General features: G+C 66.3%; 104 protein-coding genes and 2 pseudogenes (1 of these 106 cut by a window edge). 48 read left to right on the forward strand and 58 right to left on the reverse strand.

From position 1 onward, the window contains the following. Nucleotides 1–258: the 3' end of a sensor domain-containing diguanylate cyclase gene (locus tag ABEA50_RS24695; RefSeq protein ID WP_345498305.1), read on the forward strand. Its footprint begins 1,038 nt before the window's first position; the window shows 258 of its 1,296 coding nt (coding positions 1,039–1,296); its start codon lies beyond the left edge, outside the window; its stop codon occupies nt 256–258. 14 nt (nt 259–272) lie between these two features. On the opposite strand, the gene ABEA50_RS24700 is transcribed toward ABEA50_RS24695, so the two are convergent. The 3 genes from ABEA50_RS24700 to ABEA50_RS24710 form a co-directional block, all read right to left on the reverse strand. Beyond that, nucleotides 273–1,520 carry a phthiocerol/phthiodiolone dimycocerosyl transferase family protein gene (locus ABEA50_RS24700; protein ID WP_345498307.1) on the reverse strand — a complete coding sequence of 416 codons (1,248 nt, stop codon included), beginning with the start codon at nt 1,518–1,520 and terminating at the stop codon, nt 273–275. 258 nt (nt 1,521–1,778) lie between these two features. Further along, the gene (locus ABEA50_RS24705; RefSeq protein WP_345498308.1) at nt 1,779–3,227 is read right to left on the reverse strand and encodes an AIM24 family protein; all 1,449 of its coding nucleotides are present in this window, start codon (nt 3,225–3,227) and stop codon (nt 1,779–1,781) included. A gap of 137 nt (nt 3,228–3,364) precedes the next feature. Next, the gene (locus tag ABEA50_RS24710) at nt 3,365–4,174 is read right to left on the reverse strand and encodes a nucleotidyltransferase domain-containing protein (protein WP_345498778.1); all 810 of its coding nucleotides are present in this window, start codon (nt 4,172–4,174) and stop codon (nt 3,365–3,367) included. A 176-nt stretch (nt 4,175–4,350) separates the two neighbouring features. Here ABEA50_RS24710 and ABEA50_RS24715 point away from each other — a divergent pair, with 176 nt between their 5' ends. Then, nucleotides 4,351–4,863: a mycothiol transferase gene (locus ABEA50_RS24715; protein WP_345498310.1), complete on the forward strand. Its 513-nt coding sequence runs from the start codon at nt 4,351–4,353 to the stop codon at nt 4,861–4,863. Between the two features lie 190 nt (nt 4,864–5,053). Here ABEA50_RS24715 and ABEA50_RS24720 read toward each other — a convergent pair whose 3' ends face one another. Then, entirely contained in the window at nt 5,054–5,449 is a 396-nt protein-coding gene (locus tag ABEA50_RS24720; protein ID WP_345498779.1) for an NUDIX hydrolase, read from the reverse strand. A gap of 106 nt (nt 5,450–5,555) precedes the next feature. Between ABEA50_RS24720 and ABEA50_RS24725 the strand changes: the two genes are divergently transcribed. The 3 genes from ABEA50_RS24725 to ABEA50_RS24735 all read left to right on the forward strand — a co-directional run bounded on the left by ABEA50_RS24725 (nt 5,556) and on the right by ABEA50_RS24735 (nt 9,651). Next, nucleotides 5,556–7,439: a hypothetical protein gene (locus ABEA50_RS24725; RefSeq protein ID WP_345498311.1), complete on the forward strand. Its 1,884-nt coding sequence runs from the start codon at nt 5,556–5,558 to the stop codon at nt 7,437–7,439. A gap of 275 nt (nt 7,440–7,714) precedes the next feature. Next, entirely contained in the window at nt 7,715–8,272 is a 558-nt protein-coding gene (locus ABEA50_RS24730) for a hypothetical protein (protein WP_345498312.1), read from the forward strand. 302 nt (nt 8,273–8,574) lie between these two features. Next, nucleotides 8,575–9,651 (forward strand): cation diffusion facilitator family transporter, encoded by a 1,077-nt coding sequence (locus ABEA50_RS24735; protein WP_425577716.1) that lies wholly within the window; start codon nt 8,575–8,577, stop codon nt 9,649–9,651. A gap of 197 nt (nt 9,652–9,848) precedes the next feature. Here ABEA50_RS24735 and ABEA50_RS24740 read toward each other — a convergent pair whose 3' ends face one another. Continuing rightward, the gene (locus ABEA50_RS24740) at nt 9,849–11,432 is read right to left on the reverse strand and encodes an LCP family protein (protein ID WP_345498314.1); all 1,584 of its coding nucleotides are present in this window, start codon (nt 11,430–11,432) and stop codon (nt 9,849–9,851) included. A 152-nt stretch (nt 11,433–11,584) separates the two neighbouring features. Then, complete coding sequence (locus tag ABEA50_RS24745; RefSeq protein WP_345498316.1) at nt 11,585–12,805, reverse strand: L,D-transpeptidase; 1,221 nt, start codon at nt 12,803–12,805, stop codon at nt 11,585–11,587. 424 nt (nt 12,806–13,229) lie between these two features. On the opposite strand from ABEA50_RS24745, the gene ABEA50_RS24750 reads away from it, so the two are divergent. Continuing rightward, nucleotides 13,230–13,502, forward strand: coding sequence for a hypothetical protein (locus ABEA50_RS24750; RefSeq protein ID WP_345498318.1), 273 nt, complete (start codon nt 13,230–13,232; stop codon nt 13,500–13,502). A 60-nt stretch (nt 13,503–13,562) separates the two neighbouring features. Here the strand turns inward: ABEA50_RS24750 and ABEA50_RS24755 are convergent, their stop codons facing one another. Further along, nucleotides 13,563–14,246 (reverse strand): class I SAM-dependent methyltransferase, encoded by a 684-nt coding sequence (locus ABEA50_RS24755; protein ID WP_345498320.1) that lies wholly within the window; start codon nt 14,244–14,246, stop codon nt 13,563–13,565. A 183-nt stretch (nt 14,247–14,429) separates the two neighbouring features. On the opposite strand from ABEA50_RS24755, the gene ABEA50_RS24760 reads away from it, so the two are divergent. Further along, nucleotides 14,430–15,269, forward strand: a complete 840-nt coding sequence (locus ABEA50_RS24760; RefSeq protein ID WP_345498322.1) for a DUF72 domain-containing protein — start codon at nt 14,430–14,432, stop codon at nt 15,267–15,269. A 73-nt stretch (nt 15,270–15,342) separates the two neighbouring features. Here the strand turns inward: ABEA50_RS24760 and ABEA50_RS24765 are convergent, their stop codons facing one another. Continuing rightward, nucleotides 15,343–16,650: a fatty acid desaturase family protein gene (locus ABEA50_RS24765; protein WP_345498324.1), complete on the reverse strand. Its 1,308-nt coding sequence runs from the start codon at nt 16,648–16,650 to the stop codon at nt 15,343–15,345. Between the two features lie 275 nt (nt 16,651–16,925). On the opposite strand from ABEA50_RS24765, the gene ABEA50_RS24770 reads away from it, so the two are divergent. Continuing rightward, the gene (locus ABEA50_RS24770; RefSeq protein WP_345498326.1) at nt 16,926–17,090 is read left to right on the forward strand and encodes a hypothetical protein; all 165 of its coding nucleotides are present in this window, start codon (nt 16,926–16,928) and stop codon (nt 17,088–17,090) included. Between the two features lie 33 nt (nt 17,091–17,123). Here the strand turns inward: ABEA50_RS24770 and ABEA50_RS24775 are convergent, their stop codons facing one another. The 3 genes from ABEA50_RS24775 to ABEA50_RS24785 form a co-directional block, all read right to left on the reverse strand. Beyond that, on the reverse strand, nt 17,124–17,990 hold the full coding sequence (locus tag ABEA50_RS24775) for an LLM class F420-dependent oxidoreductase (RefSeq protein WP_345498327.1): 867 nt from the start codon (nt 17,988–17,990) through the stop codon (nt 17,124–17,126). A 176-nt stretch (nt 17,991–18,166) separates the two neighbouring features. Then, nucleotides 18,167–18,931: an ABC transporter permease gene (locus ABEA50_RS24780; protein ID WP_345498782.1), complete on the reverse strand. Its 765-nt coding sequence runs from the start codon at nt 18,929–18,931 to the stop codon at nt 18,167–18,169. A gap of 8 nt (nt 18,932–18,939) precedes the next feature. Next, nucleotides 18,940–20,217, reverse strand: a complete 1,278-nt coding sequence (locus ABEA50_RS24785; RefSeq protein WP_345498329.1) for a glycosyltransferase — start codon at nt 20,215–20,217, stop codon at nt 18,940–18,942. Nucleotides 20,218–21,029: 812 nt separating this feature from the next. Between ABEA50_RS24785 and ABEA50_RS24790 the strand changes: the two genes are divergently transcribed. Next, nucleotides 21,030–23,621, forward strand: a complete 2,592-nt coding sequence (locus ABEA50_RS24790) for a cytochrome P450 (RefSeq protein ID WP_345498330.1) — start codon at nt 21,030–21,032, stop codon at nt 23,619–23,621. A 63-nt stretch (nt 23,622–23,684) separates the two neighbouring features. Here ABEA50_RS24790 and ABEA50_RS24795 read toward each other — a convergent pair whose 3' ends face one another. Further along, entirely contained in the window at nt 23,685–25,787 is a 2,103-nt protein-coding gene (locus ABEA50_RS24795) for an acyltransferase family protein (RefSeq protein ID WP_345498332.1), read from the reverse strand. 880 nt (nt 25,788–26,667) lie between these two features. On the opposite strand from ABEA50_RS24795, the gene ABEA50_RS24800 reads away from it, so the two are divergent. The 3 genes from ABEA50_RS24800 (at nt 26,668) to ABEA50_RS24810 (ending at nt 30,567) form a co-directional block, all read left to right on the forward strand. Next, nucleotides 26,668–28,446 carry a hypothetical protein gene (locus ABEA50_RS24800; RefSeq protein ID WP_345498334.1) on the forward strand — a complete coding sequence of 593 codons (1,779 nt, stop codon included), beginning with the start codon at nt 26,668–26,670 and terminating at the stop codon, nt 28,444–28,446. 598 nt (nt 28,447–29,044) lie between these two features. Further along, nucleotides 29,045–29,773, forward strand: a complete 729-nt coding sequence (locus tag ABEA50_RS24805) for a response regulator transcription factor (RefSeq protein WP_345498335.1) — start codon at nt 29,045–29,047, stop codon at nt 29,771–29,773. A 425-nt stretch (nt 29,774–30,198) separates the two neighbouring features. Continuing rightward, the gene (locus tag ABEA50_RS24810) at nt 30,199–30,567 is read left to right on the forward strand and encodes a hypothetical protein (RefSeq protein WP_345498337.1); all 369 of its coding nucleotides are present in this window, start codon (nt 30,199–30,201) and stop codon (nt 30,565–30,567) included. Between the two features lie 180 nt (nt 30,568–30,747). Here ABEA50_RS24810 and ABEA50_RS24815 read toward each other — a convergent pair whose 3' ends face one another. After that, entirely contained in the window at nt 30,748–31,215 is a 468-nt protein-coding gene (locus ABEA50_RS24815; RefSeq protein ID WP_345498339.1) for an alpha/beta fold hydrolase, read from the reverse strand. 727 nt (nt 31,216–31,942) lie between these two features. Here ABEA50_RS24815 and ABEA50_RS24820 point away from each other — a divergent pair. From ABEA50_RS24820 to ABEA50_RS24830, 3 genes are all read left to right on the forward strand, one after another. Further along, on the forward strand, nt 31,943–32,242 hold the full coding sequence (locus tag ABEA50_RS24820; protein ID WP_345498341.1) for a helix-turn-helix domain-containing protein: 300 nt from the start codon (nt 31,943–31,945) through the stop codon (nt 32,240–32,242). Beyond that, complete coding sequence (locus tag ABEA50_RS24825) at nt 32,239–32,412, forward strand: hypothetical protein (RefSeq protein WP_345498343.1); 174 nt, start codon at nt 32,239–32,241, stop codon at nt 32,410–32,412. The genes ABEA50_RS24820 and ABEA50_RS24825 overlap by 4 nt, the downstream gene beginning before the upstream one ends. A 139-nt stretch (nt 32,413–32,551) precedes the next feature. After that, complete coding sequence (locus ABEA50_RS24830; protein ID WP_345498344.1) at nt 32,552–33,478, forward strand: type II toxin-antitoxin system HipA family toxin; 927 nt, start codon at nt 32,552–32,554, stop codon at nt 33,476–33,478. On the opposite strand, the gene ABEA50_RS24835 is transcribed toward ABEA50_RS24830, so the two are convergent. The 10 genes and pseudogenes from ABEA50_RS24835 to ABEA50_RS24880 form a co-directional block, all read right to left on the reverse strand. Continuing rightward, nucleotides 33,465–34,826 (reverse strand): LLM class flavin-dependent oxidoreductase, encoded by a 1,362-nt coding sequence (locus ABEA50_RS24835; RefSeq protein WP_345498346.1) that lies wholly within the window; start codon nt 34,824–34,826, stop codon nt 33,465–33,467. The genes ABEA50_RS24830 and ABEA50_RS24835 overlap by 14 nt on opposite strands. A 137-nt stretch (nt 34,827–34,963) precedes the next feature. Beyond that, nucleotides 34,964–35,314, reverse strand: a complete 351-nt coding sequence (locus ABEA50_RS24840; RefSeq protein WP_345498348.1) for an antibiotic biosynthesis monooxygenase family protein — start codon at nt 35,312–35,314, stop codon at nt 34,964–34,966. A 194-nt stretch (nt 35,315–35,508) separates the two neighbouring features. Next, on the reverse strand, nt 35,509–37,275 hold the full coding sequence (locus ABEA50_RS24845; protein WP_345498350.1) for a DUF6531 domain-containing protein: 1,767 nt from the start codon (nt 37,273–37,275) through the stop codon (nt 35,509–35,511). Between the two features lie 102 nt (nt 37,276–37,377). After that, nucleotides 37,378–38,769, reverse strand: coding sequence for an ADP-ribosylglycohydrolase family protein (locus tag ABEA50_RS24850; RefSeq protein WP_345498352.1), 1,392 nt, complete (start codon nt 38,767–38,769; stop codon nt 37,378–37,380). 8 nt (nt 38,770–38,777) lie between these two features. After that, on the reverse strand, nt 38,778–39,506 hold the full coding sequence (locus ABEA50_RS24855; RefSeq protein ID WP_345498354.1) for a hypothetical protein: 729 nt from the start codon (nt 39,504–39,506) through the stop codon (nt 38,778–38,780). A gap of 2,904 nt (nt 39,507–42,410) precedes the next feature. Beyond that, nucleotides 42,411–43,070: pseudogene (locus tag ABEA50_RS31045) on the reverse strand (putative T7SS-secreted protein); the annotation flags it as partial. 2 nt (nt 43,071–43,072) lie between these two features. Continuing rightward, complete coding sequence (locus tag ABEA50_RS24865) at nt 43,073–43,666, reverse strand: type VII secretion target (protein ID WP_345498357.1); 594 nt, start codon at nt 43,664–43,666, stop codon at nt 43,073–43,075. Further along, the gene (locus ABEA50_RS24870; RefSeq protein ID WP_345498358.1) at nt 43,666–44,061 is read right to left on the reverse strand and encodes a hypothetical protein; all 396 of its coding nucleotides are present in this window, start codon (nt 44,059–44,061) and stop codon (nt 43,666–43,668) included. The genes ABEA50_RS24865 and ABEA50_RS24870 overlap by 1 nt, the downstream gene beginning before the upstream one ends. A gap of 122 nt (nt 44,062–44,183) precedes the next feature. Further along, on the reverse strand, nt 44,184–44,435 hold the full coding sequence (locus ABEA50_RS24875; RefSeq protein ID WP_345498360.1) for a hypothetical protein: 252 nt from the start codon (nt 44,433–44,435) through the stop codon (nt 44,184–44,186). Next, nucleotides 44,426–44,761: a hypothetical protein gene (locus tag ABEA50_RS24880; protein ID WP_345498361.1), complete on the reverse strand. Its 336-nt coding sequence runs from the start codon at nt 44,759–44,761 to the stop codon at nt 44,426–44,428. The genes ABEA50_RS24875 and ABEA50_RS24880 overlap by 10 nt, the downstream gene beginning before the upstream one ends. Before the next feature lie 352 nt (nt 44,762–45,113). On the opposite strand from ABEA50_RS24880, the pseudogene ABEA50_RS24885 reads away from it, so the two are divergent. The 7 genes and pseudogenes from ABEA50_RS24885 to ABEA50_RS24915 all read left to right on the forward strand — a co-directional run bounded on the left by ABEA50_RS24885 (nt 45,114) and on the right by ABEA50_RS24915 (nt 49,667). Then, nucleotides 45,114–46,025 (forward strand): annotated as a pseudogene (locus tag ABEA50_RS24885) (helix-turn-helix domain-containing protein). Further along, on the forward strand, nt 45,973–46,188 hold the full coding sequence (locus ABEA50_RS24890) for a DUF397 domain-containing protein (RefSeq protein WP_345498783.1): 216 nt from the start codon (nt 45,973–45,975) through the stop codon (nt 46,186–46,188). The pseudogene ABEA50_RS24885 and the gene ABEA50_RS24890 overlap by 53 nt, the downstream one beginning before the upstream one ends. Before the next feature lie 38 nt (nt 46,189–46,226). Beyond that, nucleotides 46,227–46,442 carry a DUF397 domain-containing protein gene (locus ABEA50_RS24895; protein WP_345498362.1) on the forward strand — a complete coding sequence of 72 codons (216 nt, stop codon included), beginning with the start codon at nt 46,227–46,229 and terminating at the stop codon, nt 46,440–46,442. A gap of 38 nt (nt 46,443–46,480) precedes the next feature. Beyond that, nucleotides 46,481–46,696, forward strand: a complete 216-nt coding sequence (locus tag ABEA50_RS24900; RefSeq protein ID WP_345498363.1) for a DUF397 domain-containing protein — start codon at nt 46,481–46,483, stop codon at nt 46,694–46,696. Nucleotides 46,697–46,734: 38 nt separating this feature from the next. Continuing rightward, a complete protein-coding gene (locus ABEA50_RS24905) occupies nt 46,735–46,941 on the forward strand; it encodes a DUF397 domain-containing protein (protein WP_345498365.1) in 207 nt (68 codons plus the stop codon). A gap of 459 nt (nt 46,942–47,400) precedes the next feature. Further along, on the forward strand, nt 47,401–48,093 hold the full coding sequence (locus ABEA50_RS24910) for a type I restriction-modification enzyme R subunit C-terminal domain-containing protein (protein WP_345498366.1): 693 nt from the start codon (nt 47,401–47,403) through the stop codon (nt 48,091–48,093). A gap of 152 nt (nt 48,094–48,245) precedes the next feature. Further along, the gene (locus tag ABEA50_RS24915; protein ID WP_345498367.1) at nt 48,246–49,667 is read left to right on the forward strand and encodes an ATP-binding protein; all 1,422 of its coding nucleotides are present in this window, start codon (nt 48,246–48,248) and stop codon (nt 49,665–49,667) included. 231 nt (nt 49,668–49,898) lie between these two features. Here the strand turns inward: ABEA50_RS24915 and ABEA50_RS24920 are convergent, their stop codons facing one another. The 4 genes from ABEA50_RS24920 to ABEA50_RS24935 form a co-directional block, all read right to left on the reverse strand. After that, nucleotides 49,899–51,503: an MDR family MFS transporter gene (locus tag ABEA50_RS24920; protein ID WP_345498368.1), complete on the reverse strand. Its 1,605-nt coding sequence runs from the start codon at nt 51,501–51,503 to the stop codon at nt 49,899–49,901. Beyond that, nucleotides 51,500–52,138 (reverse strand): TetR/AcrR family transcriptional regulator, encoded by a 639-nt coding sequence (locus ABEA50_RS24925; protein ID WP_345498369.1) that lies wholly within the window; start codon nt 52,136–52,138, stop codon nt 51,500–51,502. The genes ABEA50_RS24920 and ABEA50_RS24925 overlap by 4 nt, the downstream gene beginning before the upstream one ends. Nucleotides 52,139–52,232: 94 nt before the next feature. Beyond that, nucleotides 52,233–52,904: a TetR/AcrR family transcriptional regulator gene (locus ABEA50_RS24930; protein ID WP_345498370.1), complete on the reverse strand. Its 672-nt coding sequence runs from the start codon at nt 52,902–52,904 to the stop codon at nt 52,233–52,235. Between the two features lie 546 nt (nt 52,905–53,450). Continuing rightward, nucleotides 53,451–54,068, reverse strand: coding sequence for a TetR/AcrR family transcriptional regulator (locus ABEA50_RS24935; RefSeq protein ID WP_345498372.1), 618 nt, complete (start codon nt 54,066–54,068; stop codon nt 53,451–53,453). Between the two features lie 98 nt (nt 54,069–54,166). Between ABEA50_RS24935 and ABEA50_RS24940 the strand changes: the two genes are divergently transcribed. The 10 genes from ABEA50_RS24940 (at nt 54,167) to efeB (ending at nt 65,536) form a co-directional block, all read left to right on the forward strand. Further along, nucleotides 54,167–55,075 (forward strand): metal-dependent hydrolase, encoded by a 909-nt coding sequence (locus ABEA50_RS24940; protein ID WP_345498374.1) that lies wholly within the window; start codon nt 54,167–54,169, stop codon nt 55,073–55,075. Next, entirely contained in the window at nt 55,072–56,148 is a 1,077-nt protein-coding gene (locus tag ABEA50_RS24945) for a PDR/VanB family oxidoreductase (RefSeq protein ID WP_345498376.1), read from the forward strand. The genes ABEA50_RS24940 and ABEA50_RS24945 overlap by 4 nt, the downstream gene beginning before the upstream one ends. Before the next feature lie 12 nt (nt 56,149–56,160). Further along, nucleotides 56,161–56,709, forward strand: a complete 549-nt coding sequence (locus tag ABEA50_RS24950) for an SRPBCC family protein (protein ID WP_345498378.1) — start codon at nt 56,161–56,163, stop codon at nt 56,707–56,709. A 2-nt stretch (nt 56,710–56,711) separates the two neighbouring features. Next, a complete protein-coding gene (locus ABEA50_RS24955) occupies nt 56,712–58,175 on the forward strand; it encodes a flavin-containing monooxygenase (RefSeq protein WP_345498379.1) in 1,464 nt (487 codons plus the stop codon). Beyond that, nucleotides 58,172–59,086 (forward strand): short-chain dehydrogenase/reductase, encoded by a 915-nt coding sequence (locus ABEA50_RS24960; RefSeq protein ID WP_345498380.1) that lies wholly within the window; start codon nt 58,172–58,174, stop codon nt 59,084–59,086. The genes ABEA50_RS24955 and ABEA50_RS24960 overlap by 4 nt, the downstream gene beginning before the upstream one ends. A gap of 26 nt (nt 59,087–59,112) precedes the next feature. Continuing rightward, nucleotides 59,113–60,024, forward strand: coding sequence for an alpha/beta hydrolase (locus ABEA50_RS24965; protein ID WP_345498381.1), 912 nt, complete (start codon nt 59,113–59,115; stop codon nt 60,022–60,024). A 17-nt stretch (nt 60,025–60,041) separates the two neighbouring features. Continuing rightward, nucleotides 60,042–61,586, forward strand: coding sequence for an acyl-CoA synthetase (locus ABEA50_RS24970; RefSeq protein WP_345498383.1), 1,545 nt, complete (start codon nt 60,042–60,044; stop codon nt 61,584–61,586). A 580-nt stretch (nt 61,587–62,166) separates the two neighbouring features. After that, complete coding sequence (gene efeU, locus ABEA50_RS24975) at nt 62,167–63,075, forward strand: iron uptake transporter permease EfeU (protein WP_345498384.1); 909 nt, start codon at nt 62,167–62,169, stop codon at nt 63,073–63,075. Between the two features lie 12 nt (nt 63,076–63,087). Next, entirely contained in the window at nt 63,088–64,218 is a 1,131-nt protein-coding gene (gene efeO, locus ABEA50_RS24980; protein WP_345498386.1) for an iron uptake system protein EfeO, read from the forward strand. A 73-nt stretch (nt 64,219–64,291) separates the two neighbouring features. Continuing rightward, nucleotides 64,292–65,536, forward strand: a complete 1,245-nt coding sequence (efeB, locus tag ABEA50_RS24985; protein WP_345498387.1) for an iron uptake transporter deferrochelatase/peroxidase subunit — start codon at nt 64,292–64,294, stop codon at nt 65,534–65,536. 506 nt (nt 65,537–66,042) lie between these two features. Here the strand turns inward: efeB and murQ are convergent. The 5 genes from murQ to ABEA50_RS25010 all read right to left on the reverse strand — a co-directional run bounded on the left by murQ (nt 66,043) and on the right by ABEA50_RS25010 (nt 72,001). Continuing rightward, nucleotides 66,043–66,951 carry an N-acetylmuramic acid 6-phosphate etherase gene (gene murQ / locus ABEA50_RS24990; protein ID WP_345498388.1) on the reverse strand — a complete coding sequence of 303 codons (909 nt, stop codon included), beginning with the start codon at nt 66,949–66,951 and terminating at the stop codon, nt 66,043–66,045. Further along, nucleotides 66,948–67,805 carry a MurR/RpiR family transcriptional regulator gene (locus ABEA50_RS24995; protein ID WP_345498390.1) on the reverse strand — a complete coding sequence of 286 codons (858 nt, stop codon included), beginning with the start codon at nt 67,803–67,805 and terminating at the stop codon, nt 66,948–66,950. The genes murQ and ABEA50_RS24995 overlap by 4 nt, the downstream gene beginning before the upstream one ends. Further along, on the reverse strand, nt 67,792–68,955 hold the full coding sequence (locus ABEA50_RS25000; RefSeq protein WP_345498391.1) for an anhydro-N-acetylmuramic acid kinase: 1,164 nt from the start codon (nt 68,953–68,955) through the stop codon (nt 67,792–67,794). Before ABEA50_RS25000 ends, ABEA50_RS24995 begins: the two co-directional genes overlap by 14 nt. Continuing rightward, a complete protein-coding gene (locus tag ABEA50_RS25005) occupies nt 68,955–70,487 on the reverse strand; it encodes a sodium:solute symporter (RefSeq protein ID WP_345498392.1) in 1,533 nt (510 codons plus the stop codon). The genes ABEA50_RS25000 and ABEA50_RS25005 overlap by 1 nt, the downstream gene beginning before the upstream one ends. A gap of 440 nt (nt 70,488–70,927) precedes the next feature. Further along, complete coding sequence (locus tag ABEA50_RS25010; RefSeq protein WP_345498393.1) at nt 70,928–72,001, reverse strand: N-acetylglucosamine kinase; 1,074 nt, start codon at nt 71,999–72,001, stop codon at nt 70,928–70,930. 197 nt (nt 72,002–72,198) lie between these two features. Here ABEA50_RS25010 and ABEA50_RS25015 point away from each other — a divergent pair, with 197 nt between their 5' ends. The 3 genes from ABEA50_RS25015 (at nt 72,199) to ABEA50_RS25025 (ending at nt 74,582) form a co-directional block, all read left to right on the forward strand. Then, nucleotides 72,199–73,017: a class I SAM-dependent methyltransferase gene (locus ABEA50_RS25015; protein ID WP_345498395.1), complete on the forward strand. Its 819-nt coding sequence runs from the start codon at nt 72,199–72,201 to the stop codon at nt 73,015–73,017. Nucleotides 73,018–73,281: 264 nt separating this feature from the next. After that, nucleotides 73,282–73,911, forward strand: coding sequence for an ammonium transporter (locus ABEA50_RS25020; protein WP_345498396.1), 630 nt, complete (start codon nt 73,282–73,284; stop codon nt 73,909–73,911). A gap of 17 nt (nt 73,912–73,928) precedes the next feature. Continuing rightward, nucleotides 73,929–74,582, forward strand: coding sequence for an ammonium transporter (locus tag ABEA50_RS25025; protein ID WP_345498397.1), 654 nt, complete (start codon nt 73,929–73,931; stop codon nt 74,580–74,582). A gap of 42 nt (nt 74,583–74,624) precedes the next feature. Here the strand turns inward: ABEA50_RS25025 and ABEA50_RS25030 are convergent, their stop codons facing one another. Both ABEA50_RS25030 and ABEA50_RS25035 read right to left on the reverse strand, forming a co-directional pair. Further along, nucleotides 74,625–75,092 (reverse strand): hypothetical protein, encoded by a 468-nt coding sequence (locus tag ABEA50_RS25030; RefSeq protein WP_345498398.1) that lies wholly within the window; start codon nt 75,090–75,092, stop codon nt 74,625–74,627. A gap of 128 nt (nt 75,093–75,220) precedes the next feature. Then, a complete protein-coding gene (locus ABEA50_RS25035) occupies nt 75,221–76,027 on the reverse strand; it encodes a DUF1460 domain-containing protein (protein ID WP_345498399.1) in 807 nt (268 codons plus the stop codon). Nucleotides 76,028–76,100: 73 nt separating this feature from the next. Between ABEA50_RS25035 and ABEA50_RS25040 the strand changes: the two genes are divergently transcribed. Further along, nucleotides 76,101–76,571, forward strand: a complete 471-nt coding sequence (locus ABEA50_RS25040) for an SDR family oxidoreductase (protein ID WP_345498400.1) — start codon at nt 76,101–76,103, stop codon at nt 76,569–76,571. Nucleotides 76,572–76,714: 143 nt separating this feature from the next. Here ABEA50_RS25040 and ABEA50_RS25045 read toward each other — a convergent pair whose 3' ends face one another. Then, a complete protein-coding gene (locus ABEA50_RS25045; RefSeq protein WP_345498401.1) occupies nt 76,715–77,536 on the reverse strand; it encodes an LLM class F420-dependent oxidoreductase in 822 nt (273 codons plus the stop codon). A gap of 195 nt (nt 77,537–77,731) precedes the next feature. On the opposite strand from ABEA50_RS25045, the gene ABEA50_RS25050 reads away from it, so the two are divergent. After that, the gene (locus ABEA50_RS25050; protein ID WP_345498402.1) at nt 77,732–77,932 is read left to right on the forward strand and encodes a hypothetical protein; all 201 of its coding nucleotides are present in this window, start codon (nt 77,732–77,734) and stop codon (nt 77,930–77,932) included. A 36-nt stretch (nt 77,933–77,968) separates the two neighbouring features. Here the strand turns inward: ABEA50_RS25050 and ABEA50_RS25055 are convergent, their stop codons facing one another. Continuing rightward, nucleotides 77,969–78,622 carry a TetR/AcrR family transcriptional regulator gene (locus ABEA50_RS25055; protein ID WP_345498404.1) on the reverse strand — a complete coding sequence of 218 codons (654 nt, stop codon included), beginning with the start codon at nt 78,620–78,622 and terminating at the stop codon, nt 77,969–77,971. Between the two features lie 225 nt (nt 78,623–78,847). On the opposite strand from ABEA50_RS25055, the gene ABEA50_RS25060 reads away from it, so the two are divergent. Next, nucleotides 78,848–79,762: an oxygenase MpaB family protein gene (locus ABEA50_RS25060; RefSeq protein ID WP_345498406.1), complete on the forward strand. Its 915-nt coding sequence runs from the start codon at nt 78,848–78,850 to the stop codon at nt 79,760–79,762. 125 nt (nt 79,763–79,887) lie between these two features. Here ABEA50_RS25060 and ABEA50_RS25065 read toward each other — a convergent pair whose 3' ends face one another. Beyond that, nucleotides 79,888–80,466 (reverse strand): GNAT family N-acetyltransferase, encoded by a 579-nt coding sequence (locus tag ABEA50_RS25065; RefSeq protein WP_345498408.1) that lies wholly within the window; start codon nt 80,464–80,466, stop codon nt 79,888–79,890. A gap of 84 nt (nt 80,467–80,550) precedes the next feature. After that, nucleotides 80,551–81,495, reverse strand: coding sequence for an undecaprenyl-diphosphate phosphatase (locus ABEA50_RS25070; RefSeq protein WP_345498784.1), 945 nt, complete (start codon nt 81,493–81,495; stop codon nt 80,551–80,553). Between the two features lie 480 nt (nt 81,496–81,975). Between ABEA50_RS25070 and ABEA50_RS25075 the strand changes: the two genes are divergently transcribed. The 5 genes from ABEA50_RS25075 to ABEA50_RS25095 all read left to right on the forward strand — a co-directional run bounded on the left by ABEA50_RS25075 (nt 81,976) and on the right by ABEA50_RS25095 (nt 86,935). Then, nucleotides 81,976–82,446 (forward strand): HipA N-terminal domain-containing protein, encoded by a 471-nt coding sequence (locus ABEA50_RS25075; RefSeq protein WP_345498410.1) that lies wholly within the window; start codon nt 81,976–81,978, stop codon nt 82,444–82,446. Nucleotides 82,447–82,526: 80 nt separating this feature from the next. Continuing rightward, complete coding sequence (locus ABEA50_RS25080; protein WP_345498412.1) at nt 82,527–83,726, forward strand: sensor histidine kinase; 1,200 nt, start codon at nt 82,527–82,529, stop codon at nt 83,724–83,726. After that, nucleotides 83,723–84,379, forward strand: coding sequence for a response regulator transcription factor (locus tag ABEA50_RS25085; protein ID WP_345498414.1), 657 nt, complete (start codon nt 83,723–83,725; stop codon nt 84,377–84,379). The genes ABEA50_RS25080 and ABEA50_RS25085 overlap by 4 nt, the downstream gene beginning before the upstream one ends. A 267-nt stretch (nt 84,380–84,646) precedes the next feature. Then, the gene (locus tag ABEA50_RS25090) at nt 84,647–85,294 is read left to right on the forward strand and encodes a GPP34 family phosphoprotein (RefSeq protein ID WP_345498415.1); all 648 of its coding nucleotides are present in this window, start codon (nt 84,647–84,649) and stop codon (nt 85,292–85,294) included. A 39-nt stretch (nt 85,295–85,333) separates the two neighbouring features. Further along, the gene (locus tag ABEA50_RS25095; protein WP_345498416.1) at nt 85,334–86,935 is read left to right on the forward strand and encodes a carboxylesterase/lipase family protein; all 1,602 of its coding nucleotides are present in this window, start codon (nt 85,334–85,336) and stop codon (nt 86,933–86,935) included. 115 nt (nt 86,936–87,050) lie between these two features. On the opposite strand, the gene ABEA50_RS25100 is transcribed toward ABEA50_RS25095, so the two are convergent. Further along, nucleotides 87,051–87,644 (reverse strand): winged helix-turn-helix transcriptional regulator, encoded by a 594-nt coding sequence (locus ABEA50_RS25100; RefSeq protein ID WP_345498417.1) that lies wholly within the window; start codon nt 87,642–87,644, stop codon nt 87,051–87,053. 91 nt (nt 87,645–87,735) lie between these two features. Here ABEA50_RS25100 and ABEA50_RS25105 point away from each other — a divergent pair, with 91 nt between their 5' ends. Continuing rightward, nucleotides 87,736–88,947: a pyridoxal phosphate-dependent aminotransferase gene (locus ABEA50_RS25105; protein ID WP_345498418.1), complete on the forward strand. Its 1,212-nt coding sequence runs from the start codon at nt 87,736–87,738 to the stop codon at nt 88,945–88,947. A 204-nt stretch (nt 88,948–89,151) separates the two neighbouring features. On the opposite strand, the gene ABEA50_RS25110 is transcribed toward ABEA50_RS25105, so the two are convergent. The 10 genes from ABEA50_RS25110 to ABEA50_RS25155 all read right to left on the reverse strand — a co-directional run bounded on the left by ABEA50_RS25110 (nt 89,152) and on the right by ABEA50_RS25155 (nt 101,085). Then, nucleotides 89,152–90,102: an amidohydrolase family protein gene (locus ABEA50_RS25110; RefSeq protein ID WP_345498420.1), complete on the reverse strand. Its 951-nt coding sequence runs from the start codon at nt 90,100–90,102 to the stop codon at nt 89,152–89,154. A 174-nt stretch (nt 90,103–90,276) separates the two neighbouring features. After that, nucleotides 90,277–91,053: an enoyl-CoA hydratase/isomerase family protein gene (locus ABEA50_RS25115; RefSeq protein ID WP_345498422.1), complete on the reverse strand. Its 777-nt coding sequence runs from the start codon at nt 91,051–91,053 to the stop codon at nt 90,277–90,279. Further along, nucleotides 91,053–92,288, reverse strand: a complete 1,236-nt coding sequence (locus ABEA50_RS25120) for a CaiB/BaiF CoA transferase family protein (protein ID WP_345498423.1) — start codon at nt 92,286–92,288, stop codon at nt 91,053–91,055. The genes ABEA50_RS25115 and ABEA50_RS25120 overlap by 1 nt, the downstream gene beginning before the upstream one ends. After that, the gene (locus tag ABEA50_RS25125) at nt 92,285–94,447 is read right to left on the reverse strand and encodes a hydantoinase B/oxoprolinase family protein (protein WP_345498424.1); all 2,163 of its coding nucleotides are present in this window, start codon (nt 94,445–94,447) and stop codon (nt 92,285–92,287) included. Before ABEA50_RS25125 ends, ABEA50_RS25120 begins: the two co-directional genes overlap by 4 nt. 55 nt (nt 94,448–94,502) lie before the next feature. Then, entirely contained in the window at nt 94,503–96,557 is a 2,055-nt protein-coding gene (locus tag ABEA50_RS25130) for a hydantoinase/oxoprolinase family protein (protein WP_345498425.1), read from the reverse strand. Nucleotides 96,558–96,594: 37 nt separating this feature from the next. Further along, nucleotides 96,595–97,869: a hydroxymethylglutaryl-CoA reductase, degradative gene (locus ABEA50_RS25135; RefSeq protein WP_345498427.1), complete on the reverse strand. Its 1,275-nt coding sequence runs from the start codon at nt 97,867–97,869 to the stop codon at nt 96,595–96,597. A 158-nt stretch (nt 97,870–98,027) separates the two neighbouring features. After that, complete coding sequence (locus ABEA50_RS25140) at nt 98,028–99,968, reverse strand: helix-turn-helix domain-containing protein (RefSeq protein WP_345498429.1); 1,941 nt, start codon at nt 99,966–99,968, stop codon at nt 98,028–98,030. Nucleotides 99,969–100,026: 58 nt separating this feature from the next. Next, nucleotides 100,027–100,272 (reverse strand): microaggregate-binding protein 1, encoded by a 246-nt coding sequence (gene mbp1 / locus ABEA50_RS25145; protein WP_425577709.1) that lies wholly within the window; start codon nt 100,270–100,272, stop codon nt 100,027–100,029. 112 nt (nt 100,273–100,384) lie between these two features. Beyond that, on the reverse strand, nt 100,385–100,720 hold the full coding sequence (locus tag ABEA50_RS25150) for a hypothetical protein (RefSeq protein WP_345498430.1): 336 nt from the start codon (nt 100,718–100,720) through the stop codon (nt 100,385–100,387). 29 nt (nt 100,721–100,749) lie between these two features. Next, nucleotides 100,750–101,085 carry a plasmid stabilization protein gene (locus ABEA50_RS25155; protein ID WP_345498432.1) on the reverse strand — a complete coding sequence of 112 codons (336 nt, stop codon included), beginning with the start codon at nt 101,083–101,085 and terminating at the stop codon, nt 100,750–100,752. Between the two features lie 272 nt (nt 101,086–101,357). Between ABEA50_RS25155 and ABEA50_RS25160 the strand changes: the two genes are divergently transcribed. Together ABEA50_RS25160 and ABEA50_RS25165 are read left to right on the forward strand one after the other, a co-directional pair. Continuing rightward, nucleotides 101,358–102,014 carry a HemK2/MTQ2 family protein methyltransferase gene (locus ABEA50_RS25160; RefSeq protein WP_345498433.1) on the forward strand — a complete coding sequence of 219 codons (657 nt, stop codon included), beginning with the start codon at nt 101,358–101,360 and terminating at the stop codon, nt 102,012–102,014. Then, nucleotides 101,992–102,228, forward strand: coding sequence for a CDGSH iron-sulfur domain-containing protein (locus tag ABEA50_RS25165; protein WP_345498435.1), 237 nt, complete (start codon nt 101,992–101,994; stop codon nt 102,226–102,228). The genes ABEA50_RS25160 and ABEA50_RS25165 overlap by 23 nt, the downstream gene beginning before the upstream one ends. On the opposite strand, the gene ABEA50_RS25170 is transcribed toward ABEA50_RS25165, so the two are convergent. The 8 genes from ABEA50_RS25170 to ABEA50_RS25205 all read right to left on the reverse strand — a co-directional run bounded on the left by ABEA50_RS25170 (nt 102,202) and on the right by ABEA50_RS25205 (nt 110,651). Further along, entirely contained in the window at nt 102,202–103,230 is a 1,029-nt protein-coding gene (locus ABEA50_RS25170; protein WP_345498437.1) for an iron-containing redox enzyme family protein, read from the reverse strand. The two genes, ABEA50_RS25165 and ABEA50_RS25170, sit on opposite strands and share 27 nt — an antisense overlap. Before the next feature lie 36 nt (nt 103,231–103,266). Beyond that, a complete protein-coding gene (locus tag ABEA50_RS25175) occupies nt 103,267–103,461 on the reverse strand; it encodes a hypothetical protein (protein ID WP_345498439.1) in 195 nt (64 codons plus the stop codon). A 143-nt stretch (nt 103,462–103,604) separates the two neighbouring features. Next, nucleotides 103,605–104,582 (reverse strand): hydroxymethylglutaryl-CoA lyase, encoded by a 978-nt coding sequence (locus tag ABEA50_RS25180; RefSeq protein ID WP_425577710.1) that lies wholly within the window; start codon nt 104,580–104,582, stop codon nt 103,605–103,607. Nucleotides 104,583–104,593: 11 nt separating this feature from the next. Beyond that, nucleotides 104,594–105,979, reverse strand: coding sequence for a tripartite tricarboxylate transporter permease (locus ABEA50_RS25185; protein ID WP_345498441.1), 1,386 nt, complete (start codon nt 105,977–105,979; stop codon nt 104,594–104,596). Then, a complete protein-coding gene (locus ABEA50_RS25190; protein WP_345498443.1) occupies nt 105,976–106,533 on the reverse strand; it encodes a hypothetical protein in 558 nt (185 codons plus the stop codon). The genes ABEA50_RS25185 and ABEA50_RS25190 overlap by 4 nt, the downstream gene beginning before the upstream one ends. Further along, entirely contained in the window at nt 106,530–108,059 is a 1,530-nt protein-coding gene (locus tag ABEA50_RS25195) for an aldehyde dehydrogenase family protein (protein WP_345498445.1), read from the reverse strand. Before ABEA50_RS25195 ends, ABEA50_RS25190 begins: the two co-directional genes overlap by 4 nt. Nucleotides 108,060–108,102: 43 nt before the next feature. Continuing rightward, complete coding sequence (locus ABEA50_RS25200) at nt 108,103–109,227, reverse strand: zinc-binding dehydrogenase (RefSeq protein WP_345498447.1); 1,125 nt, start codon at nt 109,225–109,227, stop codon at nt 108,103–108,105. Between the two features lie 128 nt (nt 109,228–109,355). Then, nucleotides 109,356–110,651 carry a CaiB/BaiF CoA transferase family protein gene (locus ABEA50_RS25205; protein ID WP_345498449.1) on the reverse strand — a complete coding sequence of 432 codons (1,296 nt, stop codon included), beginning with the start codon at nt 110,649–110,651 and terminating at the stop codon, nt 109,356–109,358. Between the two features lie 177 nt (nt 110,652–110,828). Between ABEA50_RS25205 and ABEA50_RS25210 the strand changes: the two genes are divergently transcribed. Both ABEA50_RS25210 and ABEA50_RS25215 read left to right on the forward strand, forming a co-directional pair. Continuing rightward, nucleotides 110,829–111,722 carry a LysR family transcriptional regulator gene (locus ABEA50_RS25210; protein ID WP_345498451.1) on the forward strand — a complete coding sequence of 298 codons (894 nt, stop codon included), beginning with the start codon at nt 110,829–110,831 and terminating at the stop codon, nt 111,720–111,722. A gap of 146 nt (nt 111,723–111,868) precedes the next feature. Next, nucleotides 111,869–112,408, forward strand: coding sequence for a hypothetical protein (locus tag ABEA50_RS25215; RefSeq protein WP_345498453.1), 540 nt, complete (start codon nt 111,869–111,871; stop codon nt 112,406–112,408). 117 nt (nt 112,409–112,525) lie between these two features. Here the strand turns inward: ABEA50_RS25215 and ABEA50_RS25220 are convergent, their stop codons facing one another. Next, a complete protein-coding gene (locus ABEA50_RS25220) occupies nt 112,526–114,796 on the reverse strand; it encodes a S9 family peptidase (RefSeq protein WP_345498787.1) in 2,271 nt (756 codons plus the stop codon). Nucleotides 114,797–114,963: the final 167 nt, after the last annotated feature.

The raw sequence follows: 114,963 nt of genomic DNA on the forward strand, positions 1-114,963 counted from the left end.
GGTGACGAGTTCATCGTGCTCATCGAAAAGTGCGCCAGCGAAGATCATTTGGCCGACGTCACGGCCGCGCTGCGCAAGGCGCTGACCCGACCGATGGGTATCGGTGGCACGGCGGTCAGCGTCGGTGCCAGCATCGGCACCGTCTTCGTCACCGACTTACCCTCGGCGCCGGACCAACTCATGCACGCCGCGGACGCCGCGATGTATCGCGAGAAGAATACGCACGCCCGACGCGCTCCCACCGCAGGGCAGCGCTAGGCGATGCGCCGCCTTCATCGGCGTGGCGCCGCGCACAGGTGGGTCATCAGCAGGCCGACGCGCAGTCGCTGTTCCTCGGTGGTCTCTACGGGGTGATGGATCTCGATGCTGAGGCGGTCGTCGAAGGTACTGATGATGATGGTGCCGCTGGGTTGTTGCAGTCGATGTCCGGTCTTGTCCGGTTTGCCGATCATGATCGAGCGAAAATCGGTGACCCGCAACGCCGGTGGCACCGGGGGCGCGGTGACCCGACCCCAGTTGGTTGTGAGGACAACTCCGGGTGAGGCGGGCGGGGGACCTGCGGTGATATCGGGAATGTGCAGTGGGGATTGTTGGACGAGGCCCGCACCGAGTTCGTCGTACAGCGTGTCGCTGATCGCGCGGGCCAACTCCACCGGGTTCGCACCGGTGTGTGTGGTCGGCGCGAAGTCGGCGAAGCCGAGCACATTGGTGCCCTCGGTGGCACCGATCGGCGGCGTGACGCGCGTGCGCAGGTCGACGGAGTAGGTGTAGTTCAGTTCGTGCAGGGGCAGGCCGCGCAGTTCGGCCTCGGTGAGCAGGATTGCGGCGGAAGCCAATCCGTTCATCGTGGTGTGGCGGCGATGTCCGAGTTCGACCAGCGCGGCGGTCTGGCTTCGAGTCAGTCGGCACCGCGCCGTCCTCGGCAGCACGTAGGGGGTGTCGTCACTGACCTCGGGGGCGACCAGGGGGCCCGCCGCGCGCACGCGTCGTGTCGGGTCGCCGCTCTTGGCGACACCGCGAGTGTCGAGGAGTTGCTCGACCGTGCCCGGATATGGTTGTGGGGCAATATTTCCTGGTCGACCCTCGGTCAATTCGGTGTAGCAGGCCCAGAGTTGGCCGACCAGAGCCACGGAGTGCGCGGCGTCCGCGATGGCGTGGTGGGTGACCAGCGTGACGCTGGCATCCTCGGGGTTGTCCACGGCGCGTACGACACACAGTGCCGCCAGCGCGGTGCGCTGATCCAGGCGCGCACCGACCAGCAGTTGGTCGGGGTCGCCCTCGCGAATATCGACGACCGGTGCGGGACCGGGGGATTCGACGAGAATGTGGCGGCCGTCGGTGTCTTCGAGTAATCCGGCGGCGAGCAGGGGATAGGCCTGATGCAGCGCGGCGAACGCGCGCGTGAGCGCGGGAAGATCCACGCGGCCGAGTACTCGAGTGCAGTAGCCGACGAGGACCTGGCTACTCGCGAATATCTCCTCGCTCGGCGCCAGCGGCCGGATGACGGTAATGGTGGACATGTCGTTCCTCCAGGAGCGGCTGCTCCACGAGGCTATATCCAAATTCGGAAACGCCAGTGCTTTTCATGAAGCATCACCCTATTTATGGAAACTCGGGGTCAGCCGTTACGGAACCTTGGGTGAAATGAGACCGAATGCCCGGTCTCATTTCGCGGAATTCCCTTGTCGACGCGCCCTGCAAGATCAACGAATACTGTTCTTTCGCAGGGTTTTCGGCAGCGCAGTACGTGTCGCGCGCGGTGCGGACGCGTGCGCGACTCAGCCGAAGAGGCCGCCGCGCTGGCCTGCGTCCTGCCCGCCGCCGGTGCCACCGATCAGGCCGCCCGGTGGCAATTCCGAGGGTTGCACGATGACGAAACCTCGTCCGGAGAACGACAATGTGAGTCCCTCGCCCGTGCTGCGACCGATCAGCCTGCCCAGGCCGAAGGAGTCGTTGCGTTTGATCCCGGTCTGCAGGCTCGACGACCAGGCAACGGCCGCTTGTGGATCCGCGTACGTGGGCTGGTCGACGTTCAGCACCACCGGTGCTCCGTCGGTGGTGATGGCGATGCGACCGCGTCCGGAGAACACACAGTTGAAGAACCCCGCGTTGCTCGCGACACTCGCGACGCCCTGCACCCGCTGGACGTTGTAGGTGAGCGAGGAGTCGAAGGCGAGCACGTTGGCGCCATTGATGGTGAGTCCGTCGCTGCCGTCCAGGTCGATGAGATGCACGTCGGCGGCGGCGTCGGCGAGGAACAGATCACCCTGCCCGGTGACGCGCATCAGCGGAACGCCTTCGCCGGTGAGTCGCTGCTGGATCGCGCGCCCGATGCCACCGGAACCGAGCGCCTTGAATTCCAAATTGCCCTGGTAGGCCACCATCGAACCGGCGCGGGCCATGACCTCACCGTTGAGTCCGACCTTGGCCATCTTGCTGCCCTGCTTCTGGATACCGACACCGTTGACTTCGGCGTGGGCGGGGTCGAACAGCTCGCTGTGCATGGGCTGTGCTCCTTGCTGGAATGCGGGTGCCGGTGGGTGGTAGCCGGGGCTCGGCTGTGGTTGGTACCCGGGCTGGGCCTGGTATCCGGGTTGCGGTGGGTAGCCCTGCTGCGGCGGGGGTACGGGCCGAGGCTGCTGTGCGGGATATCCCTGCGCGCGGGGTTGCTGCGGTGGTGGCGGCGGAACCTGTTGCGGTGCCGGTTGGTTCGGTGCCGGTTGCGGCTCGTCATCGATGTTCACGCCGAACGCCGTGGCGATCCCCGCCAACCCGTTGTCGTAGCCCTGGCCGACCGCGCGCACCTTCCACGCGCCTTGCCGGCGGTAGATCTCCACGCACACCACGGCGGTCTCGGTGCTCAAGCCCGCCATCGGGAAAGTCAGTGTGCCCGAGGTGGATCCGATGGTCGCGACCAAGGTGTCGGCACCGGCGAAGGTGGTCGGGCCGCTACCGTCCAGGCTCGCGGTGACCACGACCTTGTCGACGTCGGCGGGAACCTCGCCGGTCCGCACGTCGACCATGTCGCCGGCGCCTCGACCGTGCCGATAGGTGACCCCCGGCGCGGCGGGTTGATTGAAGAAGACGAAATCCGCGTCGGCCCGCACTCTGCCGTCGGTGCCGAGCAACAGTGCCGAGACGTCGACGCCGACCGAACTGCGCACCGTGACCGTCAGTTGATCGGCGGGTGCCGGACGATTCTCCCCGCGAGCGAGCTCGCTCACCATGTGCCTCCCCGGTCTGCGGTGATCGAACGAATGGACATGCGATTCACGGCCACCAGTCTGGCAGCGGGGCAGGGCCAGCGCCACCAGACTTGCTGGTCATTCGGTGAACGGTGCGGCAATGCCCCGGTTACCAGCGCTTATTCGTCGGCGGCGTACGGCGATTCGCGGTTGTTCCCGTCGCGGACCGCGCACCGCATCGCTCCGACCAGTACCGCCTCGACCGCGGTCAGCGTGCGCGCCAGTGCCGCCGGATCACCGCGCAGCTCGGTGCGGATCTCGTCGATCTCGCGCAGACCCGCGCGCTCGAGCAGGCGCTTCTCGTTGGTGACCCATTCGCCGCGCGCCGCGAGCACCGCGTGTGCGCTCTCCAGTGCGGCGACGGCCACGGCCCCGCCGAATTCCGTGGCGTGCCCGCGCGCTACGTGAGCGCCCTCCGCGTAGCGCAGAGTGCGCACGGCACGATCACGCCACATCGTGTGCGCTGCCGAGCGCAGCGCTGCGGGGAATCCCGGTCGCGGTAGTGTGCCGCGCAGCGTCTGCCCGAGCGCGAGTTCGGCCACGACCAGGTAGCTGGGGATACCGGCGAGATGAAACATCAACGGCTCCCAGTGGAATCGACCCTGTTCGCCGCGGTCGATCTCGTGTTCCACCGCGTCGAGGTCGCGGTAGTGCACGTCGACGTGTCGATCCTCGATGGTGAGCCAGGCGCCGCCGTTGAACACGCCGCCGCCCCACGCGCCCAGCTCGCAGACCTCGCCCGGCCAGCCGATTCCGCGCAGGTGCTCGGGGTCGAACGTGCCTCGGTAATAGAGGGCGAAATCCCAGTCGCTGTCGGGAGTGTGGGTGCCCTGGGCGCGCGAACCGCCCAACGCGACGGCGTGCACGTGTGGCAGTGCGGCCAACCGGTCGGCCACGAGGTACGGAAAATCGGTGTCGGTCATGGTGATCCGATCTTTGTGATGGGGATAGGCGAAACACACGACGCTCGAGCCGCGTCCGGTCGGTGTCGTGTGCGAGCGAGGGCGTATCGACATCACTTCATCGCACGGCAGGTTAGCGAATGCCGAGCGCGACTTCCAAGGATTTTCGATGACGCGCGCCGACCGAGTGATTACATGGGGTCATGACGAGCGCTGAGTTGTTGGTCGACGCATTCGGTCGGGTCCGCGAACACGTGCACGGGGTACTGGAGGGGCTCAGCCAGGACGAGCTGGCTGCCCGGCTCGACGAGGAAGCCAATTCCATCGCCTGGCTGGTCTGGCACCTGACCAGGGTGCAAGACGATCACGTCGCCGACGTGGCTGGCACCGAGCAGGCATGGATCGCCGCGCAGTGGGAGCAGCGCTTCGATCTGCCTTTCGACGAGTCGGCGACGGGATATGGCGACGACCCCGACGACGTCGGCCGTCTCGGTGGCGTCTCGGCGAAACTGCTGCGCGACTATTACGACGACGTACACACCAGGACGATCGACTACGTCACCGGACTTGTCGATGCGGACCTCGGCCAGGTCATCGATACCCGCTGGGACCCGCCGGTCACCTTGGGTGTGCGACTGATCAGCGTGGTCGACGACGACATCCAGCACGCGGGCCAAGCGGCGTTCATTCGAGGAATCCTGTTGCGGCGTAGGTAGTTCCAGCCTCGGCGGCCGACGACTGGGAGAAGGCGCTGTGGGACACCGCGAGCTCGCGCTGTGCGATGCGCTGAATCGCTCAGCGGGCAGCGGTGACGCCGAGGACCGTCTCATCCAGCCGGTCCTGTCGCATGTCGTCGGCCGCGGCTACCGCTCGTGCGGCGTTCCCGCGGTATCCGTGACCGCGGGCTCAGTCGATCAGGTCGAGCTCGCGGAGTTTGCGAAACACCAGCATCGAACCGGGCGCCACGTGCTCCATCGCCGCGTATTCGGCGATGGTGAAGTAGCGCAGTTCGGCGATCTCGCTGGTCGGCGTCGGTTCACCGTCGAGTTCGGCGGTGAAGCAGGTCATGTGTAGTGGCGTGCCCGGCGCATGGCCATAGGCCTCGGCTCGAAAAATGCCGAGTTCGGTGTAGGACCGCACCCCGACACCCAGTTCCTCTCGGACCTCGCGATGGAGTGCGAGCACCGGGGTCTCGCCGGGGTCGATCTTGCCGCCCGCCATGTAGAAGACGTTTTTGCCGATCGAACGCGCCTGCAACAGGCGACGGTCCCGAACGTGGGCCAGTGCTGCCGTGCGAATCACGAGACCACTGTATTGATCGCGCGGATGGTGCACCGAAAGGGTGGCGGGGTGCGCGGTCTCGAATCCCCGGTCGGGAACGCCGCACACCACACTAGGGTGGGGTGCCATGGATCAGACGTTGGACGCCCCACCACGATCGGTGGTGGTCGAGCCGACGCCGAAGAATCGATCGGTACGCACGATGCTGCTGGCACGACCCGTGCTCTCGGCGGCGGTCGCGCTGATCGTCGTGCAGTTGGTGGTCCGTGGCACCGTCGCGGGCAGCGGCTACTTCTACTGGGACGATCTGATTCTCATCGGGCGTGCCGGTCGTTATCCGCTGCTGTCGGCGGATCTGCTGCTGCACAACCAAGACGGCCATTTCATGCCGCTGGCATTCGCGCTGGCCTGGTTGGTGACCGCGATCGCGCCGCTGGGATGGGCGCCCGCGGTAGTGTCGATGCTTTTGTTGCAACTGGCGGCGTCGGTGGCGGTACTGCGGATGCTTGTCGTGCTGGTGGGCGCACCACGCGGTGCGGATTCCGACAGTGCCGATGCGCGCGGTGCGGCGAACCGAGCCGGATGGAAGATCCTGGTCCCCTTCGCCTTCTATCTCTTCTGTCCGCTCACGTTGCCCGCATTCACCTGGTGGGCGGCCGCATTGAACGCGTTGCCTTTGCAGATCGCGCTCGCCTGGGTGATCGGTGACGCGATGCTGCTGGTGCGCACCGGGCGTCGGCGCTACGCGCTGTCGGGGATCCTCGCGGTGGTGCTCGCACTGCTGTTCTTCGAGAAGTCGGTGGTGGTGCCGTTCGTCGCGTTCGCCGTCGCGGCGCTCGCGCGCTACGTCGAGGCGGGCGCGGCCCCGCTGCGGACGGTCGCGCACCGGGGTGCGCTGCTGTGGGCGGGATCGGCTCTCGCGCTGATCTGTTGGCTGGTCGGCTACCTGATGATCGATGTGTCGGCGGTGCGCACCAACGGCGACGGGTTGCGCGATCTGCTGCACAGCGCGACCTCACTGGGGGTGGTGCCGACCCTGCTCGGCGGGCCGTGGGCGTGGGAGCGGTGGTTGCCGTCGACGCCGTGGGCGGACCCGCCGGGATGGGTCGTCGTCTTGGGCTGGGCGGTATTGGCGGTGGTTGTGGCGCTGTCGATTCGGGCGAGAGCCCGGGTGTGGCCGGTCTGGCTGCTGCTGGCGGTCTACGTGCTCGGCGCCCAGGTGCCGATCGCGCTGCTGCGCGGTGGGCCCGACACCTCGGCCGAGCTCATGCAGTCACTGCGGTATCTCGCCGACGTCGCGGTGGTGCTCACGGCGGCGGGTGCGTTGCTGTTGCTGGCTCGCCCACGCGGTCGGCCGATGCGTGCGCTCGCGCCCGTCGCGCTCACCGTGACGATGCTGTTCACCGCCAGCAGCCTGTGGTCGACGTACACCTTCGTGCGTTCGTGGTCGGACAACCCGACCGACGACTACGTCGGCAACGTGAAATCCGCACTCGATCAGTGGGACGGCGCACCGATCCTCGACCAGGAAATGCCGTGGAATGTGTTGAACCCCATCGCTTTTCCGCAAAATCTCACCAGCACGGTATTCGGTCCGTACGCCGAAGCCGGCACCTTCGCCGACTGGACACCACGGCTGCGGATGATCACCAACGAAGGCCGGCTCGTCGACGCGCAGGTCTGGTGGAATCGCGGCATCGTGCCCGGCCCCGATCCCGACTGCGGGTATCGCGTTGCGGCGGGACACCCCACCCGGCTCGCGCTCGACGGTCCCATGCTCGACCATGGGTGGACCGCACAGCTGAACTATCTGGCCAACCGTGACGGCGCGATCGACATCGGTTTCGACGAACGAGGTGATCCGGTGACGGTGCCGGTCTACCAGGGTCTCAACACGGTCTTCGTCCGGGTCACCGGCGCCGGTTCCGGCCTCGTCGTCGACGCCGCGACGCCCGGTCTCGACCTGTGTGTCGGCACCGGCCCGGTGGGTGTCGCCTCGTATCAGAATTGACCTCGCACGCCTCTGGCCTGGTCAGTCCACGACCTTGAGCGGACCTCGAGCGATCGCCTGCCTGGCGTGCGCGGGCCGAGATAGGCTCGGAAGCGATCCGCTGATCCGCCCATCCGGATGATTCGGTGTGCGAACAAGTCCGATGCGCTCGATCCGAGCGATTCCGCGAACCCCGAAGTCGTGCTCGACGATCTCGGGGAGAGCTCTGTGCTCCGAACCTCCGGTGACCATCGTGAAATGCCAACATTCCAACGATTTCAGGAGGATCGATTTTCATGACCGATGTGCGTACTTTCGCTCGCCGTTTCGGTGTGGGGATTCTCGCGGTGCCCGCCTTGATCGTTGCCGCGGGGCCCGCGCTCGGCGATCCCGCCGATAACCGCGCCCGTTTCGACGACAACCTCGTGACGGTCGCGCCGGACTGTGTCGGCACCGCCAGCGCCGTCGCGGGCATGGCACCGGCTGCGGATGTCGAGGCGCAGCAGGAGCCCTCGGCCGCCGACGTGCGGGTGGTGCTGCGGTTCGTCGCCGAGAACCAAGACGTTTCGTGTGCGGCGCCGGTCACCGCGACCTGGCGAAATCTCGACACCGGTGAGACGGGCAGCCGAGACCTGACCATCGCTTCGGCGGCAGCGGCGCAGGTGGCCGACGAGGACACGGCGTTCGCCGCCATCGGTGAGCAGCGTGACGATGCGGAACCGGCTGATCCCGCCGACGTGGATCAGGCCGACGTCGCCGGTTATCGGTACGTCGACTTCAACTCCGGTGCCGGTCGGGTGGAGGTCACTGTGAGCACGAACCCGGTGCCGGAGCGGGTCGAGGTCACGGTCTGACGTTAGTGCTGGGGTTGGTTCGAGCGCCCGGTGAGCGTCGTTGCCGCTGATGGTTGGTGGTGGGCGTTTGCCGGGCGTGTTCGGGTGGGGATGGGGGTGTATCGGCTGGCACTGGCACTGGTGTTGGGGCGGTGTGTGTCTCTGTGTGGGTGGGATCGGGGTATGTCTGCGGCAGCAGGCTCTAGGGTCTGGGGCTTGCGGGGAATGTAGGGTACGCTAAGGTCGGTCATGGATGCAGATATGCGCATGAATGGTTCATAATGGTGGTGTCAGGGATCTTGTTGGCGAGAGAGCGGGTGGTGATGACGATCGACGGGGCGTCTGGACGGGAACGGCCGGTGTCGAGGCATGGGCACGCAGGTGCGCACGATCGGCACAAGGCCGAGGGACAGCACCACGGTCATGATCACGGCGTTGCGGCGAACGCCGATCGGCGTTGGTTGACGGTCGCGCTGTGCCTGATTCTCGGGTTCATGTCCGTCGAGGTCGTCATCGGGGTCATGGCCAACTCGCTGGTGTTGCTCTCCGACGCCGCGCACATGCTCACCGACGCCGCGGCGATCGTCCTGGCGCTGGCCGCGATTCGGCTCGCCGCCCGACCCGCGCGCGGGCTCTACACCTTCGGGCTCAAACGCGTCGAGATCCTGTCCGCCCAGGCGAACGGATTCATGTTGCTGTTGCTCGGCGGCTGGCTCACCTACGAGGCGATTCGCCGACTGTTCGAACCGCCGGAGGTCACCGGCGGACTGGTGCTGGTGACCGCATTGGTCGGCATGGTCGTCAATGTCATCGCCGTCTGGGCGATCAGCAAGGCCAACCGTTCCAGCCTCAATGTCCAAGGTGCCTTCCAACACGTCGTCAACGACCTGTACGGATTCATCGCCACGGCGATCTCCGCGATCGTGGTGCTGACAACGGGATTCGCGCGCGCGGACTCGATCGCCACCCTCGTGGTGGTGGCGCTGATGGTCCGCGCGGGGTACGGCTTGGCCAGGGACTCGGCGCGCATCTTCCTCGAAGCCGCACCCTCGGGTGTCGACCCGGATGCGGTGGGGCGCGGGCTGATCGACCTCGACGGCGTCGACGAGGTGCACGACCTGCACATCTGGCAGATCACCTCGGGCGAGATCGCCCTGTCCGCGCACGTGCTCGTCGAATCGGGCGCCGACTGCCACGGCCTGCGCCAGCAGATCGAGCGTGCCCTCGCGCGGGACTACGACATCACCCACACCACACTGCAGGTCGACCACAGCAGCGCGCTCGTCTCCTCGACCTCGCAGCGATCACACAGCCTGTTGCCTGTGCTCGAAACGCACTGCGAGCAACCGCACGGACCGGTACATCGCGACCGACCCGCCGCGACGGTCACCGGTGTCTGACGCTGCGGCTCGGCCGTCAGTTCTGGCCCGACGAATGCTGTGATTCGTTCGAGGGTCTGGCGCATGCCGGTGCGAAGGATCCCGCCTCGCGAGCCCAGGAGTCCAGCCGGTCGCGCAACGAGTACTCCAGCTCGAAGACTCGGTGACGTCGGCGCCGGAATTCGAGCTGGTCGACGGTGTAGTCGCTCGCGCCCGAGTCAGTTGACGCAGGGCACGGTGTTACCGATGGTGGTGGTCACCGGTGTGCCGTGATCGGGCGCCGGCTCGTTCGCCGTTGTCTGCGTGCTGGTTTCCGCGCCGACGCCGGTGGATTCCGCGGTGAGTTCGCTCGGCATGCTGAAATCGCTGCCGATTACCACCCGCACATGTCCCGCTTCCACTTTCGGTGACTCCGTGAGCGCGACGGCACCGAGCGTCGAAGCCAACTGCTCGGCGTCGTCCTTGCCGCCGGGGCCGTAGAGAATGGTGGAGGTGGGTTGGATCGTGTCGGTGACCAGTTCGCCCGGTTCGTAACCCTTTTCGGTCAACGCGCTCGACAACTCGCCCGCCAATCCGCTGACGCCGCCCGCGTTGTACACATCGACCGTGCTGGTCGGCGTGTGCGGCACGTCGGCCTCCGGTTGTTGCTCGCCGAACGCGGTGCGCACCTCCTTGCGGATCGCCGAGGGGTCGATGATGTTCACGTCCTGGCCGTCGACCACGTCGAAGCGCAACACCGGAAGCGTGCGGAACTCGACCGGGATCGCGCCCGCCGAGCCCATCGTGCGCGCGAAATCCAGGAGATCCCAGCCGTCGGAGAGCACCACGTCACGGTGTGCGACATCCATCAGGTCCGACAACTTGCTCAGGTTGGTGAGGGTGCCGGAATCCTTGAGCGACTTGGCGATCGAGGTGAGGAAGGCTTGCTGGCGGTGTGTGCGATCCAGGTCCTGATTCTCCAAGCCGTGGCGTTGGCGTACGAATGCCAGCGATTGGGCGCCGTCGAGGTGTTGTGGCCCCGCGGGAAACACGGCTCCGGAGAAGTAGCTGTCATCGACCGCGTGATTGAGGCACACGTCCACTCCGCCGAGCGCGGTGGCCAAGTCGTAGAAGCTGGCAAGTGAGACCTCGGCGAAACGGTCGATCGGCACACCGACCAGGTTGCGCACGGTCGACACGATCGAGGCGCGGCCCGCCTCCCTGCCTTGGCGTTCCAGTTCGACCGGATCGTCCTCGCCCGAGTCGGCCAGCTTCTGCTGTGCGACCGCCTTGCGCAGGCCGTAGGCCTCCTTGATCTTGGCGTGATCGTAGCCGGGGATCCCGGTGACGGGCACGTAGTTGTCGCGTGGGATGGAGAACGCGACGATCTTCTCCAGATTCGCCGGAATATGCAGCAGGATCAGCGAATTGGCGTTGTAGCCGCCGTTGTCGCTGTCACCCGCGTGGAGCTGGTCAAGCACTTCTTGCGGTAGATCGTTGCCGTTGAGGTCTTTTCGGGTGTCGAGACCGATGAGCAGCACGTTCAGGTCGCCACCGAGCGAGTGGGGCTCGTCGGCGCCGATGGCGTCGGACCGGGTGAAGCCTTGATCGAAATTCGACTTCGCCGACCAGGCGAATCCGGTCCCGCCGAGCACAGTCAGCGCGCACGCGACCGACATCACCCGAATGCCGACCTGTGCCGCGCGGGCGCCGCGACTACGCCGCCGCTTGGGTGCCGCGCGCCGTTTGGCCGCCCGTGTGGGCTCGCGACGCTGCGGCCAACGGTCGCCGACCTGCGGGATCGGGACTGTGGCGTCGTCCATCGTCGGGGCGGATCTGCCACCACGCCCTTGTCTCGGCGCTCGTTCCACCGGGTTACTCCTCGCGTTTTCGGCTACCTCGGCTCGTCATGAACCTCATGAGCCTACGCAAGTGCGCGCGAATTCCCGCGTGGCGAGGATTACTTTCGCGTACGTCAGGCCAGCGCGCTGCCGGCGACCCATTCCTCCCACGGCATCCCCCAGTCGCCGTTCTGCCAGACCTCGAGCGGGGCGCCGCCGGTATTGCGCACCTCGACGACATCCCCGGGAACCGCGAAATCGAAGAACCATTTCGCGTCGGTGGCATTGAGATTCAGACAGCCGTGCGAGGTGTCGGTATTGCCCTGGGCCCACACGGTGGAATCGAGTTGATGCAGATAGATGCCGTCGGTGCTGATGCGAGTCGCGTAGAAGATCTCCTCCTTGTAGCCGAGCCGCGAATTGATCGGCAGGCCGTAGGTGGAGGAATCCATGATCACGGGATTGGCTTTGTCCATCACCGTGTAGACACCCGGCTGGGTCCAGAAGCTGAAGGTGGTGCCGCCGACGACTTCGGTGCCGCCCTTGCCCATCGAGGTCGCCATGGTCCTGATCAGCTGGCCGTTCTCGTAGACCGACACCTGTTTGGTGTTGTCGTCGGCGATGGAGACGTGTGAGGGTCCGATGGTGAAACTGGTGCTGGTGTCTTCCTGGCCATATAGGCCGCCGCCTAGCTCCTGGCCGTACACATTCGCGCTCGCGGTGACCTTCGTGCCCGGCGCGTAGTACTCGCGGGGGCGCCAATGCGCGTTCTGGTCATCGAGCCAGTACCAGGAACCTTCCACGCCGGGATCGGTTTTCACCGAGAGGAATTTCTCCGCGATCGCGCGGTCGGGCACCGCCTCGTCGAAGTGCGCGACGACGACCGTGCCGACGCCGAAGGTGCCGCCGTCGGTCAACGCGTTGCCGCCGCTGGTGGTGAAGTAGACCTTCGTTTGATTTCCCGGGCTCAGGGTGGCGAAGCTGCTCTTGGCACTGGTGGGCCCGGTGATCGAGAGACCTTCGGCGGCGACCGAATACGTGTGGCCGTAGCCGAGGGGTTGAGTCGGCTTCCATGCGGTCTTGTCCGGGGTGAGGATGCCCTCGATCGGGGCGCCGTCCTCGTTGGTCATGGAAACCTTGGTCAGCATGCCGTCGCCCGCGGTCACCTGAACCGGCGTCAGCGGGTCCACATTGTTCGTGTCGCCACCCGGCGTCACCGTGATCGGTGCGGGTAACGGTCCGGTGGATGCCGGTGCCTTCGACTCGGTGGATGACGATGAACATGCTGCAACCACCAGCACCGTTGCCAGGAGGAAACCTCCGGCAACACTGGGTCGGAAGCGGCGACTCGACATGTTTCTCCTGTGCTAACCGTGCGCTTCCCCGTGACGCACCCCTGACGTACTATCCCGCGCCGTAGTTTACCGGCCCGACAGGTGCATCCGCTCCCGGCGGATCGTCGTTACGCATCCGGAACCGGATACCGTTCTGCAAGTTGGGTTTGTCCAGTTTTGTCGGGAAATTCGGCTCTGACGGTGCTGCTGGTCGAAACCGCTTCGGCCGGATCGCGTTCGAGGCATCCGGTGTTCGAGAAGAATGCGCGAATCCGGTGCGGTGTCGGCAGGGGCGCCCCTGTGGTGGTTTCCACAGAGCCTGCAGGCAGCCTATGGACATGGCTAACTTTTAGCAATCTTTGGGCGTCGCGGTGTTGCCCGTGTGCGAGCAGGGCAGGTGGAACTCGGTGGATCGCCGTCGCCAGCGCGGTCAGCGTCGGCGCCCATGATCTACGAACATCCGTTGGCATACCTGCTCGGTGTCGAGGCAACCGCACTCCTGCGTGCCTTCACCGGAGAACACGATCGCGACTTCGTGCAGGCGCGGATCGCCGAGATCCGGCGGCTGCTCGCGGACGAGGAGTTTGGCGCGGGCCGAGGTCGAGGTGCAGGGCCTCGATTCGGTCGAGGGTTACCGCCCGCGCTTCGACGCGCTACGACGACGTCGACAACGCCGACGCCGCCCGGGCCGCCACGGCCGGATCGCCAGCAATGGTGATCTGGCACTTTCCCACTGGGTGCTGGCTGACGGACGGCGAGCGGGCGCAGCGGTCTGCGATCAGAGGCGGCGCAGCCGGACGAGCCAGGCGGCGGCCTCGACGATGCCGTCCTCGGCGACCGTGACCTGTGCGAGTTCCTCCTGCGGCAACAGGTCGGTGACGCGACCGAGGTAGGTGGAAGGCCGCAGGTCTTCGATCTCCCAGCCGGTGGCGAAGGCGTCGCGGATCACCGACTCACCGATCCTCGGGCCGAAGCCTTCCTCGGCAGTGGACAGGGCCAGGACGTGCAAGTGCCCGCCGGGAACCAGCAGCGCGTGCAAGCTGCGCACGTAGGCCGCGATCGCGGCTTGGTCCTCGCCCGCTCCGAAGACATGGAACAGCGCGCTGTCGATGATGGTGTCAAAAGTCAGCGGCGTGCCGTCGGCCTCGGCGATGATGCCCGGCTCCGTGCCGACGCGCACCATATCCGCCACCTGGAAGCGCGCACTCGGCACGCCCTTTTCGGCGGCATTGCGCTGCGCGTACGCCACCGCGCTGGGGGAGAGGTCGACGCCGAGCACGTCGTAGCCGCGTTCGGTCAGCAGGATCGTGTGCTCGCCAGCGCCCGTGCCAGGGTCGAGTACGCGGCCTCGGATCAGGCCGTCCTGCTCGAGTTGGACGATCTGCGGCTGCGGGCGGCCGATCACCCAGGGGGCCGTGTCGTTGTCGTAGACGGTATTCCAGAACTCCGCGGTGTTGGTCATATCGTCAGCATGCACCCTCAACCGCACTCGAGGTCAACGGTGCTGTCGGTCGACCGTCGCTCGGCCGAGCGTGATCGGAAAAGTATTGTGCCGCAGTACTATCGAACCTGTTCGGGGTTTTCCTGGCGCTGCGGGGAGCTCGTCGACTACAGTCCGCGCGCGCCATTGCGTTACCGTCGCCGGATGCGGCTTCACGTGGGCTGCGCGATGTGGGCGCACCCGGCATGGCAAGAGACCTCGGCACGGCAGCGACTGCGGTCCTACGCGACCTGGTGCAACGCGGTCGAGGGCAATACCACCTTCTACGCCACACCGTCACGCCAGACCGCGCAGTCCTGGGCTGAGCAGTTGACGGGGGCGAAGGAGTTTCGTTTCCTGCCGAAGTTGCCCAAAACCGTGACCCACGACCAAGGATTGCGCGGTGAGAGTGCCGGGCTGCGCGCGTTTCTTTCGGCACTGGAACCGCTCGAGCCGCACACGCACGCGCTGTGGATCCAGCTTTCGGCCGCGTTCGGTCCCACCGATCTCGGTGCGCTGGCCGGTTTCCTGCGCGCCCTTCCGCGTTCCTACCGCTATGCCGTCGAGGTCCGTCATCAGGACTTCTTCCACGACGAGCGGCGCGCGAGCGACCTGGAGCGAGTGCTCGCGCGCGTCGGCGCCGAATGGGTGCCGTTCGACACCACAACGCTTTTCGGCGCTCGACCCACCAGCGCGGCCGAGCGCGAGGCGTGGACGAAGAAGCCACGGGTGCCGAGGCGGATGCGTGCGCTCACCGAATTCCCGATCGTGCGATATCACGGCCGCGACGACGAACAACGCACCGTCGAGGGGTGGCAACCCTGGGTGGCGGCCTCGGCCGAGTGGCTGCGCGAAGGGCGCTCGCCGACGGTCTTCGTGCACACGCCCGACAACGCGAGCTCGCTGCGCTTGGCGCGGCGCTTCCACGACGAAGTGCGTGCCAGCGTCCATGAACTGGAGCACCTACCTCAGCCGGAACACACCGAACCCATGACGCTGTTCTGATCAGACCGACGGTTGCCCCCGGCGTTCGACGCCTCGAGCGGGTACGTGACGGTGTGTCCGCGCGCCGCTCGCTCTACCCGGTGACCGGAGTGCCCGCCATGGTGAGCATGCGCAGTGCGCGCAATACACCCGCACCGGCGCCGTGCACCCGAGCTACGCGCGTCGCTCTGCGCCGCGAGCGCTGCTTAAGCTTCGGCTTCGCCGCACGCAACGCGGTGACCAGCCCGTGGGTGGGTGCACCGATCAGCTGCCCCGCGTCGGCGAACTTGCGTTCCGATGCGGTCTCGGGAGCATCGTCGGAGGTGGCGGTGAGGAAGTTGTCGGGAAGCGCGAGTTTATGGATCGTGCGCATGGTGAGTAGGTACTGCCGCAACAGTGGCCCCGTCGTGTAGGGCAGGTCGTACTTGTCGCACAACGCGCGCACGCGCACCGCGATCTCGGCGTACCGGTTGCTCGGCAGGTCGGGGAACAGGTGATGCTCGATCTGGTAGCAGAGGTTCCCGCTGGCGAAGGCCATCAGCCGTCCCGCGTCGAAGTTCGCGGTGCCGAGCATCTGGCGCAAGTACCACTCGGCTCTGGTCTCGCCCGCCAACGCCTCGGGGGTGAATTTCTCGGCGCCGTCGGGAAAGTGCCCACAGAAGATCACCGCATACGCCCACACGTTGCGCACGATATTCGCGGCGGCATTGGCCGAAAGGGTACGTCGCCACCGGTGACCGCTCAGCAAAGGCGTCACCAGGTAATCCTTACTCACCTGACGAAGCGTCTTGCGCACCAACGCCTTCGCCATCGTCATCTTCTCGACGCGGTCGGCGATCCGTTCACGATCGGCGTAGAGATCGTGGAACGCGATGCCCCATTCGAAGGTGGCGGCGAGCAGGAGGTTCTGCACCGGTTGCAGCAGATGACTCGGCCGCCAGCGCTGATCACGCGTGACCCGCATGACGCCGAAACCGATGTCGTCGTCCATGCCGAGCACGTTGGTGTAGACGTGGTGACGGTAATTGTGCGCGTGCTTCCACTGACTGGACACCCCGACCATGTCCCACTCCCAGGTGGCGGAGTGAATCTCCGGGTCGTTCATCCAGTCCCACTGGCCGTGGCAGACATTGTGCCCGATTTCCATGTTCTCGATGCTCTTCGCGGTGGCCAGCGCCACCGTCCCGACGGTAAGGCTGGTCTTGCCGCGTCCGACACCGATCACGAGCCGCGCCGCGGCGTCGAGCAGGCGCTGGAACTGGATCGTATGCCGGATATAGGCGGCGTCGCGGGTGCCGAGCGAATCGCTGATATCGCGATGGACCGCGTCGAGTTCGGCGCCGAGTGCGGCGATGTCGTCGGCACTCAGGTGCGCGTAGACGGGGACGTCGGTGATTGCCATGTGTCCTCTTCGGGCGGATCGGCTGCGCGGGGGAGTCGCTCGCGGTAGGCGACCCTGGATGTGGTCGGACGCGATGTGGTCGGACGCGATGTGGTCAGTCGCTGGGTGAGGCCGACGACGGTGAGGCGAAGCCGCAGGCAAGGAAGGCGAATCCGAGATTCCGCCTCCCACGCTACCACCGTGCGAAGGGCGCATTGTTGGGACGAGTGGTGCCGCGACCAGCCGGGAAGCCGCGCCGATTGGCTATTCGCGGCCGGAGGGAGGACGCTCGATGGATGAGTCAGGAAAATGGGCCTGTGCCAGGGCTGTTCAGTCACGACACCATTCCCATCGAGGTGTACACCGCCACGGATCCGAGCGAGGCGCATCATCGCCCCGTATTCAGTGCCGAAGACGCTCCCACTTCGCCGCAGGATCCCGCGTCCGGTCCCACGGCTTGATCGAACCGTCGATGCGTGACGGAGTGCGAACCGTCAGCGGCCGATCACCCGGGGGACCACCCTTTCGGCCAGCTGTTCGGTGAACGCCACCGGGTGCCGGTCGGGCATCACATCCAACTGGTCGATACCGAGCGCGGTGTACTGCTCGGTGGCCGTGAGGAAATCATCGGGGGCATCCAGCGGAGAACCCAGATACAGCGCGGTCTTGCGAATCGCGTCGTAGTCACGCCCCTCGGCCGTGCAGTGGGCGCGCAACACCTCGAGCTTGTGCGCCACATCCTCCGGCGACGAGGCGAACAGGTTGCAGGCGTCCGCGTAGCGCGCGACCAATAACAAGGTCTTCTTCTCACCGCCGCCGCCGATCAGGATCGGCGGCCGCGGCCGTGCCAGCGGTGCGGGCACACACAGCGTCTCCGCCAGCTGATAATGCTTGCCCTTGTACGGGCCGTTGTCCTCGCTCCACATCTGTAGACAGATCTGAAGCGTCTCCTCCAACCGTTCGAACCGCTCCGCGACCGGCACCACGGGAACTCCGAGCCCGCGCTGCTCACGCTCATACCACGAGGCGCCGATGCCGAATTCGGCCCGGCCGCCCGACAGCACGTCCACCGTGGTCACCAACTTCGCCAACAGGCCGGGGTAGCGATACATGACGCCGGTGACCAAGAGTCCCAACCGCATTCGTTCGGTGAGCGCAGCGAGATAACCGAGGGTGGTGTAGCCCTCCAGCATCGGCTCGTCGGCTTCGGCGGCCTGTTCCATCTGGAAGAAATGGTCCATCACGGTGAACTGCGCGAACCCCGCCTGCTCCGCGATCCGCGCGGTCTGTGCCAGTGTGCTCGCGATCAGTTCCGGCTCGGACGGGGTGGAATAGTTCCAGTAATGCAAGCCCAGATCCATGGTGCTCCTGTCGTCGGGTTGGCCCCCTGGCGCCGTCTCCCACGAAAAAGCTGATGTCACCGCACGCCCCTGATATGCGGTCGAGTCGAGCCTACTGCCGGTACGGGCGGGCGCGGAGGGCTTTGGGTCTCGCACGGGTCACGCCGCGACAAAGTCCTGCGCCGGGTCGGGGTTGCTCAGCGATGCGGCAGTCGACCGAATACCACGCTGGCACAGGCGAATCCCACGAGTACGAGCGCGACACACCAGCCGACGGCGAACACGGGGTCCACGCTGCGCGCGGTGCCGGTGCCGTTGAGCAGCGCGCGCACGGTCTCCACGATGGGGGTCGCGGGTTGGTAGTCGGCGAAACCACGCAGCCAGCCCGGCATCGACTCGGTGCGCACGAACGCGCTGCTGATGTAGGGGATGAACATGATCGCGTAGGTCAGGCCGCCCGCCGCCTCCGGGTTCTTCGCCAGCAGACCCATGGCCACCGCGACCCAGGAGATCGCGAACACGAACAGCGTGATCAGTGCCAGTGCCGCCAACCACCCCACCGGCCCGGCCTGCGGTCGGTAGCCGAGCACGATCGCGACCAGTACCGCGACGACGATCGCGGCCAGATTGCGTGCGAGCCCCTCGATCACGTGTCCCGCCAACACCGCCTGGCGGAACATCGGCAAGGTGCGGAAGCGGTCGATGCTGCCCCTGGTCATATCGGTGGACACCGCGGTCGCGGTGATCGAGGACCCGAACCCCGTGCACAACAACATGATTCCCGGAACCACGTAATCCAGGTACGGTCCGCCGACATCGATCGCCCCGCCGAAGACGTAGGTGAAAAGCAACATCATCAGCACCGGCATGAGCATCGAGATCACCAGGGTGTCGCGGCTGCGCAGGGTGTGGCGTGCGCAACGCAGCGACATCGTCATCGAGTCCGCGACGACGTAGCCCATCGCCCCGCTCACCCCGCCGCGGCTTCGATAATGTCGGCGGTGCGCGCGCAGGCATCCGCTGTGCTCAGCGTCTTCGCGAATTCCTCCGCACGCGTGCGAATTTCGGGGGTGAGCAGGGTGGCGACACCGTCGGCCAACCGTTGCTCGGTGAGCTGCGTAAAGCGCATATGCTCGCCGACACCGAGGCGCGCGACCTGCCCACCCCACATGGGTTGCTCGAACGACACCGAACACACCAGCGTCGGCAGACCGGCCCGCAAACTCTCGAACAACGTGCCGATGCCACCGTGGTGCACCGCCGCGCGACACCGGGGAAACACCCGGTCGTAGGCGAACGGCCCCACCACCTTCACGTGCGAGCCGACCTGGGCATTGGCGGCGTCGAGGTCGCTCCAGCCCGCGCTGACCAGTGCACGAACCCCGAATCGCGCCGAAACCTTGTCGGCCATCGCGAGCACGGCCGCGGTGTCCTTGATCGGCATGCTGCCGAACCCGAAGAACACCGGAGCCTCGCCCTCATCGATCCAGGACAGGATGCTCGCGTGATCACCGGCGAGGTCGCCGACGGCTTCGCGGGTGGCATGGTCGAGGGTGAGGAATCCGGTGAACGGCCTGCGCTCGTCCCACTGTTCGGGCAGCCCCGGCACCAGTGCGGGATCGTATATCTGCACCTCGGGGACGCCGCGTCGAGCGAGGACACCGGCGGTGCTCTCGAAGGATTTTGGCAACCCCAGCTTCGCTCGCAGGTCGTTGAGGTACCGCATGAACACCACGCGGCGCAGATTTTCGGCGAACACCCAGGTCGCGCGGTTCACCATGGCGGGGGGCGTCCAGTGCGCGGGCAGCGCGCCGGGGAACGGATAGGCGCTGTTGTAGCGGCACGGATAGTAATGCATGCTCACCTGCGCCACACCCATCGCCTCGGCGACCGAACTCGCGCGGTCTTCGGTCACCGTGCTGGAGACGATCAGCTCCGCGCCCGCGCACACGTCGATGACCTCGCTGTTCATCTGCTCGGCGTAGCCCGACATCTGCTGGGCCACCATCTGCATCAGACGCAAGGTGTTACCCGCCGCCAGTGCTTTCTGGCCTTGCTCGGAGCTGTAGAGCTGCTGGATATCGGGACCGCAGGCGCGCGCGTCGAGTCCGGCTCCCGTCACGAAGTCCACCAGGTTGGGTGGGGCGCCGATCAGGACCTCGTGGCCGCGGCGGCGCAGTTCTACGCCGAGTGCCACCACGGGCTGGACGTCACCGCGGGTGCCGGTGAGCGGGATCGCTATTTTCAACGGTGCTCGATTCTCTTTCTGGGCGCGGTGTTTTGGAGTGGTGTGGGTGGTAGGGGTGTGCTTGTGGTGGTCTGGTTGGACGGGGTGGTACGCGGGGGCGAGTGCTTCCTCGCTGTGTTTTTTGGCGGCTGGCGCCGCGTGGTTCGCGGCCCTGAGTCTCGCTGTTGAGTACCCGTTTCTTGCTCCTGCGTCGCCTACGAAACGGGCACTCAACAGCGAGACGGCCGCGAACTTACCGTGCCGGTCTCGCTGACGCTCGGAACAAGTGTTCGGGCGGCTCCTGAGGTGGTGGGTTAGTGGTGGGTGCGGCGGTTGTGGGTTGCGGGGTGTTGTCGTTATGCCGGGGTGGAATGGGCGCCGCACCGGCTTGAACGCAAAGTTGGAGGAGAGGAGGTACCGCATCCGGGGTGTCGGAGTGGCGCGTCGGGGTGGGGGCTGCGTGGCGGGAGTTGCGAGTGGTGGGTGGGGTGCGTTGTCAGAGTGGTGCGCTGGGGGAGTTGCGGGCTGTCGTGGGCGGGTGTGCTGTTCGGGGGCCGCGTGGTGTTGCCATGGTGCGTTGACGCTGTTGTTGTTCGTGGTCGCTTCCTACATGACATCGTTCGTCCGCGTGATTTGTTCACACCGCGCGGCGGCTGGTTCGTTTCGGGGTTTCGGTGGCTGCCCTCGGTGCATCGGTCGGTAGCCGCTCGTGTGGCAGGTCCGCGCGGCATTGGAGTGCTCTGTCGCGCGGGTTCGATGACACCGTGGCATCGCCGTTCAAAGGCAGAATTGGGGGCTCCGGTGGGGGTGGGTGATCGCCTACAGTGGCGATTGTGCACATCGCGATCTTCATGGATTATCACCCGACCACGCTGGGCGGGGTACAGACCGCGGTGGCGGCGTTGTGTCGGGGAATCGAACGCGCGGGTCATCGGGTGACGTTGTTCGTCGCGCCGTTGGCGGGTAGGGCACCGGCGGATGATTCGCCGAATGTGGTGACGCTGGAGCCGATCTCGTCGGTGGTGAACGGGTTTCCCGTGGTGCTGCCGTCCAAGCGCAATGCCGCGCTGATCGACGCGGCCTTCGCCGAGCGCGGTCCGGTCGATGTCGTGCATACCCAGACCACCTACGGCGTCGCGATCGCCGGAATGCGCGCGGCCCGTCGACACGGCCTTCCGCTGGTGCACACGGCGCAGAGTCGCGACGATACCTTCATCGAAAATAACTCTCCCGCACCGTATTTCGCGGCACTCGCGATGCGTTCGCTGCACGGGCGATTCGTTTCGCACGACGGGCAGATGCCGCATCGCCCGCAGGAGGTGGAAAGCCGTGCGGCCCGCCATGCCTGGCGCACGATGGTGGCGCAGGCGCAGGTCGCCGACCACGTGATCACCCCGACCCGACACTTCGCCGATCTGATGCTCGCGCACGGGCTGACCAAGCCACTGCACGTGGTCTCCAACGGTGTCGATGACGACCTACTCGACGCTCTCGCGCGCACTGCGTCTACTGCGCCGACCGTATTCGCGCAGCCCGATGCTCGCCTTCGCCTGGTATGGAGTGGCCGGATGTCGGCCGACAAGCGCGTGCTCGAGGCGATCGACGCGGTGCGCCGCGTCGAGAACTGCGTCCTCGAGGTCTACGGCGAGGGTGAATTGCACGATGTGGCCCAACGCCTGGTCGACGAATACCGCTGCGGCGACCGAATCCGTCTGCACGGCAGAGTAAGCCAGGCCGAAGTGCTCGCCGCCATGGCAACGGCGGACGCGCTGCTGCTCAGTTCGGCCAGCAGCGACACCCAGAGCATGGTGTTGCTGGAGGCGGTGGCCGTCGGACTGCCCGTCGTCTATTGCGATCCCGCGCTCGGCGAAACGGTGCCGACGGGCGGCGGTGTCCGCACCGCCGACGCCTCGCCGGAAGCGATCGCCGCGACACTCGCCGATCTCGCCGCCGACCCCGCCGCGCGCTCCGCGATGCGCGCCGCCCTCGACGCCCACCGTGACTCGGTGCGCCAATCCCGTCAGGTGGAGGCGGCCGTCGCGGTGTATCGCAAAGCCGTTGACGAGGCCGCACACGCGCCCGAACTCCCGCTGCCCCGTAGCCTTTCCGAGGTGCCCACCGCGCCGGGGCGGCTGCCGCTGGTGGGCCACGGTGTGCGCTCGCTGTTGGACGCGCCGGGATTCGTGACGCCGCTGTCGCAGCTCGGGCCGATCGTGCGGGTGTATTTCGGTCAGCAGACCGGATACCTGCTCACCACCCCGGATCTGGTGCGCGAGGTCGGGTTGGGTGCGGCCCAACTCAATCGTGACGACCTGCGCGAGGCCATCGAGGATGTCGCCGGCGGATCGGTGAATGTGTTGCGCGGCGCCGAACACAAGCAGCGGCGCAGGATGATCGCGCCCGCGCTGCGCCAGACTCGGTTGGTCGAATACACCAGGTCCGCCGCCGACATCGCCGAACGATGGTCGGCGGGGTTGCCAGCGGGACAGCGCGTGAACCTGATGGACGAGGTGCACGGGCTGGTACTCGACACCGTGTCCTCGACCTTGTTCACCGCGAGCTTCAGCGACACCGCGCGCCGCGAGATCCGCGACAACGTGCCGTGGTTGCTCAGCCAGGTCATCGTGCGGACCGCGCTACCTCCGCAGGTGCGTCGGCTGCGGGTGCTCGCGAATTACCGCTGGCGAAAGAAGGCGGGCCATCTGCGGGCGGCGATCGGCGACGTGGTGTCGGAATATCGCCGTCGCGACGAGGATTTCAACGATGTGGTCTCGGCGCTGATCCGGCATACCGATCCGGAGACCGGCGAAACGCTGTCGGACGAGCACATCATCGACGAGGCGATCTTGATGCTCGCGGGTGGCGTTGGTTCGATGGCCTCGCTGACGGGGTGGTTGTGGCACGAGGTGATGCGGCGACCGGATATCACCGAGCGCCTCTACGCCGAACTAGACGTCGTCATCGGCTCGGGTCCGGTGTCGGCCGAGCACATCGGCAAGCTGCCCTACCTGAAACAGGTTGTCTCCGAGACACTGCGGTTCTGGGGGCCGTGGATCAGCGCGGGAACCGCCGACGGCGACACCGAGGTGGGCGGCATCGTCATCCCCGATGGCGCGGCGATCATGTTCAGCCCCTACATGATTCAGCACGACAAGCGGTATTACCCGAATCCCGAGGTGTTCGACCCCGACCGGTGGTCGCCCGAACGCGCCGACGAGATCGACAAGAAAGCCAACCTGTCCTTCGGTGTCGGACGCCGCCGGTGCATGGGCGATCACTTCGCCTTGCTGGAGATCACCTTGGCCTCGGCGGCATTCCTGGCCCGCTGGCATCCGACGGCGGACCCGAAATATGTGGTGCGCGCCTCGAATCGAGACTTCGTGCTGTCGCCTTCGGCTATACCGGTGACTCTTCGAGCACGCTGACCCGACCCGCTGGCCGAACCGCGTTCTCGACCAGTCGCCAGCAGCGCTCGCGTCAGCTCGAGCTCACCACCAGTGCGTGATCTCGCTGATGTGGCGCCCGAGCGCGGGTGCCAGCGAGCGCGCGTAGCTCGCCGTGAGGTGGTGTTCGTCCCGGTAGACCAGCACGTTGCCTTCGACGACGCGGCAGCGTTCGGCCAGACAGATGCCGTCGGAGAGGTCGAACGGGAAGACGTTCGGGTAGGAGGCGGCCAGTTCCGCGCCGGGGTCGACGGGGTCGAGTGCGACGCTGCGGTCGATACCGCAACTGTCCGAGTTGCCGTGGTGGGCCAGGCAATCGACGGCGCGGTAGAACACACCGGCTCGCCGCAGTCGCGGGGTATCGCGCAGGGCGAGGACATTCAGGTCGCGGTCCTGGAGTTCGGAGAAGATCGGGAACCACTCCGGTGGCACGAAGTCGCCGTCCTCGTGCGGGCGAAAGCGCGTGGAGATGGTGAAGATCCAGTCCGGACGGGTTTCGGTGAGCCGGTCGAGCACTTCGGTCGTCCACTCGTGGCACTCGGGGAACGGCGCCTCGGCGTAGGAGGGTTCATCCACCAGCACCAGCGGGCAGCCCTCTTTGAGGTAGGTGACGATGCGGAAGGAATGTTCGTCGGCGAGGGTCTGTAGCGCCGGCAGCCAGTGTTCGGAGTGCGAACCACCGACCAGTGCGATGGTTCTCGTCGCGTCCGCGTCACCGTAGATACAGGTGCGTACCTCACGGTCGGGAGTGATGCAGCCGTCGTAGGTGGGTGATGGCGCGTCGGCGCCGCCCTCGAAGACCGAGGGTCGCATGGTCGCCGATGGGACCGGCAGACCGTCGGTCAGCGCCTGCCCACCCGGATACAGCGTGTTGTCCAGCGCGGCGGGCGGTTCGGCCGAGTTCACCTTCAGTACCACTTGCCAGCCGATCGTCGAGATGAGCACCGCGGCACCGGCCACGCCGACAACGATGCCGACCGACCTGCGATAGCGCGGAGTTCGGGCCTCGGTCGTCGCGTCGGTCACCTGCTTACGTCGCAGCGGCGTCTCCACCAGGCGCTGAATCAGCCACGCGACCACGAGCGAGATACCGATGATCAGCAGTCCGCCGCCGAATCCCGCTGATGCCGTTCCTCTTTCGGCGATAACGAAGATGAGGATGGGCCAGTGCGCCAGATACAGCGCGTAGGCGATGGCGCCGAGTTCGGTGAACGCCTTCGTAGCGAGGAGCCGGTTCACCCAGGGCTGACGCTCGGCGTCGACGTTCATGCCCGAGGTGATCAAGAACACCGCGGAGGCAACCGGGAACAGCGCCGCGGCGCCGGGGAAGTGGGCGGCGCCGTCGATGAGTAGCCCGCAGGCGAAAACCATGACGATGCCGGCAAGCGCGAACACCGTACGCAGAATCTTCGGCAGCTTGATCCACGGCGCGGCTACGGCCAGCGCGGCGCCAGCGAGCAGTTCCCACACCCTGGCGGCGGTGTCGTAGTAGGTCCAGGACTGGTGCTGCTGGGCGCCCTCGATCGCGTACCAGAGCGAGACGGCGCCGATCACGAGCAGCACGCCGAACAGGGTGGTCCTGCGCGTGCTGTCGGTGAGCTGACGGCGGCGACTCCACCACGCCCACAGTCCGACGGCGATCACGATCCCCACGTAGAACTGGCCCTGCACCGACATCGACCACAGATGCTGCAACGGGCTGACCGAAGGGTCCGCCGCCGCGTAGTCGAGCTGCGCGTTGGCAAGGTGCCAGTTCTGGTAGTACAGCGCCGAGGCGACCGTCTGGGCGGCGATATCGCCCCACTGAGTGTACGGTCGCACGATCACGGTCGTGATCGCTACTGCGGTCAAGACCACCGCGAGCGCCGGAAGCAGCCTGCGTGCGGTGCGCCGGGCGGTGTGCAGGTAACCGACCGCCTCGTGTGTCTCGACGCGGCGCAGCAGCATGCCGGTGAAGAAGAAGCCCGACAGCACGAGGAACACGTCGACACCGCCGGAGACCCGGCCCATCCACACGTGGAAGCAGACGACCAGTGCGATCGCGACGCCACGCAGCCCGTCGAGATCACTGCGGTACTGCGCGCGCGCCCGTGGGCGTACGGCGCTGGTCACCGCCGGCTCGATTCGGGACTCCGCTGGTCTCGACACTGGTGTCGCTCCTCTCGTCGCATGTCGGCTTCGATCCCGATGTCAGCGACGACCGAATTGGATCCGGCAGAGCTCGGGTGAGCTCGCCGAACCGACTCGGCCGAATCGGCGAGGACAACAAGACACGGGTGTCGATTATCCATAAGACATGCGGTGGGGGCACGGCGTGGCTGTGTTGAACATGAAGATTGCTGGTCAGGTGACCTGGGGAGGGAAGAAGTCGCTGCCGAACGCGTGCCCACTCGTCCTTACCCAGGCTACGTGTGTCCGCTCGAATCGGTCGATCACGAAGTCGGTGCTCGAGGTCTGTGTACCCGACCGAGGCGCCCGGGAAGCGCGAACGGCTCGACACGAGGTGAACTTTGTGAACCGGTGCCCAATTCTGTCCGAAACCGACAATGTCGGTGGGACCGCGCGGAATGTTTTCGGGGAGAGTACATTTGCCCGTGCGATGCGCGGATACGCTGACGGGTGCCGGATTCGGTCGGCGAACCGGTCGCGACGCGCCCGAAGTTGATGATTATGGGTTGTGCGGACATCATTACCGTGTCGGATTGTCGGCTCGGCCGATCAGCGGACTCGGGCCGTGCACACAGGTCGTAGAAACGAGAGCCACGAAAGCAGTGAAATAGGTGGGAGATTCCGTCGTGATGGTACGGACCGGGGCGTCTCCGCAGTCGTCAGCGCGGTGCCGCAGCATTCGAAGCGAGGCGGTGGGTTCGCATCGCCGCGCGCGTGGCGTGCGCGGTACGCCGATTTGTTCGCCGCGGTGGCAAATCGGTAGTTTCGCCGACCACGGTGCATCGACTATGAATGAGGATGTGCCGTTCCCACCCGTGATCACTTGTCTGCCATCGAATCTCCCTCGGCGGGAGTCGCGATGACCATCGAGCACCCCGAGGACGATGTCACGCAGCTCGCGCAGCGAGTCGAGAAGGCGCGCGGCAGGCTCGCCTACCAGTTCGACCCCGCGCTGACCGAGGCGCTTTCGGAAGACGAGCTACACGCCGAACGCGAACTGGCCGAACGGATTCGTGGACAGGAGCGCGGCCAGCGCTGGAAACAAGCGCAGGCCTCGGCATCGGCGGCCGATCGGGCCAGGCAGACCACCGAAGAGATCGAGAAGGCCGACATTCGAGACTTATTGGTAGCCAGGAAGGCGATCGCCGCCCAGCGTCGGGAATCGAGCCCGCACGCGAAACTGGCGTCACTGTATCGGCATCGGTCGTGGTCGTTGCGCGCGTTGGCGGGCGTGGTGGGCGCGGGCATGCTGTGGTCGGCGGTCAACGTTCAGCACAACATCGCTCCCGGCGGTCCGGGTGATCCGCTGTACTGGTTCAGTTACCTGCTCGAAGGCATGATCAGTGTCTGCTTGATCATCATCATGATCGGCACGAACAAGGTCGCCGAGTGGGGTGTGGTGGACAACCGCCGCCAGGTCGCCGTCGCCGAGTTCTGCTTGCTCGCGTTGACCGTTGCCCTCAACACCTACCCGTACATGCGCGACCGGCTGTGGTACGACGCCGCCGTGCACGCCATCGCGCCGGTGATGATCGGCGTCGCGTTGCTCATTCACAATGCGGCGAGTGGTCGCTTCGGTCTTGCCATTTCGCGTGCGACCGATCAGGTGCGCGACATGCCTGATCCGGCCGAGCAGATTCGCCGCACCGTGAATTCGGCGTCGAGCTACCGGGTTCGGGTGCCTTCGGAGGTACGGATACCGCCGCAGGACACACAGGACGCCGAGATCACCGAACTCGCGCCGGTGCAGGCGTTGGAGGCGGGGTCGGAGGATTCGCAGGCGCAGGACAGCGGCGCCACCTCGAAGCGTTCGGCGAAGGCGGAGGGCTCCGACGGCGCTGCGTCGAGTAAGAGCGATTCCGTGGCGGCGGAGAAGAAGACCGCAGCGGCGCAAAAGTCCGCTGCCGCAGGCACTTCCGCTTCGCGGTCGGGATCGACTCCCAAGCGCGTCCCCGAGGCCGAGGCCAAGGCCACCGCGAAGCCCGCGGCGAGTAAGAACGCCGAGGCCGCGGCGAAGCCTGCCAAGTCGAGCGCGGCATCGAAGTCGGCGGGCCCGCAGCGCACCGAAAAGCCCGCTGCGCCAACGAAGCCCGTGCCCAAGGCCGCCGCACCGGAGCCTGCGGCACGGCCCGCCGCGTCCACGAGCAGCGCGTCGTCGAGCAGTGCCTCGAGCAGCAATGGTCCCGCGAGACCTGCGGAGCCGAAGAAGCCCGAGCCGAGCAGCCGACCCGCCGCCGCGACACCGGCGAGCGGGTCGAGTCCGTCCAAAGCTGTCGTGAAGCCCGCCGCCACGCGGTTCGAAGAGCAGCCCGCCGCGCGGCAGCCCACGCCGACGAGCCCGAGGATCGACGCTTCGGCCGCGGCCGATATCTGGACCGCCAAGCCGGTCGAGCGGCCGAGCACCCCGCCGTCCAAGCGGCAGGCCGCCGCGGACGCCAAGCGCGCGGCCGAGGCCAAGAAGGCCGAGGCCAAGCGGCTGGGGACCGACTCCGCGTCGGCGCCGTCGGACCTCTACGACACCGGTCAGTTGCGCATCGCCGAGATTCTGGAGCAGGAGCTCGCCGAGTTGCAGGCGCAGCGCCGCAAGGCCCGCACCAGCAGGCAGCGGTTGTCGCAGCAGTCCGGTCGCGATCGGTAGGTAACCGGTTCGACCACTCAATCCACGAGAGCACTGGCTCAGCTGAATCCGGCTGAGCCAGTGCCTGTTTCATGAGTGCGGGCTTTCCCACCCGGCTGTCGGTGGCCTGGCCGGCACGCCGAGCTCGGCCTCGGCCGCGCGCCGGGCAGCGACCAGAAGACCATGTACACCCCACCAGCGCGGCGCATCCGGGTAGTTCTCCGGTAACGCGATGTGTTCAGGAGTTTTCTCGGTCCATCGGAGCGGCACAACGTGTGGTTGCTCGCTTGGTCTGCGCGTTGTGTGCCCAGGTGGTATGTGGGGTGACGCCAGCTCAACCGCCTGCCGATCTACGGACGGTCGGCACGTCACTGTACGCATGGCATTGCCAGCGCTGGCGCCAACGATCCACGGGGGACTGCGCCGCCTCCAGCGCTCTGACGTGGGAATTCCTGTCGACATCGGCGTGATCGCCGGTCTCGCGGCGGGTTGCCCGAGGCGCCGATATGCTGGAGAATTGCTTGGGGTCGATGTCGAGGGTCGAGTCGCTGTGGTCGATTCACTCCGATGGCGGTTCGACTCGCCCGTGTGCCGAGTCCATTGTCGATGGGAATGACTTATGGGCGCGAGCCTGATGATCGTAGAAGACGACGCTCGGGTTCGTGGCGCGCTACGGCTCGCCATGGAGGACGAGGGGTACGAGATCACCGAGGCCGAAGAGGCCGAGGACGCGCTGGCTCAACTGCGGGACAACGGTGCGCCCGACGTGATCATCGTGGACCTCATGCTCGGTGGGATGGACGGTTTCACCTGTATTCGGGAGATCCGCCGCGAGCACGATGTGCCGATCATCGTGGTGAGCGCACGCGACGACACCCACGATGTGGTGGCCGCGCTCGAGGCGGGCGCCGACGACTTCGTCACCAAGCCGTTCGAGATCAAGGAGATCACCGCGCGCATGCGTGCGCTGCGCAGGCGGGCACGTCAGGCCGCCGAGCGCGAAGCGCCGCAGGAGAACGAGGTGGTGCTCGACGCCGACCTGGACGGCGACGAGTCGGCGCCGGTGGTGCTGTGGCCGGATCGGGGGATCGTGGCGCGCGGCGGGGAGGAGCTACACCTCACGCACACCGAGTTTCGGGTGTTGTGTGAGCTGGCGGAGACACCGGGGCGGGTGTTGAGTCGTTCGGTGCTGCTGGACCGGGTGTGGGATCGCGGATTTTTCGGCGACGAGCGGATCGTCGATGTGCATGTGCGTCGACTGCGCACCAAGATCGAGCGCGATCCGTCGGATCCGAGCATTGTGGTGACGGTGCGTGGTCTGGGGTATCGGCTCGATCCGCAGCGTTGAGTAGTGCGCGGCTGTCCTGAACAGCCTTGGGCCGCCGTGGTTTCGGATAATCACCGCGCGGTCCCTATGGTCTGTTGTGTCGGGTTTTGCGGCAGGGATTTCAGATCCGTGACCAGGCGGTAATTCGCGATCGAGGCCTTCGCGACACCGAAATACCAGGACGAGCGTTCGGTTGCTGTGATCTGTTCCAGCGCAATTAAATTAGTCGACTCGGTGATTGCTCTCCGGTTGCGCCACGCCCGTTGAGCTTGCTGTCCCCGGTGCGGGGCGATCGATCTAATGGGCCACCCGCAGCATGCCAAACATACTCTCGCACAAGTGAAATGGACATGTACCAGCTGGACTTTGGTTCAGTTTCCGGTAATCGCGTGTCGCCACGCCGCGATGTTGCGCGCGAGAACTGTGAATTGCCATAGGGTGTGGCTATGACTTTTGGGGAAAGTTCGGTATTGGCAACCAGGCGACTGTCTGCAGCGGGAAAGCGAGTGCTCGTCACCGTCGCGACACCCCGGCTCGATCCGCTCGGGCTCGACCTCGGTTATCTCTGTCACGTCGATATCGAAGGCATGGCTCCCGCACCGATCAGATTGCAGAGCAACGCGAGCACCCCGGGCCGCGCCCTCGCCCTCGTCCTGCGCAAGGTCACCGACAAGCTCGGCATCGAGATGTCGGATTTCCTCTCGGACGCCTTGGTCGGCATCACCCATCCGCGCCAGCAACGCCGCTCGGCGCGCGCGAGCGTCAGTCGGAACGTGACGATGAACCATCGATCCGCGCCCGTGGAGCTACGCTGACCCGACGATCGCGCTGGGTGCGAAGACGAATACCGTCCTAGCGCAACGGCATTCGTATCATGATCCGATTCTGACAGCGTTCGGGCCGACCTGCTGCCGCGCGGAGACCACTCCTGGGTGCTCCCGCGATCTTCCCGGGTCGGCCCCGAACGCGAACTCTCACATAAGTATTCGGTTCGGCTATGCCTCGACCTGGTCGTGGCTGGCGACGAAGGCGAGGAACCGGGGGATGACGTCGTCGGCGTTCGCCCACAGTAGGTCGTGGCCGATGTCCGGCATGATCTCCACCTGAGCCGAGGGGATGTGCCTTCGGGCGCGGGCGGCCCCGATCTCCGGATCGTTGGCCACCGTCTCGGCGCCGAAGAGCACGAACATCGGTGCGGAGATCTCGGCGAGCTCGTCATCGGTGAGCGTGCGTTCCCACGGCATCCCCGGCTTGAATTTCGCCGCGGCCTGCGCCATGGCGAAGGACTCGTCATCCATGTCGTACCTGGGCATCAGCCACCGGTTGAGCTTCCGCATCCGCTCCGGCGTCGGCCGGATACCCGCTGCCAGAAACTCGAGTAGTACGCGCCAGTCCGGCTTGCCGAATGTCGCACCGCCCGGCTCCAGCAGTGTCGCGCTCGCCAATCGGTCCGAGCGGTGCACTGCGACCAGGGTGGTCAGTCAGGCGCCCAGCGAGTTTCCGGCCAGGTGCACCCGTTCGACCTCCAGTCCGTCGAGCACCTCGCTCTCCACTTCGCGATGTCGGCGCCGTCGTGCAGCGGCACCGTCTGCTGGCAGCGCCCCGGCCATCCCATGACATCCGGTGTGTACACCGTGTGCTCACGCGACAGCGCTTCGGTGAACCCACCTCAGATCTGATCCAGATCTGACCGTTACCCATGGTGCCCGGCAAACGCATGATCGGCGCGCCCTCACCGCTGCCTGATTCGCGCACCCTGGTGGTGCCGAACGAGGTCTCGATGTCACGAATGGTCGACGGCACCGGCCATTTCGCGGCGACGGAGTCGTACACGCGGTCGAAGGCGGCTTTCGCTTCGTCTTCTTGAAGTGCCCGATCTAAGCAGGTCAGGGGTCGGTGAAGGCGCGCCTTCGGTAGGTGGGTTCGAGGCAGGGTGGCAACAGGTGGCTTTGCGTGGCCGCACCTTCGGCTGGTGCTCACGGTGTCCTGGTGACCGATCCGGCAGCCGGGGCAACGGTGCGCGTTGCGGGCCGATCTCAACGGCGCGCAGATCACTCCTCGAGGTGGTTAGCGTCTTATATGTGAACCATTGGCTTCTCTCGGCGCGGACGCGGTTTCGGAAAGTTACCGACTCATATGTGAGCCGGTAAACGGTATAGTGAGTCATCTACGATCCTTAAAGGAGGAAGTGTGAAGCGTCGTGCGTCGGCGCGCACCGTTCGGGCGGCCAGGGAGATCGGGGCGTACCTGAATGCGTGGCGCAAGTTGCTCGGGTTGACCGCCGAAGAGGTGGCCGAACGTGCTGGTGTTGCCAGATCCACGTACAGACGGCTGGAAACTGGTGAGTTGGGGGTGTCCATGGAGACATATCTGAACGTGCTGCGCGTGCTCGGTCAGCTCGACCAGGTGGTCACCGCCATCGACCCGTACGAAACCGACCTCGGCCGTGCCAGGGCCGACCAGCGCCTTCCGGAGCGTGTCCGTCGATGACCGAGGCCTTGCGCGTCTGTGTCGAGTTGGCTGGCCGCTCAATCGAAGCCGGGGTCGCCTATTTCACGCATCGTGGCGCCCTGACCACCGCATTTCGTTACAGCCACGACTACCTGCGGTTGCCGGGCGCATACGAGCTCGATCCGGCGTTGCCGCTGTACCAGGGCTAGCACCACGTCGCGGGGCTTCCGGGTGCATTCGCCGACTGTGGCGCCCGACCGGTGGGGACAGAACCTGATTCGCCGTCGGATCCGATCGGAGCAGTCTTCCACCAAGGCGCGGAGCCGAGCGGTCACCGACGTCGATTACATGACCGGGGTCAGTGATTTCACTCGGCAGGGCGCCTTGCGGTTCGCCGTGCCGGACAGCGATCTGTTTCTCGATCCGGACTCGGAGGTGCCGCGAGCGATCGAACTTCCCGCGCTGCTTCGCGCATCCGAGCATGTCGCTCGTGACGATGGCTTCGATGACGTGAAGATGCTGCTGGCGGCCGGGACGGCAACGCTCGGCGGCGCGCGCCCCAAGGCGTCCGTTCGTGACGGCGACCGGTTGTGTATTGCGAAGTTTCCGCATCACGCTGACCGCTGGGATGTCATGGCGTGGGAGAAGACCGTCCTGGATCTCGCGGAGAACGCAGGCATCAGTGTGCCGGTCCGCTCACTACAGCGAGTCGATGGGAAAGGAGTCCTGATCCTCGAACGATTCGACCGCGACTCCGGCACCCGGATCGGCTATATCAGCGCGATGACCATGCTGCAGGCTCGCGACGGCCAAAGCGTGGATTACCTCGACTTGGCCGAGGCTATCCCGGAACGCGCGGCCAGGCCGAATGCCGACTTGGCCCAACTGTGGCGGCGGATCGCGTTCAATATCGCCGTCCACAACACCGACGACCATCTGCGGAATCACGGCTTTCTCCGCGGCGACGCCGGATGGTTACTTGCCCCGGCGTTCGACGTGAACCCGAACCCCGAACTCGCGGAGCAACGTGTGACGTCCATCGGCGGTGCCAGCGACCCGGCCGAGGAACTCGATGCACTCTTGAAAGCGGCCGACGCTTTCGGTCTTTCGGTCGAGCGAGCGCGCGCAGCGCTGGGCGAAGTATTCGCCGCGACTGAGCGTTGGGAAGCAGCGGCAGCGGCAAACGGCATTTCCGCAGCGGAGCGCAACCGATTTCGTTCGGTTTTCGAGGGACCTCGGGCACTGGTGGCGCGGCTGGTGGTCAGGAATCGGTGAAGGCGCCTCGGTAGGTAGCGGCGGGGTGGGAGTCGGGGAGGAGATCGCGGCCGGTGGCTTTGCGGCGGGCGGTGCCTTCGGCGTACTCGGTTCGGGCCAGGCCGCGGTCACGGAGGACGGGCAGGACGTGGTCGATGAACTCGGTGAAGCTGCCGGGGATCGTGGCGTTGGTGACGTTCACGCCGTCGATTCCGGCGTCGCGCCAGACGGCGAGTCGGTCGGCGATCTGCTCCGGGGTGCCGACGATCCTGCCGTGATGGCTGCGGAGGCGGGCGAGGTCGCGGACGGTGGGCTCGCGGTCGGGTACGGCCTCGTGCAGCCAGGCGAGTGTGCTGCGGGTGCCTTCGGTCTCGATGTCGCCGATGGGGGTGTCCAGGTCGTAGTGGCCGAGATCGTGGCCGAGTCCGCCTGCCGCGTGCGCGATGATGGTGTTCGGGTCGAGTACTTCGTCCAGTTCGGCGGCCTTGCGTTTCGCTTCTTCCTCGGTGCTGCCGATGACGAACGAGAGCCCCTGGAAGAACTGCAGATCTTCTGGTGCACGCCCGTTCTCGGCGACCAGGCGGCGGGTGTCGTCGATCAATGCCTTCGCCGCCGCCGGGTTCGGCGAGACGATGAACTGGCCTTCGGCGTTCCGGGCCGCGAATCGCCGTCCCGCCGCCGAGGAACCGGCCTGGAACAGTACCGGCGTGCGCTGCGGCGACGGTGCTACCAGGTGCGGGCCTTCCACGCGGTAGCGCTTGCCGTCGTGATTGATCTTGTGCACCTTGTCGAAATCGCCGTGCAGTCCCGACGCTTTGTCCTGGATGAGTGCGCCGTCGTCCCATGAGCCTTCCCACAGTTTGTAGACCACATCGACGTATTCGTCGGCCCACCGGTAGCGCTCGTCGTGCGCGGTGATCTCATCGAAACCGAAGTTGCGCCAGGCATTTCCGGACAGGCTGGTGACGATGTTCCAGCCGATGCGGCCGTTCGAGGCATGGTCGAGGGTGGAGATCTTGCGCGCGAAATCGAACGGATGCGATTGCAGGATCGAATTGGTGAGCACGATGCCGAGATGCTCGGTGTTGTAGGCCAGTGCCGAGGCGAGCACCGTCGGATCATTGCTCGGAATCTGTAGGCCGCTCTCCACGAATTTCCGCCACGACCCCTGGTAGTCGTCGTAGAGCCCGACCACATCCGCGAAGAAGATGTAGTCGAACTTGCCGCGCTCCAGCGTTTTCGCCAGCTCCACCCAGTGGTCGAGCGAATTGAACCGTGTCTGTTGTGCTTCCGGCAATCGCCAGGCCCCGTGCAGGATGTGCGAGGTCGTATTCATCACGAATGCGGAAAACCGCAGTGGCGCTGACATGGTGATCCTCCAAGCGGACGGGTGGTCCGCCGATTCGGCGGCGTACTGCCACCAAGCTACGTTCGCGTCCCGTGGCTGAATACGTATCCGACCAGGGTGATCTCAACCCTCGATTCGAACTACAAGTGGTAGTAGCCTCACCGGTATTCGGGCCTCGGTGATAGGGCGTTTACGCTGCCGACCGCCGCGTAGTTCGCCAAGTCCGATTGGATGCCAACGCGGTCGAAGAACTCCCTCGGCTGAAAACCCGCATCGCGGTGAGACTTCTCGACAGCGGTCTTAGCCTGGCCGAGAGCGTCTTCCGACGACCATTCGACAATCGTCACGGCATTGAATCGGCCGGGACCCGAGATCTGCTCCAGCAGTTTGTCGTTGACGAATCCGGGGAGGGTTCGCAGCACGGCGTGCGTTCGGCGGACCTGGCTCCAGAACTCTGTGCGCGCCGCCTCCGGAACGACGAACTTGTCCACGCGGTATACACCCGTCATCAGTCCTCCAATACTCGATCAGACCTCGGGGACGCTATTGCCTCAACTGCGCTCGAGGTCAAGGGCTTGTCTCCGTGGCGCGGTCGTCCCGAGTGCGGGCTGTTGAGCGCAGCCTCGTTCCGCGCCCCTGGCGTCATCATCGAGGAGGAAGCTGTCGCGGCTGTCGTCGGGGATGTCGATTCTGTGCAGGAGATTCAGTGCCCACCAGAACGGCTCGCCCCAGTTGAGCTCGTCATCCGCACCCACCTGGCCGTCCACCGATCGGCTTGGTCTCGGGTCAGTCGCCCCGCGACGAGGTCGACGAAACGCTTTTCGATCTCGTCGATGGTCGGCTGACCGGATTCGTTCATGTCCGGAACGAAGGCACCATAGGTGTATCGGGTGATCGTGCCGCCACGGCTGGTATGGGTGAGCAGATTGCCTTCGCCGTCATAGGTCCAGGATTCGCCGTCGCCGTCCGGATCCGTTCGGCGCAACGGTAATCCGGCGGCCGACCACTCGTAGCGGGTCTGCGCGCCCATGGCGTCGGTGTACAGGATCGGGCGGCCGAAGCCATTACGCTCGAGCCGGCTGATCCTGTGCTCCGGGTCGGTCAACCGCACCGGCAGGCCGGCCGCATCGACCTCGACAGCGGTGCGCGCCCCTTCATCATCGATCATCTCGGCGATCGCACCGTTGGGGTGGTAACGATATCGAGTGTGGGAGCCACCCGGTTCGGTGATCGCCGCCAAATTTCCCGTGCTGTCCCAGTCCTGTTGGCGCACAACCATATCGGATTCGGTGATCTTCGAGGGCCTGCCTCGGAACGCGTACTCGAACGAGATCGTCCGCCCGTCGGGTCGCGTGCTGTGCGCGATATCGCCTTCGTCGGTGTATCGGTGGCGGGTGACCGCGCCGTCGGGGCCGACGACCTGCAACGTGCGGCGGTCTCGATTGTAGTCGTAGTGGGTTCGCCCGCCCGACGGGGCGATCAGATCCCGCAGCCGCAGATCACGGTCGAAGCCGTGGTGAGTGACCGCACCCGTGGCATCGGTGACGGTGGTGAGCGAGCCGGTGCCGTCGGGGAATTCGCGGTGGTCGAAGTCGCTGTCGCCGATGCCGGACGTGCCCCGTTGGAACAGCAGGCGACCGGACTCGTCGTAGGTGTTGACCATCTGGCCGCGGTTGGAGTCCGTCCACGCGGTCATCCGGTGCCGGTGGTAGGCAAACTGAGTGATCGCGCCCGCCGCGTTCGCGACAGAAGTCAATTCGCCAGCTCGATAAGCGAATCCGCGGACCTGGACGGTTGTTCCTCGGTCGCGCACTGACAATCGTGTGACCCTGCCTGAGGCCGTCTCGACCAACACCCGGTAGCCGCCGGAGTGCGTAACCTCCACCGGTGCACCGTATTCGTCGTAGTGGAAACGGACCCGATTACGGAACCGATCGGTGATCGCCGAGACCGCGAAATTGCCCAACCGCGCGTCCGCACCCGCCAACTCGGCCTCGGGTGCGAAATGCCAAATCAGTTCCCGCCGTTGATCCCACACCTGGTAGCCGCCGGTCTCGGTGGGCGTCAATATCCACCGCCGCCGCCCGGTGACCGGGTGGACCGCGACGCCGGTCTCCGAGCGTGGATACGCGAGCAGCACACCGTCTTCGCCGAAGAAGCTCACCCCTTCGTCCTCGACCGCCAGGCGCATATCCAATGTCGCCGACCACGACGGGCCGAACCAGCGCCCGAACCGATAATTCGACAAATGCGTGCGCCGCAACACCAGCGCCAGCACACCGGGCAGTTCGACATCGACGGTCGGCAGCAGAAACTCGCCCGTGGCGATATCGACCGAGCCGTCGGAGATCGTCTTCTCGTCCTCGGCGCGGTCGTGAGTGGCGCCCGATCCGGCCGCCACGGCGTGGGCGCCCCGGTCGGCGTCGGCTCGGCTCTGCGGTGAATGATCGTTATCGCCAACCGGTCTCACGGGATCACCGGGGGCGGTTGCGTTGGAGTCCGACATCATTGCGGTGGTTCCTTGGAGTAACTGACGATGATCTGCTGAATTCGCGGCACCAGCCGCGCCACATCAGGTCGGTGGGTAGCGACGGTGCCATTCGTCGTCGGTGAGTACGTCGCGTAGTTCGGTGGCGATGTCGGTCGCGAGCATGTCGATAGTGTCGACCGACTTCACGGGATCACGAAAGACTTTGGGGACGCTACGGATTCCGTATTCGGCGCCGATGAGCATTCCCGCTACGGCGGTGACCGGTCGCGGTTCGGCCGCATAGTTCAGTGCCAGAATCAGGGCCTCGCGGAGATAGTCGCTGACCATGGCGCTGTAGAGGCCGATGCCGAGTACTTCGGTGGCGTCCGCGCCGCCGCCGGGGAAGTGCTGGCGCAGGTTTTCTGCCTGCATAGGCGCGCGGACGTTGCGTACGAGGCCGACGACTTGGTCGATCATCCCGAGCGTGCGCTCATGGCCTGGGCGGGTCGCTAGCTGTTGATAGCCTGCGGCGAGGCAGTCCAAGAACGGGTGGTCTCGGATTTGCTGATGGAGGACCACCGCGAGCGTCCCCGCGGCGAGATAGTCCTCAGGTTGAGGATGGGTCAGTGCGGCGATGGCCACGGCGAGATCGAAGGTTTCCGAGAGGTCTTCCGACCACACTGCGGCCAGGGCGGCACGTACCAGGACGTCTCCGCCGCGTGCTGTGCTGCGGGGATTTGTTGGGGTTGAGCGAATTCCCGTGGCGGCGAAGGTTTTCAGGGCTTCCATGACGGCGGGATCGGGGTTCCGTCTTACAACGAACTCGAGTTCGTCGGACAGGGGCCCGTCGGGGCTTGCGTAATCGCCTGCAGTTCGAGAGTACTGGCCTCCGTATGTGCGCCAATGGTCCGGCACATCCAGGTCTTCCACCATGTGGCAGAGCCACCGCTGGTACGCGTGTTGCACGGTCGATACCGGATCGACAGGATGCCCGCTGCGCCGTCCGGTCAGTGCACGGACCAGTCCCTCGCCCGTGTAGGTCATCATTTGGCTGATCCAGCAGGACCACATCATGTCTTTGGGCAGGTAGTCGAGCAGTTTGTCTTCGTGTCCCGGGAAGTGGCCGGAATTCCATCGGTATGTTGTCAGCCCATCGCGAGAGCCCGCGAACGCGTCACCGACGGCGGCCGATACCAACGCCCCCCGCAATCGCTCGGCACCGGTCGGCAATGGCAGTCGCAACAAATCCCGCGGACTTTTCAGGTTGATCTCGTCGCCCCGATCGCCGAACTCTACCTCGGCTTCCACCGGTGCTTCTACGTCGACGTAGTGCAGGTTGTAGTCGCTGTTCTCGACGGCGCGGCTGTCCGGTCGGAACGGCACCCGATTGCGCCAGCGTGTTGACCAGGCGGCATACCAGTTGCCGTTCTTCAGGCTGATTCGGTCCGTTCTCGCTTTCGGCCAACCCTTCGCCGCAATCCGAGGGTCTCTCACAGTCACTCCTATCCAATACTCTTCACGCCGTGCCAATGAATTTCTGCTCCGTGCTCCATGAACACTCGCTTACCCAGCCACGAATGGTTTTGCGACTGCCCTGGGAGCAGCCCCGGCGGCCTACCTAGTTCCGTAATCGCCCTGGGGGTAGGGAAATCGGGCGAACCAACAGTGAAATTTTTGCGCATTTTTTCGGCCGGCTGGAGTTCTGCCTCCAGTTGACCTATCCGGCTGTTCAGAGCGTCCCTTTCCGGTCCCTGTGGCAGCAAGTCACGTTCATCCCCGAGTTGCTTGAGCTCGCTCTTGGCATTGGTGATTTCCCTGTTCAGTCGGGGGCGAATCACATCGACGGCCTGTTGCTGATTGGCGAAATGGAAGTCCTGCCGTGCCCATGCGTAGCTTCCGACGTCGATATTGGCTTTCAATGTCACACTGGAAACCCCGGACTGTTCGTACCAGGCGAATAAAGAGTTATTGAACTCGGTGGAGCACCCCTGACCACGGACGTGTGACTGCAGAAAGAAGCTGGAGTGGTTGGCGATCAGACCTTCCGGGTTGTTGTAATACGTCCGGTTCGCGTGCCCAACTTCGATGCCGTTTTCGTCGTAGATCTTGGTACTCATCGACAATCGTTGCGAATCGCCCGTGACTCCGGTGACATCGACACGCAGGCCACCATATTCGCCGTTGATGGCCTGTCGAAGCTGAGGCAGTACTCGCGCCGGGTCGACGGGCATGCCGTCCGGAGGAAACAGATCACGCAGATTCGGCCGGGGCTCGGGTGGTTCGGACGGGTCGGGGGAGCGTGGGTGATCAGGTGGTCCGGGTGGGTCGGACGGTGGATCATCTTGTGCGACTTCACGTCTCGGATGGTCCGGTTCTGGGTGTTCGTGGCCCGGACGAGGTTCGGGCTCGGATTTCGGGCGTTCTGGTTCGGGGTGTTCGCGGCCGGGTCGTGGTTCGGGTTCGGGCCGAGGGGTCCGTGGTGCATGGGGATCTCCGGGCTCGTTTGGATTCCTCTTCCCGCTCGGGTCTCGTGTCGGCTCGTCGGGCCTGTCGCGTCCGGGAGTGGGTTCGTGTACCGGTCTTTCGGGGTGCGCGGCGGTAGGCCGCTCCGGTGGGTGTGAGGGTGCGGGGTGCTTCCTCGGGTGGGGATCGATCGGCGGCTCGGCTGGCCGAGGTCCTGATCTCGGGGTGCCGGTGGTCGGGTCGGGCAGGTCGAGCGAACTGCGCGGTGTCTCGGCGCTGGGCCTGTCGGTAGGGCGTGTGCCGGAGGGGGTTTCGGGTGTGGCAGGACTCGAGTGCGGTGGCCGCGTACCACCTTCGGGGGTTTGGTTTCGCGCTGAGGGCTGCGGTTCGCTGGGGCGGGAATCAGGGGTGGCGCGCGTAGGTTCCGGTGGCTTGGCGGGGGCGTGCTCGCTGGGATTCGGTGAATCACGTAGCGCGGGCGTCTCGTGCGGGGTACCGGCGGGTGGCTGTCGCGGTGGAACATCGGGTGGGTGCGGTGTGGTGGTCTGTCGCGGCTGTGCGGTACCGGGGTCATCGTGCTGCGGCGACCCCGTCCTCGACGGAGTGGAAGAGGGTGTCCGGGCGGTGGGTTGCGCTGGAGTGGAAGGCGTTTGGGCGCCGGGATGACTGGTGAGGTTGCTCGGTGTCGGACGGTGCGCGGATCCCGATGGAGGAGCGCTGTCGGGCTGTACGGGCTTCGGTGATCCCGGTCGCGTTGGTTCGGGTGTGTGGGTTGCGGGGTGTGCTGGGGCGGTGGTTGTTCGAGGGGGCACGTGGCCGGTGGGGTTGGCGGCCTGGTTCGGCGTCGACCCGTGTGGTGGTGCGGTGTCGGGGTGCGGCGTACCGGTCCTTACCGGGGCAGGTGTGTGGGTGACGGGTTGCGGTGGTGTGGAGGGTGTCGGGGTTCCCGGATGGCCACCGGGCTCGGCGGGCCGACGCGGAGCCCAACCGTGCGGGTGTCCGGCATCGGGATGGGGCGGATTCGGTGCGCCTGGTCGCGTTGGTTCGGGTGTACGGGCGGCGGGCTGTGCTGTCGCGGCTGGTGGATGGCTGCTGGGACTGGGGGCTTGGCTTGGGGTCGGGCTGTGTGTGGGTCCGGTGGGCGGCGTGGCTTCGGGGTGTGGATGGGTTGGTGATCCTGACCGTGCGGGTTCGGGCGCGTGAGTGACGGATTGCGCCGGCGTGGAAGGTGTTTGTCCGCCATGGTGGCCGGACGGGTTGGCGGCTTGGCTGGGTGTCGATCCGGGTGGTGGTGCGGTGTCGGGGTGCGGTGGGGTCGGTCGCGCCGGGTCAGGTGTGTGGGTGATGGGTTGTGCCGGAGCGGAGGGCGGTTGGCCATTTGGGGGCCCGGTGGGGTGTGTGGTGTCGGGGCGTAGGAGGTTCGAGGTTTCCGGCTTCCCGGAGTCGAGTGTGTGTGGGGTGGGTTGTGTTGGTGCGGTTGGTGTTTGACTGCCGGGGTGGCCGGACGGGTTGGCGGCTTGGCTGGGTGTAGATGCGTGCGGGGGTGCGGTGTCGAGACTTGGTGCGCTTGGCCGCGCTGGTTCAGAAGGTGTTTGGTTGGTGAGGTTGTTGGTCTGTCCCGGTGACTGTGCGTGTGGATGTTCGGCCGGGGGTGTGGTGTCGGGGCGAAGAAGGTTCGAGGAAGCCGGGTTTCCTGATTCGGGTGTGTGGGTTACGGGTTGTGTTGGAGCGGAGAGTGTCTGACCGACCGGGTTGGCGGCGGAGTCGGGGGCGGGTGGCTCGGGTTTCGCCGGGGAGGGTGGAGTGCTGTCGCCGGGATGTGGTTGTGGTGCGGCGGTGTCCGGCGCTGCGCCGGGGGACTCGGGGCGGCCCGGTTCCTGGTGGGTGTTGGTGGGCTGTGCGGGGGTGGGGCCTGCGTCGGGTGGATGCGGTGAACTGGGTTCGGGGCGTGGCGGTTCGGGTGTGGTCGGTGCTGTGGGTTCGGGGTGACCGGCGCCGGCCGGTTGCGCGCCGGGCGCTTCCGGTGCGCTGTGAGCGGACCCTGGCGGTGCCTGTGGTGCCGTGGGTTGGGGTCCACCCGCAGACGGAGAGTCGGGCAGTCGTGGTGCGGGCGGTTCCGGTACGGGCCTGGCAATTGATCCTGCGGCTCCAGCCGCACCATCGGCAGCTTTGGTCGCGGATTGTGCTGTGGTAGCGGCGGTTTCGGCACCTCGGCCGGCGGCCTGGGCGACGCGGGACACTTCGCCGACTTCACGGACGGCGGACAGTGCGGGCTTGGCGGCGCCCGCGCCGCCGGTGCCGACGCTGGTGACGAGGTCGCCGGTGAGTGCGCCGGCGAACTCGGTCGGGTTCTTGCGCGCATGCGACATCAACGATGTGAGGGTCGCGTGCGGGTCGGCAGCGGCGATGACCATCCCGGTTCCCAGGTCGGACATGCCCTGGTTGTATGCCGCCGGGTGGGTGATGTTGTAGGTGTCGTTCGGGGACACCGTCCGCACGAATTGCACCATGCCGGTGAAGCTGGTCAACAAGCCTTTGTTGAAGCTGAGTTCGGCCTGTTGTTCGGCGGCGCTGGCGTCGGAGATATTGGCGGTCATGCGGTCGGTGAACGAGGGCTCGGTGGGTGCGGTTTCCGTCGCGCCCGTGAGTCCGGCGACCGCGGCTGCGGCGGCATTGTCGCGTTGAGTCCTGGCTCCCCGCAGGATTTCCCTGGCCGCATCCCGCATGGCCGTCCATGTGTCGACCAGCGGGGTGTTCTTCTTCTGGTCGTCGGAGAGCGCGTTCCACGCGGTTTTCTTCGCGTGTTCTTCCGCGTCGGCCTGATTCCACTGCGTGATGGCATCGCTTGCCTTGGACTGTGCGGCGATGACCTCGTAGTACCACGTGTCGAGCACCCCGGCGGCGGCATGCATGGCGTCGGCGCCGCTCCACCACAGTTTCGGCTGTTCGGCGAATTCGGCGTGGAACGCGTCGGCGGTCTCGCCGCGCCAATCCGCGACGTCGATCTTACGCAGCGCGTCACCGGCCTGGTTGATGGAATTACCCATCTGCACGAGCTTCTCGACGACACCGGTGATCGCCGGCGGCTCGCCACGCACCAATTCCTTCGGGTCCTCGGTCGTACCGAGTTCGCGTTCGTCGACCTCACCACCGGTCGCGTCGACCCAACTATCGCCGAGGTCGTCGAGATACTCGCCGACACTATCCGCACCGACCCAACGCGCCGCCGACGCCGCCTTGTCGAGGCCGGAGTCGATGAGTTGTCCGGCCTTCTCGGTGGCCGATTCGATCCCGTCCTCGACTGCGTCGCCTATGTCATCGAAGATCCCCACAACTAGGGCGCCTGTTCACCCTGAATGATCCGTGCCGCCTCCTCTGCGGCACCGGTGTTCCATTCCCTCGGATACCCGATATTGGCCAGCACGTCCGGGGTGATCGCTTGGATCGCCTGCACATTACGGTCGATGTGTTGCTGGGCGTCCGCGAGCGACTGAGCACTGTAGTCGGGATGCAGCGTCTGGTTGACCGGGTTGTCCGACAACGTATCTCCCCACGAACGGCCGTCGATCTCCTGGGCGGACAGGTGCGGATTACCGGCGATGTGGGAATACATTTCTTTGAGCGTGTTCGAGGAGATCTGGTCCATCTCGTGGTAGCGGCCCGCCGCCAAATTCAATGTTCGCGCGATCTCGTTGCCGGTCTGCACCATCGTGCGCACACCCCACGACCACCGCTCGGTGAACGTTTCGAGTGCCTTCTGCACCGACCCCTTGCCCGCCTCCAGCGGCGACAACGCCAGCAGCGAGAATCCACGCCCCACCGCGCCGGTCTCCTTGATGCCCATCTCCGACAACTGCTCGATGATGCCGTTGATCCCGTCCGCGGCCGCCTGCAACACCGCCGGTTCGACATTCAGCTGCTCCGCCATTACCGCACCCCGTCCACGGCCAGCTCCGTGTCATCTATCTTCGGCGGGAACGCCATCGGCGCCGCGCTCATCGCGTCGACCACCACCCCGACCGGCTCGGCACCCGCATCGCAGTCGGCCAGCCGCCACCCCAACAGCGTGTGATACCGATACTCCCCATCCGGCCGCACACCACGCTCGGCCAGCCACCCCGCCAATTCCTCGACACCTGTGAACGCGCCGATCCACCGCACCCCACCCACCACATGGGTACAGATCCGATCGTCTTCGGTCAACGGCACATACAAGGCCGCGTTGCGGAATGCGGCCATCAGCAGGTCTGGTTGCCCGAACCCCGCATAGAACGCCCGAATCTCCGACCGCAAATCTGCCAGGCCATTGTCGACGGACATCATCGACGCCCCCTCCCACGATCCGCGAAAAACATACTCCAGACCAGGAGGGTACTGACACGGCGCGAGTACGGCTTCGGCAGTCGGGAGCCGACCGCGGGTGGCCAGCGGGTACCGCCGTGCGCTCATCGGAGGGTCGATCTGTGCCGATGTCCGCCGCTCCAGCTGGTCAAAGGGGCGAGGCGGGCCATGTTCGGCCATGCGGCGGGGACGAGTACTCCGGCATCGACCAGTCGTAGTTTGGCTTGATGTCGGATTCGGCACAGCGTGGTGGCGCAGTCGATGCGGGTGCGCATGACGATGTGCGCGGATTCGAGATCCATCACCGGAAGTGGGGCGTGCCCGCCGAGGAGGGGATCCAGACGTGTCAGATCCATGACGGAACCCCGGTGTCGTGCCTGGAATAGGTTCGTTCCGGATCGCAGGTGATGAAATCGCACCAGTGCGTGAATGATTCGGGACTGTGGTTCAGATGTCCGATGCTCGGGACGAGCACCGCTTCTGGGTGCTCGATCTGAATGACGCTGATCAGCCGGTGTCGCCAATTCCAATCCTCGTCAAGGGGAATCACCAACGGCAGGCTCGCGGTGTAGCCGAGGCGGCTGGCAACGCCGACAACTTTGGCGACGGCGAATCGACTATGTTCCCGTAACGCCCTTTCCCGAATCATCACCACTGCGACGGCAATCGGGTCTTCCAGCATGTTGATACCCCCTGCTACGGTGCTTCTGGGGCCGCCAGGGGCCAAGGCGCGCAACTCCCGCCATCCCGGATAGGTACTCCGGACCGTTTCCGAGATGTCCACTCCGACAGTGCTTTCCTAGGGCGACCGTGTCGGAGCGACTTCCTGACCTCTGGCGACGGGAGCTACTGAAGCACGTGGTAATCGGCTAATTCCAGCGATCGTGGGTCATCCGCAGAGTTTTCGACGAACCCCCTGTGGGTCACCCACGAGCGGCGCGAGTCGTCACCCATGGGCGGATCGAAAAGTTATCCACGAGAGCGGAACAACATCATCCACGGATGAACCAGCACGAGGGGAGTCGTTGACAGATATGGCAGCTCGGCAGGTGACAACCACCATTCCGCGTAGGCAGCTCGGTCGACAGCTGCGTGAACTGCGGCAGGAATCGGGAATGACGATCGACAACGTGGCGCGACTCATCGAGCGTGGGGCGTCCACGGTGCAGCGGCTGGAAAAAGGTGAAGCGCAAGTTGTTCGAATGGCAGACATCGACGCGCTCGCGAAGCTCTACGGGGTGCCCGAGCAGGTTCGGCGGTTGAAAGCCTTGGCGGCGGAGGCGAACGCCAGCGGCGAAGGATGGTGGCATCGATACCGCGATGCGGTTGCCGACGATTTCGGGCTTTACCTCTCGCTCGAGTCCAGCGCGACGGAGATCAGGATCCATCAGCCGTACCTCTTTGCTGGACTGATGCAGACGCCTAGTTATGTCGAGGCTCTGCAGGTCCCACTGGGCGGGCCGCTACGGCACTGACACGGCCAGCGTGGTTGGGGTAGTCGCGCAGCGCCAACGGATCATCCACCGAAAGTACTCGCCGGTTGTGCTGCGTTTGATCTTCGATGAAGCTGTGCTGCACCGCGTAGTGGGGGCACGAAGGTCATGGCCAACCAGCTCAGAGCTGTTGCCGACTTGCCAGGAAATGTTGCGGTACACGTGATCCCATTGAGGTCCCACTATCCACTCGGCAGCAACATTGGTCCCTTCGTGCTGCTCGATTTCGACACTGCTGAGCCATCCACGGTCTACGCCGAGGCCTACGGCAGCGCCCTCTACTACGAGGAGTCCGAGATCGTTCAGCGGTACAGAGATGCGTATAGCAGTCTCGAGCACGTAGCGTTGAGTCAAGCCGACAGCAAGATGCTGATCAGGAAGATTGCAAGGGAGTATGACGGTGAATGGCGACCTAACGGGGGCGAAGTGGTTCAAAAGCACCCGCAGCGGTAACGGGCATGAGTGCGTCGAAGTCGCTTACCTGGCCAGTGGTCTAGTCGGCGTGCGCGATTCGAAGAACCCGACCGGCCCGGCGCTGGTGTTCGCGCCGGGTCAGTGGGATGCTTTTCTCGGTGGTGTCGCGGATGGTTCGTTCGACAAGACCCAGGGGTTGTAGCGAACGCCGGATCACCCAAGCTGCGAGGGAGTTTCGCGATGCAGACTGGTACATCAGGCGCCGTGTGGTTCAAGAGCACCCGTAGCGGCGCTGGTCGCGATTGTGTGGAAGTTGCTCACCTAGCCAGTGGCCTGGTCGGCGTGCGCGATTCGAAGGACCCGACCGGTCCGGCGCTGGTGTTCGCGCCGGGTCAGTGGGATGCTTTTCTCGGTGGTGTCGCGGATGGTTCGTTCGACAAGACCCAGGGGCCGTAGCGAACGCCGAATCACCCATGCTACGAGGGAGTTTCGCGATGCAGCCTGATATGTCCAGAGCCGAGTGGTTCAAAAGCACCTACAGTGGTGCGGGTCGAGAATGCGTAGAGGTAGCTCATCTGGACAGTGGCCTGGTCGGCGTGCGCGACTCGAAGAACCCGACCGGTCCGGCGCTGGTGTTCGCACCGGGCCAGTGGGATGCTTTTCTCAGTGGTGTCGCTGACGGTTCGTTCGACAAGACCCAGCGGTCGTAGCGAACGCCGGATCACCCAAGCTGCGAGGGAGTTTCGCGATGCAGACTGATATTTCAGGCGCCGAGTGGTTCAAGAGCACCCGCAGCGGTAACGGGCATGAGTGTGTGGAAGTCGCGCACCTGGCCAGTGGTCTGGTCGGCGTGCGCGATTCGAAGAACCCGGCCGGACCGGCGCTGGTGTTCGCACCGGAGCAGTGGGATGCTTTTCTCGGTGGCCTCGCCGACGGCTCTTCGGGTAGGTCCTAGCGGCAGGGAACGCCTGACTATCCGCGTCCGGGTCTTCACTCATCGAGCACGTCAGCGAACTGGGCGCGGATATGCGGTTTGTTGGAGACCTCGCGGACGGCGTACACGCTGCTGCGAGGTCCGAAGCAGCTTTCGATGGTGTCCTTAGTCGGTCGGCACGGCGGGCCCGCAGCAGTCGGATAGCCGCGACCAAATCTTCACCAGTGGCGCCCGCCGCCCAGCAAACCGGAGGAAGCCCCTTGCCAATGCCGGCGTCGACCTCGGCGCCTGCACGAGCAGTCACCCCACAATCCCGAAGCACCGCACCTGCGCGACAAGCGCCCACCCGTACCCGTCATTGACGTGCACCCCATCGCCTGCGCCGTTCGTCCAACGGCGGCGTCATCGCCGAATCAAGATCAACAGGACATCGCGGAGCCTCTATCCGATGGATGCCACCCGCAGGTCCTGATGATCTTGGTGAAACGAAGTGAGTTGGACGATCTTCGTCGGCCGCAGCGACGGATGAACCTCGGTGCCGAGGCGGACCGGATGTCAGCGGTCGGTCGACAATGCCGTGAGCGGTGCCGAAGTGGGTTGGGGCCCGGCTGGTTCGAGAGTGTCGTCTACACCGACTTCACCGATACCCGTGGCGAGGTCGTTGAACGGGATATGCCGGAGATGCGGTCCGGGACCGACGTCGAGCGGTACACCGCTAAGGTGCGTGACTACCTGTGCCGCCAGCCCGAGAACCTCGCGTTACGGAAGCTGCGTTCGGGGAAGTCGTTGACACCAGCCGATCTGGCATCGCTCGAGGAACTGTTGGCCCGCAGCGGTGTCGGGGCACCCGAGGACATGGCACGCGCAGTCGCCAACGCCCATGGCCTCGGGCGATTCATCCGCTCGCTCGTCGGCCTCGATCAGCAGGCCGTGCAGGAAGCATTCGCGGAATTCCTCGGTGAACGCACCGCCACCGCAAGTCAGATCGATTTCGTCAACCTCGTCATCGGCCACCTCACCCGGCACGGCGAAATGGACCCGAAGCTGTTGTTCGAAGCGCCGTTCACCGACGCGGCGCCGCAGGGGCCGACGCGATTGTTCGCCCCCGAGCAGACGCGACGGCTGGTCGGTGTCATCAAGTCGATCAACGACTCGGTGGCGACGACCGCCTGATGCTCCGGTCCATGCCCGGCGCCATCGTCGACGAGGCTCGCGCGGCATAACGGGTGGTCGACGGCCTACGGCGTTGCTATCATCTATGATAGTTTCATAGATGATAGTCTCATCGACTGAAGTATCATCAGCGGCTTGGGTAGGAGGAGTGCGTGGACGGATTTATCGGACGTCGTCGCGAACTCGAGGCCCTTGCCGATTCGCTCGATGCGGTCCGCGGTGGTAGTCGGTCCGGGCGAGCCGGGCGGGCGATCTTGATGCGTGGTAGGCGGCGGGTAGGCAAATCCCGGCTGGTGGAAGAGTTCGTGGAACGGTCCCAGGTGCCGTACATGTTCTTCACCGCGATCGGCGGTTCCCGGGAGGCGGATCTGGCGGCATTCGGAGCTGAACTCGCCGCATCAGATCTTCCCGCTGCCCGGCGGGTGGCCGAGTTCGCCGCCCCGCCGACCTGGGGGGCCGCGCTCGAGATGCTCGCCGGCGTGCTCCCGGTTGATCAGCCGAGTGTGGTCGTCCTCGATGAGATGCCCTACCTCGTGCGCGAGGACTCGACTTTCGAAGGGACCCTGCAGAAGATCTTCGACCGCGTTCTGTCGAAACTACCGGTCCTACTGATCCTCGTCGGCTCCGATGTCGCCATGATGGAACAACTCAACACCTATGGGCGTCCGTTCTATCAGCGTGGCACCGAAATGGTTGTGCCACCACTGAATCCGAATGACGTCGCATCCATGCTCGGCCTTGCTCCAGCCGACGCGTTCGATGCCTACTTGGTGACCGGTGGGCTTCCTCTCGTCCTGGCGGAGTGGCCGCGTGGAGCGACGCTCTGGGAATACCTGGACTACGCATTGCGTCGGCCGACCTCCGCGCTGCTGGTCAGCGGGGAACGCGTCTTGGCGGCGGAGTTTCCGACCGAGGCACAGGCACGCACCGTCCTCGGCGCGGTCGGGCACGGTGGGCGCACATTCACGATGATCGGTCGCGCTGCCGGCGACCTGCAACCCGCATCGCTCACTCGAGCACTCGACATCCTGACAAGTCGTCGGATCATCGCGGCGGAACGCCCGCTGTCGGTTCGGCCGAGTCGCGAGACCCGGTATCGCGTCGAAGACCCGTACTTGCGGTTCTGGCTGTCGTTTCTCGGCCCCGGCCTTCCCACGGTGGAACGGGGCCGTGGTGATCGTGTGGTCGAGACCATTCGGACCAGTTGGACATCCTGGCGCGGGCGGGCAATCGAACCAGTTGTCCGGGAAGCACTATGGCGCATCGCCGACGACTATCTCCCGGAAGGGACCGGGGTCGTCGGAGGCTATTGGACCCGCACCAATGATCCCGAGATCGATGTGGTCGGTGCCGACCGCGGCCCGGTCGCCAAGCGAATCACCTGTGTGGGCTCCGTGAAATGGCGAGACAATGCGACCTTCGATCACCGCGATATCGCTCGCCTCGCCACCCACCGAGCGCAACTGCCCGGCGCAGACGAGGACACCGATCTGCTTGCCGTGGTTCGCAATGTCGGCGCTGTCGAGGGTGTGCGACTGATCGGACCGGAGTCGCTGCTGACGGCTTGGCCGTGAGATCGTCGATTGGCCTCATACCGCTTGGTGCGCAGCATGTTTCGTGGGTGCCGTGGCCGTCCGACCTCACCGAGTGAAGATAGAAGTATACATCTAAGAAGTATAGTTCTATCTTTTTGCCGTTCGCGTCGCAGAGCTGCTGGCCGAGGGGGGTCGGTGTGGGTCATTCATGGCGGCAGCCCCGAATACCCTCTGGCAGAGGGTATTCGGGGCTGACGGCGATGACTGTCGTTACGAAGTAGTGGCTGCCTCCGGCTCGGGGGCGGGGTCCTCGTCGGCGAGGACCGCTTCGCCGCGGGCGACCATGCCCGCCTCGTCGGCCAGTTCAAGGTGTGGAATGAACAGCGAGAGCAGCAGGGCGATCACCGCGCCGGGGATCAGGTACCAGAAACCTGGGACCAGTGCGTGCACGTAGGCGCCGACGATGGCGTCGTGCAGTTCGGCGGGAAGGTTTTTCACCACCTGCGGGATGAGCGCGCCGGGGTCGAGGTGGGCGGCGGCCACCTGTGGGCCGTGTGCGGTGAACACGTCGGTGAGACCCTCGGTGAGGCGGCTGGTGAAAATGCTGCCGAACACGGCGATTCCGATCGCGCCGCCCATCTCGCGGAAGTAGTTGTTCGCGCTGGTGGCGGTGCCGATCTGGTCGGGTTGGACCGCGTTCTGCACCACCAGCACCACGATCTGCATGATCAGGCCGAGGCCCGCACCCATCACGAACAGCATGGCGCCGACCACCCACATCGGGGTCTGCGCGCTGAGCTGTGTCAGCCACAGCATGCCCGCGATGATGATCAGCGAGCCCAGCGGCGGGTAGATCCGGTATTTCCCGGTTTTGGTGATGGCCGCCATGGAGGTCACCAGCGAAAGCATCAGTCCGACCATCATCGGGATCAGCAGCAGACCGGACACCGAAGCCGAAGCACCGGTGGCCATTTGCAGGTAGGTGGGGATGAACGCCAGTGCCGCGAACATCGCGAGGCCGACGACGAGCCCGATCGCCGAGGTCAGCACGAAAGTCCGGTTGCGGAACAGCCACAGGGGCAGCATCGGTTCCTGCGCACGGGATTCCACCACGATGAAGGCGATGATCGCCAGCACCAGTGTCGCACCCATGCCTAGGATCGTCGCGGAATCCCACGCGTAGCGCTTGCCACCCCAGTCGGTGATCAGGATCAGTAGCGTGGTGGCCGCCGACATCAGTACCGCGCCGCCGTAATCCAGTCGCACCGTGGACCGGTGGCTCGGGATGGTGAGGTACTTGAATGCAATGAGCAGCGCGATGATTCCGATGGGGACGTTGATCCAGAAGCACCACCGCCAGTCGAGATGGTCGGCGAACAGGCCGCCGAGCAGTGGGCCCGCCACCGAGGTGATGCCGAAGATCGCGCCCATCGGCGCCATGTATTTGCCTCGGTCCTTGGCCGGGACCACGTCGGCAATCGTCGCCTGCGCCAGGATCATCAGCCCGCCGCCGCCGACGCCTTGCAGGCCGCGGAAGACGACGAACTCCCAGAACCCGGTCGCCGCCGCCGCGCCGATGGAGGCGGCGGTGAACACGGTGATCGCGAACAGGAACGGCCAGCGCCTGCCGTAGAGGTCGCCGATCTTGCCGTAGATCGGCATCACGATGGTGGTGGCCAGCAGGTACGACGTCGCGGTCCACGTCATTTCGGAGACGCCGCCGAGGTCGCCGACGATCGTGGGCATGGCGGTGCCGACGATCATCTGATCGAGGCTGGCCAGGAACATCGCCGCGATCAGCGAGGAGAAGATCAGCCAGATTCGTTTCTGGGTCAGCACGATCGGTGCTGACGGCGAATCAGTCACGGTGGTCATTCGGCACGTCCGCTCTCGCTGTTGTGGGGGTGATCGAACAATCGGGCCGCGGCGGCGCAGTGCGCCTGCATGGCCTCGCGCAGTGAGGTGGTGGAGTCTTCGAGCATCATGGTGGCGGCTCGCACGGTGATCGTCGTCATGATCGAGGCGGCCATCGCGGCGAGGTCACTGGAAACCTCCTCGCCGAGCCGGGCATTGAGGATCTCGTGGATCTCGGCCTCGTGCGCGGCGCCAGCGGCCATGAAGGCGGCGAGGACGCGGGGTTCGCGGTGGACGATCTCGGTGACCATCATGATGCCTTCGCGCACACTGCCTTCGGACTCCATGTCGGGGACCTGAAGCTCCACGAGGTCGTTGATCAGCACACCGGTAGGACCGCCCGCGATGAAGTGCTCGCGCGTTTCGGGTGTGCCGATCAGTTCGATCGGACCGACCACCGCGTCCATCTTGGTGTCGTAGTAGTTGAAGAACGTTCGGGGGGAAACGCCCACGGTCTTGGCGATGCCCTCGACGGTTGTCGCGTCGAGTCCGTGCTCCAGCACCGATCTGCGCGCGGCCTGGCAGAGATCGAGCAGGGTCTTGCGCTTCTTCTGTTCACGCAAGCCGATCGGAGGTTCGGCGGTGTCTTCTGCCATGGCGAAAAATTAACACAAACTGCAATATTTCGCATACTGCAATATTTATCCGGGCGGATGAATGCCGTTGACCAGGGCTTATGCGGCAGTTTGCCTAGTGTGGTGGGACGCCGAGCAGGCGCAGGGTGAGGCCGTGGAATCGGTCGGTGAGTGCGGGCAGGCGGTGCACCTCGCCGTTGATGAGGTGCTCGGCGACGTGCTCGACGATCATGCCGACCGCCGCGAGGTATGCCTCATCGGGCGCGGGCGGCCACCCGGGGTGTTCGCTGCGCGCCGCCTCGTGCAGGGTGTGCAGCATCGTCGCGAACTTCCGGTCGCCGCGCAGCCTGTCCGTCGCGCCGCGGATACCGGTGGCGGGCAGGTCGATGATCAGGCACTTGGTGAATTCCGGTTCGCCCGCGCACATTCCGAGGTACGCGCCGATGGCGGCGCGCATGGCGGCCAGTGGGGCAAGCTCGGCGGTGGCTTTGCTCATGGTGTCGAAAAGCGTTGCGGCACTGGCAGTCGCGGCGGCAAGGAAGCAGTCTTCGATATTGCCGAAGTGGGTGTAGAACTCGCGCCGTGAAACCCGTGCCCGCGACACGATATCGGCGACGTTCGTGTCGATGTACCCCTTGTCGGCGATAGCCGAGATCGCCGCGCGCAGTAGTCGATCGTGCTGGCGTTCACGCGCGACGGCCACCGGAAGTCGGCTACGCCCACGTGGCAGTCCTGGCTGCTCCGGGGGGTAGGTAGCCGCGAACCGTGATGTCCCCGGCTGGTTCACGCGCCCCAGCATAGACGAGCCCCCGAGTCCGAACCTTCGACTTGCGTACTCGCACACGCACACATACTGATTCCCGGCCGCCTGGTCGCCGAGCGTGCGATCAAGTTCCGGGCGCCGCGGTTCGCCAGAGGGCGCTGATCGGTAGGCAGGCCAGGCGGTCGCCGAAAGGAAGCTGCTGATTGCCACAGTAGAGGACGAAGCCCGCGTGAAACCGAGAGCCGAGTCGACGCTGTAACAGGCGAATCGGGCGAAAGTCCTCCGCGCGTACGGTTTCCGCTGCCTTCACTTCGATGGCGACGATCCGACCCGCACTGTCTTCCATGATCGCGTCGACCTCGTTGCCGTCGCGGTCTCGGTGTCCGCCATGGCTTCGGTTACCAGCTGTTCGGCCCGCCGTGGCAGATAATCGACTGCTTCGCGCAGGGGGTCATCGTACCCACTGATGTGGATCTGCCGAACACCGCGTAGTGGATCGGCCGAGTGTTCGGTTGTGGATCTGCCGAAAAATTTCTCGGTGGATTATCGCTTCTGCCAGGTGTATCGACGTCAGCCCCGGAGGATGGGGACCAGATAGGTGCGTGCGAAAGTGTCGAGTTCGGCGTCGGTTTCCGAGGGGATCGCGCCGTGTGGTTGCAGGATGAGCGAATGCACAACGCGGCACATGATCTCGACGCGCGCGGGCAGGTCGGGGGAGTCGGGCAGCAGGTCCTTGTCGACGGCTCGGCGCAGCACCTCGGTCGCGGTGAAAACGCACATCGCGAAGACCGGTGCGCCTTCGGTGGTGAGCTGCGGTAACACGCGGTCGGGCTCGACGTCGAGCATGCGGGTGACCAATGGGTGGGTGCGCCAGAGGGTGTACACCGTGCGCAGGATGTCGGTGACCAGGTCGGCGAGATCGTCGTGCCGGTCGGGGATGTCCTGTAGCGCGGCCAGTGCCCGGCCAACCTCCCTGGTGGTGACCATTTTGACGACGTCGTCGCGGGAGCCGACCCTGCGGTAGACGGTGACCCGGTCGACGCCCGCTCGACGGGCGATGTCCTCGATCGTCGTCTTCTTGATGCCTACCAGTCCGAACTGGTCGAGCGCGGCGTCCAGGATGCGCGATTCGAGCGAGCCTGGCTCGGCTTCGCCCGCGCTCGGTGAGGTGGGGGACGTGGAGGTCACGCCATTGAAGCTAACAGAGGACTCCATTCGTGCAACATTTTCGATTGATTTGTTGCTGCAACATTGCAATGTGATTTGTAGCTCTGTACGTTCGGGGTATGGCAGTTCGAGGCAAGACCAGTGGGCGTGACGCGGCGAATCGTTATGCGTCCGAAGCGCATGCGATCAACCCCCGCGATGTGCACTTCGACTTCGATTCCGTGCCCATGCACTACATCCCCGGTGAGGTGCTCGCGACCCACATTGTCAACGTGATGCACCTGGTGCTCCCCGAGGGCGAGCGGGCGATGGCCAACACCCTCGCCGAGGCGCTACCGCTGATTACCGACGAGCGACTACGCGAGGAAGTCGCGGGATTCGTCGGCCAGGAGGCCATGCACGCGAGCAGCCACGAACGCGCTCGTCACCACCTGCAATCGATCGGCCTCGACGTCGAATCGTATGTCGGTGCGGTCGCGTGGCTGACCGACCGCCTGCTCGGCGACCACGGTCTCACCGGCAAGGCGAAGGACGAATGGCTGAAGGAACGCCTCGGCTTGTTCGCGGGCATGGAGCACTACACGGCGGTGATCGGCGAATGGCTGCTCGAGGCGAAGGTGTTGGAGGACAGGGGAATGCACCCCACGATGCTGGATCTGGTGCGTTGGCACGGCGCCGAGGAGGTCGAGCACCGCAGCGTCGTCTACGACGCGTTCATGTATGTCGACGGCAGCTACGCGCGCAAGGCGCGGACCGGCGTGCTCGCCGCCATGACGCTGCTTCCGCTGTTCATCGCGTCGACGGCCTACCTCTACCGCAAGGACCCGGAGCCGAAGAAGGGCCGCTTCTGGCCACTGCAGTTCGCGAATGCCACCGCACGCGGGGTTATTCCGAAGTTCACGGTGTTCTTCACCGAGCTGCCGCGCTACCTGCGGCCCGGTTTTCATCCTTCCCAGCTCGGCTCCATGGACGCGGCGCTGCGATACCTCGCGCAGTCCCCTGCGGCGCGCGCGGCCGAGCACCGATGACGGTGGGTGTGATGGCTCCCGAGTTCACCCCGTCGTCGGGGCTGCGAGCGTTGGCCGCGGCGATGGACGTCTACAAGCGGGTCTTCGTCGCCGGTCCGAGCGCGCCCCTGCTGTCCCGGTCGAATCCGGTGCGGCGCAGCGGATTCGATCTCGATGTCGTTGTCGAGTCGGTGCGCACCGAAGCCGAGGACGTGCGCGTGGTCCACCTCGTGGCACCGGACGGCGGGCGGTTGCCGACGTGGACGCCGGGTTCGCATCTCGACGTGTTCCTACCGTCGGGACGGCAGCGGCAGTACTCGCTGTGTGGTGATCCCGCCGACCGGCGGCAGTACCGCATCGCCGTGCGGCGGATCGCCGACGGCGGGGGTGGTTCGTGCGAGGTGCACGAGGCGTTGCTGCCCGGCGCCGCATTGCGTATCCGTGGTCCGCGCAACGGCTTCAGCTTCGTGAACACCGCGCCGACGTATCTGTTCGTCGCGGGCGGCATCGGGATCACGCCGATCCTGCCGATGGTGCGGGTCGCCGCGGCGGCCGGTGCGCGTTGGAAGCTGGTGTACCTCGGGCGATCTCGCGCGACGATGCCCTTTCTCCCTGAACTGGTCGGCTACGGTGACAACGTCGAGGTGTACCCCGACGACGAGTACGGAATCGCCGACATCCCCGAGGTGATCGCGCGTGCCGAACCCGGTGCGGCCGTGTACGTCTGCGGTCCGCCGCCCGTGCTCGCCGCGGCACAACGCTGCACCTTCGCGGTGAACCCGACGGCCTCGCTGCACACCGAACGCTTTTCTGCCGCACCGGTACTCGACGGCGAGCCGTTCGAACTGCGGTTGGCGCGCACCGCAACCACGGTGACCGTCGGCGCCGACGAGACCGCGCTCGCCGCCGTGCGTCGGGTGTTTCCCGGCGTCGCCTACTCCTGCCAGCAAGGATTCTGCGGCACCTGCAAGGTCGCGGTACTCGCGGGCGAGGTCGAGCACCGCGATCGGATCTTGCTCGATGCCGAGCGTAAGGATCGAATGCTCACCTGCGTCTCACGCGCGGCGGGCGATTCGTTGGTCCTGGATCTGTGAACAGGCAGATCTGTGAACAAGCACGAAGCCATCGAAAGGACAACGTTGTCCCTCGCGTCCAGCTATCCACTGAACGAAGCCGACGACACGTTTCTCGCGAACGCGACGTGCCGGCACGTGCATATCGTCGACCTGCCCGCACCGGTACCTCGGGTGTGGGACGCGTTGGTCGCCGACGACGCCCTGGTCTCGTGGTCGCCGGTGGTGACCGACGCGAACTGGACCTCGCCGCGTCCGTTCGGTGTCGGCGCCACCCGTAACGTGACGTATGGGCATGTATTCCGTGTGACCGAGCGTCTGTACCGCTGGGACGACGACGAGCGCATGAGCTTCACCGTCGACACCGCCTCGATCCCCGGAATGCGCCGACTCGCCGAAGACATCAGGCTCGTCGACAAGGCCGGTGGAACGCGACTGACGTGGACGTTCGCCATGGAGGGTGAAACGCCTCTGCGTCAATTTGTTGAACTGGTGAACCCGGTGAGCCGGTTCATCACCTCCACCATCGCCAGCGGCGTCTACGCGCGGCTGCTGCGCCGACACGACTGGATGGTCCGATAATCGTGACAGCACAGGAACAACACCACGCCATCGTGATCGTGGGCGCCGGATTCGCGGGCATCGGCCTCGCGATCAAGTTGCGCGAGGCGGGATTCGACGATCTTGTCATCCTGGAGCGTGCCGAGGAACTCGGCGGCACCTGGCAGGCCAATACCTACCCTGGCTGCGCCTGCGACGTCCCCTCTCAGCTCTACAGCTATTCGTTCGCGCCGAACCCGAACTGGTCACACACCTACGCACCCCAGCGCGAGATTTTGCGCTACCTGCACCACGTCGCCGAAACCCACGACGTGAACTCCCATATTCGGTACCGCGCCGAAGTGGTGGACGCGCGATGGGACGAACAGCGCGCGCTCTGGCGGATCGAGACCGCGGTGGGGGTCATGACCGCGGACTTCTTCATCTCGGCGACCGGGGTGTTCAGTAACGCGAAGTATCCGCGCCTGCCCGGCCTGGATTCGTTCGAGGGCAAGACCTTTCACTCACTGCACTGGGACCATGAACACGACCTCGCGGGGGAACGGGTCGCCGTGATCGGCACCGGGGCCTCGGCGGTGCAGTTCGTACCCGAGATCCAGCCCGAGGTGGCTGAACTGGCGCTGTTCCAGCGGTCGGCGCCGTGGATCGTCCCGAGGATGGACCGGCCGACACTCGGCCTGGAGCGCCTGCTGTTGCGCCGAATGCCGTTGGTGGGTAAGGCGATTCGTGGCGGCTACTACACGATGATCGAGGGCTTCGGCCTGATCGGCTTCGTCGACACCCGCTTCCGCCACCCCTACGAACTGCTCGGCAAATGGCAGTTACGTCGCCAGGTCGCCGACCCCGCCCTGCGCGCGAAACTGACACCCGACTACATGATGGGCTGCAAACGCGCGATCTTCTCCGACGCGTATCTGCCCGCGCTGGCTCAGGACAATGTCGAGGTCGTGACCTCGGGGATCGCGGAGGTCCGCGCGCACTCCATCATCGACCGCGACGGTGTCGAGCACGAGGTGGACACCCTCATCTTCGGCACCGGATTCGAGTCGACCCCCGGCGCGTTCGAACGGTTCTTCGGCAGCGAAGGCCGTAGCGCCGCAGATGTATACGAGCAGCGACCGCAAAGCTACCTGGGGACGACACTGGCGGGTTTCCCGAACTTCTTCTGCACGCTCGGCCCGTTCGGCGCCGCGGGCAATCAGTCGGCGATCTACATGATCGAGTCACAGCTCACCTACATCGTCGATGCGCTGCGCACCATGCGTGCACGCGGCGCCCAGCGCGTCGAGGTGCGCGCGGACGTACAGGAGGCGTTCGTGCGCGAAATGGCCGAGCGCAGTCGCTCCACGGTGTGGTTGACCGGCGGATGCGAGAGCTACTACACAACGGCGGATGGCGGCAATGCCGGTCTGTATCCCAACTGGAGCTTCGAATATCGGCGCAGGACAAGCCGTTTCGATGTCGAGTCGTACGAGGTGAGCGCATGATCGGCCGTTTGCTCGCGCGGGTTCCCGGTGCGGCGGAGCTGGACGTCTTCGGACTGTTGCCTACCGGCGACCCCAGCTACGACGTGCGCGGCAAGGTGGCGATGGTCACCGGCGCTGGTAAGGGCATCGGCTTCGAGCTGGCCAAGATTCTGGTGGCGCGGGGCGCCTCGGTGGCGTTGGTCGACGTCGACGAGTACGGAATCGATTACGCCACAAGAGCCTTGGGAGAGCGCACCTTTCCTGTGGTCGCCGATGTCCGGGATCGCGCCGGGATGCGCGACGCCGTCGACCGCGTGGTCGAACGGTTCGGGCAGCTCGACGTGGTGGTCGCCAATGCTGGGGTGGTCCCGGCGATGTCGACGCTGCGGGTGCTCGACGGCGCCGACTTCGACCGGGTGATCGGCATCAACCTGACCGGTGTGTTCAATACCGTCCGGCCCGCGCTCGATCACATCGTCGCGGCGAAAGGCCATGTGGTGGTGGTCTCTTCGGGTGCAGCACTGACGCCGGGACCCACCGGCTCGCCATACATGATCAGCAAGGTCGCGGTCGAGCAACTCGGCAGGGCGCTGCGTATCGAACTGTCGGCCGCTGGTGCCAGCGCGGGTGTCGCCTACTTCGGCGTCGTGGAGACCACGATGACCAGCGACGCACTCGATGACGACGAACTCGGCGGTCAGCTGGCCGAATTGTTGCCGTGGCCACTGAATGTGCGGATCAGTCCCGCGCAGGCCGCTACCACCATCGCCGACGGTATCGCGCGGCGCGCGCCGCGCACCTTCGCGCCGAAGGGCTGGCAGCCCTACGCGTTGCTGCGCGGCCTGGTGAATGTCGCGCTCGACAGTCGGCTCGCCAACGACAGCAGGATCCACGACCTGGTGCGCGAGGTCGAACGCCGCGCTGGCGCGTGATCGTGCGAGGTTCGTCGCGGACCAGGATGATTCGTCGGATCGCTGGTTCGACGGTGCGTCCGTTGCTCGAACTGGCTCCGAGCAACGCGGACACCGTGCGGGTCGCGCGCGAAGTGCTTGCCGGTGCCATGCGGATGCTCGGACCGCCGCTATCGGGAACGACGGTGACACCCGTCGATGACCACGGGGCGCGCGGCGAATGGGTGTACGCGCGCCGTCTCGGTGCGCTCGACGCGGTGATCCTCTATGTGCACGGCGGCGGCTACGTCGCGTGTTCGCCGCGCACCCATCGCGGGATCACCTCGCGGTTGTCGGCCGCGACCGGCATGAAGGTCTTCGCCGTGGGTTACCGACTCGCACCGGAGCATCCCTTTCCCGCGGCCGTGCACGATGTGGCGGCCGCGTATCGGTGGCTGCTCGGCCAGGGGTTCACGCCCGATCGCATTGTGCTGGCTGGCGATTCGGCGGGCGGTCAGCTGGCGGCCGATCTGGTGCTGGCGAACGCGCGTGCCGCGACACCGCAACCCGCCGCGCTGGTGCTGTTCTCGCCGATGGTCGACCTGACGCTCACGATCGCCGCGCGCCACGAGCGCACCCGCCGCGACCCGCTGATCTCGGTGCCGAAGGTGCGCTCGTTGGTCGAGATGTATACCGGTGGTAGTGCGCACCCTCGGCTCGAGTTACGTCCGGAACAGGGAATGGTGCTGCCGCGCATGCTGATTCAAGTCGGCGATGCGGAGTTCGTCGCCGCGGACGCGGTGGAACTCGCCCGTCGATGGCATGCCGTCGGCGCCGAAAGCGAGCTTCAGATGTGGCCGGATCAGCTGCACGTATTCCACGCGTTACCCGTGCTGGCGCCCGAGGCGTCTTCGGCCTATCGGGCCGCCGCGCGGTTCATCAGCGCGAGTCTCGAATCCGATACCGCGCACGCGGTGTAAAGGAAAGGCCTGTCCTCATGTACCTCACCCAAGGTTTGCATCGCGCCGTGCAACAGCACCCGGACGGTGTGATGCTCGTCCACGGCGAGCGCAGCAGCACCTTCGCGCAGGTCGCCGACCGGGTGGCCCGGCTGGCGGGTGGGCTGCGCGATCTCGGCGTCCAGGACGGTGACCGGGTGGCGATCCTCGGGCTCAACTCCGACAGATACGGCGAATACCTGCTGGCGGTGCCCTGGGCGAACGCGGTGCTCAACCCCGTGAACATCCGGTGGAGTGCTGCCGAGATCGCCTACTCGCTGCGCGATTCACAGAGCACCGTGCTGTTGGTCGACGACGCTTTCGCGCCGCTGCTGCCCGCGCTGCGGGCGGCGTATCCCGGTCTGCGCACGGTGATCCACTACGGCGATGGACCGACCCCGGCCTCGACAGTTTCCTATGCGGAACTGATCGCCGCCTCCGCACCCGTGCCCGACGCTCGTCGCGGCGGCGACCAACTCGCCGGGCTCTATTACACCGGTGGCACAACGGGCTTCCCGAAGGGGGTGATGCTCAGTCACGCCAACCTGATCAGCTCCGCCTTCGGCGCGTTGGCCACCGGCTACCTGCCCGAATTCGGTGCGCGTTGGTTGCACGCCGCACCGATGTTCCACCTCGCCGACCTCGCGGGGTGGAACGCACAGGTCATTCTCGGCGGTGCCCACGTGATCATCCCGATGTTCGACCCGCTCGCGGTCTTGCGCGCGATCGACGCCCACCGGATCACCGATGTGCTGTTGGTGCCGTTGATGGTGCAGCAACTCGTGGACCACCCCGCCTGCGCCGACTACGACCTGAGCAGCCTGCGCCACATCATCTATGGCGCCTCGCCGATCTCCGAGGCGCTGCTCGAGCGCGCGATGAAGGTGTTCCCCAGCGCGGGCTTCACCCAGTGCTACGGCATGACCGAGCTTGCTCCCGTGGCCACCCTGCTCGGACCGCAGGACCACACCGCGCGACTGCTGCGCTCGGCGGGCAGGGTCGCTCCGCATGTCGAGGTGCGCATCGTCGACGAACAGGGCGCCGAGGTGGCGCCGGGCACGGTCGGGGAGATCGTCGCCAGCGGGCCGAACGTGATGCTCGGCTACTGGAACCGCCCCGACGACACCGCCGCGGCCCTGCGCGACGGGTGGATGCACACCGGCGACGGCGGCTACTTGGACGATGACGGGTACCTGTTCGTCGTCGACCGGATCAAGGACATGATCGTCAGCGGCGGCGAGAACGTGTACTCCGCGGAGGTGGAGAACGCCATCGCCACCCACCCCTCGGTCGCCGCCTGCGCGGTGCTCGGCGTACCCGATCAGGACTGGGGTGAGCGCGTGCACGCGGTGGTGATCTGTCAGCCCGGCGCCGAGCTGAGCATCGAGGAGCTGCGCGAGCACACCAAGACATTGATCGCCGGATACAAGGCGCCGCGCAGCCTGGAGGTCGTCACCGAGCTGCCCGTCTCCGGCGCCGGGAAGATCGTCAAACGCGAACTGCGCGAGAAGTATTGGGGAGACCATGCGCGGCAGGTGAACTGAGAGCTGGGTGCCGTCGCCGAACCGCGTTGCCAGAAGCGATGCGGCAGCAGTGGGCTTTCTCGCTCGCGACGTCGGGCAAGATCAGCGCCGACGACACTGTTCGGACGCCGCGCGATGAACGGAAACGGGTGGCCGTGTTGGCGACCAGCGTCACTGCGACCTTGACCGAGCGCCCGGGCGACGCCGTCGAGCGCATCCACCCCGCGGCGGCTCGCATCGCGCCGGGGTTGGGCGGGGCGCGACGAAGGTTGCGTGTGGTGTGGTCGAGGGTGACATCGAGTTGCCCGACGTGTTGGCGGCGTGTGCGCTGGTGGCCGAGAGATCATCGAACCTGAACTGCGCGAGCAGTATTGCGGAAACCGCGCGTGGCAGTGATCGAGCGCTTGGCCGGAGCGTCGGCTCGTGCGGCGCGCTGGTTGCTGCCGCACGGCGATACGCTGCACCGATACAGATGTTGGCGGTGCTCCACGGCGGGACCGGACTGCCGCATCCGCGCTCGGCGCAATAACGTCCTATGTAAGAATAGCCTTGCCTTGCCGTACTGGGTGGGGTTGATTCTTGTCCGGTGGAGGTGTGCGTGGTGACGGTTCTGGCTTCCGTATCCACCGCGCCCTCGGTGGCCACGCAGATCTTCGGCAGCGGATTGATCGGCGTCCGCGAGGGCCTGGAGACCGGGATCGTGGTGATGATCCTCGTCGCGTTCCTGGTGAAGTCCGATCGGCGTTCGGCGCTGAAGTGGGTCGCGGGCGGTGTCGGCGCCGCGGTGGCGATGGTCGTGGCGATCTTTCTCGGCATTCATTACGGCACCTCGACGGTGTCGGGCATGGCCGCGGAGCTGATCGCCGGGTTGGCCTCGCTGGTCGCGGTCGTGATCGTCACCTGGATGGTGTTGTGGATGCGCACCGCGGCGCGCTCGATTTCCGGTGAGCTGCGCGCGGGGATGGAAAAAGCCGTCGCGGTCGGTCCTTTCGCGGTGCTCGCCCTGTCGTTCTTCGCGGTGGGTCGCGAGGGCGTCGAGACGGCGCTGCTCATGGTCGGGTACGCGGAGAACGCCGGGGGCAGTTCGTGGCCGCTGATCGGACTGCTGCTCGGGATTCTGATCGCCGCACTGCTGACGGTGTTGATGTACTTCGGCGCGGTGCGGATCAACTTCGCGGTGTTCTTCAAATACACCGGCGTGCTGCTCATCGTGGTCGCGGGCGGCATTCTCGCCTACGGCATTCGGGCCCTGCAGACCGCGGGCTGGCTGCCGGGATCGAGCACCCTCGCCTTCGACATCTCCTCCTGGTTCGACATGTCGAGCTGGTACGGCACCGTCGCGCAGGGGATCTTCAACTTCCGCGCCGATCCCACCCTGTTCCAGGCGATCGCCTGGCTGAGCTACGTGGTCGTGGTGCTTGTGCTGTTCCTGCGGCCGACCTCGGCGTCGAGGTCCGCCAAGGCGGGCACACCACCCGCTGCCGATCCCGCGGCAGTTCCGCACTCCTGAAAGGTTCCACCCATGCGCTCTACTGTCTTGGTGCTCACCGCAGCACTCGCGCTACCAGCACTGCTCGCCGCGTGCACCAGCAAGGACGCGGGCGGGGACGGCGCGATCACCGTCACCGCGGACGACTCGAACTGCGAGGTCGCCCGCGACACCGCCGCGACCGGCACCGCGACATTCGCCGTCACCAACAACGGCGCCAAGGTGACCGAGTTCTACGTCTACGGCACCGGTGACCGGGTGCTCGGTGAAGTGGAGAACATCGGGCCGGGAATCACCAGGCAGCTGATCGTCGCGTTGCCCGATCCCGGCACCTACCAAACCGCGTGCAAGCCGGGCATGGTCGGCAACGGCATCCGGCACGACTTCACCGTCACCGGGCAGGCGCAACAGCGCGATCAGGACAGCAAGCTCGCCGAGGCGTCCTCCGGTTACAAGCGCTACCTGCAAAGCCAGGTCACCGCGTTGCGGGATACTACGAAAATGTTCGTCGACGCGGTCAAGTCGGGGGACATCGAGGCGGCCAAACGGCAATACCCGGTGACCCGCACCTATTACGAGCGCATCGAACCGGTCGCCGAATCCTTCCCCGACGATCTCGACCCACGGATAGATCTGCGCGAAGCCGACCTCGCCGAGGGGGAGAAGTGGACCGGGTTCCACCGCTTGGAGAAGGACCTGTGGACCCAGGGCCTTCAGCCCGACACGAACAAGGTCGCCGATCAACTCGTCGCGGATATCGATGAGTTGGTCGACGGCGTGAACGCCGACGACTTCACCATCGACCCGATCCAGGTCGCCGGTGGCGCGCAGGGCTTGCTCGACGAGATCGCGCGCACCAAGATCACCGGCGAGGAGGACCTGTTCTCGCACACCGACCTCTGGGACTTCCAGGCCAATGTCGACGGCTCCCAGGCCGCCGTGGCCAGCATTCGCCCGATCCTGGATGAACGAAACCCCGACCTCGGCAAGCAGATCGATCAGCAGTTCGCCGGGCTCAATACCGAGTTGTCGCAGTACATCGCTGGCGACGGGCACGTCAGCTACGACACCGTGACCGAGCCGCAGCGCGCGTCGCTGGCACGGCGGATCGACGCGCTGTCGGCGGTGGTCAGTCAGGTGCAGGGCGTTGTCGCAGGAGCCTGATGCTGGGGGCACAGGTACCTCGGAACCTGTTGCCGCCGAGCCTGGTTCGCGCAACCGGCCGGACCGAGGCGGGGTGTCGCGGCGCGGGTGGTTGGGCACCGCGGGTGTCGGTGTTGTCGCGGCGGGAGCCGGGGTTGTCGCGGGTCGCGCGTCGCGGTCGGGCGGTTCGGCCTCGGAGTCGGCCGGTGCCTTCGCCTTTCGTGGTGAGCACCAAGCCGGGATCGTCACACCCGCCCAAGACCGCCTGCACTTCGCGGCATTCGACGTGCACACCGAAACCCGTGCTGAGCTGATCGAACTGCTCCGCACCTGGACCGCCATGGCCGAACGGATGACCGGCGGGCAGGAGACGACCGAGAATGGTGCCGTCGGCGACGGGCAGTACAAGCCGCCGAGCGACACGGGCGAAGCACTCGATCTCGGTCCTTCCGGCCTGACACTGACCATCGGCTTCGGCCCTTCGCTGTTCACGACCGCCGAAGGTGTCGACCGGTTCGCCATCGCGGCACGCAAACCGGCGGCGCTGGCCGACCTGCCGAAGTTCAGTGGTGACGCACTCGAGGCGGCACGCTCCGGCGGTGACCTCGCCATCCAGGCGTGTGCGGACGACCCGCAGGTCGCGGTGCACGCCATCCGCAACCTCGCGCGGGTCGGCTTCGGCAAGGTGTCGGTGCGGTGGTCGCAACTCGGCTTCGGTCGCACCTCCTCGACCTCGACCAGTCAGACGACGCCGCGAAACCTGTTGGGGTTCAAGGACGGAACCCGCAACATCAAGGCCGAGGACGAAACCGAGGTCGATCGGTCGGTCTGGGTCGACGGCCACGACGATCAGGCGTGGATGGCGGGCGGCTCCTACCTGGTGGCTCGCAAGATTCGGATGCTGATCGAGCCGTGGGACCGCGCGACACTGCACGAACAGGAGCGGGTGATCGGCCGCGCCAAGGGGTCCGGGGCGCCGCTGGGTGGCTCCGAGGAATTCGATGAGCCGGATTTCGCCGCCGCGGGTGCGTCGGGACCGCTGATCGATCGCGACGCCCACGTGCGATTGGCCTCGGCCGAGGAGCTGAACGGCATCCAGATCCTGCGTCGCGGCTACAATTTCACCGAGGGTTCCGACGGTTTCGGCCATCTCGACGCGGGACTGTTCTTCATCGCCTACTGCCGCGACCCGCAACGCCAATTCGTGCCGATGCAACGCAATCTCGCGCGCAATGATGCGCTCAACGAGTACATCAAGCACGTCGGCTCGGCGGTCTTCGCGGTGCCGCCGGGATTGGGACCGGAGGATTACTGGGGTTCGAGCTTGTTCGCGCCGTGAGAACGCGCCGTGTCCGCGGCGGCTGATCCCGGCCAGGGGCAAGGAGCCGTCCAGACCCTCGGTCGATACGCGAAGGCTGGTGCGAGCCAACAGCGTCGCCCTGGTCTGCGCCCGGGACTTCACGAGCATGCACGCCGAGTGCTTCGGTCGGCTGAAACGGGCGGCACCCATTAGCTGGTCGTGACTCGGCGATAGTGGTGATGTGAGCGAATCCTGTCGCGATACCTTTCGGAAAAGACCGACTGTCGACGGGCGCCTGCGCGAGCTTTGGGCAGAGTATGCGTGGCCGTGCCCGATCAGCATGTGGTGTCTTTCGGATGGTTACGCATCACCGGCCACCGCGGGTCCGCGGGTCCGCGGGTCCGCGGGTCCGCGGGTCCGCGGGTCGAGCCGCTCGATCAGCGAATCGTTAGGTCGGACATCGGAACTCGGGCAAGTGGCTGAGCGACCGGTTCTGCGGACACCGCTCGCATTGCCGCCCAGCGACCGGCTGACGACATGGCTTTCTAGTGCGGTGCGACGCGAATTGCCGCGCGCACAAAGCCGTTCGCCTCCGATAGGCGCTGCTGCGCGGTGGCCGCGTCCACTCCGGCCAACTCCATGACGATCGCGGTCTTCGCGTGCCCGTCCGCCGCTTTCAACAGCGCGGCGGCGGCGGTGGCGTCGACGCCTGTGGCCTCGGCGATGATGCGGTGGGCGCGGTCGACGAGTTTGGCGTTGGTGGGGGTCATGTCGACCATCAGGTTGCCGAAGACCCTGCCGGAGCGGATCATCGTCGCGGTCGAGAGCATATTGCAGACGAGCTTTTGCGCGGTGCCTGCCTTGAGCCGGGTGGATCCGGTCAAAACCTCTGGGCCGGTGTCGATTTCGATGCCCACGTCGGCATGCTCGGTGAGTAGGGCTTGCCGGTTACAAGAAACCGATACCGTCGATGCGCCGACCGAGCGTGCGTGGTCGAGGGCGCCGACGGCGTACGGGGTGCGACCGCTCGCCGCCAGTGCCACAACGACATCGGCGGGGCCCACGTCGATCGCCGTCAGATCGGCGGCGGCGCGGTCCGGCTCGTCCTCTGCGCCCTCCACCGCTTGGACGAAGGCTCGCTCGCCGCCAGCGATGAGTCCGATCACCTCGCCTGCTTCGGTACCGAAGGTCGGCGGGCATTCGACCGCGTCCAGTACGCCGAGCCTTCCGCTGGTGCCAGCGCCGACGTAGATCAGTCTGCCGCCGCGTCGCCTGGCCGCGACGATCAACTCCACCGCGGCCGCGATATCCGCAATCGCCTGCGCCACCGCCGAAGCGACGGTCGCGTCCTCGGCATTCATGATCCGCAGCAGTTCGGCCACCGGTAGCGAGTCCAGGTCGACCGTGCGCGGATTCGATCGTTCCGTCGACAGTGCGCCGATCTCGCCGCTCACTCGTTTCGCCTCCGTTGCGCCACCGCGTCGTAGGTTCGGCGCAGAGCCTTCGGCGCCGAGGGTGTCCGCTGTAGGACACCGATGTAGAGGGTATCGACCACCAGTAACTGGCTCATCCTGCTCGCCATCGCGGCGGAACGGAAACCGTCCTCACGACCGGCCACCAGCACCGTATGTTCGGCTGCCCGTGCGAGTTTCGATCCGGAGCCGCCGGTGACGGCCACCGTTGTCGCGCCCTCGTGTGCCGCGCGGCGCACCGCTTCGGCTACGGCGGCGGTCTGTCCGGAGTAGGAGAACGCCACCAGCACATCGCCCGGTTGCAGCAGGCTCGCGTGCACCAATGCGTCGTCCTCCGAGGTGGCGACACCGCACCACAGGCCGATCCGATTCAGCTTCTGCGCCATGTCCATGGCGACCAGGCCGGATGCGCCGACGCCGATCAGCTCCACCCTGCGCGCGGCGACCAGCGCGGCGACGACGGCCGCCATGGTCTCCGGATCGGCGAGTCGCTCGGTCGCCAGCATGCCTTCGGTCTCGAAGACGGTGAGCTTGTGCAGAACTTTAGCCAGCGCTTCGTCGGCGGTGATGTCGGTGGCGAATACCGGGGTTCGTTGCTCGGTGCCGGTCGCGGCCAGTGCCAGGCGCAGCTGTGGGTAGCCCTCATAGCCAAGGCTTTTCGCCAATCGCACGACCGCGGAGGTGCTGGTTTCGGCGCGTTCGGCGAGCTCGCTGACGGTGAGTTGCGCCGCGCCGGAGGGATCGTCGCGGACGATGACCGCGACTCTGGACGCGGCGGGCGACAGCTGTGGTAATGCCGCGAGCAGCCGTGCGCGCACATCGTCATGCCTGGCCATGGCCTACCACCGTCAGTTGTCGGGGCGCGACGCTTGGTCGCTCGGTTCGGGGAAAGCCGTTGACGCCAGGGGTAATCGCGCCCAGCACGCTTGCCTCGCGTGCTCCGGTACACCCCGGGTCGGTGCCATCGAGCCCGTGCACGGTGAGGAACCCGAGCACGGCGAACGCGGCGGCCTCTTTCGCGGCCGACGGCAGGCCGAGTTCGTCCGAGGTGCGCAGCTTCGCGTGTCCCAGTCGCTCGCGCAGCATCGTCAGCAAGGTCGGATTGCGGGTGCCGCCACCGGAGGCGATCACCTCGGTGGGGGAGTGCGTGGCGAGTGCGTCGGCGATGGTGTGCGCGGTCAACGCGGTCAGAGTCGCCACGAGGTCGTCGGGATCGATGGGCGGTAAGCGTTCGAGATAAGCGGCGTTGAACAGCTCTTTGCCGGTGGTCTTCGGCGACGGCTTGCGGTAATACGGTTCGGCGAGCAGGGTTTTCAACAACGAGTCGTCGACGGTTCCGCGCGCGGCCCGCGTGCCGTCGTGGTCGAAGAACTCGGTGCCCGCGCTGAGGCGTTCGACCGCCGCATCGATCAGCGCGTTGCCGGGGCCGGTGTCGAAAGCGGACGGATGATCGCCGGTCACGGTCACATTGGCGATGCCGCCGATGTTCAGTCCTGCCGTGTGCCCCTGGCGACCGTTGAGCCACAACAGATCGAACAAACCGACCAGCGGCGCCCCCTGCCCGCCCGCCGCGATATCGCGGGCGCGAAAATCGCTGACCACCGCGAGTCCGGTGCGCTGCGCGATCCAGGCGGGTTGGCCCAATTGTAAGGTGCCCAATGCCGCGCCCTCGGCGACCCAGTGAAAGACGGTCTGCCCATGCGAGGCGATGAGTTCCGCTGTGCCGTCGAAGAATTCGTTGTTCGCCGCTTCGGCTGTCGCGGCGAACTCTTGTCCGATCGCGGTGTCGAGTCGGCATACCGCGCCGATGTCTGTCGTATTCGGTGGCAGTGTCGCGAGCAGTTGCGCGCGCAAGGTAGCGGGGTAAGGGCGGCTGAGCATGCCCGCGATCGCTACGTCGAGAGTGTCCGCGCGCTGGACGATATCCGCTGCCACCGCGTCGATCGCGTCGTGCGAGGTCCCCGACATCAGCCCGATGACGCGCATCAGGCCGCCACCTCGACCGGTTCCTTCGGCGGTGTCGGCGCCGGTGCGGGATGGAAGCGGCTGGTGAGTCCGCCGACCACCAGTGTCACCAGCACGCCGATCGGCACCAACCACTGTGCCGCAATAGCTTTGGACGTGGTCGCACCGGCGACGGTGACGTCGATCTTCACCACTCGCACCACCAGCGTCATCACGATCACCGTCACCACGAACGCCACCACGGCGTCGAACTGGTTGGCGCGTGACACAAGCCGTCCGAGCAGGAAGGCTCCGAGCAGGGCGCCGTAGGTGTATCCGGCGATGGCCAGTGCGGTGAGGTACACATTGCCCGTGGTTGCGCTGAAGCCCATCGCGAACACCGCCATCAGTACCGCCCACACCAGCGTCATGATCCTGGCTAGTTTCAGCAGGGTGTCGTCGGCGATTTCCTTGCGGGTGAAGCTGCGGATGATGTCGGCGACGGTCGAATTGGCCATCGAATTCAGTGCCGAGGACAGCGAACCCATGGCGGCGCCGAGGATTCCGGCGACCAGCAGCCCGGAGATCACCACGGGCAGGCCGTGCAGGATGAAGTTCGGGTACAGGTCATCGGAGCTGGACAGGCCGAGTTCCTTCGGGCTCTTGCCGCCGTTGTACGACCACAGCAGTGCGCCGACCAGGGAGAACGCCGCGAACTGGATGGCGACGAAAATGCCGGACCCGATCATCGCCTTCTGGCTGTCGCGCAAGGACCTGGTAGCCAGGATGCGTTGCACGATCAGCTGATCCGAGCCGTGCGAGGCCATCGCGAAGATCGCGCCGCCGATGATGGCGGTGGGTAACGCGAAGCTGTTGGTGAGGATGTGCGCGAGACCGAAGTCGGTGTCGAACACGCGGAACTTGTCGCTGTGCAGGGCATCCGACCAGCCCGACGCTCCGACGTGGCCGGTGAGCACGCAGATGGCGACGATCGCACCGACGAGGTAGAGCCCCATCTGTACCGCGTCGGTCCAGATGACGGCCTTGATGCCGCCGAGGTAGGTGTAGACGACGGTCAACAGCGTGAGCACGACGATGATCACGCCGTAACCGATATCGAGGCCGAACTCGCTGAGCAGCAACTTGATCGGAATGGCGGAGGCGAACAGCCGCACACCTTCGGCGAGCAATCGGGTGAACACGAACGTAATCGAGGCCACCCCCTGCAGGTATCGGCCGAACCGCAGTTCGAGGTACTGGTAGGCGCTGACGAAGCCGCCCCGCTTGTAGAGCGGGATCAGCACGATCGCCACGACGGTGCGTCCGATGATGTAGCCCAGCGCCAACTCGACATTGCCGAAGCCCTGATCGGTATAGGCTCCGCCGGGAATGGAGATGACGGTGAGCACGGAGGTCTCGGTGGCGATGACCGAGAAACACACTGTCCACCAAGGCATTCGGCCTTCGCCGACGAAGTAGTCGCGGCTGGATTTCTGTTTGCCCGACAGGCGTAGACCGATCCACGCGATGACCACCAGGTAGACAACGATGACGGCGAGATTGAGTGCGTTCATCGCAACTCCTGGGTGACGCGGCGAGCGGGTTGCAAGATAGTGTCAGGCTTCAAGGTAATGCTGTCAATAGTTGTCAACGGGTGGTTCGGCCTGCGCGCGAGACCATGGTCGTGACGGGCGGGATTCCCACCGCCCGCGGCGTCGGCCACCGAAGGTGGTGCTTGCCGCAGGCGACCTGGTTCGGAGGGATTTCACGGTGACGGTCGCGAGTCACCACGCGAACCAGGCCCGGTCTTTCGTGTGCGGTTCGCCGACGGATCGGGTTCGGCGCCCGTAGGTGCCTGTGCCAGATGTGGTTTCCTCGCTCAGCTCCCCCTCGGCGCCGCGAAAGCCGGACTGCCGACGACGGCTACCTCCGCACCGGAGCCCGCGCAGTCGCCACGGATCGGCAGCGCGCGGCGCCCGGATCGGTCGAGCCCGCGCGGGGCGGCATCGCAGCCCTAACCGGGGGTCGATACCCGTGTCAGCAGTGGCTCGAAAACCGTTGTCGGATCCAGTGCCAGCAGCGCGGCACCGTCGATCGGATCACCGAAGGGTGTTCGACGCTCGACCGCGCCGGCGGTCGCGGTATCGAGCGGATCGAGCAGTGCCGCGCCGAGACCGACGAGGCCGCCGACAATCGCATACGGCACCGGTCGTGGGAGTCCTGCGCGTTCGATCGCGGTCAGTACCGTGCGGGCGAGCGCCTGCCCCGCCGTGGCCGTGATGTGCGCGGCGACCGCGTCGGTCGCGGCGCAGGCGGCGACCGTCGGTGCGAACCGTGCCGCCACGGAAGCCGGACTAGCTTGTGCTCCCAGGTATCTCGGCAGTTCGTCGACCGAAACTCGGTAACGCTCGCCCACCTTCCCTGTCAGCTCGGTGACCGGCCCGCGCCCGTCGTGGGCGCGCAGTACGGCGCGCAGGCCCTCGAGCCCGATCCATCCGCCGCTGCCCTCGTCGCCGAGCAGCGGTCCCCACCCGTCGACCCTGGTGAAATTCCCCGCGGTGTCGATCGCGGTCGCGACGACACCGGTGCCCATCGCGAGGACGACACCGCACGCGCCGCCGAGGGCACCCGCGTGCGCGGTGACCGCGTCGGAGGTGACCGCGACCTGCCGCACGCCCTCGATCTCGCCCAGTTCTCGCGCGAGTTGTCGCGCGGCGTCCGGTGCCGAGGCGGCACCCGCCGCGCCGACCGACACCGTGAGATCGCCCGTGCGTGCCGCGATTCGATCGATCACCGTTCGGACCGCGCGTGCCGCCGCGGCGACACCCCCGGTATTCGCGAGGCCGGGCGCCCCTTCGGCTTCGACGAGAACCGCCTGCTCGCCGTCGACCCGCAGTGACCCGCGACAACCCGTCTTGCCGAGATCGACCGCGAGCACCGGGGTCACGGCATGGCCGCGCAGTGGCTCGACACGATCCGGTTGTTTCCTCGCGTGGGTGCGGGCAGGAACTCCAGCAGGCGCTCGGTAGCCGGGCTCGCGACCACCGGTGCTGGCCGAGTGGTGGTCTCGAACCGCGCTGTCGCGCACGGTCCGCACCGGTCGTCGACGCGTCGGCGCGCTTGTCCGTAGGGGATCACGTTGTCATTGGTACCCGCTCGGCACCAGTTCTGGCAGCGGGTTGTTTCTGAACGGCATTCAGAATTTGCGGGGTGGGCCCCGCTGTCCAGTCTTGACCACCGATCGAAAGTGACTTAGGTTAGCCTAAGTCAATGGGAGAGAGTGGAATGAATCGAGAAGATGTTCAGCTGGGGGATGTGCAAGAAACCCTGCTCATTCCGCTCTACGGTCGCGCGCGGGACGCCAAGGCGCGCAAGCCCATCCTCGGTGACGCCACCTCGGTCGAGTTGGTCGCGCAGATCGACTACGACTTCACCAAGTTCACCGGGCCCTCGCTGGCGGGTTCGGTGCTCCGTACCGCCATGTTCGACGCCTGGGTGCGCGAGTTCCTCGACCAGCACCCCGCCGGCACGGTGATCGAGCTCGGCGCCGGCCTCAACAACCGCTCCAGCCGACTCGACAACGGCACGGCGCACTGGTTCGATCTCGACCTGCCCGACACGATGGCGTTGCGCCGCAAGTTCTTCGACGACTCCGAGCGCACCACCATGATCGCGGGCTCGGTACTCGACACCGACTGGTTCGAGCAGGTCGCCGCCACCGGTGGACCGTACTTCTTCGTGAGCGAAGCCGTGCTGCTGTACTTGGGCGAAGCCGAGGTGCGCACCGTCATCGAGCAGATCGCGGCCGGGTTCCCCGGTCACCGGATGTCCTTCGATACCGGTGGTCGCGCCATGATGAACAACCAGGACCGCAACGCGGTCTTCAAAGCGCTGCCCGCGCGCATGACCTGGATCTGCGACGACCCGCACGACCTCGAAGCGTGGGGGCTGCGGTTGCTCGACAGTCGCACCTTCGCCACCCCACAGCCGGGTCTCGCCGACAACTGGCCGTGGCGTTACAAATACGGCATGCCGATCATGGCGCGACTGGTGCCGCCGGTGATCAAGAGCTACAAGCTCAACCTCTTCGATCTCCCCGGCTGAGATTGCGAGTCGACCGGTCGGTATTGCGTTGGCCAACAACGTAATACCGCGAATTCGGTGGATTCGCAGACGGCATCCGCCGTTTTCCTGTGCCGCGCCCGTGCTGTCGGTAGGGTATGACGTAGCGAACTACTCGAATCTTCCCCGCCACACCGCTTTACCCTCCGCGCACCCCGACCCCACCGTCGCCGATGACGTTCGGCCGATGCCCGCCCACCGCCGGCGGTCATGCGAGCACGGCTTTTTCGAGGAACGGATGCACCCATGCAGATTCGACATCTGGTCACTACGTCGGCACTCGCCCTCGCGTTGGTCTCGCTCGCGGTCACACCCGCGCACGCCGAGCCCGCGCCACCAACGATCCAGTTCACGACAGCGCTCGCCGGTTCGACGATCGAGACCTCTTTGGTGGGCGGTACTTTCGCGGTCGCCAAGGACGGCGCGAGCGTCGCGGTAGCCGACCGCGCCGGTCATCCGGTGCTCACCCTCCCGCTGTCGTTGCGGCTCGACGGCTCCGAGCGACCGTTCGACTACGTCGTGGATCACGACGCGACGGTGCTGCGCCTCACGCCGCGTCTCGAGCCCGCCGACATCGCACGCGCGCCAGTCACTCCCGTGGCCTCGCCGCAGGAAAACCTCGACGCGCAACTGGCGGTCGCCGGGCAACTGGGTTTGGCGAATGTGCTCGGCGCCTTCGCGGGATTCGTCGTGGGCGCCACATTCGGATGCCTGGTCGCGCTCGCCCTGGGCTGCCTGCCCGGCGCGGTGCCGCTCGCCGGTGTGGGGTCGGTTATCGGCACGCTGCTCGTCGGCGGGCCCGCACTGGTGATCGGCGTCATCGACCTGATCACCACGTTCAACGCACCACCGGGGACCACCCGATTCGCTCGATGACACCAGGGGAGTAGCTCATGTTCCTGCGAAAGCTCACCGCCACAGCGGCATTCGCCGTCGGCGCGATGATAGTCGCCTCCGGAAGTTCCGCCGCGCAACCCGTGCGAAGTATCGAATACCGGTCGCACGTGGTGAACAACGCCGTGGTGACCACGCTCGACGGCGGATTCTTCCGCGCGCACGCCGACGGCAGTGTCGTCGATATCGAAGACCGCACCGGGGCAAAGATTCTCACCCTGCCGCTGGCATTTCAGGTGGACAATGTGAGCCATCCCTACGACTTTCAGGTGTCCGACGACGCGACCACCCTGGAACTGCGGCCGGACCTGTCGGAGGCGAAGGCGCGACCGGTGATTCGACCGGTCGCCTCGGGTGCCGAAAACGGCCTTGCACTCCAGCAATTCGGCGCACAGGTCGGCATCGCCGGGACGATCGGCGGATTCACCGGCGGCCTGATCGGTGCGACGATCGGTTTGGTGCTCGGCTTCGTCGGCGGTATCCCCGCCGGGCCAGCGGCTCTCCTGACCGCACTCGGTGGCGTCGGCCTCGGTAGCCTGATCGGCACGGTCGTCGGGACGATCGCCGTCGGCGGTCCCGCGATAGTGGTCGCGGGCGTCGAATTGATCAGGACATTGGCCGCACCACCGGGGAGCACGATGTGGGCGAATTAGTCCACCAGTAGCACGCGGACCGGAGCATGGCCGGGGAGAAGCTCAACTGTCCTGGTAGACCCTGCGTTCGCATTCTTCGAAGTCGGTGCCTTCGTTGAAGCAATCCGCGAGTCCACTCTGGACATCGCCGCTGGTGGGAGGTTCGCCGCAGAGAAGGCCGCAGCGGCGGTAGTCGGGGACCTCGCTGCCGTCGGGCCAGCGACAGCCGTCGGAGCCGCAGGTGTAGCCGCGGTCGTTGGGGTCGTGGCCCATCGGGCTGGCCGAATAGGACCACACGTAGGAGTCCGTGCCCTGCACGCGGCTGCAATAGACGGTGCGGCCGGAGTCCACAGTGGCGGTCGCTCCGGGGTTTTCGCAGTAGTCGTTCAAGCCGACCACCGCTGTGGGTTGCGCCGAGGAGCCGGTATCGATCGACGGCGCCGCGGTAGCCGGGGCGATGACCGCGCACAGGATCGTCGCCGCGCCGAGGGCGGCGGTGCGCACACGAGCGGGAGTACTCGGTCCAAGCATCACTGTTCCCCTTCTCGTGGAGATTCAGGCGTGGAGGTTCGTCGCCGAGCGGGATCAACGGTACGCCGAGATCGCTCGACTCGTCGCGGGTTCGCTCGCACACGCGTCGGGACCTCCTGACCCGAGGTTCAGGAGGGGCGCAGCACGACGATGCCGGGGGTGGTCCGCACATACTCGGCGAACGAGGAGTCGACCACCTGCTCGTTGGCGGCCAACGACGAGGCGTTGCGGAAGACGGGCCCCTCGGGTGTCTGCACGAAGATGCCGACGTGGGTGACGTCGAGGCCGGGTCGATCGGCGTAGGCGCCGATGTAGTCACCGGTACGCAGCTGACCGATCACAGTCTCGTCCACGGCGTCGGCCGGCAGATACGTGACATCGCGGTCGACCACCGGAAGTCCCGGAAGATAGTTGCTCCCATCGGCTTTCGCGTTCAAGTGGGTGGTGACGGTGGTAGCGGCCGGGCTCAGCGAGCCGGTGATGTCGGCGGCGGCGATGCGCGGGGTGTGCGCCCAGTCGGTGAAGAAGTGTTTGCGGTGGGCGAAATCGACGACGCCGTCGGCGTACCTGGTCTGGATGAGATTCGCGATGAACTCGTCGCGGGTGGTCGACCGGCGCAGCGCCTCCACGTCATCGAGGTAGGTGAAGCAATCGACCCGACGAAAGTCGATGACCAACTGTTCGGGTTCGGTGGTGGAGCCGATGAGCGTATCCGCGACATACGGGGTGCCGAGGAAGGGGCGCGAGAGCTGTTCGATCAACTCGCCCGTGCTCGCATCGCCCGCCGCGGCGCGGGTGGCCGACAGGCTGTCGATCTTGGCGGCGGTGAACTCGTCGATGGTCGCGGAGTCCGGTGCGGCGGAAGCCGTCAGCGCAGGAGTCATGGCGCAGGCACAGGCAAGCACGACCAACAGCAGACGAACGAACTTGCGCACGGGCCCTCCTCGACACGATCAGCGGTCGAGGCCGAGCATACGGCGGGTCGGTGCCGCGTGTGGAGCGCGGGAGATGGTCGAAGAGGTGCTCGCGGCCGATCCGCGGCTGGACGTGCTCGTCAACAACGTCGTCGGCGGCGAAGCGTCCGGCGCCGACCTCGTCGACCCCTTCGGCGGTTCGGCCGAAGCCTGGGATCACGTGCTCGGGCTGAATCTCCTCGCCGCGGTGGAGACGACGCGGGCCGCACTGCCAGCGCTGACGCGGTCACGAGGCGCCGTCGTCAACACCGGCTCCTCCTCGGCCCGCGATCCGCGCGGGGTGCCGCTGTCCTACGCGGCGACGAAGGCCGGACTCGACGCCTTTCCCGAGGGCTGGCGGAAAAGGGTGCGGAACAGGGCGTTCGGGTCGATGTCGTTACCCCCGGCTCCACCCGCACCCCGATGCTCACGGGCGCGGACGGCTACGTCGGCAGGCTCTCGGCGGAGATCGCCGTCGACCAGGAAACCGTGGTCGCGGCCATGCCGGAACAGTCGGGAATGGTGACCGGCAAGCTGATCGAACCGGACGAGATCGCTCGCGCGGTGCTCCTGCTGGCCCGCCGACGATGCCCAGCGCGGTCGGCTCGCACTGGGTCGTCGACGGCGCAGCGCTCGAGACCCCGTGAACGCGTCTGTGTTCGGTGCCAGCTACGCCGCGTACCGTTGCGCCAGTTCGGCGAACTCGTCCAGCTTGCGCAGCGCATCGGCTTCCGGGTGCGTGGGTAGCGAGAGGGTTACGCGTTCCACTCCCGCCTCGGCATACGCGTCGAGGACCGTGGGATCCGCCGGTACCGGACACGCCGTGACGGGAATGTCGCGGCCGTCGAGCACGGCGAGTTGCTCGGCGACTTCGGTGGCCGAGGTGACGCCGTTGGGAATCCAACCGACGCCGTGTCGTGCCGCGCGCTCGGCTGCGGCGTTCGCTCCACCGATGTAGATCGGCGGATGTGGCCGCTGAATCGGCTTGGGCCACGCGTAGAGCGGGTCGAAATCGATGAATTCGCCGTGGTATTCGGCCAGTTCGTCGGTCCAGATCGCGCGGATGGCCGCCAGTTGCTCGTCCAGCAACGCGCCTCGTGTGCGCGGATCGGTGCCGTGATCGGCCATCTCCTCGCGATTCCAGCCGACACCGGCGCCGAACACCGCGCGGCCCCCGGACAGATGGTCGAGCGAAGCGACCTCCTTCGCGGTATGGATGACGTCGCGCTGGATGAGCAAGGTGACGGCGGTGCCGAGCAGTAGCCGCTCGGTCACCGCGGCGATCGCGCCCAGCGCGACGAAAGGATCGAGCGTCCGAAAGTACTGACGGGGGAGCTCACCGCCGCGGGGATACGGCGACTTGCGGCTGGCGGGAATGTGCGAATGCTCGGCGAGGAACAGTGATTCGAAGCCGCGCTCCTCCAGCGCGCGGCCCAGCGCCGCGGCGCCGATTGCCTCATCGGTCACGAACGTATTGATTCCGATCTTCATGTGAGGGCGAACTCGTTGCTCGCGACGAAATATTCCAGGCGTCGATTCGAGCGTGTCCGCCGTCTTCGGCGTGTCCGGTGCGTCCGGTGCGTCACTGAAGCCGCTTTCAGGTCGCTTCAGGCTGTCTTCAGCGAAGCCTTGCGAACGTTGTCCCTGTTCGAGGTCGTAACCAGACGACGAAAGGGTGATCGGCACATGGATCAGACAGTGCGCATCGGCGGGCAGCCGTATCGGGTGATCGGCAAGGCGCGGCTGGCGGTGGCTTCGCGTGCCTGCTACGGCAAGCACCGGTTCACCTTGCAGCGAGTCTCGGACGGCTCGTTGTGGACAGCCTTCGGCGCCCGGCTCTCCCCGGCGTCGCAGATGCTGAAGTGCGGGAGTGCGCGCGTCCGGTAATCGAGGGCGGCCGCGCTGGCCGCGTGTGGGGCGGCGTTACCGCGAGTCGCCCCACATGCTGGCGATCCAGATGGCCCTGGTCGCGTCCATCAGGCGTTCGGCCGAGAGGGGTTGGGGGGCTGTGGATTTCTCGGCCAGTGCCCACTTCTCGGTCAGCGTCCAGACGGTGAGGCCGACGAGCGCGTGGGTGAGGGCGGGGGTGTCGACGGTGGCGGGCGCGGCGTGACCGTTGTCGCGCAGGGTGGCGATGAAGGTGGCCAGCTTGCCGGAGAGGTTGGCGAGGAAGGTGTCCCACAGGTCGCTCAATTGCGGGTCGGACGGGCGCGCTTGCAGGCAGGCGTTGAGCAGTGCGCCGTGGCGTTCCCAGACGACGACAGCGTCGTCGATCATCCGAATGGTGAAGGGCGCGGGTGGTTCCTGGAAGTCGTAGTCGGCCAATTCGGCGGTCGCCGTGTCGAGTTCGGTCCACACCTGTTCCAGCGCCGCGGCGACGACCGCGTATTTGGATTCGAAGTAGAAGTAGAACGCCTGTCGCCCGACCCCGGCTTGCCTGGCGATGCTGGTGACCGAGAGTTCGGCGATCGAGGTCGTCTCGAGCAGGTCGACCACCGCGTCGATGATGCGGCCGCGTTGTTGGTCGCCTCGGCTCGGCGGTCGGCGATCGCCGACGACGGCGCGGGTCCGATTCATCCGCACATCCTCTCCTGCCGTGTCGTGTCGCGCGACGGTCGACGGTTCAGACTACCCGCTATTGACAGTATGTCAGATTTACCTGACACTATGTCAGACATCTCGACGCGTAATCCCCGGTTCGCCGGACGCCGCGCCGTGCTGCGACGACATCGATGACACGGGCGGCCACCCGCCGAGGCATGCCGTCGCGACCGCCCCCACACCTCGAGCTCGGAGACCGCCATGACCCCCGCATCCGCATACGGCGACTGCCGCTTCATGACCGGCCGCGCGATGACCCGCCGCATCGCCGCACTCGACCCTGTCATCGACCACGAGGAGATCACCCATCTCAGTACCGGTGTTCGGTACGGCGATCCGTTGTTCGTGCACGCCGCCTACACCATTGCCTTCGCCAGGCAGGTCGCGATTCCGTCGATCTCGCGCATCGTCTACCGGGCCGGTACCGGCGACATGATGCGCAACGTGCGCCAGCGCAACAGCGATACCCTGCTGTTCTTCGGTGAGATGCTGCGCAACGGCCACAGCAGCGCGCACGGTCGCGCCGTGATCGACCGGATGGAACAGATTCACGCGCGCTTCGGCATCACCGACGACGACAAGCTCTACACGCTCGGCTCGCTCGCCTTCGAAGCCGACCGCATCCTCGCGAGCCTGGATCTCGACGTGTTCACCGGCGCCGAACGGCTCGCGCGCTACCTGTTCTGGCGCGGCGTGGGAGAACGCATGGGGCTGGATGTCCCCGCGACGCGGGCGGAATTCTTCGCGTGGACCCTGGATTACGAACGCCGCCACTACGCGAGCACCGAGGGTGGGCAGGCGCTGGTCGCGCAGTTGCTCGTCGACTGGGAACAGCGCTGGTTTCCTCCCCGGCTGCGGCGCTTCGCCGCCCCGGTGATGCTCGCGCTGCTCGACGAGCCGCTGCGCGCCGTGCACCGGTTGCCTGATCCGCCGAAATACGTGTCCGCCAACATTTCTCGCGTCGTGCGGCCGTACCTCGCCGTCGCGGCGGCGCGTCCGCACAACCCGAATCGCTCCTGGTCGGATTACTTCGGTGCCGCGCACCGGCGGCCACTGAATGTCGAAACGCTCGGACATCGCGCACCGTCAACCCACGAGCAGGCCGAATCCGTCTGACCGACAACGCTTTTAGTTGTGCCGCCGGGATGTCCGGCTCGACGTGCGCGCTGCGGCAACGAGGGATCGGCGGAATCGGCGCGAATGCTGTCGCTGGCGATGACAGCCGTCGCGCGAGGGGGCACTCAGGTCGGCGTGACCGGCCGGACTCGCTGACGGTGTGCGTGCCATTCCGGTGCCAGCACCGACCAGATCTCCATATCGTGCCGCTTTCCGTCGCGCGCGATGTGCTCGCGTAAAACGCCGTCCCTGGTCATACCGAGCCGTCGTGCCACCGCGATGCTCGGCGTGTTCGCCGAGGCGGCCAGCCATTCCACCCGGTGGAAGCCGCGTTCGGTGATGATCCAATCGATGATCGTGGTGGCGGCGCGCGTCACCAGCCCTCGCCCCACCGCCGAGGGCTCCAACCAGCAGCCCGCTTCGGCGTTGCCATGCCGCGCGTCCATCGTCCGGAACAGGACGCCGCCGACCAGCGTGCTGTCGAGCCGAATCCCATAGAGCCGCCCGGTATCCGCGGCGGCCTTCTCGGCATAATCCAACAGGTAGTTTCGGCTGGAGTCGACGTCGGTCACGACATCCGGGATCGCCACATAGGGCGTGACGAACTCGCGGGATCGGTCGATGTGCGCGAGAAATTCCTCGGCTTGCCACGGCTCCAATGGACCAAGGTGCGCACCGTCCGCACCCAATGACACCGAAAACATCTGGCCTCCTCACCGCCGCCGATCGCGTGCTCCACCACGATTCACGCGCGCGTGCCCGCGCGCCACTGTTTTTCGGTGGCGCGCTCAACCGAAGTGCAGGATGGACACCCCGCCGACGAGCAGGCAGTAGAACGCGAAGGGCAGCAGCGTGCGGGTCTGGAAGTAGCGTTCCAGGTAGCGCACCGTCAGCCAGGAGGAAACCCCGGAGATCACGGAGCCGAACAAGACCGGGCCGCGAATACCCTCGGTCGCCGGGCCCACCAGTTCCGGGAGTTCCAGCAGGCCCGCGCCGAGGATCGCCGGGGTGGCCAACAGGAACGCGAATTTGGCCGCGTGCTCGTGTTCCAGTCCGCGCCACAGGCCGCCGACCATGGTGAGTCCCGAACGGCTGAATCCGGTGAGCAGCGCGCCGGTTTGGGTGAAACCGATGCCGATGGCGTCGCGGACTCCCAGTGCGGTCAGCGGGCGATCGGAACGTGTCAGCGGCACTCGTTCGGCGGTCAACGTGGCGCCGCGTGCCTGACGTAGCGCGAATCTGCGCCCGTATTGGGCCAGTGTCGGCGCGTTGCGGCGGCGAAATCGCTCGCCGAGCAGCAGCACGACGCCGTTGAGGGACAGGAACACACTCGCGTAGATCGGCGCGGCGAACACCGCGTGCAGCGGGTGCTGCACCAAGGGGCCGAGCGTGGCAACGGGCAGGGTCGCCACGACGATCAACCACGCCAGTCGCTGCGGAATCGTCTCGGTACGCCGAGTGCGCAGCAAGTCGACGAATCCGGCGGCTATCGCGTACCAATCACGCCGGTAATGACACAGCAGCGCTACCGCTGTCGCCACATGCAACGCGACGACAAATGCCAGATACGGTGTGCCCGACTGCGACTCGTCGTGCTCGATCAACCCCCGCCAGTCCCCACCGAGCCACTCGGCCAGCAACACCGAATGGCCGAGACTCGAAATCGGGAAGAGTTCGGTAGCACCCTGCACCGCGCCGATCACGGCGGCCTGAAAGTAGGTGAGCACAGTGATGAGTCTTGCACGCGCACAACGCAAGTCCCGAAAGCGGCGAATGCGCTATATGCCGGAATCGACTGTCGCACAGTGAATTCGGTCTCAGTGGTGTGGTCTCGAGTTGTCAGGCGGGTTGTTCTGGCGTATGTCTGGCGAAGTGTCGAGCCGAGTTCGGTTCTCGGTTCTCGCGTCGTTGTCCCGCTGTACTCGGCCAAGGCCCGTGGCGGGATATGCCCTGCGAGCTCGTGTGTGGGTAGCGCGGCGGTGTTCGGTGGTGCTGTGGCCGACGGCGGCGGCAGCTCATCGGTCGCCTCGAGTCCGGAAGTCCACATGGCGAGATCGGTCGCGTCATCCAGATCGCGAGCGCGTTGGGTTTGCGTCTCGTCGCCGAGCCCCGGCCGCGCCGCGCCGCCGCATCTCGCGAACAGCAGGCGATCCAGAACGCTTTCGCCCGCATTCGGGGCGAAGACCGTTCGATCCCACCGACGACGGAGCCGCATGCCTGATCTGATCGTGGTCCTCAACGGTGTTCCAGCAGGGGTGATTACACACGTCTCCGGGCGTCCACGCTTCACCTACGTCGATGACTACGCCGCCGACTTCGAGGCGACACCATTGTCATTGTCGATGCCGCTGGCGGTAGCGCGAGGCTACGACCATCGGGTCACCGCACCATGGCTGGCGAACCTTTTACCTGACGACGCCAATGTGCGAGAACGACTCGCCAGGGACTTCGGAGCGCGCGCCGACAGTGCGACCGCACTGCTCGAACACATAGGTCGTGATTGCGCGGGGGCGGTGCAGTTGGTGGCGCCGAGCGAGATCAGCGATGTCGTGTCGCGGCCAGGGAGTCTGGAACCAGTCACAGTAACTTCCGGGCGCTTTCGCGATCGCGAAGTCGAGTACCACCATGAGCTGAGTCGGGCGGGGACAATGGCCCCGTGTGGCTTGGGTCGAGCCAACCGTTGAGTAAGGCTGGGGCTCCAGGGTCGGCCAGTCGTGGGCCCCTTTGGTCGCGGAGCCGATCGACTTTGGTCTATGGCTGCGCGGTGGCTGTGCGCCCTACGCTGCAACGCGTGTTGCATCCTGTCGTCTCGGTCGCGGACCCGGCTCGTCGGTCATCGCGGTGGCTCGTCGTGCTGGTGCTGACGTGTGCGGCGCTGACGGCGTTGACGCTGTTCGGTGAGATCCAGTCGGGCAGCGGGGGCGATCGGCTGTGGCTCGACGTCGTCGTGGGTTTCCTGGCCTGCGGGGTGTTGGCGGGTGTCGAGCGCTGGCCGCGTGCGGTGACGCTGACCTTGGCGGGGCTGGCCGCTGTCGCGTGGCCGGTGACGGCGCCGTCCACCGCGGTGGTGATCGTGGTCGCGCGGCGCCAACCGCCCGCGGTGGTCGCCGTGGCGGCGACGGCGGGGGTGGTCGGCCACGCCGTGTACGGACTGTGGCGGCCGATCCCCGAACTGCCGTACTACTGGTGGCTGCTGCTGGTGGTGCTGACCTACGCGGCGCTGGTGGGCTGGGGATTGTTGGTCAGGGCGCGACATGCGCTGATCGACTCGTTGCGCGAGCGCGCCCGGCGAGCCGAGTCCGAGCAAGGCCGACGGGTCGCGGAAGCGCGGGCGGCCGAGCGTGCCGCACTGGCCAGGGAGATGCACGATGTGCTCGCGCACCGGCTCTCCCTGGTCGCGACATACGCGGGCGCGCTGGAGTACCGGGAAGACATGACATCACAACAGGTTTCGTCGGCGGCGGGGGTAATTCGCTCCGGTGTGCACCAAGCGCTCGGCGAATTGCGGGACGTGATCGCCGTGCTGCGCGCCGACGACGAGTCGCCCGATCGTCCCCAGCCGGGTCTCACCGAATTGGCCGAGCTGATCACGCAGGCGCGCGCCGCGAATCTCGTCGTGGAACTGGACGATCGGGTCATCGACAAGGAGTCCGTGCCCGCCGCCGTCGCGCGCACCGGATACCGCGTGGTGCAGGAAGGGCTGACCAACGCGCGCAAACACGCTGCGGGAGCACCGGTTCGGGTCGTCGTGGCCGGTGCGCCGGGCGCCGGGTTGTCGATCGAGGTCAGTAACCCGACGATCGCCGAAGGCAGCACGCACCCGGGGCTCGCGTCGCTGCCCGGTACCGGAACCGGGTTGGTCGGCCTGACCGAGCGCGCCCGGCTCACCGGCGGCACACTCGACCACGAATTGACCGAGACCGGCGAATTCCGCATGCGTGCTTCGCTACCCTGGCCCGGGTGAGTAGCGGTGTCCGGGTCCTGATCGTCGACGACGACGCGCTGGTGCGCACCGGATTGACCCTCATGCTCCACGGCGCGTCCGAGATCAGCGTCGTCGGTGCCGCCGCCGACGGCGACGCCGCACTGGTTGCCGTCGCCGCGCACGCCCCCGACGTGGTGCTCATGGACATCCAGATGCCGGTGATGGACGGCGTCACCGCCACCGCCCGCCTGCGTGCTCGTGGTGCGAACCCGCCCGCCGTCATCGTGCTCACCACCTTCGACACCGACGAGAACATCCTGCGCGCGTTGCACGCGGGTGCGGACGGTTTCCTGCTCAAGGACACTCCACCGCCTGAGATCGTGGCGGCCATCCACCGTGTCGCGGCGGGGGATCCGATCCTGTCGCCCCAGGTGACCCGCAAGTTGATGGACAAGGTCACCGCCGACGCCGGTGGTTTCGAGCGGGCGCGGACGACGTTCGCCCGCCTGAGCGCCCGCGAACTCGAGGTGGCGTTGGCGATCGCGTCCGGCAAACCGAACGCCGAGATCGCGGCCGAGCTCTATATGAGCGTGGCGACCGTCAAGGCGCACGTCTCGCATATCCTCACCAAGCTCGAGGTGGACAATCGCACGCAGATCGCCTTGGCGGCGCACGATGCCGGGTTGGCGTGAGTGATCGCCCCGGCGCGTGCCTCCATCGCGGGCCCGGCCACCGCCAACCGGCCTCGGCGGTGCGTGATATCGGTTGGCGTGGGTGGTGGCGTACGCACGTTCCGGCCGGGTGTTCAGCCACCGGCGTGCGTGCTGGTGAGAAGCCAGTTGCGCTGCGCTCACGAATCCGCGTGCCGACCCTTCGGCCGTCGCTGACCTACCGAAGTCGCACTCGCTATCGACTTTGTGCCGAAGACCAGGTGCCGCCCGGTTTTCGATGATCGGTGCATGACGGATTCACTGCCGACGAAAGCACTGCTGCTCGCTTACCGCACCGATACCAGCCGGGTGCGGGACCGGCGGCGCGTCGGGTATCTCGTACGCGCCGCCGCGTTGGCGGAACTGTTGGCGCGCGGGCTGGTCCGTGATGTCGGAGGTCGAGTCGAGGCGGTCGCGAACGGGGCGAGCACGGGCGAACCCCTGCTCGACGACACCCTGACGAACATTCGCGCCGCTGCGCCGCGCACCTGGCGACACTGGGTCGGTAAACGTCCCGTAGCCGCGCTGGGTCTGGTGGAGGCGGCACTGATCGCCGAAGGCGTACTGGTCAGCGTGCCCATGCGGGTCATTCCGTTGCCGCACAAGGTGGTTGGTGCCCGCGCGGGTGCGCGTCTCGCGCGAACACACGCCGCCGTCGACGCGGTGGTGCGCGCGCGGCGCGACCGAGGGCCGGTCGATTCGGACGACGCGGTGCTCGCCGCGCTCGCGGCCGCCGCGCGACTGCGGCATGTGCTGTCGAGGAAAGACCGTCGACGGCATCGAGCGCGCCTGGATCTGGTTGCCGCGCAGGCGCGGCCGGTGGTTTCCGCACTGGAGTCCACGGTGCGTCGCAAGGCGTGGGCGCGCGCGGCGATGCTCGGCGGTCAGCACGGCTGACGGCCCCCGCGATTGGACACTCGACGAGAAGAGTTGATCATGAAGAGGAAATGGCGTGTGCCGCTTGCCCTGATGGCGACCGCGGCGATCGTCGGCGCGGCCGGGTGCGAGGCCACGGCAGCGCCCGAAGGCACGGATGATCCCGCCGTGGTACGCACCGAGGGCGGCCTGCTGCGTGGATCCGTGCGCGAGGGGTTACGCGAATTCCAGGCGGTCCCGTACGCGGCGCCGCCGGTCGGCGCGTTGCGCTGGCAGAACCCGCGACCCGCCGCGCCGTGGCAAGGTGAGCGCGACGCCACGCGACCGCCACCCGCGTGTGCGCAAGGTCCCGGCGTGGCATTGCGCGGTCCCGCCGCCGAGGATTGCCTCTACCTGAACGTCACGGCACCCGCCGGCGGTGCGGATCGCAAACCGGTGGTGCTGTGGATTCACGGCGGCGCGTTCCAGACCGGCACCGGTGCCAGCATGGACGCCGAGCCCATGGCGCGTCGCGGTGACGTGGTGGTGGTGACGATCAACTACCGGCTCGGCATGTTCGGCTTCTTCGGTTTGCCGGGATTGCCCGGCTCCGGCACATTCGGGCTCAGCGACCAACAATCCGCGATGGCCTGGGTGCGTCGTAATATCGCTGCTTTCCACGGTGATTCGAGCAATGTGACGATCGCGGGCCAGTCCTCGGGCGCGATGAGCAACTGCGCGCACCTCACCTCGCCCACCGCCGCCGGGTTGTTCGACAAGGTGGTGATGCAGAGCGGGTCGTGCGCGGTGAGCTGGTTGACGAACTTCGGTGAACGACACAAGCCCGAGGGGCGGGTGTTCCTTCCGCTGGACGAGGTGGCCGAGACCGGACGACGCACCGCCACGGATCTGGGGTGCGTCGGCGCGGAATCGACCATCGTCGACTGTCTGCGCGGCTTGCCGGTGGACAAGCTGAGACCCGTGCTCAACACCTTCTCCGATCCCGCGTTCGGCACGCCCGTCCTGCCGAGTGATCCGAGTGCGGCGTTGCACGCGGGACGGTTCGCACCGGTTCCGGTGCTGTCGGGCAATACGCGCGACGAGGCGACCTTCGAAACCGTGTACTACGACTACCCCGACCCCATCACCGAGCAGGACTACGACGCCGTGCTCAGCGAGACATTCGGTGCTCGTCGTGCCGCGGTGGAAACCGAATACCCGCGCTCCGCCTATGGTTCGGCCGCCTTGGCGTTCGCCGCCATCGTCACCGACCGTAAGTGGGCGTGCCCGCAGGAGCACACCGCACGCGACTTGGCGGCACGCACCACCGTCTACGAGTACGAGTTCGCTGATCCCAACCCGCCGTCGATCCTGCCGCCGCCACTGGGTATGCCGCTGCGCGCCTACCACTCCTCGGACGTGCTGTCGTTGTTCGATCTCGTGGGTGTTTCCGCCACCTTTACTCCTGAGCAGCAACGGCTTTCGGACCTGATGATCGATTACTGGACCGGTTTCGCGAGAACCGGCGATCCGAACGGTCCCGATCGCCCGAAGTGGCCAGCGTTTCGCGCCGACGCGAACCCGCCGCACACCCAGGCGCTGGCTCCCGGACGCGACGGCGTGGCGCGCGTGAATCTCGCCGAGACGCACCATTGTGCTTTCTGGTCCGGTGCCGGGCAGTGAGGTCGCTGATGATGGCGCTGGCGAGCTTGCTGTACGCCGGACCACGCGGTAGTTCGGACGCGGGCGGTCGAATCCGGTGTTCTTCGCCCACGCCACCACGAGAGGAAACGCCCGGTCAGGTCTTCGCCGCGTGGTCGACGGGGTGTGCGTCGGGCAGTGTCACCGCACCGTTGACGACGCCGATCGCGGTATCCAGATCCAGGTGAAGTCGGTGATCGGGCTCGGCGGCGGGGCCGTCGTGATGGGTGACGGTGCGCGCGGCGTCGATGACGACATGGAAGACGTTGTCGCTGACGTGGACTTCGACAGTGCATGCCGAAACCTGTTGGGCCAGTGCGCGGCCGATCGGCAGGGCGAACCAGTGGGCGCGGATCGCGTCGGTCGGTCGGCGCTGCCCTAGCAGCGGAGTTCCCCATTCCGAGAGCGAGTCGAGCACCGGGCGTAATGCCGATCCGGCGTCGGTGAGTTCGTAGACCACGGTGCTCGCGCGCGCACCGACCTTGCGTTTGGTGAGGATGGCGTCGCGTTCCAGGTCTTTGAGGCGGGCGGCGAGGATGTCGGTGCTGATGCCGGGGAGGTCGGCGAACAGGTCGCTGTAACGGCGTGGGCCCGAGCTCAATTCGCGGACCAGCAGCAGGCTCCATCGGTCGCCCACGACGTCGAGGGCTCGGCTGACGGCGCAATAGTGATCGTGACTTCGGCGTGGCACACCCCCACCTTAACGCTCTGCTTGGAAATTCCAAGTGCATACTTGGAATTTCCAAGTACAGTGTGGGAGTCCTACCGAGAAGGGGTTGTTCATGCAGGTCAAGCAGTCCAGCAAGTTGCGAGGCGTCTCCTACGAGATCCGAGGGCCGGTGGCCGAACACGCGGCGCGGCTGGAGGCCGAGGGCCATCACGTGGTCAAGCTCAACACCGGCAATCCGCTGCTGTTCGGATTCGAGGCGCCGCCGGAGATCTTGCAGGACATCGTGCGCAATGTGCCCGCCTCCAGTGGCTACTCCATCTCGAAGGGCCTGCTTTCGGCGCGGCGCGCGGTCGTGCAGTACTACCAGACCCTCGGGTTGACCGAGGTCGACGTCGAGGAGGTGTTCCTCGGCAATGGCGTTTCGGAGCTGGTGATGATGACGCTCACCGCATTATTGGAGAACGGTGACGAAGTCCTCGTCCCCGCACCGGATTTCCCGCTGTGGACGGCTGCGACCACACTGAACGGCGGTCGCGCCGTGCATTACCTGTGCGACGAGGGCGCCGACTGGTATCCCGATATGGCGGATATCGAAGCCAAGATCACCGACCGCACCCGCGCGCTGGTGATCATCAACCCGAACAACCCGACCGGCGCGGTCTACCCGCCGGAAGTGCTCAGTGAACTGCTCGAGATCGCCCGCCGACACCAACTGATCGTGTTGTCGGACGAGATCTACGACAAGATCCGCTACGACGGCTCCACCCACACCGCAGCGGCGGCGCTCGCGCCGGACCTGTTGTGCCTGACCTTCTCCGGGTTGTCGAAGTCATACCGCTGTGCGGGATTTCGCTCCGGCTGGTTGGTGGTCTCGGGGCCGACACAGCACGCGGCGAGCTTCCTGGAAGGGCTCACGATGCTGGCCGGTATGCGGTTGTGCGCGAATGTTCCAGCGCAGCAAGCGATCCAGGCCGCCCTCGGTGGCCATCAGAGCATCTACGACCTCACCCTGCCCGGCGGGCGTCTGCGCGAACAACGCGACCGGGCGGTCGAGGCGCTCAACGCGATTCCCGGGATCAGTTGCGTCGAGCCCAAGGGGGCGCTCTACGCTTTCCCGCGCATCGACCTGAACATGTACCGCATCGAGGACGACGAACAATTCGTCCTCGACCTCTTGTTGCGGGAAAAGATCCACATCGTGCAGGGCACCGGCTTCAATTGGCCGCGCCCCGACCACTTTCGGATCATCACCCTGCCGCACGCCGACGATCTCGAAGCGATCATCGGCCGCATCGGGCGGTTTCTGGAAACCTACCGGCAGTGACCAGGTCCACGCCGGGAGGTGGTCGCAGCCGACGTAGCGTGCCGTCGAAAAGGCGTCGCATACAGGGCGGAACCGTCCTCGCCGGGTCCTCCGTGAACCGAGGCGGGGCCGAACGACCCCGCGCCTCGGCGGTTGTTCCCGACGCGGTGTGTTCCTGGCCGAAGCCCGCTCCGCGAGGAGTCTGTTTCACAGCGAAAGTGCTACCTACTCAGCCAAACCCAGCAGGTAGCGGGCATTGCGGGTGGTACTCGCTCGCCAACGCCGCCCCGAAGGATGCTCGACCTTGTCGAGGTCGGTGAGCGCGCGCAGCACGGCGGCGGGCGGCGTCCAGCAGTAGTCGCTGCCGTAGAGCAGTTGGTCGGTCTCCGCGATGGTGGCCAGCGCGGTGAGCTGCGGATCGAACGCGGTACCCGCGAGGTCGTAATAGAAGCCGCGCAACGACTCACGCACCGGTGGGCCGCCGTTGTTCGGGTCGAGCGTGCGGAACAGCTCCAGTCGGTCGGCGAGCAGGGGGAGCACGCCACCCGCGTGCGGGACGATCAGCCGCAGGTGCCGGTAGCGTTGCGCGGCCCCGCTGAGAATGAAATCGACTATGGTGCGGGCGGTTTCGAAAATGAATTCGATCATCGGCCGCGGATAGCCGAGGGCGGCCTCCTCGTGGCCGACACAGCTGGTCGGATGTAGGAAGACCACGGCCGCTCGCCGGTCCAGCTCCTCGAGCACCGGCTGAATACGCTTGTCGGCCAGGTAGATACCGGACACATTCGTCATCAGCGCGACTCCGTCGGCGCCGAGTTCGTCCAGGGCGTAGGCGATCTCGGCGAGTGCGGCATCCACATCGGGCAGTGGAAGCGAGGCGAAGTGCCCGAACCGATCCGGATGCTCGCGCCGCACCCCGGCGCCGAACTCGTTGATCGTGCGTGCCAATGCCTTGGCCTCGGCATCATCACCGAGATGCACGCCCGGCGACGACAGCGAGAGCACCGAACGCGCGATGCCCGCCTGATCCATCAAGTCGAGGTGCGTGTGCGCGTCCCAACGTGGCCAGTACGCCTCGGGCATGCCGTCGGGCTCGCGCTTGCCCGCCGTCTTGGCTGCCTCGATGTAGTCGTCGGTGGTGAAGTGCGCGTGGACGTCGATAAGCCCGTCGGTCATTTTCTGCCTCCGTTCCGAAGGCACGTCACGCTACTCTGTGCGAGAAGAATCCTCCGGCAGTCAGGACCGTCGGCGGCTTGGTGGCCATGGCTACGCCCCTGCGCTCGAGTCGGAGAAACTCCGTGGCGCGACCAGCAACGTACCCCTGGACCAGGAAGTATATGTCGCGGTCGCTCAATCCTGTTGGCGGCTGGGAAATTCCGGGGTCTCCCTCCGAGTGAACGCCCGCAGTCCTTCGTGTGCGTCCGGTGCGGCGAATGCCTGTTGGCCGTACAGGGCCTCGGCGTGGAAGGCGGCGTCCAGCGGCATATCCGACAGCTGGTGTACCGCTCGTTTGATCACCGCGAGGGCGTTGCCGGACAAGGTGGCCAGGTGCTCTGCCCACCGCATGGCGCGGTCCAGGACCTCGTCGGGCGCGACCACCCGGTTGATCAGTCCGAATTCGAGCGCCGTCCTGGCATCGAGCGGTTCGGCGAGCAACAGTAGCTCCATGGCGCGCGCGTAGGAGATCTGTCGGGTCAGTCGCGCCAGTGTCCCTCCCGCGGGCACCACACCGACTCCAGGTTCGGGCAAGCCGAATCGTGCCTCGGTGCTGGCGATTCGGAGATCGGTGGACAGCATGATCTCGAAACCGCCGCCGAGCGCGAGCCCATTGATCGCGCAGATGACGGGCTTGAACAGGCGCGTGTGTTTCTGGTGCGCACCATCCCACGCCGAGATATCGAAGCGACCCTGTGCGAGTGCGGGGATCGACTCGGTGAGATCCGCACCGACGCAGAAGGCACGTCCCGCGCCGGTGAGCACCACGGCCGCGACTGCCGCGTCGTCGCGCGCGGTGTCGAAAGCCAGTGCGAGTTCGTCGTACATCGAGAGCGTCAACGCGTTGAGCTTGTCGGGACGGTCGAGGGTGACCAGGGCGGTGCTGCCGTGTTTCTCGTAGCGCACGGTCATCAGATCGCTCCGCTTTCGCGCAGCGCGGAGATCTCGGCCTCGGAGTATCCCGCCAAGGTACGCAGGACCACGTCGGTGTGCTCGCCGACGTCATTGGCCCTACGACCCGGATTCGCCGGTGTCGCACTGAGTTTGATGGGCTGCCCGAACATCTCGAGGTCGCCGAGTTCGCCGTACTCGGCGCGCACGATCATCTCCCGCGCCTTGGTCTGCTCGGACTCGACTACTTCGCCGATGTCCTTGACCGCGGTCATCGGCACGCGATCACCGGCCATCTCCTCCAATTGCCGCTTGGTGTACCCGGCGAACCACCGGATGAGCGTCGGCCGCACCTTGCTCTGGTAGATGTCGGTGTCGAAGCGCTGCGGCATGGTCGCCAGGTCGGGGTCGTTCGCGGCATCCGCGTCGTTGAACATGCCGCACGCGATCCGCCAGAACTTGTCGGTGTAGCCGCCGAAGAAGACGTGTCCGTCCTTGCACGGGAACAACTCGTAGGGTCGGACGAACGGATGCTGATTGCCGAGCCGACCCGCCACCTTGCCGGTCACGGTGTAATCGACGACCGCCGATTCCGTCATCGCCACCACCGAATCCGTTTGCGCCACATCCACCAACTGCCCGTGTCCGGTCTGCTCCGCGTGCCGTAAAGCGGCGAGCGTGCCGATGACACCGAACAGGGTCGCCGACAAGTCGCCGATGATGGTGCCGACGCGCACCGCCGGTTGATCCGGGTAGCCGTTCATCGACCACAACCCACCCGAAGCCTGCGCGGTGTTGTCGTAGGCGGGGCGTCGACTCAGCGGACCGGTCTGCCCGTATCCGGAGATCGCGGTGTAGACCAGCCGAGGGTTGAGTTCGTGTAATACGTCGTATCCGACGCCGAGTTTGTCCATGGTCCCTGGACGGAAATTCTCCACCAGGATGTCGGCCTCGGACACCAGATCACGCAGGACCCGCTTGCCGTCGTCGGTGCCGAGGTCGATGGTGATACCCAGCTTGCCGCGGTTGTATTGACCGTAGAACGCGCTGAACTTCGTCGTCCCATTGTCGAGATAGGGCGGAAAGTCCCTGGTGTAGTCGGGATCTCGCGGATTTTCCACCTTGATCACCGTGGCACCGAGGTCGGCGAGAATCTGCGAGCAATACGGTCCCGCGACGACCCGTGAGATATCGAGGACCACCACACCGCGCAGCGCGCCCGCACCGCCACCGACGAGTTCTTCCAGACCGGTCATCGTGCGGGCTCCTGTGTGCTGACGGTGGTCGCGGCACCTTCGACGCGCACCCTGGCATCGAGCTGGGTTCCGCATTCGGGGCAGTAGTACTGGTCGAGGTATACCCGGCCGTCCTCGTCGCGACCCCGAATACGGACACCGAGCGCGCCCAGCGTGTCGGATGCGACCCCGCTGACGGTGTGGCAGCGGCCGACCCACGCGGTGTCGGTGCCGAGCGATGCCGCGCACGCGGGGCAACGCCATGCGGCGTCGGCGTCGAGCGTGGGGGAGACGAAAACCGCCGAATTCGAGGTGACCTCGCGTGTCGGTGCGGTACCGAGGCGCGCAGTGCGCGCGTGGGTGCGCAGATGTTCGGTCCCCGCGCGATCGACCTCGCCGTCGTCGGTCAAGGCCACGCCGTAGACACTGCTGGCCGCCTCTGCGGTGATGTAGGCGTCGCGTACGTCTGTGGCGACGGCATCCGCCGCGCGCAGCAGCGGATCGCCATAACCCCCACCACCCGCGCACCATTGGACGAACACGTCGCCCGCCGTGACCGTCAACCCGGTGTGGTTGATGTCGAGTAGCTGCCGCTCGTCGGTCTCCAAATGACCCTGCGACAATGCCAGTCCCTCCTCGATGAGGTTGCCCACGTTCGTGTTTCGCCATACCTCGTGCCCGCTGCCGCCACCGGGCAGGCCGCCGCCGAAGCCCTCGGCGGGAACCTGCGCGGTGGGTGCGAACACGGTTTGCACCACCGATCGCGCGCCGTGCAGGGTCCAGGCGAACTCCGTGCCGAGGCCGCCGCGGGTGCGGCCGTGACCGGCACTCGACAAGGACAGCCGTTTCCACAGGTAGAGCACCGGGTACAGCATTTCGTTCATCTCGACGTCCGGCAGCATGTTGTTGACCTGGGTCATCATCCCCGCGCAATCCAGGCCGTCGTTGTCGGGTTGCGCGCCGGCGCCGACACCGCCACCGTCCATGTTGAACAGCACGGTGTAGTCGCCCTTGTCGGTGACGCCCGCCGAGATGCCGCCGGTCCACGAGTCCGCCCACAGCCCCTGGGTGCGTTTGCGGATCTGTTCGTCGGCGCTGGTCCTGCACAACTCGTTGAGCAATTTGGTGACCACCCGGCTCACCCGTGCGCCGGTCGTCAAGTGCCCGTTGCTGATCGGTGCCGGTGGCACCGGGTCGACGATGCTGCCGCGCCGAGTTCGCACCCCGAAGGCCGTTACCACGCCCTCGTTGAAGGGAACGTCCCAGGCGAGGATGGGCACCAGCGCGCTCGCGACGCTGCCGAGTAGCGCACCGTAGGAGCAGTTCACGAATCCCGCTGTCTGATCGCTGGATTCGGTGAAGTCGAAGGAAATGTCGGCACCGGACTTGGTGAGCGTGCAGTGCACCCGATACAGCCCGTTCTCGTGACCGTTGTGCTCGGTCCATTCCTCGGCCTGCCACACGCCGTCGGGCAGCAACCGTACCCGTTCGCGCACAACATGTTCGGCGAGGCGGAAGCTGAGCTCCGAGTACTCGCGGAAGTCCGCGAGGCCGAATTCCTCGACGGCCTCCAGTAAGCGGGAGATACCGGTGTTGTTGCTGGCGACGAGGCTGCGGACGTCGTTCCAGTACAGCACCGGTTGGCGAACATTGTTGAGCAGCAGGCGTTTGGTCGACTCGACCGGCTTATCCTGCTCGAATACCCTGACCCCCGGCGGAATTCGCACAGCCTCGCTGTAACAGTCCAGGGCGGCGGGCGCGAATCCACCCGGTGTCATCCCGCCGACATCGACGAGATGGGCTTGCGACTGCGCCCACGCGATCAGCTCGCCACGGTGGAACACCGGTGAGATCACCGTCGTGTCCGGCGGATGACTCGAACCAGAAGTGTGTGGGTCGTTGCAAATGAAGGCGTCCCCTGGCCGAACCTGTTCGTCGGCAATGGTTTTGATCAAGTTTCGGACGGCTACACCGCCCGAGCCGATGTGGAACTGGACGTAATCGGAGTAGCTGTAGATCCGACCGTCCGGGGTGAACAGCGCGGTATTGAAATCGCCCGCCTCGGTGATCACGGGTGAACCGCTGGAGCGGATCATCGCGATGCCCATTTCCTCGACGATGGCATCCAGGCGCATGCGGATGACTTCGAGGGTGACCGGGTCGTTGGTGGCAGCGGTCATGACATTTCTCCTGGTGCGAGTCGGTGCGGTCGGCGCGAACGCGGTCGGCGCGAGATCACTGCGCGCCGAGTTCGATGAGCAGATGGTCGGCGGCGACTCGAAGGGTGGCACCGCGCGGAACGAAGATGGTGGTGTCGGGTTCCTCCAGCACGCACGGACCCGAAATCGGTGCGCTGGCATGGAAGATGTCGCGGTGCACGTCGACCTCGACGCGTTCGGCGGTGGTCGGATCGATGATCTCGCGCCGCGTGGTTGTCACCTCGCGCGAATCGTCGACCTGGTGGGTCACCGCCTGCACATCGCTGAAACCGGTCGCGCGTACGCGCGCGTTGATGAGCAGGATCTCGGCCTCGGTCCACGCGGTGCCGAGCCCGAATTCCGACTCGTAGTCTTCGATGAATCGTTGCCGCAGCGCGTCCTTGTCGGCGTCGGTGAAGGTGGTGGCGGGCAGCCGGGTGGTGACCTCGAAGATCTGGCCCGAGAACTTCATGTCGGCTTCCCTGATGACCTCGCGGCGATCCTCCGGTACGCCTTCGGCCTCGAACCAGTCGAGCGCGCGCTGCTGCAACCTGCTGAAGGTTCGTTCCAGATCGCTTGCCGGAGCACCGAAGTCCCACGGGCTCGTCTGCACGATCGAGTAGATGCTGTCGGCGTGCATGAGTCCGTAGGCGGAGAACACCGCCGCGTTGCGGGGGATCACCACGCTGCGCACGCCCACGTGCTCGCCGATCGCCGCCGCGAACAGTCCGCACGCGCCGCCGAAGGCGATCATCGCGAATTCGCGCGGATCGTGGCCCCGGTTGACGGTGATCTTGCGCAGCGCGTTCGCCATCTGGGCCACGGTCAAGCGGTAGATCCCCTGCGCCGCACGGTCAGTCGGCACACCGAGCGGAGTGCCCACATGGTGCGCGATGGCCGCTTCGGCGCTGTGCGCGTCGAGCTCGACAGTGCCGCCGAGGTAGTAATCGGGGTTGAGCAGTCCCATCGTCAAGGTGGCGTCGGTGACGGTCGGGTGCTCGCCGCCACGGCCGTAGCAGGCGGGCCCTGGCGTGGAACCCGCGCTGTGCGGGCCAACCCGCAGGACTCCGCGCTCGTCCACCCAGGCGATGGAACCGCCACCGGCGCCGATGGATTCGATATCCACCGCGGTCAGGCTGGTCGGCCATTCGCCGACCATGGCGCGCGGCGAGACCCGGAACTCGCCGTCGACGATGGCGGCCGCGTCCAGGCTGGTTCCGCCCATGTCGGCGGTGAGAATCTTGTTCCAGCCCAGGCTGTTACCCACCAGGCGCGCGCCGGTGACGCCGCCGACCGGGCCCGAATTGAACATCGCGATCGGCGCCTTGCTGGTTTCCTCTACCGAGAGGAACCCGCCGTGCACCTGCATGATCTGGACCGGACAGCGCAGGCCGCGGTGACGCAGATCATTGGCGAGCTGGCTGAAATGGCTGCTGACAATGGGTTTGACGGCCGCGTCGAGCGTGGTCGTCACCATTCGCTCGTACTCGCGGTAGACGGGTGTCAGCGCGGACGACGTGGAGTAGGGCAGGTCGGGATGATGCTTGTCGAGGTAGTCGGCGACGGCCTGCTCGTGCGCCGCGTTGCGGAAGCTCCAGAGGAAACACACCGCGATCGCCTCGGCTCCTCCGGCGAGCAGATCTTCGACCGCCGCGCGAATGTCGTCCTCTTTGATCGGGACCAGAATGTGTCCGTCGGCGTCGACGCGTTCGGTGATCTCCCGGATATCCGCGCGCGCGAGAATATCCGCGCGGGGGAGCAGGTCGTGCGGGTCGCGGGCGCTGCCACGCGCGGAGCGACTGATGCGCAGGCAATCGCGGAAGCCCGCGGTGGTCAGCAAACCGATCGGCGCGAACTTCCGCTCGTCCACGGCGTTGGTGACGATCGTATTGCCGAGGACGAACCGGCTGATGTTGTCGAAGAACGCGGACTCGTCGAGGTCGAGGCGCGATCGCAGCACCTCCAACGCACCGCTGATCCCGGTCGTCACATCCTTGGTGGAGAACGCTTTGCCGCGAACCGCGCGGCCATCGGCGATCGCTACGGCGTCGGTGAAGGTGCCACCGACGTCGATGCCGACATGAATGGACATGAGAACTCCTTTGTTTTCAAATCTCTCGGCTCGGCGGTCAGCGCGTGGCGCGGAGCTCGGCGAGGATGGTCTTCGCGTGCTCGGCGCGAATGTTCTGATCGGCGATCAGGCGCTCGACCACCCGATCGAGTTCGGTGCTCGTGGCACCCGCCGTGGCCGCGATGGTTCTGGCGTGCAGGCTCATGTGTCCGCGCTGAATGCCCTCGGCGGCCAGCGCGCGGCACGCTCCGAGGTTTTGCGCCAGGCCCACGGCCACGATGATCTCCGCGAGTTCGGTGGCGGTGGCGACATCGAGAATCCGCACCGCCGCCTTGGCGACGGGGTGCACCTTCGTCGCGCCACCCACCAGGCCGACCGCCATCGGGGTCTCCAATGTTCCCGACAGGTGGCCTTCGGGGGTGCGCTCGAAATGCGACAGCGCGCTATAGCGACCATCGGGGCCCACCGCGTGCGAGTGGCAGCCCGCCTCCACCGCCCTGGTGTCGTTGCCGGTCGCCAGTACCGCCGCGGTGATGCCGTTCATGATCCCTTTGTTGTGGGTCGCCGCGCGGTAGGGGTCGGCTTCGGCGAACGCCGAGGCGTGCACGATGTTGTCGACGATCTCCGCGCCGCCGAGTAAATCCTTGTCGAAGATCGCGCGCGCCCTGACCAGTCTGCGATCGGCCTTGTTGGTCAGAATGCGCAGCAGCGAGCGGCCACCGGAGATTTCGGCAAGCCGCGGCGCGACCGCCTCCGCCATGGTGTTCACGGCATTGGCGCCCATGGCGTCCCGGACATCGACCACCAGGTGGACGATCACGTGGGTGCCGGTGCGGGTCGCCACCAGACGTACGTCGAGTCCTTGCACGCCGCCGCCGAATTCGACGAGCTTCGGGTCGAGCGCGTCGGCGGCCGCAACGATCTCCTCGGTGGCCTCGAGGATGCGCAACCGGGCCGCCTCGGGGTCGGTGACCTCGACGAGTTGGATCTGCGCCTGCATGACGGGCCCGCTGTGCGAGGTGTGGAATCCGCCGTGTACCCGTGCCATTCGTGCGGCATTGCTGGCGGCCGCGACGACCGACGGTTCCTCGGTGGCCATCGGCACGAGCCGGTCGACGCCGTTGACGGTGAAATTGGTCGCGATGCCCACCGGGACCGCGAGCGTGCCGATGACGTTCTCGACCATGTGATCGGCCGAGGACACATCGAGCCCCGACCTCGGATCGAACACGGCGAGCTCATCGGCCGACAGTCCCCGGCGTTCGGCGACGATCGCACGGCGTTCGTCGACCGTCGCGTCCTTGAATCCGGGGATTCTGCTACTGGTGCCCACTTCGACTCCTCCACAACATGTTTCGCCCACCGGGTGCGTGGCGCTGGCCCCTGGAGCAGCGGCTGCTCTGTGCTGCGCCACACTGCTCGACGCTAGAGTGCGCTAGGACACACCACTATGTGTTGTGCACCCGTTGTATGGATCGATGTATGTGGTGTTCACCCATCGCCGAAGGTGCGGGGTCGCGCGCCGAGTGCGCGTAGCTCCTCCAGTCGGACGGCCGTGGAGATCCGGTAAAGCTGCTGGTCGGTGCGCCACTGCTCGCCGAGTAGCGCCTTCAGTCGGTCGAGCCGTTGCAGGATGGTGTTGGGGTGGTAGTTGAGTGCTCGCGCCGTCTTGGTGGGGCTGGCGTCGTTGCGCACGAAGGCGCGCAGGGTGGCGATGAGGTCGGTGTTGTGGGCGGCGTCGTAGGCGAGTACGTGCCCGATCGTCGCGTCGACGAACTGTGCGAGACCCTGCGGGTTGTGTGCGAACAGCACCGAGAAGATCTCGTACTCGGCGGTGTCGACGGTGGCGTCGGTGATCCGCAGGGCGTCGAGCAGGCGCGCGGTGCGCAGTGTGGTGTCGAACGCCGAGGGTAGATCGTCCGGCGTCGCGGCCAGTGGTGGTGCGAGCGCGAGCACCTGGGTGTCGAAGTCGCGGATCGCGATGTCGCGCATGGTCGCCGCCGTGGTTCGAGGATCGTCCGAATGTGTCACCGCCGCAACCGTTCCCGCGACCTCGGCGATCATCGTTCCCGGTGCGGACAGCTGGGTGAGATGACGGGCGAGCGCGCCGCGCAGGTCGGGATCGATCACCAGGGTGACGACCGTGTTCAGTTCGGCGAGCACGACACCGTGGTTGCGCAGCCGCCGAGCCAGATCGCGTCGACGTTCCGGGGCCGCGTCGAGCAGATCGGCGACCAACTCCGCGCGGGTGCGTCGGTCGGCGTCGTCGGCGGCATTGTGCTGCAACGTGAGCAGCGAACACACCTGCGCGGCGCGCTCGATGGTCCGCTTGTCGACCGGGCCCATCGCCAGCGCGCCGTGACTCAGCAGCAGTGCGCCGTAGTAGTCGGCACCCGCGGTGATCGCCGCGACGGCTTCGACTTCGGCGTGCCGCTCGACGACACAACAGTGACCGGTCGCGCGGCTGCGTCGCAGCGCGGTGCGAACGGTCGCGGATCGTGCTGCGGCGGTGTCGATCCCGTCGGGGCGACCGGATCGCGCGGTGATGTTCGCGTCGGCGTCGATGATCGTCACACTGCGCCCCAGCGCCTGCGCGACCGTACTCGCGAGCGCGGGAAATCCCTTGCCGGTCAACACGATCTGAATCAATTGCTGGTGCACGATATTCGAGCGGTCGCGCGCCTCGACGTGCTCGCTCAACCGGCCGAAGGCTTGGCGCGTGTCGTCCTCGGATTCCCTGAGCTGCTTCAGAATTCCCGCAGTTTGCATCACCACCGACGCGTGATCGGCCAACGCCGACAGCAGCGCCGTCTCCTCTGCCGTGAAGACGTGCTCGTGTCGGGTCGCGGCGAACAGCACGCCGAGCACCGTGTCCTCGGTGAGCATGGGGACGCCGAGAATGGAGACGATGCCCTCGGCGGACACCGCGTCATCGATGGCCAGGTCGTGCGGGTCGCCCGCGTAGTCGCGGTAGCGCTGCGTCCACTGCGCGGTGCGGGACGCGGTGATTCCCGAGGCCAGGCCCTTGCCCGGCGGCACCCGCAGATTCTGGAACTGCGGGGTGACCGCGCCGACGGTCTTACGCACCCGCAGCTCACGAGTGGCGGGCGCGAATTCCGACAGGTAAGTGACGTCGGTGCCCATCAGCTCGTGTGCGCGGGTGACGACGCGGGTGAGCAGGGTGTCCAGGTCGCGGGACTCGGCGAGCTCGCGAGCGCTGGAGAACAACACCGTCAGCTCATGCTCGCGTCGTCGTAACCGTGACAACTCGCCGTGTAGGCGGCCGAGCACCCTGCTCAGCTCCGATCGTTCGCGGTCGGTGCCGCCGAGTTGTTCGACCGCCACCGGGATGTCGCCGTCCTGAACGTCGCCGCCGACCATGTCGGCCAGCAGGCGAGCGATCAGGGTGTCGGGCGGGGTGGTGTCGAACATGGATGTCAGCTTGCCTGATCACCCTTCGGCGCATGCCTGCGATCATGCGCCGATTCGGTTACCGATCTTGTTCGTGGCTGGATTGCCGTGCCTCGTTGGCGTCGGCTTCGGCGCGAGCCTTCTTCGCCTCGGCCTCCTTTTCGGCGGCGGTGCGCTGAGCGTCGGCCTTGTCCTGTTGCGCATGGCCTTCGCGGCGCAGCTCGTCGTTGTCGGTGACGGCCCCGAAGGCCTCCTTGGCCTTGCCCTTGACGCCTTCGACGATGCCTTCGACGCCTTCTTGCGCGCCACGTTCCTGTTCGGCCACGATGGGTCACCTTTCTGTCGTCTTGCACGGACGTGGGACGCCTACCCCAACTTTCGCCGAGCAATCGCTACGAGCGAACTCGATTCGGCGATCAGCCCGGTCGCGGCTTCGGTCATTCGCCGTCATGGGCGACGAAACCGCTCGCGAGCACGAGATACACCAGCGCGAAGGTGAGCAGGAACCAGCCTGCGCCCTGCCAGATCGGCCACGCGCCGCCGCGGCGCCACGTGCGAATGGTCTGGGTGAACGCCGTCAACGTGCCCACCAGCAGGATCGCTGACGGGATGACGGCGACGAGATAGCGCGGCGAAACCCACACCCCGAACACGACCATGGCGATCAGCGCCGCGACTACGACGCCGAGGACCAGGATGCCCGCGTGCCGCGAGGCCGAGGGGTCGTGCCAACGCTTCTCGACATCGTTGTCGCTCATCGGGTGTTCGCTCATGCTGTGGTTGTCCTGTCATGACCCGGCTGTCACGGCTTGTCGAGTGCTTTCTGTAGCTGTCCCTTGGTCATGGTCGAACGTCCGGAGATCCCGCGCTCCTTGGCCTCGTTGTAGAGCTGGTCCTTGGTGAGGCCACCGGGGCCGAGGCGATTGCCCGCGCGTTGACCACCGCGCTTCTGCGGCGACATGTCCCTGGTCGAGGTCTTGCTGGCCTGCTTGGCCTCACCACTCTGCGCCCGGTTCTTGTTCACCGTGCGCGCGGCGATCTCCTTTGCCCTGCGTTGGCTCGCTCCGCGCTCGCGTTCCGAGGACCTGATGTGCTCGTATTCGCGTTCGCGTTTGTCGCTCCATTGCTGCTGCGGCATGGGTACCTCCTCGTTGTGGGGGTCGTGCTGCCGCGCTACCCGGATTCGGCCTAGGGAAACAGTGTGAACTCGTCGTGCGCCTTGAAGGTTCTGTGCTATCTCGCCGCCACTTGTTCCAGCGGACGACGTTGTCCAGCGGGAGGGGACGTGCCCATGGTGCGGGCGATTCGTAGAGCGTGTGCGACAGGGAGCGTGTGCGACAGGGTGGGCAGGCGCACTGAGGGCTTGCCTGGCCTCGGTTTCGATGAACGGAACCGAGGTATCCGAAGCGGATGAGCCTGTTCTGTCCGCCCGGTGTGTACCGGCCGCAAGCCGATACCCGGTTGTTGCAGCGAGCGGCGAGAGAGGCGGCGCTGCCGCACCGGCCGCGCGTTCTCGATCCGTGTACGGGATCGGGTGCGTTGGCTATCGGCGCCGCGCGTTCGGGTGCCTCGACGGTGACCGCGGTGGATGTGTCGTGGCGTTCGATCGCCGCCGCGTGGCTCAACAGTCGCAAACTCGGTGTTTCGCTCGAGCTGGTGCGCGGCGATTTCGCGGACGTGCTCGGCGGACGCGAGTTCGACGTGGTGCTGGCCAACCCGCCCTATATTCCGTGTCCCGACTCGGACGCGACCTCGGGTGTCGCGCGGGCCTGGAACGGTGGCACCGACGGCCGGACTGTCGTGGACACTCTGTGCACGCTGCTGCCCGGTCTGCTCACGCGCGATGGGGTCGCGTTGATCGTGCACTCCGCACTGTGCGGCACGCACGAGACGGTGCGCGCCTTACGTGCGCACGGCTTGAAGGCGTCGGTGGTGGCCAGGCAGACGATTCCGTTCGGCCCGGTGTTGCGGCAGCGCAGTGCGTGGTTGGAGGAGCGCGGGCTGATCGGCCGCGGCGAACGCTTCGAGGAATTGGTGGTGATCCGTGCCGAAAGCATCGAACGGTGACCGTCGCAGGATCACCTTCGTCCCCCAGGGCCCCGCACTGGTCGAGGGACCGGTGGAGTTGGTGCGCGAAGACGGCACGAGCGTGTGCTCGGATCGGTTTCTGGTGGCGGTGTGCCTGTGTCGACGCAGCAAGACCTACCCGTTGTGCGATACCAGCCACCGCAAGCGTCGGCGCAGGACCGACGAGTCAACCCACGGCGAGCGGGGTCAGTAGCGAGCTGAGCCCGGACTGCCAGCTTTCGAGCAGATGGCTGGCGAGCCGATCTTCCAGCAGGTTCGTGACCTGGATCCCGAGGACCATCGACTCCGCGAGTTCGGGTTCGCGCGCGAGCATGTCGGCGATCACGTCACGGCGCATCACCTGCTCGTGTACCGCGTCGGCTTCTACGTGTTCGGTGTAGAACCGGATGCATTCCGGTGCGGCACCGAACTTTTCGAGTATCTCGACGAGTTGTCGCGATGCGGGCGGCGAGGTGATCTCGACGGTGGCGAAGTGGCCGACCAGCGCGCCGCGCAGGTTTCGATGCAGACCGAACAACGACATCATGTTGACGATCGCCAGCATCGGCGCGGGCACGGAGTCGAAGTAATGCAGGTATCCGTCGTCGAGACCCGCCGCGTGCAGCAGATCGGCGTACAGGCGTGCGTGCACGCGCTCGGCGTGCCCGCCCCCGAACTCGTCGAATTCGACTGCGACCAGCGAAGCTTTGGCCTGGCCCGAGAGGCGGGGGATCGCCCACACGTAGGGGTCGGCCTCCTTGTGGTGGTACATGGACCTGTGCACGAAGTATTCGAGCACCTGCGTCCATCCACCCTCGTCACGCAGGTAATCGCCGACGCCACCGCCGTCTGACGGCGCCAACAGTTCGCCCATCTCGTCGTCCACGTCCGCGCCACCGGTCACCTCGCGGCGAAGGGCATCGAGAAAATGCCGCTCCAGGCTTGCCCGCACGCGCAGCAGTTCGGGTGCCCACTCCCACTCCGCCGAGACACCGGCATACCCGTGGTAGTGCAGTTCGTAGCACAGATGCAGCGCGACTTGGAGGTCGTCGCCGTAGGGGTCGACGCCCGCCAAATCGAGCAGCGCGGATCCGGCGGGGAGCTCCTCGCGAAGCATCCCCAGCACCAGCGCCGACAGCTCACCGCGCGGATTCGGCAGCATCGGCGAATCGGACGCTGCCGGTTCGTTGTGGTGCGGAACGCGCAGGTCGGTCATGGGGCGCACGCCCTTCTCGGTCGAATGTCCTGCGCCTCAGGCGGGCGCGGGGAGAGCCGGTTCGACGCGAAAGTCGCGTTCCAGCTCCTGCAACAGCAGAACACGCCGATGGCCCCCTTGGAAGGGTTCGATCTCGGCGTACGGGATCGGATTGCGGCGGATCGCCGTCACACGGATCGCGTTTTCGGCGTTGTCGCGACGAACCATCCTCGCGCCGGGGGTGATCACCATGTCGGGTCGGGACCTTTCTGCTCGCGGATTGTGTTGTTCGGGCGTCTACCCGGCAGCTCGCGAGGCAAACCGGGTCACGGCGACCAGTCTCGGTCGTGCGAGGTTCTGCCGCTCGACTCATGACGCCGCGCTCGACTCACGACTCAGTCGCGCCCCGCTGCCGCGAGTGCGGTGACGACCCGGGACGGACAGGGATGCCCGACGTGGTCGGCGATCCACCGCGAGGTGCTGGCCAACGCGTGCAGGTCGATACCCGTCGCGATGCCGAGGCCGTGCAGCATCCACACCAGATCCTCGGTGGCGAGATTTCCGGTGGCGCCCTTCGCGTACGGGCAGCGTCCGAGTCCGCCTGCCGCACTGTCGAATTCGATGATGTCCGCGGTCAGCGCCGCGTAGACGTTGGTCAATGCTTGGCCGTAGGTGTCGTGGAAGTGCATCGCCAACGCCGAAGTGGGGACCCCGGCTGTGGACAGCGCATCGATCAGGGCGTGCACGTGACCCGGGGTGGCGACACCGATCGTGTCGCCGATCGAGAGGCTCGCGCACCCGAGCTCCCGTAGTCGCTCGGCCACCGCGACCACCGCGTCGAGCCGGACCGGACCTTCCCACGGATCCCCGAAAGCCATCGAAATGTACGCGCGCACCGGCAGTCCGGCCGCGCGTGCTCCCGCGATCACGGGTTCGGCCGAGCGTAACGCTCCCGCGATCGTGGTGTTGAGGTTGCGCTGGGCGAATGTCTCTGTCGCGGAAACGAAGACGGCGATCTCGGTGGCGCCGCAGGCCAAGGCGCGGTCGAGACCGCGCTGGTTGGGCGCGAGCACCACGGTGCGCACCGACTCGGGCAGCGCCGTCGCCGGATCGGACACCACGCGCCGCATGAGCTCCTCGGCATCGGCCAATTGCGGCACCCATTTCGGGGACACGAAGCTGGTGAGTTCCAGGTCGGTGACACCGGCGGCGACCAGGCGTCGACAGAACTCGGCCTTGATCTCCACCGGCACCGTCGCCGCTTCCGCCTGCAAACCGTCGCGCGGGCCCACCTCGTAGACCCGCACCCGGCTCGGTAGGCCGCCACGCGGATCGGTATGCGGAATCGGTTGTGGTGACCACACATTCGACACGATCGTTCTCCTTACCCGAACAGCACCGGGACCGAAAGCACGGACACGTAATAGGCCATGCACTGCACCCCGGCGTGCATGCCGAGCGTCTTGTTCAGCATGCCGCCGATCAGGCCGACCGTCAGCAGGACGATCACGCCCCACACGCCGCCTTCGTAGAGCGTGACGACCAACACCAGTCCGGCGAAGGCGCCGACCACCGCTTCGTGACTGAGCTTGCTTGCCACGAACAGCGCGGCCTGACGTGCGTAGTTCATCGTCAACGGGTACGCGATCAGCCCGGCGGCGATGACGCCGATCATGCTGAACACCAAGAACTCCGGTGCGGTGAGCAATGAATGCAGGTTGTGCAATTGCCCGCCGTGATCGTCGCCGACGCTGTATACCGGCGGCGCGTTGAACAAGGGTGCCGCCGCGCCCGCGGCGATCGGACTCAACGGTAAACCGACGGCGACCAGGGGAATCAACGTCTCGGCCAGGTAGGTGGAATCGGTGACACCGTTGCGCACCGAGATCACCCTGGTCAGGCGCTGATACCCCTGCTTGACCCTGGACCCGACGACCTCGCCGACCAGAATCGCCATCGCCATCGGGCTCACGACGAAGGTGAGGCTGGTAACCGTGGCCGCCGCCGCGGTCGTGCCCGCTTCCTTGCGATTGAGCACCGAGGTGGGGCCCGACCAACGCTTCGCCGTCGTCGACGGTTGATCCGGTGCCAGCCAGAACCGAGGACGATGCTCGCGGAGCAGGGTTGTGCGGGTGGTGGGTGAGGAGAGGCCGACGAGATCGATGATCATCGGGCCGATGGCGAGACCGACGAAAAAGCTGATGCTCAGGGTCTTGTCGATCTGCGTCTCGACGTAGGCGTTGAGTGCGGTGATCATCGCGGTGAACGGGACCATGGCCAGCACCGCCGCCCACCGTCCGCGCGACAGATAGGCGATACCGAGCGCGATGAGCGGGAAGAGATACGGCACCACGGTGCGGATGCTGTCGGCGGCATTGGCGAGCAGGCTTGCCGCGAGCACCGAGATCGGCACCGCGAGCAGGGCCGAGAACAGTCCCGCCGAGACCATCTTGCGTAACGCGATGTGCGGAACACCAAGGCGACGAAGGAAATTCGCTTCCTCCATCAAGGCGATGGCCATGGTATCGCCGGGAATGCCGAGTAGGGCTGTCGGCACCGCGTGCGTCATGTGCTTGGCGGTCGCGCCCGCGATGAAGAAGGCGAGTACCCCCGCGGGTGGCACCCCGAGCAGGACCACGGCCAGCGTCAACGGTGCCAGTGTCGCGGTCTCGTCGGTGCCGGAGACCAGGCCGAGCAGGGAGAAAATCACCGCACCCGCGAGGCCGGCGAGCACCGCGGCCAGCAGTGCGTCGAGGAACGCGGCGCTCATCGTTGTTCTCCCGAGGTTGTTTCCGTGGTTGCCGAGGGCTCGAAGGGTGCCGGGTTCCCCGAGTCCTCCGAGTCCTCGGGGTTCGAATTCGCCAGCGCGGCAGTACCTTCCGTGGAGATTCTGCGTTCGGCCTCGGCGAAGAGGTCATACAGGCCGAGGCGTTTCATCTCGTCCCGCTCGGCCTCGCTCAACGACGCCAACTCGCCGATGCCGCCCGGCTGACGGGCCAGTTCCATGACCGTCGCCATCTGTTCCTCCGGGACGATGGCACGCTCGGTGACGATCCGTTTCGGCGGGAACAGTCGCGCGCACACCACCGCGACTACCAGGCAGGCCGCCAACCCGACGAGCATCGCGTAGGTGCGGGCAAGGTCCCGATTGTCCATCGTGGCGGTGAACACCGACTGGGCGAGCAGGAAACTCGGCGCGCTCACTACGACACCGAGCAGCACCGCGATCTTCACATGACGCTCGTCGACGGTGTCGCCCCACACCTCCACGAGCTGGCCCTCGGTCTCGGGCGCGGCCGGTTCGACCTGCGACACGGCACTCACGCACCCGAGAGATCGACGAAAAGCGTACGAGGACGGGTGTATTCGCGCAGCGCTTCGACACCCTTCTCCCGCCCGTAACCACTGTCGCGGGTGCCGCCGAAAGGCAACTCGACCCCACCACCCGGTGCGTAACCGTTGATATAGGCCTGACCCACTTCGAGCGCGCGTGCGGTGCGCACGGCCCGGTCGATGTCGCGACACCACACGGCCGCGGTGAGTCCGTAGCGGCTGTTGTGCGCGGCCGCGACGGCTTCGGCGTCCGAGGCGACCGTGGTCACCGCCAGCACCGGACCGAACACCTCCTCCGCGAACAGCTCACTGTCCTGGGAGACCTGATCGAACAACACGGGTGCGACGAAGTAGCCGGACAAACCGTCGGCTTCCTCGGCGCGCCCGGCGAGCACGGCACCCTCGGCGCTGGCGCGAGCGATGAAACCGCGCACCCGCTCGGCCTGTGGCGCCGACACCACCGGTCCGACGGTGGGGTCGGCGAGTCCGAGACCGAGCGTCGCGTTATCGAAATACGGTGTGAGCGCCGCGATCAGCTCCTCGTGCAGCGACTCGTGCACGATCACCCTGGTACCCGCCGTGCAGGTCTGCCCAGCGTGCAGCAGCAGCGCACGCGCGATCACCGGCGCGGCCCGGTCGATGTCGGCGCCCGCGAGCACCAGATGGGCCGACTTCCCACCGAGTTCGAGCAGCGCGGGTCGACCACGGTCGGCGCAGGCCCGCGCGACCGTGCGACCGGTGGCGACCGAACCGGTGAACGAGACGTGGTCGATATCGGGGTGGGCGGTCAGTGCCGCGCCCGCCTCGGCGCCACCGGGCAGGACGTTGAGTACCCCGGCCGGGAACCCGGCCGCACGCGCCAGGCGCGCGTAACACAGTGCGACCAAGGGTGCTTCGTCGGCGGGCTTCACCACGGTCGCGTTGCCCACGGCCAACGACGCGCCCACCGACCGTGCGGTGATCTGCGCGGGATAGTTCCACGGAACGACGTGCGCGGTCACTCCGTGCGGTTCGTGTTCGACGACGGCGAGCGAACCGGGCCCCAGTGGGATCGAATCACCGAGGAACCCTTCGACGATCGACCCGTAGAACTCGAAATACCGTGCCGCGGCGGTGATATCGGCGCGCCCTTGGGCCAGTGGCTTGCCGGTGTCCCTGGTTTCCAGGCGCGCGAGCACCTCCGCGTTGCCACGCACCAGTTCCGCGAGTCGCCGGAGCAACGCGCCACGGGTACTCGGTGCGGTCGCCGCCCAGCCCGGCGCCGCCGCACGAGCCAGCGCTACCGCTTCGCCGATTTCCTCGGGTGTCGCGGACCCGACGGTGGCCAGCACCCCGGCCGTGGCCGGGTCGATGTCCTCGACCCAGCGGGTGGGTTCACGAAGTGCGCCACCGAAGTCGAGCGGGAAGCGCTGCGGGATCGCCGCTTCGTGGTCGTCGAGGGCGTGGCGAAGCGCCTCTTCGTCGAGGACTGTCAGATCGGCCGCTGCGCTTTCGGCGGCCGTGCTTGTTAGAGACATGATAGTGAATTTCTTTCTGCCGCAGGGTGTTCGGTGCACTGGCTCATGCGCTGGGTCGAGGACGGATGATCGGTTTGATCTCGTCCATGCGCAGCATCGCCGCCATCGCGTCGGCCAGATGGTCCAGGTCGTAGGTGTTGCCGAGCATGCGGTTCCAGTCGAATCGGTCGCGGTAGCGCTCCAGCGCCAGCAGTGCGGTGTGGTAATCGCCGATGTCGCCGCTCATCGAGCCGAGCACGCGAATGCCTCTCGTGACGATCGTCGCCGCGTTCACCGGCTGGGGTGGGCCGCCGAGCGTGCCCATCACCACGTATCGACCGTTGCGCGCGATCATCTGGATGCCCTCCGACAGCACGCCGGGTGCCCCGGCGAGTTCGAAGGCGACCGAGGCGCCGCGCCCGGTGATCCGGTGTACCTCGTCGATGCGTTCGGCGGGGTCGGCGGTGGGGTCGACCATGACCGTGTCGGTCGCACCCCATTCCTTGGCCAGTTGCAACCGATCGGCCGGGCCGCCTACCACCACCAGGCGACGGGGGTTGTGTAGGGAAACCAGTGCGGTGGCGAACAATCCCAGCGGACCGGCGCCCTGGATCACGACGGTGTCGTCCCGATCGATAGGTCCGGCGACCGACAGCGCCCGCACCACGGTGCGCAAGGCACAACTGCCCGCCGAAGCCCACGCGGATTCGACATTGTCGGGCACCCTGACCCGTCCCGCCGCCGGCCGCACGATCCCGTATTCGGCGAAAGTGCCGGTGAAGTGCGGTGGCGCCGAGCAATCGTTCAGATAGCCGATGTAGCGTCGCGAGCACAGCACGGGTTCGCGTTCGACGGTGCATTCATGGCAGCGCCCACACGGAATGTGCGCCCACACCACGCGATCACCGACCCGCAATCGCTGCCCGACGCTGTCGATATCCGCACCAGCGCCGATCTCGGTAATTCGCCCGGTCATCTCGTGGCCGAGGATCAGCGGCGGACTGATCGGTAGCACGCCGACCATGTCGCCTTGCCACACGTGGACATCCGAACCGCACACCGTCGCGGTCTCGATTTCCACCACGAGACCACCGGGCTCGGCTTTCGGCTTCGGAAAATTCGTGATCTCGAAATCGGCGCGATAATCGTGCAGCACCGCCGCGCGCCCTGTCTCGATTGTCGAGGTCATGGTCTACTTCTCCTCTTGCCGGACATGGCGAATCTCGGGGCCGAGTCGGGCCGACTCTGGTTGTGGTGTCACGTGATGTTGGTGGGTTGCGGTATTCGAGTCATGGAGGCGGCTGGCGCTCGCTCTCATCAATGTCCGCCTTCGGGCAGTGGGATAGCCGCCGCGCCCTGACGCCCGGCGTGGTCGTGCTCAGCGATGTCACTGTGCTCGACACCGGCGAGCTCGGCGAACACCTCGACCGTATGCTCGCCGAGGCCGGGGGCGCGGCGCAGGGTGCGGGTGCCGTTCGGGCTCAGTGGCGAGCGCGGCACCAGGACACCGTCTTCCTCGGTGACGATCCCGAGTGCGGCGGACTGCGCGCTGCGTGCCGCCTCCTCGGGACCGCGAACGGGCGCGACCAGGACGCCGTGCTGTTGCAGTCGATCGACCACCACCTCGACCGTCCACGCCGAGAGTTTTTCGTGCAGAACCGCTTCCAGTCGCTCCCGGTCGGCGACGCGCTGCGCATTGCGTCGCCACTCGGCGCCGCCCAGCTCATCGGTGAGTTCGAGCGCTGTGATCAGCCGTTGGAACATCGCGTCATTGGTCGCCCCGAGCACAACGTGACCGTCCTTCGCGGCGAAGGCCCGATACGGCACGATCGAGGGATGCGCGCTGCCCCACGCGCGCGGCGCGCCTCCTCCAGCCGAGGCGCTGGTGATCACGGTGCCGAGGGCACTGACCGCGGTCGCGTAGAGCGAGACGTCGATGCGCCGACCACGTCCGGTGCGCGCTCGCTCCACCAGTGCGGCGAGTACGCCATTGATCATCGAAAGCCCGGTCGCGATGTCGACCATCGCCACTCCGAACCGCACCGGCTCACTACCGGGGATACCGGTGATGCTCATCAGTCCCGACTCGGCTTCGACCACCACCTCGGTGCCTGGTCGCCGCGCCATCGGTCCGGTGGTCCCGAATCCGGTGATCGAGGCGTACACGATGGCGGGGAAGCGGCGCAGCACCTCGTCCGCGCCGATGCCGAGGCGGTCGGTGACGCCTGGTCGAAAGTTCTCGATCACCACATCGGCGGACGCCAACAGCTGATAGACGCCGTCGAGGCCCTCCTCGGATCTGAGATCCAGGGCGACACTGCGCTTTCCACGATTAACAGCGTGATAGTAGGCGCTGGAGTCGTCCAGGAAGGGCGGCCCCCAGCCGCGGGTTTCGTCACCGAGGTCGGGCATCTCCACCTTGATCACGTCCGCACCCAGTTCGGCCAACGTCATCGTGGCGTACGGCCCGGCGAGCACCCTGGTGAAGTCGACGACGCGAAGTCCGGCCAGCGGGCGGAAGGTCTCGTCCATCAGATCGGGCCGCGTGCCGTGGTGCGGGGTGTGCGGGTCATGCGAATTCGACTCCTCGACTGGTAGCGCTCGGCGCCGCATCGACCGCGTTCGGTGACCCCTCATCAGTGACCGGGAACACATCTCGATGCGACGCCAGCTACCATATGGCAGGCACTAATGCGTCCGCACCGCATGATTTGCATGCATTGATGCGTCCACTACATGAATGAGAGCTGCGTCGTGGTCGTCCACCTCCCCGGAATCAGCCTCCGCGATATGGCATTGATCCTCGAGGTCGCGGAGAAACGCAGCTTCACCGAGGCCGCGCAGACCACACACCTGTCGCAGAGCGCACTCAGCAGAGCCGTCAACGAATCCGAGCGCAGGCTCGATGCGCGGCTGTTCCACCGCACCACCCGTTCCGTCGAGCCGACGCCGGTCGGCGAGGAATTTCTCCGGATCGCCCGCTCGATCCTCGCCGATTACGAGCGTGGGCTGCACGAATTCGCGCTCTATCGCGACGGACTCGGTGGGGTCGTGCGGGTAGCGACCCTGCCGTCGGTCGCGGCGACCGTGCTGCCCTCGGTGGTCGCGGAACTCAAGCACGAGGCACCCGGACTGGACATCGATATCGAGGACACCCTGGCGCACATCGCCATCGAGCAATTACTCGAAGGCCACGTTAACCTGGCCATCACCGTCGACGACGGGCTCCCCGACACTGTCGAGTTCACCCCCTTGGCCAGCGACCGCTTCCAAGTGGTCTTCCGCGCCGACCACCCCTTCCATGGTCGCGACGAGGTGGCGTGGGCCGAACTCGTCGACGAGCCGCTGGCGGTATTCGGCGTCTCGAGCAGTATCCGCACGCTCACCGACGCCACCTTCGCCGACCTCGGCCGCGCGCCGGAACACACCGTCGAAGCACGCAATATCGCCGTCATCGCCGGTCTCGTCGCCGCGGGTCTCGGCGTCGCCGCCGCACCCATGCTCGCGCTTCCCCTGATGCTGTTCGCCGACCTGAAATCCGCGCCACTGGTGCACCCCACCGTCGACCGCACCTTGGGCTTGGTGCACCTCCCCGATCGACCGCTCACCCCGGCCGCGCGGTTGTTCGCCGACCGCGTCGCGGCGGCGGTGCCGGATGTCATCGGGCCGCCGGGGTCGGGATAATCCGCACCGTCCTCCTCGGGTAGTCCCGTGATCCTCCGAACGGCGGATGCGTTGGTGCTCGGCGCGAACATAGGTTTGCCGCAGGTCACCCAGATCACGGAGGTCAGCGCATGTTCGGTGTTGTTCGGGACAATCCTGTCGCGACGATGATCGTGATATCGGAGGTCGGCCTGTGGGTGCTGCTCGCCGTGGGGCTCACGGCACGCTACCCGCTGCGGCGGCCGCAACTCGGCGCGATGCTGCTGTGGGGGATCCCGCTGCTCGATGTCGCGCTGATCGTCGCCGCCGCCTTCGATCTGAACCGAGGGACCGAGCCGGGCACCGTGCACGGCCTGGCCGCGATCTACCTCGGCGCCAGCATCGCCTTCGGTCCCGCGCTCATCCGGTGGGCCGATATTCGCTTCGCGCACCGCTTCGCCGGTGGCCCCGCGCCGGTGAAACCCGCCAAGGGCAGCAAGGCGCGAACCGCGGCGACGTGGCGCGAATGGGGGCGCGTTGTGCTCGCCGCGCTCATCGCCTCCGCCGTGCTCGGGTTACTCGCCCTCACCGTCGCCACCGGTGAGCAGTCCTCGGCGCTGCTGTCCTGGGGTGGCCGAGTGTGGTCGATCGTCGCAATCTGGTTAGTCCTCGGCCCCCTATGGGAGCAACTAACCGCAGCAACCAAGACCCCCGACCGCCAGCACTGACGCGGCTCGCGCAGTCAGCCCGTGTGCCGACAAGATCACCAGGACATCAGCTCGGTCGCCGCAGGGTGCTGATGGGTTGTGGTCCTGGTGATCTTGGTTGAGGTTGGGGTGGTTGCGTTAGGTGGATGTGGAGCCGGGGAGGGGGAGGGGTTTCACGCGATGGGTGGGCGGGGTGGTGTTGTGGAGGTGGCGGGTGAAGTAGTCCCAGGTTTTGCGGGTTGTGTAGTGGGTGTGGCCCAGGAGGGCGTGTTCCGCGCCGGGGATCAGGAGCATGTCGAAGTCCTTGTCGGCTTCGATGAGGGCGGCGACCAGGCGCAGGGTTTGGGCGGGCAGGACGTTGTCGTCCAGTTCGCCGTGGATGAGTAGGAGTTTTCCTCGCAGGTTCGCCGCGAGGGTGGCGTTCGACATGGCGCGCTTGGCTTCCTCGCTCACATCGCCGTGGTACTGCTCTGGCCACATCGGGACGTAGATGCCCATGTCGTGATTGCCGGACACCGCGACGCCGACGGAATAGAACTCGGGGTGTGTGAGAAGTGCTCTGGCAGTAGCGTATCCGCCGCCGGAATGGCCGACGATGCCGACTCGGTCGGTGTCCAACCACGAATACCGGTGGCCGAGTTCGCGGATAGCGGCGATGTGGTCGACCAGCGACCCGGCGTCGTCGAGGGCGCCGTAGGAGCGGTCGTGAAAAGCCTTGCTACGCCCCGCCGTACCGCGACCGTCGACGGCGACGACCGCGAAACCCAACGCGGCCAATGATTCCGCCTCGCCCGGCATCACATTGTCGAACGAGGCCGCGGCGCGGTGCACCTGCGGGCCCGGGTAGATGCAGTCGATCACGGGGTAGCTCTGCTCGGGGTCGAAACCGTATGGGCGCCAAAGTAATCCCCAGATCGGTGTCTTGCCGTCGGCGGCTGTCGTCCGGAAGCGTTCCGGTGCGGCCCAACCGAGTGTCTCCAACGCGCTCGCGTCCGGTTGTTCCAGCTCGACCGCGACTTCTCCGTCCGCATCGAGCACCACCGAATGTGGTGGTGTGCGGACCGTGGACGCGCGGTCGATCACATAACCGCCCTCGAGGGGGCTGACGGCGTCGTGATCGAGATCGTCCCGGGTGACCCGCGTGAACTCACTTCCGTCGAGACCGACTCGGCAGATCTGGCGAACGTAAGGATCGTCGTGGTCGAGACCGGTGGCGAGCAACCACACCTGCCGTCTTTCCTGGTCCACCCAGAGCACCTTGCGCACCAACCACTGTCCGCTCGTGATATTCGAGACCTCTTGTCCATCAGCGGAATAGAGGTAGAGGTGGCCCCAGCCTTCGCGCTGCGACCACCAGATCACCTCACCGGTGTCGAGCACGTGCGCCATCGGGGTCTCGCCGAGTTGCGGTGTGGGGTCGACCCTGGTTGTCCCGGACTCGCTGACCAGCACGGTGGTGGCGCCGGTCGCCGGGTTCAGGCGGCGCAATTCCAGGGCGCGAGCGTCGCGGGAGTGGTGTAGGTAATGGACGGCGTCGCCCGTTTTCCCCGACCACCACACATAGACCATCGCCAACGGATGTGTCACCGGGTACGGCTCATCCTGTTGTCGCACAAGTGTGCGCGTGGCGAGGTCGAGCACCGCCCACGACAAGGTGGGCACCGCCTCGTCGCCGGGCATCGGGTAGCGGGAACGATGCTCCACGGGCGGGCCGCCGTCGCGCGGCGAGGACTCGACCAGGACCTGTTCGGGCAGCCCGCGCTGGTCGAGTCGGTGCACGAGCACCCGGGTCGAGTCCGGTGACCAGTACACCGTCAACGGCTGTGGCAGTCCGAGATTACGCATCAGCGCGCGCGACCCGAGAGCGTCGGGCAGACTTCCGTAGTCGAAGTGTGGTTCTGCGTCTTCGGTGAGCGCGAATTCCTCGCTGCCCGTGCGGGAACGAACCCAGATATTGCCGTCCCTTCGGAACGCCACCCACGCCTTGTCCGGCGAGACGACCTCGTCGGGCGCGGTCGGCTCGTCACCCTCGACCTCGACGCACGTGCCCGCCGATTCGGACCATTCCCACCGCTTCTCGAACGCCGAGAAGCGCACCGCGTCTTGCGCGTAGCGCCGCGCCTCGTCGATCTCGAACTCGAGCGACGTGATCGGCAGATCGTCCGCGTCGACGGCATGACCGGACGCACGCGACAGCGTCGCAGCGAGCCGCTCGTGGTCGAACGCGTCGCGACGGGTCCCCGCACTCGGGTCGACCAGCACGAACCGGGTACCAGCCTGGTACCAGAACCGAGCACCGTCGGTCAGCCACTGCGGATTCACCGCGCTACCAGGCACCCGCTGCGCGCGGTAGGGCGCCAACATCTGTTCGGCTCGCGCGTAGTCCGCATCGGACAATCGAGTCACCACGGTCAATCCCTTCGTCGGCACCATCGATATCCATCACACACCGTGCCCCAACGGCACACGCAATACGCATAAAGGATGATCCGGATACCCGACAAGGATGAGATGCGGCGACGTCGAACCTGATCCAGTCGAGCCGGCCCGACGTGTGATTCAACGCGTCCTGGACC

Source organism: Nocardia callitridis, from assembly GCF_039543305.1.
GTDB lineage: Bacteria > Actinomycetota > Actinomycetes > Mycobacteriales > Mycobacteriaceae > Nocardia > Nocardia callitridis.

Bases quoted from the DNA above. Each gene is read 5' to 3' on its own strand.
- ABEA50_RS25000 (WP_345498391.1), bottom strand. From the start codon at position 68,955: ATGCGCGTCATCGGGCTGATGTCGGGGACCTCGCACGACGCGATCGAC.
- ABEA50_RS25075 (WP_345498410.1), top strand. From the start codon at position 81,976: ATGCCTGATCTGATCGTGGTCCTCAACGGTGTTCCAGCAGGGGTGATT.
- ABEA50_RS24715 (WP_345498310.1), top strand. From the start codon at position 4,351: ATGACGAGCGCTGAGTTGTTGGTCGACGCATTCGGTCGGGTCCGCGAA.
- ABEA50_RS24895 (WP_345498362.1), top strand. From the start codon at position 46,227: ATGCAGACTGGTACATCAGGCGCCGTGTGGTTCAAGAGCACCCGTAGC.
- ABEA50_RS24940 (WP_345498374.1), top strand. From the start codon at position 54,167: ATGGCAGTTCGAGGCAAGACCAGTGGGCGTGACGCGGCGAATCGTTAT.
- ABEA50_RS25115 (WP_345498422.1), bottom strand. From the start codon at position 91,053: ATGACCGTGCGCTACGAGAAACACGGCAGCACCGCCCTGGTCACCCTC.
- ABEA50_RS25015 (WP_345498395.1), top strand. From the start codon at position 72,199: ATGAATCGAGAAGATGTTCAGCTGGGGGATGTGCAAGAAACCCTGCTC.
- ABEA50_RS24740 (WP_345498314.1), bottom strand. From the start codon at position 11,432: ATGGACGACGCCACAGTCCCGATCCCGCAGGTCGGCGACCGTTGGCCG.
- ABEA50_RS25055 (WP_345498404.1), bottom strand. From the start codon at position 78,622: ATGAATCGGACCCGCGCCGTCGTCGGCGATCGCCGACCGCCGAGCCGA.
- ABEA50_RS24995 (WP_345498390.1), bottom strand. From the start codon at position 67,805: ATGGCCAGGCATGACGATGTGCGCGCACGGCTGCTCGCGGCATTACCA.
- ABEA50_RS25095 (WP_345498416.1), top strand. From the start codon at position 85,334: ATGAAGAGGAAATGGCGTGTGCCGCTTGCCCTGATGGCGACCGCGGCG.
- ABEA50_RS24875 (WP_345498360.1), bottom strand. From the start codon at position 44,435: ATGGATCTGACACGTCTGGATCCCCTCCTCGGCGGGCACGCCCCACTT.
- ABEA50_RS25040 (WP_345498400.1), top strand. From the start codon at position 76,101: ATGGTCGAAGAGGTGCTCGCGGCCGATCCGCGGCTGGACGTGCTCGTC.
- ABEA50_RS25050 (WP_345498402.1), top strand. From the start codon at position 77,732: ATGGATCAGACAGTGCGCATCGGCGGGCAGCCGTATCGGGTGATCGGC.
- ABEA50_RS24960 (WP_345498380.1), top strand. From the start codon at position 58,172: ATGATCGGCCGTTTGCTCGCGCGGGTTCCCGGTGCGGCGGAGCTGGAC.
- ABEA50_RS24735 (WP_425577716.1), top strand. From the start codon at position 8,575: ATGACGATCGACGGGGCGTCTGGACGGGAACGGCCGGTGTCGAGGCAT.
- ABEA50_RS25210 (WP_345498451.1), top strand. From the start codon at position 110,829: ATGGCATTGATCCTCGAGGTCGCGGAGAAACGCAGCTTCACCGAGGCC.
- ABEA50_RS25110 (WP_345498420.1), bottom strand. From the start codon at position 90,102: ATGACCGACGGGCTTATCGACGTCCACGCGCACTTCACCACCGACGAC.
- ABEA50_RS24945 (WP_345498376.1), top strand. From the start codon at position 55,072: ATGACGGTGGGTGTGATGGCTCCCGAGTTCACCCCGTCGTCGGGGCTG.
- ABEA50_RS24900 (WP_345498363.1), top strand. From the start codon at position 46,481: ATGCAGCCTGATATGTCCAGAGCCGAGTGGTTCAAAAGCACCTACAGT.
- ABEA50_RS24880 (WP_345498361.1), bottom strand. From the start codon at position 44,761: ATGCTGGAAGACCCGATTGCCGTCGCAGTGGTGATGATTCGGGAAAGG.
- ABEA50_RS24770 (WP_345498326.1), top strand. From the start codon at position 16,926: ATGAGTCAGGAAAATGGGCCTGTGCCAGGGCTGTTCAGTCACGACACC.
- ABEA50_RS25130 (WP_345498425.1), bottom strand. From the start codon at position 96,557: ATGTCCATTCATGTCGGCATCGACGTCGGTGGCACCTTCACCGACGCC.
- ABEA50_RS24870 (WP_345498358.1), bottom strand. From the start codon at position 44,061: ATGATGTCCGTCGACAATGGCCTGGCAGATTTGCGGTCGGAGATTCGG.
- ABEA50_RS24780 (WP_345498782.1), bottom strand. From the start codon at position 18,931: ATGGGCTACGTCGTCGCGGACTCGATGACGATGTCGCTGCGTTGCGCA.
- ABEA50_RS25090 (WP_345498415.1), top strand. From the start codon at position 84,647: ATGACGGATTCACTGCCGACGAAAGCACTGCTGCTCGCTTACCGCACC.
- ABEA50_RS25005 (WP_345498392.1), bottom strand. From the start codon at position 70,487: ATGAACGCACTCAATCTCGCCGTCATCGTTGTCTACCTGGTGGTCATC.
- ABEA50_RS24730 (WP_345498312.1), top strand. From the start codon at position 7,715: ATGACCGATGTGCGTACTTTCGCTCGCCGTTTCGGTGTGGGGATTCTC.
- ABEA50_RS25170 (WP_345498437.1), bottom strand. From the start codon at position 103,230: ATGACCGACCTGCGCGTTCCGCACCACAACGAACCGGCAGCGTCCGAT.
- ABEA50_RS25195 (WP_345498445.1), bottom strand. From the start codon at position 108,059: ATGTCTCTAACAAGCACGGCCGCCGAAAGCGCAGCGGCCGATCTGACA.
- ABEA50_RS24925 (WP_345498369.1), bottom strand. From the start codon at position 52,138: ATGGCAGAAGACACCGCCGAACCTCCGATCGGCTTGCGTGAACAGAAG.
- ABEA50_RS24775 (WP_345498327.1), bottom strand. From the start codon at position 17,990: ATGGATCTGGGCTTGCATTACTGGAACTATTCCACCCCGTCCGAGCCG.
- ABEA50_RS25160 (WP_345498433.1), top strand. From the start codon at position 101,358: ATGAGCCTGTTCTGTCCGCCCGGTGTGTACCGGCCGCAAGCCGATACC.
- ABEA50_RS25065 (WP_345498408.1), bottom strand. From the start codon at position 80,466: ATGTTTTCGGTGTCATTGGGTGCGGACGGTGCGCACCTTGGTCCATTG.
- ABEA50_RS25205 (WP_345498449.1), bottom strand. From the start codon at position 110,651: ATGCGGCGCCGAGCGCTACCAGTCGAGGAGTCGAATTCGCATGACCCG.
- ABEA50_RS24970 (WP_345498383.1), top strand. From the start codon at position 60,042: ATGTACCTCACCCAAGGTTTGCATCGCGCCGTGCAACAGCACCCGGAC.
- ABEA50_RS24760 (WP_345498322.1), top strand. From the start codon at position 14,430: ATGCGGCTTCACGTGGGCTGCGCGATGTGGGCGCACCCGGCATGGCAA.
- ABEA50_RS24920 (WP_345498368.1), bottom strand. From the start codon at position 51,503: ATGACCACCGTGACTGATTCGCCGTCAGCACCGATCGTGCTGACCCAG.
- ABEA50_RS25215 (WP_345498453.1), top strand. From the start codon at position 111,869: ATGATCGTGATATCGGAGGTCGGCCTGTGGGTGCTGCTCGCCGTGGGG.
- ABEA50_RS25140 (WP_345498429.1), bottom strand. From the start codon at position 99,968: ATGTTCGACACCACCCCGCCCGACACCCTGATCGCTCGCCTGCTGGCC.
- ABEA50_RS25155 (WP_345498432.1), bottom strand. From the start codon at position 101,085: ATGCCGCAGCAGCAATGGAGCGACAAACGCGAACGCGAATACGAGCAC.
- ABEA50_RS25175 (WP_345498439.1), bottom strand. From the start codon at position 103,461: ATGGTGATCACCCCCGGCGCGAGGATGGTTCGTCGCGACAACGCCGAA.
- ABEA50_RS24705 (WP_345498308.1), bottom strand. From the start codon at position 3,227: ATGGTGAGCGAGCTCGCTCGCGGGGAGAATCGTCCGGCACCCGCCGAT.
- ABEA50_RS24855 (WP_345498354.1), bottom strand. From the start codon at position 39,506: ATGCCCGTCGACCCGGCGCGAGTACTGCCTCAGCTTCGACAGGCCATC.
- ABEA50_RS24765 (WP_345498324.1), bottom strand. From the start codon at position 16,650: ATGGCAATCACCGACGTCCCCGTCTACGCGCACCTGAGTGCCGACGAC.
- ABEA50_RS24810 (WP_345498337.1), top strand. From the start codon at position 30,199: ATGACTTTTGGGGAAAGTTCGGTATTGGCAACCAGGCGACTGTCTGCA.
- ABEA50_RS24745 (WP_345498316.1), bottom strand. From the start codon at position 12,805: ATGTCGAGTCGCCGCTTCCGACCCAGTGTTGCCGGAGGTTTCCTCCTG.
- ABEA50_RS24965 (WP_345498381.1), top strand. From the start codon at position 59,113: ATGATTCGTCGGATCGCTGGTTCGACGGTGCGTCCGTTGCTCGAACTG.
- ABEA50_RS25060 (WP_345498406.1), top strand. From the start codon at position 78,848: ATGACCCCCGCATCCGCATACGGCGACTGCCGCTTCATGACCGGCCGC.
- ABEA50_RS25125 (WP_345498424.1), bottom strand. From the start codon at position 94,447: ATGACCGCTGCCACCAACGACCCGGTCACCCTCGAAGTCATCCGCATG.
- ABEA50_RS24750 (WP_345498318.1), top strand. From the start codon at position 13,230: ATGATCTACGAACATCCGTTGGCATACCTGCTCGGTGTCGAGGCAACC.
- ABEA50_RS24865 (WP_345498357.1), bottom strand. From the start codon at position 43,666: ATGGCGGAGCAGCTGAATGTCGAACCGGCGGTGTTGCAGGCGGCCGCG.
- ABEA50_RS24905 (WP_345498365.1), top strand. From the start codon at position 46,735: ATGCAGACTGATATTTCAGGCGCCGAGTGGTTCAAGAGCACCCGCAGC.
- ABEA50_RS25105 (WP_345498418.1), top strand. From the start codon at position 87,736: ATGCAGGTCAAGCAGTCCAGCAAGTTGCGAGGCGTCTCCTACGAGATC.
- ABEA50_RS24725 (WP_345498311.1), top strand. From the start codon at position 5,556: ATGGATCAGACGTTGGACGCCCCACCACGATCGGTGGTGGTCGAGCCG.
- ABEA50_RS24755 (WP_345498320.1), bottom strand. From the start codon at position 14,246: ATGACCAACACCGCGGAGTTCTGGAATACCGTCTACGACAACGACACG.
- ABEA50_RS24840 (WP_345498348.1), bottom strand. From the start codon at position 35,314: ATGACGGGTGTATACCGCGTGGACAAGTTCGTCGTTCCGGAGGCGGCG.
- ABEA50_RS24830 (WP_345498344.1), top strand. From the start codon at position 32,552: ATGACCGGGGTCAGTGATTTCACTCGGCAGGGCGCCTTGCGGTTCGCC.
- ABEA50_RS25200 (WP_345498447.1), bottom strand. From the start codon at position 109,227: ATGACCTCGACAATCGAGACAGGGCGCGCGGCGGTGCTGCACGATTAT.
- ABEA50_RS24805 (WP_345498335.1), top strand. From the start codon at position 29,045: ATGGGCGCGAGCCTGATGATCGTAGAAGACGACGCTCGGGTTCGTGGC.
- ABEA50_RS24825 (WP_345498343.1), top strand. From the start codon at position 32,239: ATGACCGAGGCCTTGCGCGTCTGTGTCGAGTTGGCTGGCCGCTCAATC.
- ABEA50_RS25185 (WP_345498441.1), bottom strand. From the start codon at position 105,979: ATGAGCGCCGCGTTCCTCGACGCACTGCTGGCCGCGGTGCTCGCCGGC.
- efeO (WP_345498386.1), top strand. From the start codon at position 63,088: ATGCGCTCTACTGTCTTGGTGCTCACCGCAGCACTCGCGCTACCAGCA.
- ABEA50_RS24800 (WP_345498334.1), top strand. From the start codon at position 26,668: ATGACCATCGAGCACCCCGAGGACGATGTCACGCAGCTCGCGCAGCGA.
- ABEA50_RS24700 (WP_345498307.1), bottom strand. From the start codon at position 1,520: ATGTCCACCATTACCGTCATCCGGCCGCTGGCGCCGAGCGAGGAGATA.
- ABEA50_RS25120 (WP_345498423.1), bottom strand. From the start codon at position 92,288: ATGACCGGTCTGGAAGAACTCGTCGGTGGCGGTGCGGGCGCGCTGCGC.
- ABEA50_RS24835 (WP_345498346.1), bottom strand. From the start codon at position 34,826: ATGTCAGCGCCACTGCGGTTTTCCGCATTCGTGATGAATACGACCTCG.
- ABEA50_RS25020 (WP_345498396.1), top strand. From the start codon at position 73,282: ATGCAGATTCGACATCTGGTCACTACGTCGGCACTCGCCCTCGCGTTG.
- ABEA50_RS25150 (WP_345498430.1), bottom strand. From the start codon at position 100,720: ATGAGCGAACACCCGATGAGCGACAACGATGTCGAGAAGCGTTGGCAC.
- ABEA50_RS25025 (WP_345498397.1), top strand. From the start codon at position 73,929: ATGTTCCTGCGAAAGCTCACCGCCACAGCGGCATTCGCCGTCGGCGCG.
- ABEA50_RS25045 (WP_345498401.1), bottom strand. From the start codon at position 77,536: ATGAAGATCGGAATCAATACGTTCGTGACCGATGAGGCAATCGGCGCC.
- ABEA50_RS25030 (WP_345498398.1), bottom strand. From the start codon at position 75,092: ATGCTTGGACCGAGTACTCCCGCTCGTGTGCGCACCGCCGCCCTCGGC.